The 115343-nt window shown below is 68.9% G+C and carries 91 protein-coding genes and 2 pseudogenes (1 of these 93 running past the window's edge); 54 read left to right on the forward strand and 39 right to left on the reverse strand.

Going from position 1 to position 115343, the window contains the following annotated elements:
- The 4 genes from M0G41_RS00975 to M0G41_RS00990 all read left to right on the forward strand — a co-directional run.
- On the forward strand, window positions 1–667 hold the 3' portion of the coding sequence (locus M0G41_RS00975; RefSeq protein WP_248204278.1) for an EAL domain-containing protein. Its footprint begins 3848 nt before the window's first position; the window shows 667 of its 4515 coding nt (coding positions 3849–4515); the start codon falls outside the window, past its left edge; the stop codon is at window positions 665–667.
- A 31-nt stretch (window positions 668–698) separates the two neighbouring features.
- A complete protein-coding gene (locus M0G41_RS00980; protein ID WP_248204279.1) occupies window positions 699–917 on the forward strand; it encodes a TIGR02449 family protein in 219 nt (72 codons plus the stop codon).
- Window positions 914–1213, forward strand: coding sequence for a cell division protein ZapA (locus M0G41_RS00985; protein WP_248204280.1), 300 nt, complete (start codon window positions 914–916; stop codon window positions 1211–1213). The genes M0G41_RS00980 and M0G41_RS00985 overlap by 4 nt, the downstream gene beginning before the upstream one ends.
- 170 nt (window positions 1214–1383) lie before the next feature.
- Window positions 1384–3321, forward strand: coding sequence for an alpha/beta hydrolase family protein (locus tag M0G41_RS00990; RefSeq protein WP_248204281.1), 1938 nt, complete (start codon window positions 1384–1386; stop codon window positions 3319–3321).
- Window positions 3322–3327: 6 nt separating this feature from the next.
- Here the strand turns inward: M0G41_RS00990 and M0G41_RS00995 are convergent, their stop codons facing one another.
- Genes M0G41_RS00995 through M0G41_RS01005 form a run of 3 tightly spaced genes read right to left on the reverse strand, consistent with a single transcriptional unit; the run spans window position 3328 to window position 6585 of the window.
- Complete coding sequence (locus tag M0G41_RS00995; RefSeq protein ID WP_248204282.1) at window positions 3328–4071, reverse strand: biotin--[acetyl-CoA-carboxylase] ligase; 744 nt, start codon at window positions 4069–4071, stop codon at window positions 3328–3330.
- 3 nt (window positions 4072–4074) lie between these two features.
- On the reverse strand, window positions 4075–4704 hold the full coding sequence (plsY, locus tag M0G41_RS01000; protein ID WP_248204283.1) for a glycerol-3-phosphate 1-O-acyltransferase PlsY: 630 nt from the start codon (window positions 4702–4704) through the stop codon (window positions 4075–4077).
- A gap of 60 nt (window positions 4705–4764) precedes the next feature.
- Complete coding sequence (locus M0G41_RS01005; protein ID WP_248204284.1) at window positions 4765–6585, reverse strand: DegV family protein; 1821 nt, start codon at window positions 6583–6585, stop codon at window positions 4765–4767.
- 526 nt (window positions 6586–7111) lie between these two features.
- Here M0G41_RS01005 and M0G41_RS01010 point away from each other — a divergent pair.
- Both M0G41_RS01010 and M0G41_RS01015 read left to right on the forward strand, forming a co-directional pair.
- On the forward strand, window positions 7112–7375 hold the full coding sequence (locus M0G41_RS01010) for a hypothetical protein (protein WP_248204285.1): 264 nt from the start codon (window positions 7112–7114) through the stop codon (window positions 7373–7375).
- A 149-nt stretch (window positions 7376–7524) separates the two neighbouring features.
- Window positions 7525–8295: a M90 family metallopeptidase gene (locus tag M0G41_RS01015; protein WP_248204286.1), complete on the forward strand. Its 771-nt coding sequence runs from the start codon at window positions 7525–7527 to the stop codon at window positions 8293–8295.
- Here M0G41_RS01015 and M0G41_RS01020 read toward each other — a convergent pair.
- From M0G41_RS01020 to M0G41_RS01065, 10 genes are all read right to left on the reverse strand, one after another.
- The gene (locus tag M0G41_RS01020; protein ID WP_248204287.1) at window positions 8259–9620 is read right to left on the reverse strand and encodes a S41 family peptidase; all 1362 of its coding nucleotides are present in this window, start codon (window positions 9618–9620) and stop codon (window positions 8259–8261) included. The two genes, M0G41_RS01015 and M0G41_RS01020, sit on opposite strands and share 37 nt — an antisense overlap.
- Before the next feature lie 86 nt (window positions 9621–9706).
- On the reverse strand, window positions 9707–10351 hold the full coding sequence (locus M0G41_RS01025) for a YbhB/YbcL family Raf kinase inhibitor-like protein (protein ID WP_248204288.1): 645 nt from the start codon (window positions 10349–10351) through the stop codon (window positions 9707–9709).
- A 92-nt stretch (window positions 10352–10443) separates the two neighbouring features.
- Entirely contained in the window at window positions 10444–12477 is a 2034-nt protein-coding gene (locus M0G41_RS01030; RefSeq protein WP_248204289.1) for a tetratricopeptide repeat protein, read from the reverse strand.
- 413 nt (window positions 12478–12890) lie between these two features.
- On the reverse strand, window positions 12891–13922 hold the full coding sequence (locus tag M0G41_RS01035; RefSeq protein ID WP_248204290.1) for a YheT family hydrolase: 1032 nt from the start codon (window positions 13920–13922) through the stop codon (window positions 12891–12893).
- An 11-nt stretch (window positions 13923–13933) separates the two neighbouring features.
- Complete coding sequence (locus M0G41_RS01040; RefSeq protein ID WP_248204291.1) at window positions 13934–14719, reverse strand: lysophospholipid acyltransferase family protein; 786 nt, start codon at window positions 14717–14719, stop codon at window positions 13934–13936.
- Between the two features lie 70 nt (window positions 14720–14789).
- Window positions 14790–15209: a hotdog fold thioesterase gene (locus M0G41_RS01045; protein WP_248204292.1), complete on the reverse strand. Its 420-nt coding sequence runs from the start codon at window positions 15207–15209 to the stop codon at window positions 14790–14792.
- Window positions 15210–15272: 63 nt separating this feature from the next.
- On the reverse strand, window positions 15273–15902 hold the full coding sequence (locus tag M0G41_RS01050) for a YkvA family protein (RefSeq protein WP_248204293.1): 630 nt from the start codon (window positions 15900–15902) through the stop codon (window positions 15273–15275).
- A 67-nt stretch (window positions 15903–15969) separates the two neighbouring features.
- Window positions 15970–16776, reverse strand: coding sequence for a TatD family hydrolase (locus M0G41_RS01055; RefSeq protein ID WP_248204294.1), 807 nt, complete (start codon window positions 16774–16776; stop codon window positions 15970–15972).
- A gap of 67 nt (window positions 16777–16843) precedes the next feature.
- Window positions 16844–17323, reverse strand: a complete 480-nt coding sequence (locus tag M0G41_RS01060; protein WP_248204295.1) for a BLUF domain-containing protein — start codon at window positions 17321–17323, stop codon at window positions 16844–16846.
- A gap of 325 nt (window positions 17324–17648) precedes the next feature.
- The gene (locus tag M0G41_RS01065; RefSeq protein ID WP_248204296.1) at window positions 17649–18425 is read right to left on the reverse strand and encodes a hypothetical protein; all 777 of its coding nucleotides are present in this window, start codon (window positions 18423–18425) and stop codon (window positions 17649–17651) included.
- Window positions 18426–18752: 327 nt separating this feature from the next.
- Here M0G41_RS01065 and M0G41_RS01070 point away from each other — a divergent pair, with 327 nt between their 5' ends.
- The gene (locus tag M0G41_RS01070) at window positions 18753–19649 is read left to right on the forward strand and encodes a hypothetical protein (protein ID WP_248204297.1); all 897 of its coding nucleotides are present in this window, start codon (window positions 18753–18755) and stop codon (window positions 19647–19649) included.
- Between the two features lie 7 nt (window positions 19650–19656).
- Here the strand turns inward: M0G41_RS01070 and M0G41_RS01075 are convergent, their stop codons facing one another.
- On the reverse strand, window positions 19657–20808 hold the full coding sequence (locus M0G41_RS01075) for a murein hydrolase activator EnvC family protein (protein WP_248204298.1): 1152 nt from the start codon (window positions 20806–20808) through the stop codon (window positions 19657–19659).
- A gap of 8 nt (window positions 20809–20816) precedes the next feature.
- Window positions 20817–22346 carry a 2,3-bisphosphoglycerate-independent phosphoglycerate mutase gene (gene gpmI / locus M0G41_RS01080; protein WP_425511218.1) on the reverse strand — a complete coding sequence of 510 codons (1530 nt, stop codon included), beginning with the start codon at window positions 22344–22346 and terminating at the stop codon, window positions 20817–20819.
- 153 nt (window positions 22347–22499) lie between these two features.
- On the opposite strand from gpmI, the gene M0G41_RS01085 reads away from it, so the two are divergent.
- The 3 genes from M0G41_RS01085 (at window position 22500) to M0G41_RS01095 (ending at window position 26177) form a co-directional block, all read left to right on the forward strand.
- On the forward strand, window positions 22500–23162 hold the full coding sequence (locus tag M0G41_RS01085; protein WP_282452567.1) for a DUF4097 family beta strand repeat-containing protein: 663 nt from the start codon (window positions 22500–22502) through the stop codon (window positions 23160–23162).
- A gap of 109 nt (window positions 23163–23271) precedes the next feature.
- Window positions 23272–24978: a M28 family metallopeptidase gene (locus M0G41_RS01090; RefSeq protein WP_248204301.1), complete on the forward strand. Its 1707-nt coding sequence runs from the start codon at window positions 23272–23274 to the stop codon at window positions 24976–24978.
- A 518-nt stretch (window positions 24979–25496) separates the two neighbouring features.
- Window positions 25497–26177 carry an MliC family protein gene (locus M0G41_RS01095; protein WP_248204302.1) on the forward strand — a complete coding sequence of 227 codons (681 nt, stop codon included), beginning with the start codon at window positions 25497–25499 and terminating at the stop codon, window positions 26175–26177.
- On the opposite strand, the gene M0G41_RS01100 is transcribed toward M0G41_RS01095, so the two are convergent.
- Window positions 26143–27117 carry an alpha/beta fold hydrolase gene (locus M0G41_RS01100; protein WP_248204303.1) on the reverse strand — a complete coding sequence of 325 codons (975 nt, stop codon included), beginning with the start codon at window positions 27115–27117 and terminating at the stop codon, window positions 26143–26145. The two genes, M0G41_RS01095 and M0G41_RS01100, sit on opposite strands and share 35 nt — an antisense overlap.
- A gap of 4 nt (window positions 27118–27121) precedes the next feature.
- Window positions 27122–28990 carry a M1 family metallopeptidase gene (locus M0G41_RS01105; RefSeq protein ID WP_248204304.1) on the reverse strand — a complete coding sequence of 623 codons (1869 nt, stop codon included), beginning with the start codon at window positions 28988–28990 and terminating at the stop codon, window positions 27122–27124.
- Between the two features lie 493 nt (window positions 28991–29483).
- Here M0G41_RS01105 and M0G41_RS01110 point away from each other — a divergent pair, with 493 nt between their 5' ends.
- The 4 genes and pseudogenes from M0G41_RS01110 (at window position 29484) to corA (ending at window position 32683) form a co-directional block, all read left to right on the forward strand.
- Complete coding sequence (locus M0G41_RS01110; protein ID WP_248204305.1) at window positions 29484–30350, forward strand: mechanosensitive ion channel family protein; 867 nt, start codon at window positions 29484–29486, stop codon at window positions 30348–30350.
- 186 nt (window positions 30351–30536) lie between these two features.
- Window positions 30537–30662, forward strand: a pseudogene (locus M0G41_RS18870) (DUF3667 domain-containing protein); the annotation flags it as partial.
- A gap of 168 nt (window positions 30663–30830) precedes the next feature.
- Window positions 30831–31172, forward strand: a complete 342-nt coding sequence (locus tag M0G41_RS01115; protein WP_248204306.1) for a hypothetical protein — start codon at window positions 30831–30833, stop codon at window positions 31170–31172.
- Window positions 31173–31711: 539 nt separating this feature from the next.
- On the forward strand, window positions 31712–32683 hold the full coding sequence (corA, locus tag M0G41_RS01120) for a magnesium/cobalt transporter CorA (RefSeq protein WP_248204307.1): 972 nt from the start codon (window positions 31712–31714) through the stop codon (window positions 32681–32683).
- 37 nt (window positions 32684–32720) lie between these two features.
- On the opposite strand, the gene M0G41_RS01125 is transcribed toward corA, so the two are convergent.
- Window positions 32721–33407, reverse strand: a complete 687-nt coding sequence (locus M0G41_RS01125) for a tetratricopeptide repeat protein (protein ID WP_248204308.1) — start codon at window positions 33405–33407, stop codon at window positions 32721–32723.
- Between the two features lie 309 nt (window positions 33408–33716).
- On the opposite strand from M0G41_RS01125, the gene M0G41_RS01130 reads away from it, so the two are divergent.
- The 4 genes from M0G41_RS01130 to M0G41_RS01145 all read left to right on the forward strand — a co-directional run bounded on the left by M0G41_RS01130 (window position 33717) and on the right by M0G41_RS01145 (window position 37348).
- Complete coding sequence (locus M0G41_RS01130; RefSeq protein WP_248204309.1) at window positions 33717–34235, forward strand: peroxiredoxin-like family protein; 519 nt, start codon at window positions 33717–33719, stop codon at window positions 34233–34235.
- A 71-nt stretch (window positions 34236–34306) separates the two neighbouring features.
- A complete protein-coding gene (locus M0G41_RS01135) occupies window positions 34307–34513 on the forward strand; it encodes a dodecin (protein WP_248204310.1) in 207 nt (68 codons plus the stop codon).
- A 173-nt stretch (window positions 34514–34686) separates the two neighbouring features.
- Window positions 34687–36723, forward strand: coding sequence for a tetratricopeptide repeat-containing diguanylate cyclase (locus tag M0G41_RS01140; protein ID WP_248204313.1), 2037 nt, complete (start codon window positions 34687–34689; stop codon window positions 36721–36723).
- A gap of 190 nt (window positions 36724–36913) precedes the next feature.
- Entirely contained in the window at window positions 36914–37348 is a 435-nt protein-coding gene (locus M0G41_RS01145) for an MAPEG family protein (RefSeq protein WP_248204314.1), read from the forward strand.
- A gap of 316 nt (window positions 37349–37664) precedes the next feature.
- On the opposite strand, the gene M0G41_RS01150 is transcribed toward M0G41_RS01145, so the two are convergent.
- Window positions 37665–38546: an AraC family transcriptional regulator gene (locus tag M0G41_RS01150; protein ID WP_248204317.1), complete on the reverse strand. Its 882-nt coding sequence runs from the start codon at window positions 38544–38546 to the stop codon at window positions 37665–37667.
- A gap of 114 nt (window positions 38547–38660) precedes the next feature.
- Here M0G41_RS01150 and M0G41_RS01155 point away from each other — a divergent pair, with 114 nt between their 5' ends.
- Together M0G41_RS01155 and M0G41_RS01160 are read left to right on the forward strand one after the other, a co-directional pair.
- Window positions 38661–39206, forward strand: coding sequence for a carboxymuconolactone decarboxylase family protein (locus M0G41_RS01155; protein WP_248204318.1), 546 nt, complete (start codon window positions 38661–38663; stop codon window positions 39204–39206).
- A gap of 79 nt (window positions 39207–39285) precedes the next feature.
- The gene (locus tag M0G41_RS01160) at window positions 39286–39867 is read left to right on the forward strand and encodes a peroxiredoxin family protein (RefSeq protein ID WP_248204320.1); all 582 of its coding nucleotides are present in this window, start codon (window positions 39286–39288) and stop codon (window positions 39865–39867) included.
- Between the two features lie 3 nt (window positions 39868–39870).
- Here M0G41_RS01160 and M0G41_RS01165 read toward each other — a convergent pair whose 3' ends face one another.
- From M0G41_RS01165 to M0G41_RS01180, 4 genes are all read right to left on the reverse strand, one after another.
- Window positions 39871–41550, reverse strand: a complete 1680-nt coding sequence (locus M0G41_RS01165; RefSeq protein WP_248204321.1) for a M64 family metallopeptidase — start codon at window positions 41548–41550, stop codon at window positions 39871–39873.
- A 180-nt stretch (window positions 41551–41730) separates the two neighbouring features.
- Entirely contained in the window at window positions 41731–42843 is a 1113-nt protein-coding gene (locus M0G41_RS01170; protein ID WP_248204323.1) for a DNA glycosylase AlkZ-like family protein, read from the reverse strand.
- Window positions 42844–43107: 264 nt separating this feature from the next.
- Window positions 43108–43467: a hypothetical protein gene (locus tag M0G41_RS01175; protein ID WP_248204324.1), complete on the reverse strand. Its 360-nt coding sequence runs from the start codon at window positions 43465–43467 to the stop codon at window positions 43108–43110.
- A gap of 275 nt (window positions 43468–43742) precedes the next feature.
- On the reverse strand, window positions 43743–43916 hold the full coding sequence (locus M0G41_RS01180) for a YqaE/Pmp3 family membrane protein (protein ID WP_248204326.1): 174 nt from the start codon (window positions 43914–43916) through the stop codon (window positions 43743–43745).
- Window positions 43917–44725: 809 nt separating this feature from the next.
- Here M0G41_RS01180 and M0G41_RS01185 point away from each other — a divergent pair.
- Both M0G41_RS01185 and M0G41_RS01190 read left to right on the forward strand, forming a co-directional pair.
- The gene (locus M0G41_RS01185; RefSeq protein ID WP_248204328.1) at window positions 44726–45523 is read left to right on the forward strand and encodes an ABC transporter substrate-binding protein; all 798 of its coding nucleotides are present in this window, start codon (window positions 44726–44728) and stop codon (window positions 45521–45523) included.
- Between the two features lie 3 nt (window positions 45524–45526).
- Window positions 45527–47974 (forward strand): putative bifunctional diguanylate cyclase/phosphodiesterase, encoded by a 2448-nt coding sequence (locus M0G41_RS01190; RefSeq protein ID WP_248204330.1) that lies wholly within the window; start codon window positions 45527–45529, stop codon window positions 47972–47974.
- A gap of 151 nt (window positions 47975–48125) precedes the next feature.
- Here M0G41_RS01190 and M0G41_RS01195 read toward each other — a convergent pair whose 3' ends face one another.
- Window positions 48126–49079: a tetratricopeptide repeat protein gene (locus tag M0G41_RS01195; RefSeq protein ID WP_248204332.1), complete on the reverse strand. Its 954-nt coding sequence runs from the start codon at window positions 49077–49079 to the stop codon at window positions 48126–48128.
- 151 nt (window positions 49080–49230) lie between these two features.
- Between M0G41_RS01195 and M0G41_RS01200 the strand changes: the two genes are divergently transcribed.
- Window positions 49231–50655 carry a serine hydrolase domain-containing protein gene (locus M0G41_RS01200; RefSeq protein ID WP_248204334.1) on the forward strand — a complete coding sequence of 475 codons (1425 nt, stop codon included), beginning with the start codon at window positions 49231–49233 and terminating at the stop codon, window positions 50653–50655.
- Between the two features lie 125 nt (window positions 50656–50780).
- Here the strand turns inward: M0G41_RS01200 and M0G41_RS01205 are convergent, their stop codons facing one another.
- On the reverse strand, window positions 50781–51518 hold the full coding sequence (locus tag M0G41_RS01205; protein WP_248204336.1) for a hypothetical protein: 738 nt from the start codon (window positions 51516–51518) through the stop codon (window positions 50781–50783).
- A gap of 839 nt (window positions 51519–52357) precedes the next feature.
- Between M0G41_RS01205 and M0G41_RS01210 the strand changes: the two genes are divergently transcribed.
- Both M0G41_RS01210 and M0G41_RS01215 read left to right on the forward strand, forming a co-directional pair.
- Entirely contained in the window at window positions 52358–52855 is a 498-nt protein-coding gene (locus M0G41_RS01210; protein ID WP_248204338.1) for a flagellar basal body-associated FliL family protein, read from the forward strand.
- 14 nt (window positions 52856–52869) lie between these two features.
- Window positions 52870–53091, forward strand: a complete 222-nt coding sequence (locus tag M0G41_RS01215; RefSeq protein WP_248204340.1) for a hypothetical protein — start codon at window positions 52870–52872, stop codon at window positions 53089–53091.
- 646 nt (window positions 53092–53737) lie between these two features.
- Here the strand turns inward: M0G41_RS01215 and M0G41_RS01220 are convergent.
- Window positions 53738–55390, reverse strand: a pseudogene (locus M0G41_RS01220) (ABC-F family ATP-binding cassette domain-containing protein); the annotation flags it as partial.
- A 258-nt stretch (window positions 55391–55648) separates the two neighbouring features.
- On the opposite strand from M0G41_RS01220, the gene M0G41_RS01225 reads away from it, so the two are divergent.
- The 6 genes from M0G41_RS01225 (at window position 55649) to putP (ending at window position 62696) form a co-directional block, all read left to right on the forward strand.
- The gene (locus M0G41_RS01225) at window positions 55649–57229 is read left to right on the forward strand and encodes an ABC transporter substrate-binding protein (RefSeq protein WP_248204342.1); all 1581 of its coding nucleotides are present in this window, start codon (window positions 55649–55651) and stop codon (window positions 57227–57229) included.
- The gene (locus tag M0G41_RS01230; RefSeq protein ID WP_248204343.1) at window positions 57226–58179 is read left to right on the forward strand and encodes an ABC transporter permease; all 954 of its coding nucleotides are present in this window, start codon (window positions 57226–57228) and stop codon (window positions 58177–58179) included. Before M0G41_RS01225 ends, M0G41_RS01230 begins: the two co-directional genes overlap by 4 nt.
- Window positions 58176–59045 (forward strand): ABC transporter permease, encoded by an 870-nt coding sequence (locus tag M0G41_RS01235; RefSeq protein WP_248204344.1) that lies wholly within the window; start codon window positions 58176–58178, stop codon window positions 59043–59045. The genes M0G41_RS01230 and M0G41_RS01235 overlap by 4 nt, the downstream gene beginning before the upstream one ends.
- Window positions 59042–60031 (forward strand): ABC transporter ATP-binding protein, encoded by a 990-nt coding sequence (locus M0G41_RS01240; RefSeq protein ID WP_248204345.1) that lies wholly within the window; start codon window positions 59042–59044, stop codon window positions 60029–60031. The genes M0G41_RS01235 and M0G41_RS01240 overlap by 4 nt, the downstream gene beginning before the upstream one ends.
- Window positions 60028–61014, forward strand: a complete 987-nt coding sequence (locus M0G41_RS01245; RefSeq protein WP_248204346.1) for an ABC transporter ATP-binding protein — start codon at window positions 60028–60030, stop codon at window positions 61012–61014. Before M0G41_RS01240 ends, M0G41_RS01245 begins: the two co-directional genes overlap by 4 nt.
- 191 nt (window positions 61015–61205) lie before the next feature.
- Window positions 61206–62696, forward strand: a complete 1491-nt coding sequence (gene putP / locus M0G41_RS01250) for a sodium/proline symporter PutP (RefSeq protein WP_248204347.1) — start codon at window positions 61206–61208, stop codon at window positions 62694–62696.
- A gap of 146 nt (window positions 62697–62842) precedes the next feature.
- Here the strand turns inward: putP and M0G41_RS01255 are convergent, their stop codons facing one another.
- From M0G41_RS01255 to M0G41_RS01265, 3 genes are all read right to left on the reverse strand, one after another.
- Window positions 62843–63787: a peptidylprolyl isomerase gene (locus tag M0G41_RS01255; RefSeq protein WP_248204348.1), complete on the reverse strand. Its 945-nt coding sequence runs from the start codon at window positions 63785–63787 to the stop codon at window positions 62843–62845.
- A 123-nt stretch (window positions 63788–63910) separates the two neighbouring features.
- The gene (locus tag M0G41_RS01260; RefSeq protein WP_248204349.1) at window positions 63911–64756 is read right to left on the reverse strand and encodes a nucleotidyl transferase AbiEii/AbiGii toxin family protein; all 846 of its coding nucleotides are present in this window, start codon (window positions 64754–64756) and stop codon (window positions 63911–63913) included.
- Window positions 64719–65765, reverse strand: coding sequence for a type IV toxin-antitoxin system AbiEi family antitoxin (locus M0G41_RS01265; protein WP_248204351.1), 1047 nt, complete (start codon window positions 65763–65765; stop codon window positions 64719–64721). Before M0G41_RS01265 ends, M0G41_RS01260 begins: the two co-directional genes overlap by 38 nt.
- 588 nt (window positions 65766–66353) lie before the next feature.
- On the opposite strand from M0G41_RS01265, the gene M0G41_RS01270 reads away from it, so the two are divergent.
- Entirely contained in the window at window positions 66354–67310 is a 957-nt protein-coding gene (locus M0G41_RS01270; RefSeq protein ID WP_248204353.1) for a transposase, read from the forward strand.
- A gap of 251 nt (window positions 67311–67561) precedes the next feature.
- On the opposite strand, the gene M0G41_RS01275 is transcribed toward M0G41_RS01270, so the two are convergent.
- The 5 genes from M0G41_RS01275 to lpxL all read right to left on the reverse strand — a co-directional run bounded on the left by M0G41_RS01275 (window position 67562) and on the right by lpxL (window position 81315).
- Complete coding sequence (locus M0G41_RS01275; RefSeq protein ID WP_248204355.1) at window positions 67562–68071, reverse strand: GNAT family N-acetyltransferase; 510 nt, start codon at window positions 68069–68071, stop codon at window positions 67562–67564.
- Window positions 68056–68349 (reverse strand): type II toxin-antitoxin system TacA family antitoxin, encoded by a 294-nt coding sequence (locus tag M0G41_RS01280; protein WP_248204357.1) that lies wholly within the window; start codon window positions 68347–68349, stop codon window positions 68056–68058. The genes M0G41_RS01275 and M0G41_RS01280 overlap by 16 nt, the downstream gene beginning before the upstream one ends.
- A gap of 364 nt (window positions 68350–68713) precedes the next feature.
- Window positions 68714–69286, reverse strand: a complete 573-nt coding sequence (locus tag M0G41_RS01285; RefSeq protein ID WP_248204358.1) for a hypothetical protein — start codon at window positions 69284–69286, stop codon at window positions 68714–68716.
- Complete coding sequence (locus M0G41_RS01290) at window positions 69283–80088, reverse strand: Ig-like domain-containing protein (protein WP_248204359.1); 10806 nt, start codon at window positions 80086–80088, stop codon at window positions 69283–69285. Before M0G41_RS01290 ends, M0G41_RS01285 begins: the two co-directional genes overlap by 4 nt.
- 321 nt (window positions 80089–80409) lie before the next feature.
- On the reverse strand, window positions 80410–81315 hold the full coding sequence (gene lpxL / locus M0G41_RS01295) for an LpxL/LpxP family Kdo(2)-lipid IV(A) lauroyl/palmitoleoyl acyltransferase (RefSeq protein WP_248204361.1): 906 nt from the start codon (window positions 81313–81315) through the stop codon (window positions 80410–80412).
- A 93-nt stretch (window positions 81316–81408) separates the two neighbouring features.
- Here lpxL and waaA point away from each other — a divergent pair, with 93 nt between their 5' ends.
- From waaA to M0G41_RS01320, 5 genes are all read left to right on the forward strand, one after another.
- Entirely contained in the window at window positions 81409–82704 is a 1296-nt protein-coding gene (gene waaA / locus M0G41_RS01300) for a lipid IV(A) 3-deoxy-D-manno-octulosonic acid transferase (protein WP_248204363.1), read from the forward strand.
- A gap of 199 nt (window positions 82705–82903) precedes the next feature.
- Window positions 82904–85075 carry a DNA helicase II gene (gene uvrD, locus M0G41_RS01305; RefSeq protein ID WP_248204366.1) on the forward strand — a complete coding sequence of 724 codons (2172 nt, stop codon included), beginning with the start codon at window positions 82904–82906 and terminating at the stop codon, window positions 85073–85075.
- A gap of 125 nt (window positions 85076–85200) precedes the next feature.
- Complete coding sequence (locus tag M0G41_RS01310; RefSeq protein WP_248204368.1) at window positions 85201–85596, forward strand: response regulator transcription factor; 396 nt, start codon at window positions 85201–85203, stop codon at window positions 85594–85596.
- 28 nt (window positions 85597–85624) lie between these two features.
- Entirely contained in the window at window positions 85625–86671 is a 1047-nt protein-coding gene (locus M0G41_RS01315; RefSeq protein WP_248204369.1) for a HEAT repeat domain-containing protein, read from the forward strand.
- Complete coding sequence (locus M0G41_RS01320; protein ID WP_248204371.1) at window positions 86668–88098, forward strand: glycosyltransferase family 2 protein; 1431 nt, start codon at window positions 86668–86670, stop codon at window positions 88096–88098. The genes M0G41_RS01315 and M0G41_RS01320 overlap by 4 nt, the downstream gene beginning before the upstream one ends.
- Before the next feature lie 197 nt (window positions 88099–88295).
- On the opposite strand, the gene M0G41_RS01325 is transcribed toward M0G41_RS01320, so the two are convergent.
- The 4 genes from M0G41_RS01325 to M0G41_RS01340 form a co-directional block, all read right to left on the reverse strand.
- Window positions 88296–88892: a hypothetical protein gene (locus M0G41_RS01325; protein WP_248204373.1), complete on the reverse strand. Its 597-nt coding sequence runs from the start codon at window positions 88890–88892 to the stop codon at window positions 88296–88298.
- The gene (locus M0G41_RS01330; protein WP_248204375.1) at window positions 88889–89350 is read right to left on the reverse strand and encodes a (2Fe-2S)-binding protein; all 462 of its coding nucleotides are present in this window, start codon (window positions 89348–89350) and stop codon (window positions 88889–88891) included. The genes M0G41_RS01325 and M0G41_RS01330 overlap by 4 nt, the downstream gene beginning before the upstream one ends.
- Window positions 89351–89360: 10 nt before the next feature.
- A complete protein-coding gene (locus M0G41_RS01335) occupies window positions 89361–91682 on the reverse strand; it encodes a xanthine dehydrogenase family protein molybdopterin-binding subunit (RefSeq protein WP_248204377.1) in 2322 nt (773 codons plus the stop codon).
- A 765-nt stretch (window positions 91683–92447) separates the two neighbouring features.
- Complete coding sequence (locus M0G41_RS01340; RefSeq protein WP_248204379.1) at window positions 92448–94607, reverse strand: alpha/beta fold hydrolase; 2160 nt, start codon at window positions 94605–94607, stop codon at window positions 92448–92450.
- Window positions 94608–94744: 137 nt separating this feature from the next.
- Here M0G41_RS01340 and M0G41_RS01345 point away from each other — a divergent pair, with 137 nt between their 5' ends.
- From M0G41_RS01345 to M0G41_RS01425, 17 genes are all read left to right on the forward strand, one after another.
- Window positions 94745–95761 (forward strand): 3-oxoacyl-ACP synthase III, encoded by a 1017-nt coding sequence (locus tag M0G41_RS01345; RefSeq protein WP_248204381.1) that lies wholly within the window; start codon window positions 94745–94747, stop codon window positions 95759–95761.
- Window positions 95762–95860: 99 nt separating this feature from the next.
- The gene (locus M0G41_RS01350) at window positions 95861–98248 is read left to right on the forward strand and encodes an alpha/beta fold hydrolase (RefSeq protein WP_248204382.1); all 2388 of its coding nucleotides are present in this window, start codon (window positions 95861–95863) and stop codon (window positions 98246–98248) included.
- A 617-nt stretch (window positions 98249–98865) separates the two neighbouring features.
- Entirely contained in the window at window positions 98866–99267 is a 402-nt protein-coding gene (locus M0G41_RS01355) for a hypothetical protein (RefSeq protein WP_248204384.1), read from the forward strand.
- Window positions 99268–99380: 113 nt separating this feature from the next.
- Window positions 99381–99965 (forward strand): cysteine hydrolase family protein, encoded by a 585-nt coding sequence (locus M0G41_RS01360; RefSeq protein WP_248204386.1) that lies wholly within the window; start codon window positions 99381–99383, stop codon window positions 99963–99965.
- A gap of 12 nt (window positions 99966–99977) precedes the next feature.
- Entirely contained in the window at window positions 99978–100964 is a 987-nt protein-coding gene (locus M0G41_RS01365; protein WP_248204388.1) for a GlxA family transcriptional regulator, read from the forward strand.
- A 100-nt stretch (window positions 100965–101064) separates the two neighbouring features.
- The gene (locus tag M0G41_RS01370) at window positions 101065–102480 is read left to right on the forward strand and encodes a diguanylate cyclase (RefSeq protein WP_248204390.1); all 1416 of its coding nucleotides are present in this window, start codon (window positions 101065–101067) and stop codon (window positions 102478–102480) included.
- Entirely contained in the window at window positions 102477–103310 is an 834-nt protein-coding gene (locus M0G41_RS01375) for a pseudouridine synthase (protein WP_425511219.1), read from the forward strand. Before M0G41_RS01370 ends, M0G41_RS01375 begins: the two co-directional genes overlap by 4 nt.
- 79 nt (window positions 103311–103389) lie before the next feature.
- Complete coding sequence (locus M0G41_RS01380) at window positions 103390–104172, forward strand: ABC transporter ATP-binding protein (RefSeq protein ID WP_248204392.1); 783 nt, start codon at window positions 103390–103392, stop codon at window positions 104170–104172.
- Complete coding sequence (locus tag M0G41_RS01385) at window positions 104172–104912, forward strand: MlaE family lipid ABC transporter permease subunit (RefSeq protein ID WP_282452569.1); 741 nt, start codon at window positions 104172–104174, stop codon at window positions 104910–104912. Before M0G41_RS01380 ends, M0G41_RS01385 begins: the two co-directional genes overlap by 1 nt.
- 113 nt (window positions 104913–105025) lie before the next feature.
- Window positions 105026–105499, forward strand: coding sequence for an outer membrane lipid asymmetry maintenance protein MlaD (gene mlaD / locus M0G41_RS01390; protein ID WP_248204394.1), 474 nt, complete (start codon window positions 105026–105028; stop codon window positions 105497–105499).
- 40 nt (window positions 105500–105539) lie between these two features.
- Window positions 105540–106148, forward strand: coding sequence for an MlaC/ttg2D family ABC transporter substrate-binding protein (locus M0G41_RS01395; RefSeq protein ID WP_248204396.1), 609 nt, complete (start codon window positions 105540–105542; stop codon window positions 106146–106148).
- Between the two features lie 5 nt (window positions 106149–106153).
- Window positions 106154–106414, forward strand: a complete 261-nt coding sequence (locus tag M0G41_RS01400) for an STAS domain-containing protein (RefSeq protein ID WP_248204398.1) — start codon at window positions 106154–106156, stop codon at window positions 106412–106414.
- A complete protein-coding gene (locus M0G41_RS01405) occupies window positions 106407–107264 on the forward strand; it encodes an MlaA family lipoprotein (RefSeq protein ID WP_248204401.1) in 858 nt (285 codons plus the stop codon). Before M0G41_RS01400 ends, M0G41_RS01405 begins: the two co-directional genes overlap by 8 nt.
- 485 nt (window positions 107265–107749) lie before the next feature.
- The gene (locus M0G41_RS01410; protein ID WP_248204403.1) at window positions 107750–108058 is read left to right on the forward strand and encodes a hypothetical protein; all 309 of its coding nucleotides are present in this window, start codon (window positions 107750–107752) and stop codon (window positions 108056–108058) included.
- On the forward strand, window positions 108055–108639 hold the full coding sequence (gene folE, locus M0G41_RS01415; protein ID WP_248204405.1) for a GTP cyclohydrolase I FolE: 585 nt from the start codon (window positions 108055–108057) through the stop codon (window positions 108637–108639). Before M0G41_RS01410 ends, folE begins: the two co-directional genes overlap by 4 nt.
- Window positions 108640–108757: 118 nt before the next feature.
- Window positions 108758–111589: a M16 family metallopeptidase gene (locus M0G41_RS01420; RefSeq protein ID WP_425511220.1), complete on the forward strand. Its 2832-nt coding sequence runs from the start codon at window positions 108758–108760 to the stop codon at window positions 111587–111589.
- A 68-nt stretch (window positions 111590–111657) separates the two neighbouring features.
- A complete protein-coding gene (locus tag M0G41_RS01425) occupies window positions 111658–113547 on the forward strand; it encodes an HDOD domain-containing protein (RefSeq protein ID WP_248204409.1) in 1890 nt (629 codons plus the stop codon).
- Here the strand turns inward: M0G41_RS01425 and M0G41_RS01430 are convergent.
- Entirely contained in the window at window positions 113501–115162 is a 1662-nt protein-coding gene (locus M0G41_RS01430; RefSeq protein ID WP_248204411.1) for a 6-pyruvoyl-tetrahydropterin synthase-related protein, read from the reverse strand. The genes M0G41_RS01425 and M0G41_RS01430 overlap by 47 nt on opposite strands.
- Window positions 115163–115343 lie beyond the last annotated feature (181 nt).

Genomic DNA, 115343 nt, shown 5'->3' on the forward strand with positions numbered 1-115343 from the left:
GGCGCTGCTGCGCTGGGAGAGTCCAGAACTGGGCCCGGTGCCGCCGATCCACTTCATCCCGCTGGCCGAAGAGACCGGCCTGATCCTGCCGATCGGCGAATGGGTCATGCGCGAGGCCCTGCATACCCTGCAGCGCTGGCGCGACCAGGGTCACGGCGACCTGATGATGTCGGTCAACGTCTCGATGCTGCAGTTCCTGCGTGGACGGCTGGACAGCAGCCTGAGCGAGGCGCTGGCGGCGTCCGGCGCTCCCGCTGCCCAGCTGGAACTCGAGGTCACCGAAAGCATGGTCATGGCCAATGCCGAGCAGGCGATCCGGGCCCTGCGCGAGCTGAAGTCGTTCGGCGTGTCGATCGCCATCGACGACTTCGGCACCGGTTACTCCTCCCTGGTGTATCTCAAGCGGCTGCCGATCGATACGCTGAAGATCGACAAGGAGTTCGTCGGCGACCTGACCTCGGACCCGGACGACGAGGCAATCACCGCGACCATCATCAGCATGGCCCGCTCGCTCGGACTGAAGGTGGTGGCCGAGGGCGTGGAGACGATCGAGCAACTCGACTACCTGCGCGACCACCGCTGCGACGAGATCCAGGGCTACTGGCTGTCCCGGCCGATGCGCGAGGCCGAATGCCTGGCCTTCCTCGCTCGTCAACAGGTTTCTTGACCCGGTCACCGGCCGGTCCTATCGTCCGCGGATGGAACCCGCCTCCGACACCTCCGCCGAGCAGCTGCGCCAGCGCATCGACCTGCTGCTGGATGCCGCGCAACGCCTGGCCGACGAGAATCGCCAGCTGCGCGCCGCTCAGGAGCAGTGGGTCAGCGAGCGGGCCGCCCTGATCGCCAAGAACGAGCAGGCGCGCTCGCGGGTCGAGGCCATGATCCAGCGCCTGAAGTCCCTGGAGCAGAACGCGTGAGCGAACCGGTCGAGGTCCGACTGCTGGACAAGAGCTACCTGGTCGCCTGCGCCGAGGACGAGCGAGAGGGACTGCTGCGCGCTGCGCGCCTGCTGGATGAGCGCCTGAGGCAGATGAAGTCGCGCGACAAGAGCGCCACGCTTGAGCGCATCGCCGTCCTGGCGGCGCTCAATTTCGCCCACGAGAAGCTGCAGTCCGACGCCCAGGCCAGCCAGGGTCATCGCGAGCTGCACCGGCTGCTCGGAGAACTGGCGCCGCGCATCGACCGGGTGCTGGCCGCCGTCACCCCGCGCTGAGGGCCGCGCGACCGGCGCGCTGCGAACGCGCCCGTCACAGAGTCGGGCTGCCTCCGTCCCCATGTCTTCCAGCACCGCTGCCGGACGCCGCGATACCGCCTTCAGGCGGGCATCCGGTTCACCCGGCGCGCGCGGCGCGGCACAATTCACGTTTCGTTGATGGGGGACACATGATGCGCGCACTGTTTCTATCCGCCTGCCTGCTCGGGCTGCCATCGCTGGCAGCGGCGGTTCCGCCGATCGGGGACTTCTTCCGCTACGTCGAGTTCCGCGACATCCGGATCTCGCCCGATGGCAAGCACCTGGCCGCCACGGTGCCCGACGAGGACACCCAGGCGCTGGTGGTCTTCACCCGCGAGAACCGCAAGGTCACCGGCGTCGCCCGCTTCGAGGACGATCGCGAGGTAGCCAGCTTCGAGTGGGCTTCAAGCAAGCGTCTGGCGTTCACCATGAACGACCGCCTCGGCAGCCTGGTGCGTCCGATGACCCGCGGCGAGCTGCTGTTCATGGACGTCAACGGCAAGGACCGCGCCGCCTACGCCGGCGGCAACCGGGCCAGCCAGCTGACCCACCCGCTGCCCGAGGACCAGGACCATGTCGTGGTCACCGACTACCTGCCGAGCACGCGCCGCGAGGAAGCCGACGTCGTCCTCTACAAGGTCAACGCCAAGACCGCGCAGGGTCGGGTGCTGGCCTATTCGCCGGTGCCCAATGCGTTCTTCCTGGTCGACAACGAGGGCAACCCCCGGGTCGCCTCTGGCGTCCGCGGCTACAACCAGGGCGAGGTCCACTACTACAACGCCGAGAGCAAGGAGTGGAAGCTCATCCATGAGCAGGCCAAGTCCGAGCAGGACATGTACCCGGTGCGCATGCACCCGGACGGCGTGCGCTTCTACGCGATGATCACCCACGCGAGCGGCACCAACGGCGCCTACCTGGTCAGCCCCAGCGGCGAGACCCAGCTGATCGCCCGCGACGAGGTCTCCGACCCGACCACGCCGGTCTACTCCACCGACGGCAACGAGCTGATCGCCATCGACTTCCTCGCCGCCGAACCGCGGCGGGTCTACGTCGACCCCACCCATCCCGACTCCAAGCTGCTGGCCGGCCTCGAAAAGGCCTTTCCCGGCCAGTGGGTCAACCTGACCAGCAGCACGCTGGACGGCAGCCTGGTGGTGTTCCTGGTCCGCAGCGACCGCAACCCGGGCGAGTTCTACCTGTTCAACCGCAAGACCGGCCAGGCCACCTACCTCGCCGCCCGCTCGCAGTGGATCAAGCCCGAGCAGATGGGCGTGATGAAGGCGATCAGCTACACCGCGCGCGACGGCGTCAGGATCCACGGCTGGCTGACCCTGCCGCCGGGGGTGAAGGAGGCCAAGGGCCTGCCGCTGATCGTCAATCCGCACGGCGGCCCCTACGGCCCCTACGACGCCTGGGGCTTCCAGCGCGACGTGCAGCTGCTGGCCAGCCGCGGCTACGCGGTGCTGCAGCCGAACTTCCGCGGCTCGGGCGGCTTCGGTCGGCCCTTCGAGCGCATGGGCTACCGGCAGTGGGGCGGCACCATGCAGGACGACGTCACCGACGCCACCCTCTGGGCGATCGAGCAGGGCATCGCCGACAAGGACCGCATCTGCCTCTACGGCGGCAGCTACGGCGCCTATGCCTCGCTGATGGGCGTGGCCAAGGAGCCGGACCTGTACCAGTGCGCGATGGGCTTCGTCGGCGTCTACGACCTCGACATGATGTACCGCCGCGGCGACATCCGTGAGCGCGACTCCGGCGTGGACTATCTGGAGGAGGTGCTGGGCCGCTCGAAGGAGGACCTGACCAAGGGCTCACCTGCCCAGCAGGTGGCCAGCATCAAGGTGCCGCTGATGATCGTCGCCGGCGCCAAGGACCGCCGCACCCCGCCCGCGCAGAGCGAACTGCTGGTGAAGAACCTGAAGGAAGCCGGCAAGGGCAACCTGGTCGAGGAGTTCTACGTCGAGAAGGGCGAGGGCCACGGCTTCTACAAGGTCGAGAACAACGTCAAGCTCTACAGCAAGATGCTGGCCTTCTTCGACCGCCATATCGGCTCTGGCAAGGCCAAGGCCGACCCGGCACCGTGAGCCGCTTCAGCCTGCGTCCGCCGGGCGCAGGCTGACCTCTCCGGCGGCGCAGCAGAACTCGCCGCCGGCATCGGCAAGGCGCAGCCGGCCATCGTCGGCCACGCCCAGCACGCGCGCCTCACAGCGCGCTCCGGCTGACAGCCTGACCACGCGCCCGAGCAGCGCATCGAGGGCCTCCCAGCGTGGCCTGAGCGGGGCGAATCCGGACACGCAGAATGCGTCGATCACCTTGCCCAACGCCGGTAGCAGCCGCTCGAGCAGTGCCTCGCGCGCCAGCGCATGACCGAGTGTGGCCATGTCGATGGCCGGCTGCCCCACATCCAGCTCCGCCGGCAGGCGCAGGTTGAGGCCAAGGCCCATCACCACCTCGCTACGGGCGTCGCGGCCGGGCGCGATTTCGATCAGGATGCCGCCCAGCTTGCGCCCGCGTGCCAGCAGGTCATTCGGCCACTTCAGCCCGACCTCTTCCGCACCCAGCCCGCGCAGGGTCTCGGCGACGCCGATGCCGACGGCCAGGCTGAGCCCGCCGAGCGCACGGGCCGGCAACGGCAGCCTGGCAAACAGGGAAAGATAGAGGTTGGCACCCGGCGGCGAATGCCAGCTGCGGCCCTGCCGACCGCGTCCGGCGGTCTGCGCGTCGACCACCAGGGCGTAGCGGTCCGGGAGCCGCTCTGAGCGGCGCAGCAGCTCGCTGTTGCTGGAGTCGCACACGGCCTGCCATTCCAGCGGCCAGCCACCGACCTGCTTCATCGCTCAGCGCCGCCGCAGCCGGCCGATCAGGCGGGCCTTCTCGAAACGATGCTCGGTGCCGGCGCGCAGCCGGGCCAGGTTGCTGCGATGGGTGTAGAGGATGAACAGCGCCGCCGCCACGGCGAAGCCCAGGCGCAACCCGGGCGAGGGGCCGGGATCGAACCAGGCCCAGGGAACCAGGGCGACCGCGGCAAGAATCGTCGACAGGCCGACATAGCCGGTGGCCAGCAGGCAGAGCACCCAGACGCCGAGCAGCACGGGCACCGACATCGGCCACATCACCAGCAGGCCGCCGATCAGGGTGGCCGCCCCCTTGCCGCCGCGCAAGCCGTAGAACACCGGCCAGACATGTCCCGCCACCGCCAACAGGACGCAGCCTGCCACGGCCTGTTCCAGCGGCAGCGGCGCACTGCCCAGCCAGACCGGCAGGCAGGCCGCGAGGGCGCCCTTGCCGATGTCGATCAGCACCACGCCCAGCGCGAAGCGCCAGCCGCGGGTTCGAAAGGCGTTGGTGCCGCCAGCGTTGCCGCTGCCCTGGGTGCGGATGTCGAAGCCCTGCAGACGTCCCAGCAGCAGGGATCCGGACAGCGAGCCGAGCAGGTAGGCGGCCAGAAGGCAGAGGGCGAGGATCACGACTGCAGTGTCGTCATGGGTGAATCGACCTGTTGAGCATGGAGGCGCTGGCGACGCAGCTCAGCGAGCAACTTCGGTTTCGACCTGGGCCGAGACCACCAGGGTGCCGGGCCCGGCGTGGGCGCCGATGGCGGGACCGGTCTCGACCAGCCAGTCGCGGCTGATCGGCAGCCGCTGGCGCAGGGCGGCCAGCAGGGCCTCGGCCTCGGCCGGCGCATCACAGTGGCCGACCATCACCCGCCACTGCGGCGCCCGCGGCAGGCGACGCTCGACATAGCGGGCGAAGCGTTCGGGCACCCGGGCGCCGCCGAACAGGGCACCGGCCACGGAGAGCTTGCCGCTGGGCTTCATCCGGGCGATCGCGGTCAGCCCGAAGCGGCTGGCCAGCGGCAGGACCCAGCCCGGTACCCGGCCGCCGCGCACGGCGTGGCTGATGTCGCGGGCCGCGGCGAAGGTGAAGGTCTTCGGGCCCAGCGCGTCCAGCCTGGCGCGGATGTCGGCCACCCCGGCCCCGCGCCGGGCCAGCTCGGCCGCGGCCATGACCAGCAGGGCCTGGCCGCAGGAGGCCTGGACGCTGTCGATCACCGTGACGCGCGTCCCCCCGCAGCGCTCGGCCGCCGCCTCGCCCGACTGCAGGGTGCCGCTCAGCTGCCGGGAAAGGCCGATGTAGACCACCTCCTCGGCGTGGGAAAGGAGCAGCTCGAACTGGCGGCGGAAATCCCCGGGCGGCGGCTGCGAGGTCTGCGGCAGGACGCCGCCACCGCGCAGCCGGGCATAGAACTCGGCGTTGCTCAGCGAGACCCGGTCGAGGAAATCCTCGGCGCCGAAACTGACCCGCACCGGGACCACGTCGATGGGCAGCTGCTCGGTGATCCCGGCGGGCAGGTCGGCGGCCGAATCGGTGACGATGGCGACCTGGCCCTGCCGCTGGGTGGCGCGGAACTGGGCGCGCATGTCCTCGGCCTTGCGCGCGCTGACCGCGCCGAAGTCGCCGGCGATCTCGAACATCCGGCCCGGATCGGCCACGTGGGCATGCAGGCGGACCCGCCGCGCCGTCCCCGCCACCACCACGCTGGCCGCACCGCTCTGCTGCAGCATGCGCTGCAGGGCCTGACGGTCGATCGCCTCGGCCTCGATCAGGCACTCGCTGCACCACGGCCGGCTGGCGTCGGCCTCGTCGTGCCAGTGGTCGCCGGCAAATTCTTGGGTGTTGCCGAGATCCGGCGGCGCCGGTCGCAGTTCGCGGCGGGCGATGAAGCCGTGGATGCCCTCGATGAGATCGACGAAGCCCTGGGCTCCGGCGTCGACCACGCCGGCCTGGCGCAGCACGGCCAACTGCCTGGGCGTTTCCGCCAGCGCCTCGCGGGCCTTGTCCACGGCGTGGCCGAACCAGGCATTGAGGTCGCGTCGCGGCGCCTCCAGGGCCTCGGCAAAGGCCCGGATCACGCTGAGGATGGTCCCCTCGCGCGGCTGTGCCAGCGCCCCGCGCGCCTGCTCCGATCCGGCGCGCACCGCCCGCGCAATCCGCGCCGAGCTGAGCTGGGCGGCATCGCCCACCGCCTCACTGGCGCCGCACAGGAACTGCGCGAGGATCGCGCCCGAATTGCCCCGCGCCCCGTCGATGGCGTCATCCGCCACCGCCCGCAGCAGGGCCCCCGCCGAGCGGCTGCGGCGGCTGAGGCTGCCGCTGAGCACGGCATTGAGGGTGAAGGCGAGGTTGCTCCCGGTATCACCGTCCGGCACCGGGAAGACATTGATCCGGTTGAGCAGCTCGCGCCTCTCGATGACCCGGCGCATGCCGGCAATAAGCGCCCGCCGCAGTCCGATCGCGGAGACCCGCGGGCCTTGTTCGAAGGGGATGTCGTGGGAAATGGCAGCCATCCCCCGAGTCTGCCAGAGCCCCGCGGATTGGGAATGCTGCGGTGCAGCGGGTGAAGCCGCGCTGGGTCTAGAACGCGTCATGACAGTTTGCCCAGGGCCAATCCCATGACCCGTCCGACGCGTGCACGCTGACCGCCAGTTCAATCAATGCTGCCGATTGGGGCTTGCCCGGCTCAAGCGGCGCGATTGAAGCGGCGCACAGCGCCGCAAGCGACCGACCGAGCGAAACGTAGTGCAGCGAAGGCGCAGGGCGCGTAGCGCCCGTAGTCTTGGCAGGCGCAACGCGCCCGCCAAGACCGACCGAGCGAAACGTAGTGCAGCGAAGACGCAGGGCGCGTAGCGCCCGTAGTTGCGGCAGGCGCAGAGCGCCTGCCGCGACCGACCGAGCCCCGCCCGCGTCCGGCCGACACCACGCCTCGTCGCGGCGGAGCTACGATTGATCCCGTAGCCTGGCGATTGGATGCAACCTTTTTCACGCTTCCTGCATCTGACCGTGCAGACGCCGAGCCACAACGGACCTGCCGCCATGTCACGAAGCCTTCGCCACCTCATCCTGCTTGCCTGCCTGACCTCCCTGCCCGCGCTCGCCTCCCAGGGTCTGGACACGGCCACCGGCTGCCCCGGCCGCGTGGTCGAGGAGAAAACAGCGCCGACGGACCACGACGTGCGACCGGCTCCGGCGCCGGCGTCAGACAGCAAGGTCCGCGGCGGCGGCGGCGGCAGCGATTCCGATACCGTGCAGCGCAGTCGCCCGCGCTGGCAGAGCTTCCTGCCCGGCATGATTCGCTGAACCGGGGCCTGCCGGAGTCACGTCCCGGGGGAACCGATCCCGTGGACCGGGGTCACAGACTCTGACAGGGCCCGCCGGCAAGGGCGCGCCGCGCCTCACTCCCGCAGCGCGTCCTTGTCCGGCTTTGGTGGCGACCGCATAGTCAGCCCATGATCCTGCGCTGGCTGGGCTTGGCCCCTCCCCCCTCTGAACCCATTGCTGACCCGCTCTGGCGGCGTGCGGTGCGCCGCGCCTGGCTGATCCGCTGGTTGGCGCCCGCCGACCAGGCCATCCTGCGTCAGCGCTGCGAACGGTTTCTCGCCTGCAAGGCCATCACGCCGGCGGGCGGGTTCGAGATGAGCCCGCTGCGCCGGGTCCTGGTCGCGGCCCTGTGCTGTCGCTCGACCCTGCGCCTGCCCGAGGACTGCCTGGATGGCTGGCACGAGGTGATCGTCTATCCGGGGCAGTTCCGGGTCCGCCGCCACGAGACCGGCGAGCATGACGGTGTGGTCCACGAATGGGATGACGATCTGGCCGGCGAGGCCTGGGAACGCGGTCCGATCGTCCTGTCCTGGGCCGATGTCCTGGCCGACCTGCGCCAGCCGGAGCCCGGCTTCAACGTGATCATCCACGAGATCGCGCACAAGCTCGACGCGCTGGACGGCCCGATGAACGGGACGCCGCCACTGCGCGACGCGGCCACCCGGCGCAGCTGGGTGAGCGCCTTCCAGGCGGCCTTCGACGACCTCAATGCGCGTCTGGACCGCGACGAGGAAACGCCGATCGACCCCTATGCCGCCGAGTCACCGGACGAGTTCTTCGCCGTGGCCAGCGAATACCACTTCACCGCCGACCGGCAGCTGGCCGCCTGCTATCCGGAGGTGGCAGCCCTGCTGGAGGCTTTCTACGGGCCGGCGCCGCGGCGCCCCGCACCCGGCTGAGCGCGGAAGACGACCAGGCCCTTGAGCAGGTTGACCGCCTCCTGCAGGGCGTAGTCGTCCTCTTCCGCGGCCGACTCGGCAGCCGGCGCCGATGACTGTTCGCCAGCCAGATGCCCCGGCAGGTCCCGCTCGCGCAGGGCGCGATCGCGGGCGCCGCCACTGAGCCGCGCACCGACCGGCAGGCTGACGTCCGGGCGGATACCCGAGGCCTGGATCGAGCCACCCTTGGGCATGTAGTAGCGCGAGGTGGTGAGCTTCAGCGCATCGCCGTTGTCGATCGGCAGGACGGTCTGGACCGAGCCCTTGCCGAAGCTGTCCTGACCCATGATCAGCGCCCGACGGTGGTCGCGCAGGGCTCCCGCAACCACCTCGGCCGCCGAGGCCGTCCCGGCATCGATCAGGACCACGATCGGGGCGCCGTCGAGTACGTCGCCGCGACGCGCGCGGTATTCGCTGGTGGCATGGCCAAGGCGACCGCGGGTGCTGACGATCAGGCCGCTGTCGAGGAACAGGTCGGCGCTGGCCACGGCCGAGGTCAGCAGACCGCCGGGATTGCTGCGCAGGTCGAGCACCATGCCGTCGATGCGCCGCTTGCCGGCCATCGCCTCAAGCTGGCGGCGCATCTCCTCGGCGGTGTCGTTGTGGAAGATCGCCACCCGCACGTAGGCCAGGCCATCGTCGATCCTCCGCGAGCGCACGCTGGCGATGCGGATGGTCTCGCGGGTCAGGGTCATCTCGATCGGCTCGGCGACCTGGTCGCGCATGACGGTCAGACGGATCTCCGTCCCGGGCTCGCCGCGCATCGAGTCCACCGCGGCATCGACGTTGTCGGCGCGGATAACCTCGCCGTCGATCTTGATGATGGTGTCGCCCGGGCGGATCCCGGCGCGCGCCGCGGGCGTGTCGTCGATCGGCGCGATGACGGTCAGGCTGCGGTCGGGATTCTGGAACACCTCCAGGCCGAGGCCGTTGTAGGCGCCCTCGGCCGCCTCGTCGAGGCTGCGGGTCTGCGCCGCATCGAGGTAGGTGCTGTGCGGATCGAGGTCGGCGAGCAGGCCGCGGATCGCAGCCCGCATCAGGGTGGCGTCGTCGACCGGCTCGACATAGGCCTGCTTGACCGCGCGGAACACCGAGACGAAGCGCCGGATCTCCTCGACGCTGACCCGGCCATCCTCGACCGCAAGGGCGCGCTGATCGGGCGCCGGGCGGTCCTCGGCCGGGGTGGCCTCGGGCAGGGCCTCCGGGGCTTCCACGGCCTCGGTTTCGACGCGCTGGGCCGCGGCCAGGGCCGGGAGCAGGCAGAACATCAGCAGGATGTGTCGCATGACTCCATTATGCAGCGGCTGTGCCGCGGCGCGCTGAACGCCGTCGGTGGATCAGCGCGCCCGCAGCGGCCCCCGCGGGAGGCGACTCAGCCGTCGCCGGCCCTGGACAGCGCCGGATTCAGGCTGTACTGGCCGAAGATCGCCGCTTCGCCGAGCACGTGTCCCTGCATCGCCCGCTGCAACGCACCGGCGTCGAAGCCCTCTTCGAGACCGAGACGCTCGACATCCAGCGCGTAGATGCGGAAGAAGTAGCGGTGCGGCAGGCTGTCGTTGAATGGCGGGCAGGGTCCGTCGTAGCCGAGGTAGGTGCCGGCCATGGCCTCGTCGCCGGCGAACCAGCCTGTGTAGTCGTTGCGCCCGTGTACGCTGCCTGCCGGGCCGGGCGGCGAGGTCTTGCCACGCGCCGTCACGCCATCGCTGCAGGCACCGGCGGCCAGCTCGCGGGTGGCAGCCGGCATGTCGGCGATCAACCAATGGGTGAAGTCGATCCGGGGCAGCTCGGCCGGCACCGTGCGTCCGGCCTGGTTGACGTCGTCGCCGCGCGAAGGCACGTCGGGGTCGACGCACCACAGGGCGAAGCTGCGCGTACCCTCGGGCACCTCGTCCCAGGCCAGATGCGGGCTGCGATTGGCGGCCAGCACGCAGGGCTCGCCGGCGTCCCCGGGTCGTCCGAAGGCGAACTCGGCGGGAATCCGCTTGCCCTGCCGGAAGCTGTCACTGCGGAGTTTCATCGATCTGCTCCTTGCCCCGGGGCTCCCGGGGGCCTTGGCTGGAAGGCCCCCGAGGCTACCACTGCCCACCGCTTGCGCGACGTCAGTGTGGCTCAGGCCTCAAAGCCCAGGCGCTCGGCCAGCGGCGCCAGCGGCGCGAAGTGCTGATCGAAAGCCTTCGCGTAGCGCCGCCAATGGCCGGGCGGGAAGCAGGCCGGGAAGTCCGAGACGCCGCGGCGGCTGGTCTCGATGCCTTCGCTGGGCGGTGTCTGCTGCAGGTCGAAGAAGCGCTCGACACGCTGGGCCACGCTGTCCGGCCCGTCGACCAGCTGGGCGCTGTCGACGATCAGCCGGCGCGACTCGGGCAGGTCGACCAGCGGGCCGAGCGCGGCCTGCAGCCAATCGACCAGGGCCTCGGGCGTCGGCTGCGGCCAGGGCTGCGGGCCGCCGAAGACCAGCGCGTTCAGCAGCAGGTCGCGCGGATCGGCCAGCACCGCGCACAGCCGCGATTCCGGCAGCGCGGTGTCGATGCTGATGTCCCAGTGCGGCAGCCAGTCGATGATCTGCGCAGGCGGGATCTCGCGCATTTCCAGCTCGGCGTACCAGCGTGCGCCCGGGGTGGCGCGGCCATCGGCCAGCCACGGGCCGAAACCATCCTGGCGCGGGCCGGGCCCGAAGCGATCGTCCAGCACGTGCAGATCGGGCACGCCGCGCAGCATGCCGACCAGTTCGGCGACCCGGCTGCCCGGCGGGCCCCATAGCAGCCGCGCCTGGGGCTTGCCCGAGGGCGCCGGCTCGGCGCGCTGGGTGCGGATGGGCGGCAGGGCCTGCGCCTGGCCCGCCGACTCGGCCAGCTCCAGCCAGATCGCGCCGGCTTCGTCGTGGCGCTCGACCCGGTCCAGGGCAAAGCCCTGCCAGGTCCGGGTCAGGCGCTTGGCCTGCGGGCTCCCGGCACGGGCGTGGAACTGCTCGGCCATCTGCAGCGCGGCCTGGGGATCACGGCGCAGCAGCAGGCGGAACTTGATCCCGGCGGCGTTGCTGGAGCCCGGCTGGGCAGCCAGCACCTTGTCGACCCCGGCTTCGGCGGCCTCGGCGCGGCCGCAGGCCTCGTCATACTCGGCGCGCACGAGGATCTGCCCAAGGCTGTCGGGCAGGGCGGCCTGCCAGCGGTCCAGCACGCTGCCGGCGGCCTCGAGGTCGCCCTGGACAAGCATCACGCGCCGCTGCCACAGGGCATCGGCGTCGCTGTTGCGCTCGAGCTGCTCGTCCATCAGCAGCACCGCCTGCGCATGCAGGCCGGACTGGCTGAGCGTACGCATCACGCCGTCGAGGGCCACCTCGCGCAGCGGGCGTTGGCCGATCAGCTGGCGGTAGGCGGCGAGTGCGGCGTCGACCTCACCCATGCGCAGGCGGCAGTCGCCAAGCAGGGCCAGCGCGCGCGGGTCATCGGGCTGCTGGGCCAGGATCCGCTCCAGCTCGGCAGGCAGATCCTGGAGGTGGCCCTGGCGGCGCTTGGCCTCGACCAGGGCCCAGCGCAGGCGCAGCGCATTGGGCTGCCCGTCCAGCGCCCGGCGCAGCGACTGCTCGGCAAAGGCCAGATGACCGGCGTCGAGGTAGGCAAGGCCGAGCGAGGCAAGCACCAGCGGCTCCTCGGGCATGCGCTCCGCTGCCGAGGAGAGCAGCTTGATCGCCTTCTCGTGCTCGCCGCGGAGCTGGGCAAGATTGCCTTCGATGGCGATCACCACCGGATGGTCGGGGGCCACCCGCTGAGCCAGCTTCAGCTGGCGCTCGGCATCGTCGGCATCTCCGCGCGAGATCGCGAGATGCGCAGCGAGCACATAGGCATTCAGCTGGTTCGGGTCGGCAGCCAACGCGGCGCGGATCTCGCTGTCGGCGCGCTCCGCATCGCGCTGGCCGAGGGCCAGGGCGGCCCGGGCAACGTGATAGCGGGAGGTGTGCGGGGCAAGCGCAATGGCGCGATCGAAGGCTTCGGCCGCCGCCGCGTGGTCACCCGAGAGCTGCAGGGAAAGACCCAGGGCGTGCTGTGCCTCGGCGTCCTCCGGATTGGCCGCCACCGCATCGCGGGCCAGGCGCAGGGCGGTTTCCGCATCCTTGCGGCCGATCGCCTCCAGAATCTCTTGCTGCATGGTCATTGTCCTATGCGGCCCGCGGGCCGGGGAAACCCGCGAGTTTAACCCCTGCAGCGATTCCCGGCCCGCGGCCGGAGTCGGCGCGGGGGGCGGATTGGGGCGCGAAGTTCGCATTCGCCACGGTTCATCAAATGGGCCGATATTCTGTGGGAGTGCCCTTGGGCGCGACCGCGGAGTTCCGCTCTGGCCGCGGTCTGTGGTGAATCCGTAGCGCTGCGGTCGCGCCCGAGGGCACTCCCACAATTTGACTGCGGCAAGGCCTGCTTTGCAGCGCAAACCGGACCTGGCAGCGACGTTGCGTGTAGGAGCCAGCTTGCTGGCGATCGTTCCGTCCGGGGCGCCTATCGCCAGCAAGCTGGCTCCTACAGCGGGGCCGGGGCGAATGCGAACTTCGCGCCCGAATCAGACCCTCAGCCCGCCCCTGCCTCGCCGCCGCGCTGGTCCTGGGCGGCGGCGGCGAGCAGTTCGTCGGCAATGAAATCCTCGGCATAGCTGCGCCCGCGCAGGCCCGAGAGGAATCCGCAATGACCGCCATGAGGGGCGATCTCGAGGCGCGAATGTGCCGGTAGGGAAAGCGCGCGGAAGTCGGCGACCGGAATGATCGGATCGTCCTCCGCGGTCAGGATGCGCACCGGCACCTGCAGAGCGGCCAGGCGGTCACCGGCGATCGAGTAGCCGTCGAGATAGCGCTCCAGCGTGCCGTACTCGGTGTAGCGCTCGACCAGCAGGCGGGTCAGCTCGCGCAGGCCCTGGGCCGGCTGCCAGTCAGCGAAGTCGAACACGCTGGGAAAATGCCGCGCCTTGGTTTCCAGCGAGCGCCGCCACTTGCGCAGGAAATAGGCCTGGTAGAACCACGGCGCGGTCTCGATCGCGGCAAGGCCAGCGGCCGGGCTGATCACCGGGCAGACCGCCACCGCGCGGCTGAGCTCGATGCCCGCGCCCGGCGCGCGCAGCGCCACGCGCAGGGCGAAGTTGCCGCCGAGCGAATAGCCGGCGACGAACAGCGGGCCTTCGGCAAACCGCTGACCGACTTCGCGCACCGCACCGACCACTTCGTCGATGCGGCAGGAGTGGAACAGCTCGGGATTCAGGTGGTGGGTATCGCCGTGGTCGCGCAGGTTGAGGCGGAAGACATCGAAGCCCTCATCGAGCAGCCTGGCGCCGGTGTGGATCAGGTAGGTCGACTGCACGCTTCCTTCCCAGCCATGCAGCAGCACCGCGAGGCCGCGCGGCTCGGGCCGCACGGTCTGCCGCGAGTGGAACCCGAGCAGTCGGACGCCGTCGCCGCAGTCGAGGATGTGCGGCTGGGCATTGCCCTCCAGCCGCGCCCGCCTGCGGCTGGCCAGCGCCCGGCGCACGCCGCTGCTGGCCAGGACCGACTGCAGGTGCGGATTGCGCAGCAGCGGGTGCGGCCGGAATGGATGCAGGGGAAGAATGCTCATGCCGGCGCCGCTCAGCGCTGCATCGCCGCCACGATCTGCGAGCGGCAGGCCTCGGCCAGGCGGCGCCTGCCATCCTCGCTGGGCTGCACCGGGCGCAGGAAGTGGACCTCGGCGTCGCGACCGGGCTCGCCGAGCAGGCGCAGGAAGTTGCCGAGGAAGCTCTCGCCCGGGGCAAACGCGACCACCGTCTGGGCGTCGCCGCCTCGGCCATAGCGCAGCGCCACCGGCTGCACCGGCACCTCGGCGAGGACCGCCGGCTGGAAGATCCGCGCGTGGAAGGTGGCGATCGCGGTGCCGTCGGTGGTGCGGCCCTCGGGGAACACGCCCACCGCTTCGCCGCGGCCAAGCCGGTCGAGCATCTGGTGCATCACCCCGTGCAGCGATTCATTGTTGCCGCGGTGGTGGTAGATGGTGCCGGCGCGCGAGGCCAGCCAGCCGATCAGCGGCCAGCGGCTGATCTCGGCCTTGGCGACGAAGCCGAGCATGCGCTGGCTGTGCATCAGCTCGATGTCGATCCAGCTGACGTGGTTGGCGACGAAGAAGACCGCGCCCGGCAGCGGCTCGCCGAAGCGACGCAGGCGGAAGCCGAAGATGCGCATCAGGGTACCCGACCACCAGCGGATCACCCGGTGGTCGGCGCGCTCGCCCGAGGCCAGCCGCCAGCGCGCGGTCAGCGGGTTGATCAGGACCAGGGTCAGCGGCAGGGAGACGAACAGGTGCAGCAGCAGCAGCGGCAGCCGCAGCAGGAAGCGCGCAGGGCGGAGTGGATCGCTGGAAACGGCCACGGTCTCGGTCATCCTCCCCACGATAGCCGCTCTTGCCACCATGCGGAAACGTATCGTTTGGAACGGCCCGCCATGCTCGGCGCTACTGCTTCGGAATCACCGCCAGGGTCAGCCGCGAGATGCAGCTCATGCGGCCGTCGTCGTCCTCGATGCGGATGTCCCAGACCTGGGTCTGCTTGCCGACATGGATGGCCCGGGCCGTGCCGTGCACGCTGCCGCGGGTGACCGGACGCAGGTGGTTGGCGCTGATCTCGAGGCCGACGGCCAGGAAACGTTCGTTGTCGAGGCAGAGGTTGCCGGCCATCGAGCCCAGGGTCTCGGCCAGCGCCACCGAGGCGCCGCCGTGCAACAGGCCGAACGGCTGCCGGGTGCGCTCATCGCAGGGCATGCTGCCGCGGATGAAGTCATCGCCCAGCGCGGTGATCTGGATGCCGAGCGCATCAACGAGGGTTCCCTGACGCTGGGCATTGAGCTGCTCTAGGGTGGGGCGGCGCTTGAACATGTGGATTCCCCGAAACGAAGGCGCGCCCCGTGGGGCGCGCCTGGATCAAGCCGGTGCTGCGCTTCAGCGGGTGCGGAAACGGCCCGGACGCCAGCTGCTGGACGAGATGTAGGACTTGCCGGAGGCCCAGCCGCTGGAACTGCCGTAGCCATGGCCGAATCCGCCGCCCTGCTCACGGTTGCGTCGGGAATGCATGCGATCGATCAGCTCGGCGCGCCGGCTGTCGAGGAAGTCCGCGCGGCCGATGGTCGCCGGGTCCAACCCGCGCGAATCCGCCTCCCGCTGCCGGTAGTCGCAGAAATCCTCGTAGGCCTCGATCTCGTGCTTCAGCTCGCGGGTGCACAGCTCGATCATGATGGCGTCGTCGAGGAATCCGAGCACCGGGACGCTGTCCGGGATGATGTCCTTGGGATCGGCGAAGTAGACCAGGGCCGAGAGCACCCGCTTGCGGTCTTCCTCGGGCAGGGCGAAGCCTTCGTCGTTGAGCATCGCGATCATGTCGTCCAGCTTGGCCAGCCGCTCGCCGATGAAGTCGGGGACGGTGATCTTGGTCGCTTCGACAAGCAGCGCGCTGGCCGCATTGATGATCTCTTGGTCGCTCTTCTTGGCGGCGGCGTCGACCGCCTGCTTCTGCGCGGCCTGGAAGTGTTCGAGGTCGCGGTCGGAAAGGTCGATATTGATCGAGAAGCTCATGGAGGCAGGTTCCGCGGCAGTCGGGGATCAGGCCGTCCAGCCTAGGGCCGGGGCCGGCCAGCGTCAATCAAGCAGGTGGCTGTGGCAGGCCGAAGAAGGCCCGGGCGGTGGCCGTGGTCGCCGCCGCGGTCTGCACCGGATCCTCGCCGCGGTCGCGCGCCAGTTCGGCGCAGATGTGGCCGAGGAACATCGGCTCGTTGCGCCGGTGGCTGGGCTTGGGCCTCAGGGTCCGCGGCATCAGGTAGGGGGCGTCGGTCTCGATCATCAGCCGGTCGGCGGGAATCCCGGTCACGATCTCGCGCAGGTGGGCACCGCGGCGCTCGTCGCAGAGCCAGCCGGTGATGCCGATGTGCCAGCCGCGCTCAAGGTAGGCCTCCAGCTCGTGGCGCTCCCCGGTGAAACAGTGCACCACCCGCGGGCCGAGCCGGCCCTCGAACTCGGCGAGGATGGCGAGAAAGTCCTCGTGGGCATCACGCTGGTGCAGGAACAGGGGCTTGCCGGTGTCCGCGGCGATCTCCAGCTGGAGCGAGAAGGCCCGCCGCTGTGCCGGCCGTGGCGAGAAGTCACGGTGGTAGTCGAGGCCACATTCACCGACGGCGACCACCTCGGGCTGGCGGTGCAGCTCGCGCAGCTCCGCATCGGCCTCGGCGGTGTATTCGCTGGCATGGTGGGGATGCACGCCGGCGGTGGCGAACAGCACCCCGGGCCCCTGTCGGGCGATCTCCAGCGCCCTCGGCGAGCCGGCCCGGCTGGCGCCGGTCAGCACCATCTGGGCCACGCCGTGCGCCCGGGCGCGGTCGATCACCGCGTCGAGGTCGTGATCAAAGCTTTCGTGGCCGAGGTTGGCGCCGATGTCGATGAGGTCGTGGAGCATGGCCGGGTCGCACTCGAGGGACCGCCAAGTCTAGTCGTCACCGTGGCGCGGAGCAGCCCCGCGGGGTTCAACCGGCGCGCAGCCGGCCCAGCACCGACCCCGCTGCGGCCTGCCCCGGCCGCTCGGCCGGAACCTGTGTGCGGCGCGCGGCCAGCTCCTCGACCATCGCGCAGGCCGAGGCGCCGCTCATCCGGGTCGGGCTGAACAGCTCGCGTTCGGAGAAGTCGAGGATGGCCTGGCGGGAGAGCCAATCATGCGCGATCTGGTGCATGGCCCAACCGCCGAACTGGCGGCGGGCCACCTCGCGGTAGTCGAGGATGACCGCCGCCTCGTGCCGCGGGTCGCCGAGGATCCGGGCGTAGGTGGCGTTTACCGCCTCGCGGCCGCCCTCAAGGCACTGCAGGAACTCGCGCGAGGAAAACAGCAGCATGCCGCTGACGTGGACCCGCTGGTTGTTCCGCTGCGAGGCCTCGAGGATCTGGCCGAGGTCATCTGGCTTCATCTGCTCGCTGGCGCGCGAGGCGTAGATCAGGCGATACAGGGACATGGGTGCGAACTCTGCGCAGGGGACGTAGAGCCTGCACGCCGCTGCGTGGTGCGGATGTGTCGATGCTGTCAATCCGGCGTATGCGTGCTGCAGGCCAGGACTGCGGCGCCGGCATGGCATCGATGCGCGTGGCCTGAGGGCAGCTTCGGGCGCGAAGTTCGCATTCGCCCCGGTCCCGCTGTAGGAGCCAGCTTGCTGGCGATAGGCGCCCCGGATGGGACGATCGCCAGCAAGCTGGCTCCTACATTCGGGTGTTGTGGAAGGTCTTCTTTGCGCCCGGTAAGGACCTTCGCCGCCGGATCACCCGGCGGCGTGGCCCCACGCCTCAGGGATCGGGCACGAAGCCGAGCGGGAACGGATCGGCGCGGCGCGGATCGCGGGGCAGGTAGCGGGCCGGCAGGATGCCGGCGGCGACCAGGTTGTCCCGCGAGTCGTAGTAGAGCCGGTCGCTTTCCACCGGGTGACGGCTGGCCCGGCGGAAGCCGACCTGGCGCGCCGGATCCCAGCGCCGCGAGCCGTGCGCGGTGCCCAGCGCCTCGGCCTCGCCGGCGTCGGCCAGGGACTTGCTGGCCTCGGCCGCCGGCGCGGCGCGCTGCCGTGAGTCGCGGCGGCCCTCGCCGATCTGCGGCAGCGGGGCCGGCGGCGGGCGGAGCTCGCGCTCCTCGAATACCGCGACGCCAACCACCCCGACGTTGTCCGGGCGCCCGGTGCGCGCGGCATAGCTGTAAGGCAGTGCGGCGAAACGGAACTCGGCGACCTCGTCGAGGCTCTTGCGCCAGCCGCGGACCACGGTCTGCTGGTAGGGGCCGAGCACGTAGCCGCGCTGGTCGGGGGCGGCGGTTTCGCCGGTGACCGCATTGATGCCGTCGACCGAGAGCACCACCAGCAGCCGGCGCGGCGTGGTGTTGGCCAGGCGGATCGCATAGGCCTGCCCGTGCTCGCCGGCGACGAAGCGGTCTCCCGCGTAGTGCGCCGTCGGCAGGCTGTGCCCGCGGTGCAGGTCCTCCAGACTCATCCGCACCCGCGGCTCGTGGCGGGCCTCGGCCGCGGGCAGGGCGAACAGGGCGGCCAGCAGGCCGAGGGCAGTCAGCAGTCGTTTCATGGCGGATCCTCCGCGGTGGACTCGCCTGATTGAACGCGGCAGCCTGCACAGCGGGGTTGAGGGCCACACGCATCCGTCCGGCGACCCGGTGCGGAACGGCGGAAAGCCACGGGGGAGGCGGTCGATGAGCAAGGCCAAGGTCGAACTGGTCCGCGAGGGCGACTTCTTGCGGGCGATGCTGCTGGTCAACGATGCCTCCCTGATCGGCCATGACGCCCGGCTACGCCTGCGGCTCAAGGCGCGGGTCAAGGACTCACGCCCGGTACACGGCCTGCGTACGCTCTGGGAGCACGCCTTCCGAATCGAGGCCGAACATATGAGCTGCCCGTGCCCGAGTCCTGCCTCGACGGCTGCTATGTGTATGCCGGCGACAAGCTCGAGGTGGTGCTGGTCTCGGAGCTGAAGGTCGACGACGCCCTGCTCTTCGATACCGAGATCGACAGCGACCACTCTGCCCTGCTCGGTCCGCAACCCCGCGCCTGCACCGGCGACATCAAGCAGCTCGACCCCGCCGATGCCTTCTCGCTGGGCGCCAACCTCGCTTCGATTCCTCTGCGCAATCGGCTGATCGCGATCGCCCTGATCGTGTTCGGCGGCCTGCTGGTGCTGGGGAACATGGTGCTCGGCCTGCATGACGAGTTCACCCCCGAAGCGCAGACCCTGTTCTACGACCATAGCGGCAGCGACGGCAGTGAGTCGCCGCTGATGAAGGCGCTGATGGGCAGCGGCGCCCTGGGCGCCGGGGTCTGGTTCGCCCTGCGCGCCCAGCTGCGCCGCTACATGCGCTTTGTGCTGCGCGAGCATCCGCCGCTGCGCCGCGGCCTGCGCCTGAAGCTCGGCCAGCTGGTCGAGGCGCAGTCGCGGGTGCCCCTCAAGGGCGCCTGCATCCGGGTCGTCGCCGGTAATTGCGAGAAGGGTCAATACCGGCGCAAGAACAAGGACAAGGAGGAGACCCGCAGCTTCACCACGCCGGTCAGCGCGGTGGTGGTCTACGAGCGGACCTTCAACCTGCTGCCGGCCAACGTGCCGCTCGGCGGCTACTTCAGCGACGAGATCGACTTCGACCGGCTGTTCGACGCGCTGCTGCCGCCGCTGGAGATCGGCAGCCGGCACGGCATCGACGTGGTCTGGGAAGTCCAGCTGCTGCATCCGCAGCTGGTCGACCAGGAGCTGGCAGGCGGCACCGAAGGCCTGCGCTACGAGGACTTCCTCGAGCCCTGCTGAGCCGCGCTCAGCGCCTCAGCCAGGCCGCCGGATCGAGGGCCTGGCCGCCGCGGCGAAGCTCGAAGTACAGGCCGCTCGCGGCAAAGCCGCCGGAGCTGCCGGCGCTGGCCACCGGCTGCCCGGCCTCGATCCAGTCGCCGGGCTCGGCGAGCAGGGCATCACCGCCGGCATACAGGCTCATGAAGCCCTCGCCGTGGTCGAGGATCAGCAGCAGGCCATAGCCGCGCATCCAGTCGGCGAAGGCGACCCGGCCATGGGCGATGGCGGTGACCCGCGTGCCGGCCTCGGCCTCGATCCACCAGCCCTTGCTGGCCCGTCCGTCGGGCAGGGTGCCGGCATAGGCGCTGCGCAACGGGCCGGACAACGGGCGCGGCAGCCGACCCTTCAGCCCGGAAATGGCCAGGGTCTTGCCGAGGTCGTCGGGAATGTCGGCAAAGACGTCCTTCAGCGAATCGAGCAGGCTGGCCAGCTGGCTCTCGTCGCGGCCGAGCACGCGCTGCCGCTCGCGGGCATCGCGAAAGCGCCGATCGATCCCGGCAATCAGCCGCTCGCGCTCGGCGCGCTGCGTCTGCAGGGCCTCGAGCGCGGCCTGCTGGTCGGCCTCGGTGCGGGCGGCGATGGCGCGCTGCTGCTCCAGCGCGGCCTCGGCGTCGGCGAGCACCTTCAGGGTGCCGATCAGGGCCTCGGCGCGGGCCCGGCGATCCTGCTGCAGGTAACGCTGGTAGACCATCGCCCGCGACACCGCGTCCACGCTGTCCTGGGCCAGCAGCTGCTTGAGCGGCTCCTCGCGGCCGGCGGCGTGCAGGGCGCGGACCAGGGCAGCCAGGGCCTGACGCTCGCGCTCCAGCCGCGAGGCCGCCTCATCGCGCTCGGTCTGGAGGGCGTCCAGTGCGGCCTGCTGCCGCGCCAGATCGGCCTGAGCCGCGTCCAGCGTGCGCCGGCGCTCGCCGATCTCGCGGTCGGCCGCCCGCAGCGCCTCGACCTCGGCGGCGCGCTGGCCCTCCAGCTGGCGCTGCGATTCGGCCAGCTGCTTCAGCTCGGCGCGGACCCGGGCCAGCTTCTCGCTGACCTCGGCCTCGCGCTCGCCCGCGGCCGGCGCCAGCATCGGCAGCGCCAGCAGCAGCCAGGCCAGATGACGCGGCGCGCGCGACCGCTGCATCGCGGTGTTCAGGCCGCCAGCAGCGAGCGCCCGCTCATCGCCGCCGGCACCGGCAGGCCGAGCAGGTCGAGCAGGGTCGGGGCGATGTCGCAGAGCGCGCCGCCCCCGCGCAGGCTCGCCTCGCGCGGGCCGACGTAGACCAGCGGCACCGGCCCGGTGGTGTGCTGGGTATGCGGCTGGCCGGTCTCGGGGTCGCGCATCATCTCGAGGTTGCCGTGGTCGGCGGTGATCAGCAGGGCGCCGCCGACCGCCTCGATCGCCTCACGCACCCGGCCGAGCGCCATGTCGACCGCCTCGGCGGCGGCGATGGCCGCCTCCAGCACGCCGGTGTGGCCGACCATATCCGGGTTGGCGATGTTGCAGACGATCAGGTCAAAGCGCTTCGAGCGTATCGCCTCGACCAGCCTGTCGGTCACCTCGGGGCAGCTCATCTCCGGCTGCAGGTCGTAGGTGGCCACCTTCGGCGAGGGCACCAGGATGCGCTCCTCGCCCGGGTAGACCTGCTCGACGCCGCCGGAGAAGAAGAAGGTCACGTGGGCGTACTTCTCGGTCTCGGCGATGCGCAGCTGGGTCAGGCCGGCCCTGGCCACCACTTCGGGCAGGGTGTCGTCGAGGGTGCTCGGCGGGTAGGCGACCTCGACCGGCAGGTCCGCCGCGTACTCGGTCAGCGTCACCAGCTTCGACAGCCGCGGCCGGTGACCGCGGTCGAAGCCGTCGAAGCCGTCCTGCGACAGGCAGGCGGTCAGCTGGCGGGCGCGGTCGGCGCGGAAGTTCATGAACACGACGGCGTCGCCGTCCTCGATCGGCACACCGCCGCCGATCACGGTCGGTGCGACGAACTCGTCGTTCTCGCCGCGCGCATAGGCCGCGTCCAGCGCGGCCAGCGCGCTGTCGGCGCGCAGATCGGAGCCGCCGTGGACGATCGCCGACCAGGCCCGCTGCACGCGGTCCCAGCGCTTGTCGCGGTCCATCCCGTAGTAGCGGCCGCCGACGCTGGCCACCTGCAGCTGCGGGTGCCGGTCGCAGAGCGCCTGCAGCGCCTCGATGCTCGGCCGCGCCGAGCGCGGCGGCATGTCGCGGCCATCCAGCAGGGCGTGCACCGCGACCCGCTCGACGCCGCGCTCCACGGCCATACGCAGCAGAGCATGGATGTGCGCCTCGTGGCTATGCACGCCGCCCGGGGAGAGCAGGCCCAGCACATGCAGCACCCGACCGCCGTCGCGCGCCGCGTCGCAGGCGCCGACCAGGGCCGGATTTTCGCTGAAGCGCCCTTCCTCGATGTCGCGGTCGATGCGGGTCAGCTCCTGATACACCACCCGTCCGGCGCCGAGGTTCATGTGGCCAACTTCGGAATTGCCCATCTGGCCCTCGGGCAGACCGACCCGCAGGCCGCTGGTGTGGATCAGCGTGTTCGGGCAGTCGGCCACGAGGCGGCGCCAGTTCGGCAGCCGGGCCTGGGCCAGGGCATTGTCGGTCGGGTCATCGCGATGTCCCCAGCCGTCGAGGATCATCAGCATCACGGGTTTGGGGGCGCCCACGGCGGTCTCCGCAGAGAAAGCGGCCATTGTAAGGAATGCCGCGCGCAACGCCCGGGACCGCGGTTTAAACCCTTGGCCGCGGGGCTGCATCCAAGGCCTTCGAAACCCCCGGCGCGGCCGCGGCCCGCCTTCATCCGAACCGGAGTGAGCCCCATGAAACTACCCCTGATCGCCCTGCTGCTGATCTCGCCCCTGGCCCTGGCCGACTCGCCGAAGAGCATCGACAAGGTCAACGGCGCCATCCGCACCGAGGCCGGCACCGAGTACGGCGACCTCGATACCGTCAACGGCAGCATCAGCGTCGACGACGGCGTAATCGCCCGCGACGTCAGCACGGTCAACGGCGGCGTCACCCTGGATGACGGCGCCGTGGTCGACAACGTGGAGACGGTCAATGGCGGTGTCGGCATCGGCGAGAAGGTGCTGGTCAAGCACGATGTCGAGACGGTCAACGGCGGCATCCGCCTCGGCCGCGGCAGCCAGGTTGGCGGCAATGTCGAAACCGTCAATGGCGGCATCAGCCTGAAGGCGGCCGAAGTGCAGCAGGACATCATCACTGTCAATGGCTCGATCAACGTCGGCGAGGACTCGGTCGTCCACGGCGGCATCACAGTGAAGAAACCGAACAAGTCCGGCTGGGGCTGGGGCTGGGGCAGCAAGCCGAAGCCGCCGCGGGTCACCATCGGCCCGAACGCGGTGGTCAAGGGCACCCTGCTGTTCGAGCGCGAGGTCGAGCTGCTGGTCCATCCCAGCGCCAAGATCGGCCCGGTGCGCGGCGAGGAGCCGATCCGCCTCGACGCCAACGTCGAGCGCTGAGCCACGCTCCGACGCGCGGCGTGCTCAACCGGGCGCGCCGCGCAGCGAGGCAGCCGCGGCCCAGTCGCGGTAGCATCGCGGGTCCATCCCAACATGGACCCGACGCCTGATGCGCCACGTCATGTTCCCCAGCCTGCTGGCCCTTGCCCTTGGGGGCTGCCAGCCGGCCACCCCGCCGGCCGCCGACAGCGCGGCCACCCCGGCCGACGCCGCCCCCGCACAGGCCGCGCCGGCTTCCGGTCCGGAGATCTCGGCCGAGGATTTCGCCGAGCACGTCAAGGTGCTGGCCAGCGACGAGTACGCCGGCCGCGCCCCCGGCGGCCGCGGCGAAGAGCTGACCACCGAGTACATCAAACAGCAGTTCGAGCGCCTCGGCCTGAAGCCCGGCAACGGCGACAGCTGGTTCCAGAATGTGCCGATGGTCGCCATCACCGCCGACCCGAAGACCACGATCACGATCAAGCAGGGCGACAGCGAGGAGACCCTTTCGATCGGCCCGGACATGGTCATCGGCACGCTCAAGGGCGAGCCCGAGATCAAGGTCGAGGACAGCGAGATGGTCTTCATCGGCTATGGCGTCGACGCGCCCGAGGCCGACTGGAACGACTATTCCGTCGACGTCACCGGCAAGACCGTGGTGATGCTGGTCAATGATCCCGGCTTCCACGTCGGCAGTGAGGAACTGTTCCAGGGCAAGCGGATGACCTATTACGGCCGCTGGACCTACAAGTTCGAGGAGGCCGCGCGCAAGGGCGCCGCTGCCGCCCTGATCATCCATGACACCGAGGGCGCCGGCTACGGCTGGGACGTGGTGCAGAACAGCTGGAGCGGCGAGCAGTTCGACCTGCCCTCCTCGCTGGACCCCGCGCCGCGCCTGCCGGCCCAGGGCTGGATCAGCTCGGCCCAGGCCGGGAAGCTTTTCAGCGCCGCCGGCACCACGCTCGAGGCCATGCGCACGGCGGCCAACCAGCCGGGCTTCAAGCCGGTGCCGCTCAAGGCCCGTTTCAGCACCACCATCAAGTCCACCGTCCGCCAGGGCGAATCGAAGAACGTGGTCGGCATGCTGCCGGGCAGCGAGCGTCCCGACGAGGCTGTGGTCTATATGGGCCACTGGGACCACCTCGGGCACAACGAGGAGATGCAGCCCGACGGCATCTTCAACGGCGCCATCGACAACGCCACCGGCATCGCCGGCATCATCGAGATCGCCGAGGCCTTCGTCACCCAGAACCCGCCGCCCAAGCGCAGCGTGATCTTCCTCGCAGTGACCCTCGAGGAGTCCGGCCTGCTCGGCTCGAAGTACTTTGCCGCCCAGCCGACCCTGCCGCTGGCCAACATCGTCGGCGCGATCAACCTCGACGCCATGCCCCTGGTCGGCAAGACCCGCGACATGACCGTGATCGGGCTCGGGAACTCCGAGCTGGAGGACGTCTTGCGCAAGGTCGCCGAAGGCCAGGGCCGCGTGCTGAAGGTCGAATCCGGCGTCGAGAAGGGCTTCTACTACCGCTCCGATCACTTCAGCTTCGCCAAGGCCGGCGTCCCGGCGCTGTATGCCAAGGGCGGCATCGACCACGTCGAAGGCGGCGAGGCCCAGGGCCTGGCCTGGCAGGCGGCCTACACCGCCGACCGCTATCACAAGCCGGCCGACGAGTTCGACCCGAGCTGGGACCTCTCCGGGGTGATCCAGGACCTCGAGGCCTTGTACGCCGTCGGCCGCGAGCTGGCCGGCAGCGAGGCCTGGCCGAACTGGTACGAAGGCAACGAGTTCCGCGCCGCCCGCGACGCCCTGCGCCCGCCGGCCGAAGCCACCGAGTAAGCGTCACCGCGGCGGGCCGCCCTGACGGCCCGCCGCTGCATCAACGCCAATGAGCGATCAGGGCGCAAAGAAGACCTTCCACAACACCCGAATGTAGGAGCCAGCTTGCTGGCGATCGTCCCATCCGGGGCGCCTATCGCCAGCAAGCTGGCTCCTACAGCGGGACCGGGGCGAATGCGAACTTCGCGCCCAAAGCAGACCTTGCCGCAGTCAAATTCTGGGAGCGCCTTTGGGCGCGACCGCAGCGCTACGGATTCACCGCAGACCGCGGCCAGAGCGGATTTCCCCGGTCGCGCCCAAGGGCGCTCCCACAGTCGGGTTTCGTTGCGCGCCAATGAAGCCCCATAGGGTGTGCCTTGGCGCACCGATACGGGCGTTCGGACGGCACGCCCGGTGTGGCCAGCCGCACCCTATGAATGTCCGCTTTGCGCCCCCTCCACGCGTTCCAGCTCCTGCCCGCGTGCACGCGCCCCTGCCCTTCTGGCAAGCTGTCGCAGCAAGGCATCACGAGCTTCTCAATGCGACACCTCCCCCGTCTGTTCATCGCCTGGCTGCCCCTGCTGGGGCTGGTCGCCTGCGCCGGCACGCCTGAACACTCCGCTCCCCCAGCGGCATCGGCGAGCGTCAAAGCACCGTCGGGCCGGCTGAGCGGTCAGATCCTGCTGCCGCGCGAGCTCACCGCGCCCCCCGCGGGTCGGCTGCAGCTGCTGCTGGTGCCGCGCTTCAATCCATCACCGACCACCCTGGCCAGCGCGAGCATTGCCTTCGACACGCCCCCGCCGTGGTCATTCGAGCTGCCGTTCGAGCGCAAGGCGGTGGCCGATCCCACCCTGTTCCGCCTCGATGTGGCCCTGTTCGACGCCGCCGGCCAGCTGCGCTTCGTCAGCGACGGCGAACACCCGGTGAACCTGGATGTCGAGGCCGAACCCACCCGCATCGAGCTGATTCCGCTTTCCGACACGGATGATCGCGTCCTGCAGGCGGACTGCGGCGGCACCACCCTGACCCTGCAGTTCAGTGGCCCGGACCTGGTGCTGAGCGTCGACGGCGAACCCCATCGCCTGCGTCGCGCGTATTCGGCGGTTGGCGAGCGCTACATCGGCCCGGACGCCGAGCTGTGGCTGCAGCCGGACCGCGCCCGGGTGCAGCTCGGCGAGCGCAGCCTCAGCTGCGCGGCAGCGCGTCCAGCGGGGCCCTGAGGAAATCGAGCAGGGTCCGCGCGGTGTCGGCGGGCAGCTCCATCATCGGCATGTGGTTGCAGCCGTCGAGCAGGGCGAGCTGGGCATGGCGGATGCGCTTCGCGTACTCGTCGGCGGCGCTGCGGTCGATGACCCGGTCCTCGCGGCACCAGAGCAGCAGGGTCGGCACGCTGATGCCCTGGGCAGCCACCGCCGGGGCGTAGGCCTGGCCCTCGTTGCCGGCGATCTGCGCCAGCACGCTGCGCTCGAAGTCGACCTGGGCGCTGCGCTGGGCGATCAGGGCGCTGTCCGCCGGCCAGGGGATCCAGGGCTTGCGGGTGAACACCAGGTCGATCTGCCGGGCCAGGGTCACGGCGTCGATCACCTCGAAGGGATGCTCGCCGGCGCCGACCCTGCGCGAGAAATCGTTGTCGAAGGGCACACCGGCGGCATCCATCAGGACCAGCCGCTGCATTGACGCGGGCCCCTGACCGGCATAGACCGCGGCAACACCGCCGCCCATCGAATGACCAACCAGGCGCACCGGCTGCTCCGGGGCGACCCGGGCGATGAAGTCGGCCAGGCGCTCGGCCTGGGCGCGGAAGCCGTAGTCGGCGCCGGCGTCGCGCTGGCTCTCGCCCCAGCCCGGCAGGTCCGGTGCGATCACCCGGAAGTGGGCGCCCAGCTCGGCCATCACCGGCAGCCAGTTTTCCTTGCTGCCGGTGAATCCGTGGACCAGCAGCAGCGGCTCGCCGGCGCCGGTCTCGAGATAGCGCCAGCGCACCCCGCCGACCTCGACATCCCGTTCCACCGCGTCGGCCTGCCAGCGCTGGCGGGCGAACTCGGCCTCCAGCGCCAGCTGCGGCTGCCACCAGAGCAGGCCGACCGCAAGCAGCGGGAGCAGCAGCAGGAAGAGCAGGAAGCGCCCGCGCCGGCGCCGTCGGCGGAAACGTGGGCGCATCGGGTCAGTCTCCGCTCGGGGTCGGCTCGGCCAGCACGGCCTCGACCGAACCGATTGTGATCGGGTGATAGCCCGCGCGGGCGCGGGCGAACACCTCGCGAGCGAACTTGCGGCCCTCGGCGGTCTCGGCCAAGGCGGTGTAGATCGGCATGATCAGCTTGCGCCGGCCAATCCGCTCGAGGAAGGCGGCAATGGCCGGCTGCGCCTCGAAGTAGCCGCTGCGCACGGCCAGCGGATACCAGCGCATGGCGATCTCACCGTTCGGCGTGCCGGTGAACTTGAAGGCGCTGTCCAGCTCGACCATCTGCTCGCCATCCAGCTGCTTGGGCATGCCGTCGAGGAAGTGCAGCCACTGCTGGGTCACCCAGCCTCCGGTATCCAGTTCGGCAGCCGGGGTCCGGCCCTTGAGCCAGCGCTGGCGCTGCTTGTCGGCGGCGTCCAGCCGCTCCGAGCGGGTACTCGGCGCGCCCTTCGGGATGCCCGGGCCATAGAGCCACTCGCGCAGCTCGTCCTGGCTGACCGCATCAGGCTTCTTCGGCAGCAGCTCGACGTTGAGGTAGGCGATGAAATCCTCGCTGGAGACGCTCTCGAAGGCTTTGCGGTCGAACCAGCTGCGCAGGAAGGGGTCGAAGATTTCGCGGCCGAAGCGGCCCTCAAGGAAGCGCAGGAACCAGTGGCCCTTGACGTAGGCGACGTCGGTCAGTGCCTCGTCGGGGTCCAGCCCGGTCAGCGGCGGCAGGACCAGGCTCTGCCGCGAGGCGGGCACTTCCTTCAGCTCGTCGCGCAGGGAGGTCTCGTTGATGACGATCTCCATCTTCGCGGTTTCCGGCTCGAACACGGCCTCGGTGATCCGCCCCTCGACATAGTTGGTGAAGCCCTCGTTGAGCCAGATGTCCTTCCAGCTGGCATTGGTCACCAGGTTGCCCGACCAGCTGTGCGCCAGCTCATGGGCGATCAGCGCGACCAGGCTCTTGTCGCCGACGATCACCGTCGGGGTGATGAAGGACAGGCGCGGGTTCTCCATGCCGCCGAAGGGGAAGGACGGCGGCAGGATCAGCAGGTCGTAGCGCTCCCAGCGATAGGGCCCGTAGAGCGATTCGGCCACCTGGATCATCTTCTCGGTGTCGGAAAACTCAGCCAGCGCCTCGTCCAGGGTGGCCGGCTCGGACCAGACCCCGGCGCGCTCCGAGATCGCCCCGAACACCAGGTCGCCGGCGGCGATCGCCATCAGGTAGGACGGGATCGGCTGGCTCATGCGGAACACGTAGTCGCCATCGCGCGGCTCGCCGGGCGCGTTGTCCGCGCTCATCAGCACCATGATCTCGGGATCGCTGCGGACCCGCGCGGTGTAGGTGTAGCGCACGGCCGGGGTGTCCTGAAGCGGCACCCAGGAGCGCGCATGGATCGCCTGCGACTGGCTGAACATGAAGGGCAGCTTGCCGCCGCGGGTCATTGCGGGCTCCAGCCACTGCAGCCCGGAGGCGCCGGGCGAGGTGCGGTAGCGGATACGCACCGTCTCGTACTGGCGGCGCATATCGATGGCCAGCTTGGCGCCGAGGATCGGGTCGGCGGCCTCCAGCTTCCAGTCGAGCTTGTACCAGCCGCTGCCGCGGCGCTTGCCGAGCACGCGCTCGATCTCGAGGTCGCGGGTGTCCAGCCAGAGCCGGCGATGGTCCTCGTCGCGCCAGTCGAGCTGCAGGTCGGCGTGGCCACGCAGGGTGCGCGAGTCGAAGTCGAGCACCAGGGCGAGGCCCAGATTGCTGATCCGCACCTTGTCCGGCTCGGCATAGGAATGCTCGTCGCCGGCCCGGCCGCTTTCGGCCGAAGCAAGGATGGGAAACAGGCAGGCGAGCAGGCACAGCAGACGATGCATGGAGGCTCCGGTTCGCAGGCAAACGTCGGGAGTGTAGCGCAGCGGCGCGGACGGGCCCGCCGCAGTGCAGCGAAGCCGGGCGCCGGTCCGGACGGAGCGCTCGAGGACCCGGCCAACGACGGGCTTCGGCCTACCCGGTCGACCGCCGTTCGCTGATACGACGTGTTGAGGCATGCCGGGCGCCGGCCGCCGCGATCCGGGCACGCCGCTCGATGGGCCCGCGGCAACCGTGCAACTCGAACGGCGAGGCCCATGCAGATCGCACGAACCTGCCCCGGCTGGATTCGTAGACGTGGCGTGATGCCTGGCCGTCAAGCCCCGATGCCCCGTGCATCCTGCGCTGCGCCGATCGCACTGGCATCGATATTGCGTCCCCGAACCTGCCGGCACTGCACCGCGCATCTTGCGCCCGCTTCACCCGCCGCATGTGAACCTCATCCTTCATCCACCCGCGCGCCGCTCGCCGTGGCGCGCCCACCGGGGAGAACAGACCATGGACCAGGACGCACCGCTGATGGCCTTCCTGCGGGAGTCATCCGACCTCATTCTGACCTATTCACTGGACGGCCTCGTTGCCCTCATCCTGCTCGGCGTCGGCTTCATCGGCGGTCGCTGGGCCCAGCGCACTACGGAGCGCCAGCTTGATCGCATGCCGCACGTCGATGCCACGATCAAGCCGCTGGCCGGACGCGTGGCGAAGATCGCCGTGCTGGTGCTGGTGCTGGTCGCCGTGCTCGGCCAGTTCGGCGTGCAGACCTCGAGCATCATCGCCCTGATCGGTGCCGCCGGCCTTGCCATCGGCCTTGCTTTCAAGGACACCCTGTCGAACGTCGCCTCGGGGTTGCTGCTGCTGTTCCTGCGCCCGTTCAACGTCGGCGAGTTCGTCGAGATCGGCGACGAGTCCGGCGAGGTCCGCGAGATCGGCCTGTTCCTGACTCGCCTGCGCACGGCTGATGGTCAGTACGTCAGCGTGCCCAACAGCGAGGTGGCAAGCGACGCCATCATCAACTACACCCGCGAGCCCCAGCGCCGCATGGTCTTCGAAGTCGGAGTCAGTTACGACGCCGATCTGGACCAGGCCGAGGAGGTGCTGCTGAAGGCCGCCCGGGAGGATGATCGCATCCTTGCAGATCCCGGTCCGCAGGCCTTCGTCAGCGCGCTCGGCGACAGCTCGGTGAACTTCACCGTCCGCGCCTGGGCCAAGCAGGCCGACTACTGGCCGGCGCGTTTCGCCCTGCTCAAGCGGATCAAGCAGCGCCTCGACGATGCCGGCATCGGCATCCCGTTCCCGCAGCGCGAGGTCCGCGTCCTCAACAGCAAGATCAAGCTGGCCCAGGTCGGCGAGCGCGAGGCCGCGTAAGGGCAGGAGCCTCGTCCTCGCTTCGGTGATCCCGCCCGGCGGCCGCAACCCCGCCGCCGGGCGGTTGGCTTCGACCTTCGGCTTGTCGGAACATCGGCGCTCCTGAATCGCGGGAGGCCGACGCTGTCCAGCCGTCCACCAAGACTCGATCACCGGATCATCCTCGGTCAGATCGGCGAGGAACTGCTGAGCCTCGACCGGGGACTTCCGCATACCCTCTGGGCGCTGCTGCGCCACCCGGGAAGCAGCGTTCGGCGCTACGTCGAATGGCGCGACCCGAGCCTGACAAAACCGCTGCGCCTGGCCCTGCTCGCGCTCGCCCTGGCGGTGATCGCCTCGGCGCTCAGCGGGGCGGGTGAGGCCTTCGAAGCGGGTTTCCAGGATGCCCGCTCGGACACCGGTTCAAAAGCGGCTTCAACCTCCGGCCCTGCCTCCACCTGGCTGCTTGGACACCTGCAGTGGGTGCTGATGGGGATTTGGGTGCCGGCCACCGCTACGGCCCTGCACTGGGCCTACCGGCCGCTGCAGCTCAATCTGGCCGAACGCACGGTGATCGCCCTGTACGCGCTGGTTCCGCCGCTGTTGCTGTTCAGCCTGGCCATGCTGTTGCCGCTTCCCACGCACAAGGCGGCCGAGTCGCTTCTGGTGTTGGCACCGTTTGCGTGGACGGCCTTGGTCGCCTATCGCTACGCCCGTCCGGAGGCGCTTTCGGCCTGGCGTGTCCCACCTTTCCTCCTGCTGCACTGCCTCACCCTCTGCCTCCTGTTCTTCCTTGCGATGTTTGCCGCCATCGGAATCGATCGACTGCTGGTCGAGGCCTAGGGAGCCTCTGGGGGTCGGCGGCGAACACCCGGTCGAGCACGCCCTGCCCAGCTTCAGGGCGCGGCCTGTCTTGCGCGCCATTCGCCGCCCAGCGTCGACTGGCCGCCCCGGCGCTTCCCGGCAGATCACGGGCGCATCCTTTGCACCAATGGGCGGGTTGGGCGTGAAGTTCGCATTCGCCCCGTTGAATCAATTGGGCCGATGTTCTTTGGGAGTGCCCTTGGGCGCGACCGCGGAGTTCCGCTCTGGCCGCGGTCTGAGGTGAATCCGTAGCGCTGCGGTCGCGCCCAAGGGCGCTCCCACAATTTGACTGCGGCAAGGCCTGCGTTGCGGCGCAAACCGCACCTTGCAGCGCCGTTGCACGTAGGAGCCAGCTTGCTGGCGATAGGCGCCCCGGAGGGGACGATCGCCAGCAAGCTGGCTCCTACATTCGTGTTCTGCGGAAGGCCTGCTTCGCGTCTCCCGCCTCTGCGCCGGGGCCGGACCGGCGGCGGGACGGCTGTGTTAGCGTCTCGGTCGGCGCAGCGAAGGAGGCCTTGATGATCCGCACCGTGCTGTTCCGCCGTCACGACCAGTCCCTGGTCTTCGGCGGCGAGGAGCTGATTGCGCAGTGGCAGGCCGAGCCCGACAGCCTGCTCTGGGCGGATTTCTTCGAGCATGACCCGGAGCAGGAACGGCAACTGCTGCTGCAGCGCTTCGGTCTGCACAAGCTGGCCATCCAGGATGCCCAGCGTGACCGTCACCAGCCAAAGATCGAGACCTTCCCGGACTACGTCTTCATCCTGCTCAAGGGCCTTGGTCCGGACACCGGCAGCTTCGAGTTCGGCACCATCCAGATCGCCCTGTTCATCGGCCAGCGCTTCCTGGTCACCCGTCACTCCGGGCCGTCCTCGAGCATCGAGCGCCTGCTCGCCGAGGTGAAGGAAGACCCCGCGACCTGCGCCGCCGGCCCCGACGCGATGGCCCTGCGCCTGTCGCGCATCTCGGTGGACCGGTATGTGCAGAGGCTGATGACCCTCGAGCCGCGCCTGGAGGTGCTGGAGCAGGAGATCACCGAGAACCCCAATGACGAACTGCTCTCCGAACTGACCGGGTACAAGACCGATCTGCGCAAGTTCCGCCGGGTCCTGCTCTACCACGTCCAGGTCTTCGACGAGCTGCGCCAGCACCCGCCGGCCCAGGTCCGCGCCGACCACGTCCACGAAATCCGCGACGTGTTCGAGAACCAGGAGCGCGCGAGCAGTCTCGCCACGCTCTACTACGAGGTCGCCACCGACCTCAGCGAGGGCTACATCTCGCTCGCCTCGCATCGCCTGAACAACATCATGAAGGTGCTGACCATCGTCACCGTGGTCTTCGTGCCGCTCAGCTTCCTCGCCGGCGTCTACGGCATGAACTTCGAGAATATGCCGGAGCTCAACTCCCGGTTCGGCTACTTCGTCCTGCTCGGGCTCATGGCGGCGATCGCCGTCACCCTGCTGTACGTGTTCAGGCGGAGGAAGTGGCTGTAGCGGAACGGGCGGCCACCCCTTCCGCCGGCACCCGGCTTCAGGCCGGTCGCAGGGCGGCCTCGAATCCCGGGTGGTCGCGCAAGCCGGCGAGATCCGGATCCTGCCGCGCCCATTCCGCCGCAAACGGATGCTCGGCGCAGAATGCCGCGAGCAGGGCGAGGGCCTGGTCGGCGCGTCCGCGCAGGCTGGCAAGGCAGGCCCGGTTGTACGCCGTATCCCGTTCGAGCCAGCGCTCGGCTTCGTCGAAGGCCGCATCGGCGCCGGCCTCGTCGCCGTCCATGCGCAGGCATTTTCCGCGCCCCATCCAGTACATGCCGTTCTGCGGATCGAGGTCGAGGGCGCGGGCGTAACACTCCCCTGCCGCGGCATAGTGCCCCATCACCTCCTGCACGATGCCCTGCTGGCAATGCGCCATGTGGCAGGTGGGGTCGACCTCGAGGGCACGGGCGTATTCGGCCAATGCTTCCTGCGGCCGCCCGAGGTCACGATGCAGCTTGCCGCGCTGGATGAAGTACTCCGCGCTGCGTCCGGAGTCGGTCGGCAGCACGTCCAGCGCTTCCTCGAGCCGCTGGAGCGATTTCAGGGCAAGGCTCCAGCGAAGTCGATCGGACTCCTCCAGCCGGTCGGCGGGGATCTCCCGCGAGTGCTGCTCGGCAGAGCCGAAATCCTGCCGCTCGAGGGCGGCGACCACTTCGGCACGCAGGGATGGGGCGGACTCGCTCACGGATGCGTTCCTGACAGAGGGCACGGGAGGCCGCGCATGATGCGCGATTTCGCGTCGCCGATCGAGCGGCCGCCTGACCGCGCCGCCCTGCCCTGCGCGCAGCACTCCCGCACCCCAGAGCGCCGGCCAAACGAGCCGCTGATGGGAAGCCGGAGGGGCCCCAGCCGGGCATGCAGGGCGCCTGTCCGCGTTCACCGCAGGCTCGCGACCTCACCGCGCAAGGCGCTGGTCATCGAGGTCCTTTACGCGCCCTTAAGCCGGGCGTCCCTACCTTCGGGCCGGTGACCTCGATTTCGAAAGGAACTCGCCATGTCATCCAGTCTCAAGCCCACCAGCGGCGCGCCCTTCCCCGACCTGACCTGGCCAACGGTTGACGGAGGCGTGCTTGATCTCTCGCGCCAGTCGGGCTGGCGCATGCTGATTGTCTATCGGGGCGCGCACTGCCCGCTGTGCAAGCGCTACCTGAAGCAGCTGGAGTCGCTGAAGGGCGACTACGAGTCGGCCGGCATCTCGGTGGCCGCCCTGTCCGCCGATCCGCAGGATCGCGCCACCCGCGACGCCAGGGAGGAGGGCTGGACCTTCACCGTGGGCTACGGACTCGACCGGGCCGGCATGAGCGCCCTGGGTCTCTACGTGTCCTCTCCGCGCAGCCCGGAGGAGACCGACCGGGATTTCGCCGAGCCCGGTGTCTTCGTGGTCAACCCGAAGGGCCAGCTGCACATCGTCGACCTCTCGAACGCACCGTTTGCGCGGCCCGACCTCAAGAGCCTGCTCGACGGCCTCAGTTTCATCCAGTCCAAGGACTATCCCATCCGCGGCACCGCCTGAGTCCGACCCTGTCCCCCCGGCGAGCGGCCGCCCGCTTCGCCGGCCCGCCCGACCCGCATGAGGAAAGCGCCATGAGCGACCATGTCTACAAGCACATCGAACTGACCGGCTCCTCGACCGAGAGCATCGAGGCCGCGGTCCGCAATGCCCTGGCCAAGGCTTCCAGGACCGTCCGCGACATGCGCTGGTTCGAGGTCACCGACACCCGCGGCCATATCGAGAACGGCCAGGTCGCGCACTGGCAGGTCACCATCAAGGTCGGCTTCACCATCAGCTAGGCGGCCCGCGTCGGGGTCGTCGCGGGGGCCGAGCCCGCGGGGCGCGAAAAGTCCGAGCCGCGTCACGGTTCGGGGCACCCGGCCCGCCCCACCGCGGGGCACGCGCAGCCCGACTGCTAGACTCGCCTGCCTCGTCGCTTTCGAAGGGCTACCCCTTACCGATGAGCCGTGCAATGTTTCCGACCGCCGCCCGGGCGACGGTCGCTGGCGTCCTGCTGGCCTGCCTGGCCTGGGCATTACCCGCCCGGGCCCAGCTCGACTACGCAGAGCTGTCCCGGCTGCCGCCCTTCCCCGAAGAGTTCGAAGCCCTGGACGACCCGGGCCGTCTCCTGTGGCTGCGTTCGGCGCTGGCCAAGGCCAGCTCGCCCGCCGAGGTCTACCGGCTGAAGCGGGTGCTGTTCAGCGAGCTGTACTACGCCGGCCAGGAGGAGACAGCGAGCGAGATCTGCGTGGAGAGTCCACCGCTCCGAGAGGATCTGTTCTATCGCCAGCAATGCATCCTGGTCACCGCGGCGGACTTCGCCACGGCCCAGCAGCAGCTTGCCGCACTCGTCCACGACGCCCGTCAGTCGGGGCGCGACGCGGCGGCGGCGCAGATCCTCTCCGACATGGCCTGGGAGCAATCCAAGCAGGGCGACATCGCCGCGGCATTCGAGAGCTACGAGACGGCGCTTTCGATTGCTCCGGCCGACGATCTCGAACTGCTCAGCACCCTGATGATGGATACCGCGACCAACTACATCGTCAACGGTGACGAGACCTATGTGCGTCGTGGGATCGAGCTGCTGGCGCGCTCGCGCGAACAGAACGAGCAGGCGCTCCGCAATCCCGGGCCGGACCTCGATGCGGCACTGCTGCGCGACAACATCCTCCTCACCCATTTCAATACCGGCATCGCCTACGCGCTCCACCTGTTCGACTATGCCAAGGCCTTGAGCAGCTTCGAGCAGGTCAACCAGGCGGAAAGTCCCTACCTGGCCAGCTCGCTGACCTTCTCCGCCCTGTCGGCCGCCGAGCTGGGCCAGTACAAGCGGGCTAGGCGCTTCCTGGAGCGGGTCGAGGCCGAAGGCTCCAGCTACTTCTCGGAGCGTCCGGTGGTCAAGGGATACCTCGGCTGCTACCAGCAGCTCACCCGGCGCCATTGGGACGCCGCGCAGCCGCTGTCGAACTGCCTGTCGCTGGACCCCGAGACAACCATCGAGGTCCAGCTCGATGTCTATCGACGGCTGACCGAGATCGACGATCCGGCCATCCAGCTGGCCGGCCTCAAGGCGCTGAAGTCGCTGTTCTTCGAGCGACTCGAACCCCAGCTGCGTGGACGCGGCTCCAGCGCCGCCTCGAACACCGAGCTGGTCCGGCTGCAGCGCGAGTCGGACCTGAAGAGCGTCGTGCTGCGGCAGCAGGAAGACCTGCAGCGCGAGCGCGAGGAGGCCAACACGCAGCGACAGAATTTCTTCATCGCGCTGACCATCCTGCTGCTGACCCTGGCCCTGCTGATCGCCTCACAGCTGCGGCAGAAGAAGCGCCTCGCCGAGCAGTTCGAGCGGATGAGCGTGCGCGATGCGCTGACCCAGCTCGGCAACCGTCGATTGCTGGAACAGCAGATCGACCGGGAGCTGGCCCACGTCGCGCGGGCGCGGCGCACCGACCCCGGTACGGCGCTGGGGATCTTCGTCTTCGACATCGACCACTTCAAGCGGATCAACGATACCTACGGCCACCGGGCCGGCGATGAAGTGCTGGTCGAACTGGCGCGGCGCGTCGGCCTGGCCACCCGGGAGAGTGACCTGCTGGTGCGCTGGGGCGGCGAGGAGTTCGTCTTCGTCGCCCGCGTTGACGGTGAGGCGCGTATCCGCCAGCTGGCCCAGCGGATCGTCCGGGCGGTCAATGGCGAGCCATTCGCCGTGTCCGGCCACCCGCCGCTGCAGGTCACCTGCACCGTCGGTGCCGTGCAGTTTCCCTTCATCGACACCGACAATCTGCAGGTCTGGACGCGACTGGTCAGCCTTGCCGACGCCGCGCTCTACCACGGCAAGTCGCTGGGCCGGAACGGCTGGGTGATCGTCAGCAACCGCTCGGTCGACTCGCTGGAGGGAATCGATCGGGTGCTGGGCCAACCGTTGTCCGACGCGGTCGCGGCTGGCGCGGTATCGGTGCAGACCTCGTTCGACGAACCGACAGTACAGGCCTTCACGCCGCTGCCGCAGTAGGGATTGCGATCCGGCCAATCGCCGCCGCCTTCCCGGGCATTTCGGCCAGGGCTGTCGGATCCGGCTCTGTGCGTGATCGACAGGCAAGGCTAGTCTCGCGCTGCAGATCCACCCCGGCTGGAGTGCCTGGCGGGCGCGCGGGCCGGGAGATCTCAATCCCCCCGCCGCTCAATCTTCCCGGGAGACCCGCATGACCAGCAGCCACCCGCTTCTCGCCCCCGTCGTTGCCCTGTGCCTGTGGTGCGCGCTGATCTGGGCCTGGATGTACGCGACGCGGATCCCGGCCATCCTGCGCATGCGCATGCAGCTCGACGGCGCCGCCCCGCGGGGAGAGCAGATGGCCCTGCTGCCGGCATCCGTCCGCTGGAAGGCCGACAACTTCAACCACCTGATGGAGCAGCCCACCTACTTCTTCGCGGTCGCGCTGAGCCTTGCCCTGCTCGGCGACGCCTCGACCGCCAGCCTGGCCCTTGCCTGGACCTACGTGGCGATCCGCGTCGTGCACAGTCTGATCCAATGCCTGTGGAATCACATCCCCGCGCGCTTTGTCGTCTTCGTGCTCTCCTCGCTGGTCCTGTTCGCGCTCACCGCCAGGGCAGCGGTGGAGGTGTTCCAGCCGGGATAGGTCAACCACCCGGCAGAACCGACCTGCCTCGATCCGCTCCGCAACACCGTTTGCGTCAGGCGCCGGCACCACGCGCGAAGTCTTCCAGTCGCCGTCGAGCATCGATTCCCCGGCCCAGGCGGGGCAAGACGGACCCGCTTCTCGCGCAGTGGAGGTCGACCCTCGTCCGTGGCAGCGCTGAACTGCTGCGTTCGCCGGAAGCTCCCACCCCGGCACGCGGGGTCCTCGACTTCGCCAGGGTCCGGAACCGGAGACGGTGAGCGCACCGAGCCGGACCGCGCCTCGGTCACACGGCTCGAACGCCTGTCAGGCCCGGTCAGCCATCGCCGAGCCGGTCCGCCGCCCGGGCGACGCCCTTCAGCCATGACCGCGGCGAGACCCCGGTCCTCTGCCGGAACAGGCGACTCAGGGCCGAGGGGTTGGCGTAGCCCACCTCGGCGGTCACCTGCTTCAGCGAGCGCCCCTGCTGCAGGCGCGACTGGGCGAGGGCCAGGCGCCAGTCGGCGAGGTAGTCGCCGGGAGACTGACCGACGCACTGCTTGAAGCGGGCGGCAAAGGCGCTGCGCGACATGCCGGCCGCCTCGGCCAGCGATTCCAGGCTCCATGGTTTGGCCGGCGCCTCGTGCAGGGCAACGAGGGCCCGGGCTAGCCGCGGCTCGGACAGCCCCCGCAGCAGGCCCGCAGGCACGCCGGCGCGCTCCGGATGGTCGAGCAGCCAGCGCAGCAGCTGGATCAGCACCACCTCGAACAGCCGGTCGGCGAGCAGGCGCTGGCCGCAGCGCTGGCGCTCGGTCTCGGCAAACAGCAGGGCCAGCGACTGGTCCAGCCCCTCGATCTCTCCCAGCGGCATCAACAGCAGGGGCGGCAGGGCGCGGGCCAGCGGGCTGTGGTCGCCGCCTTCGAGGCGAATCGTGGCGCAGGTGAAGTCGGCGCCCTCGATAGGCGGATTCTCGAACTCGTGGTGCAGGGCACGCGGGTAGAACACCACACTCGGTTCCCTCACCTCGATGCTGCGCGGCAGGCCACTGTCGCGGCCGTGGCGCAGGAGCAGCTCGCCGCGCTTGAGCACGTGCAGGAAGCCGCGGCCCGGTTCGAGCTCGAAGCGGTTCAGACCGCACAGGGGGCCGGCATGGAACAGCTCGGCACGCACCCTGAAGTGGGCGAGCACGGCGGAGAGCCGGTCAGGACTGACGCTCATCAGAGACGATCCGGTAACTTTGGTGGACTCCTCGCACCCAATCGTACACGCCGGCCGCGCAGACTGTCTCCACCCCGGGCCCAGTCCGGCTCCCACACCCACAAGGAGACTCCCATGTCACGTGTTGCCCTGCTTACTGCCGATTCCGTGGATGCCCCGCGCGCTGCCCTGCTCGGCGAGATCCAGGCCGGCTTCGGCGCCCTGCCCAACATGTTCCGCGCCGTGGCCCATTCCGAGTCCGCGCTGCGGCAGATGTGGAGCAGCTTCGGCGCCCTTGGCCAAGGCCGCCTCGATGCCAGGCTCGGCGAACAGATCGCGGTGGCGATCGCCAACCGCAACGGCTGCGGCTATTGCCTTGCTGCCCACACCGCGCTGGGCCGCAAGGCCGGCGCCAGCGCCGCCGACATGCGCGCCGCCCAGACCGGCGACTCGGAAGATGCGCGTACGGCCGCGGCGCTGCGCTTCGCCCTGGCCGTGGTCGAGAAACGCGGCAGCGTCGACGACAGCGAGGTGGAGGCCCTGCGGGCCGCCGGCTTCGATGACGGCGAGCTGGTCGAGATCGTCGGCCACATCGCGCTGAACCTGTTCACCAACTACGTGAACCTGGTGCTCGACGTGCCGCTCGACTTTCCCGCGGTCGAGCTGCGCAAAGCCGCCTGAGCCTGCGCCGCAGACCCATAACATCCTGGTCCACCCCCGCACGCCGCCCGGCGTGCGGGCCCCCTGCACGGAGCCGCCCATGGACACCGCCACCGCGCCGCTGGCGCCCGAACTCGAGGTGCAGCGCTGGTTCAACACCTCGCGACCACTGAGCCTGTCCGCGCTGCGCGGCCGGGTGGTTGCCCTGCATGCTTTCCAGATGCTCTGCCCGGGCTGCGTCAGCCACGGCCTGCCGCAGGCCCAGCGCATGCACGAGGTCTTCGCCGGGCAGGGCCTGCAGGTACTCGGACTGCACAGCGTGGTCGAGCATCACCAGGTGATGGGCCCCGAGGCCCTCACCGCCTTCATCCACGAGTACCGGCTGCCGTTTCCGATCGCCGTCGATCGCCCCGGCAGCGACGGACCGCTGCCGATGAGCATGCGCGCCCTGCAGCTGCGTGGCACGCCCAGCCTGGTCCTCATCGACCGCGGCGGACGCATCCGCCTGCACCACTTTGGCCGTCTGGACGACATGCGGGTCGGCGCGGCGGTGGCCAGGCTGCTCGCCGAAGACGGCGCGGCGGCCTCCGCGCCCGGAAGTGAGACCGAGCAACAGTCCGCTTCGGGCGGGCACTGCAGCGACGGCGCCTGCGCGCTGCCCGAGCGTGCGCTGCGCCGGTAGCGCTCAGGGCCGCTGTTCGCCGGCCTCGAAGCCCGAGCGCAGCAGCCGGTCAGCGGCGCCGGCGTCCTGTACGTCGAGGGTCCACTGCCGCGAGTGCACGGCGTCGGGTCCGGCATGCTCGGGCTTGATGAAGGGGCTGCGGTCGCTGACCCGGAACTCGAGCAGGCGCTGCGCCGGCGTCGCCGAGTCGAAGCGCAGGTCCAGCTGCGGACCGACCGCGCCCGTGAGCGGCTGACCATCGAGCAGCCACTGGAGCTCGATGCCGGAGGCGGTCACCGGTAGCACACTGGCCGAGAACCGCTGCGTCTGGCCGACCTGCAGGCTGACCGTGGCGCTGGTCGCCGGCGATTCGCTGCCCGGCTCGATCAGGTCGATGCCGGCGGCCGGCGTGCCGAAGCCGCCGCGGTACAGCCGCAGCACATAGGCCTCGCGACAGACCGGGCAGAAGCCGTCGGCGCCTAGCACGTTCATCAGGCACTGGTCGTGCACCGGCCGGTACATCCCGCTGGTCCGGTAGCGCGCGCCCTGGAACAGGCCGACGCCCGCTCGGCCTGCCGGCGTCGGGATCGGGTTGCCCGGCGTGAACCAGCGCCGCCACTTGGTCAGTGCCGGATCGACCTGGTCGGTGACATTGGCCTCGCAGTTGGGGCCGGTGCCGAGATCGCTGCAGTTCGGATAGCCCGGGTAGGGCGCGGTGTACTCGTCGGCGAGGCCGGTGAAGCTGTGGCCGTATTCGTGGATCAGCACCAGCACCGCCGACGGGTGCGCCGAGGTCACCGAGATCGAGCCACCGGCGCCGCCATAGACCGGGTCGTTCACCAGCACGGCGATCTTGTCCCAGCCGGGCACCGCCGCCGCCGCCGTCAGCACCTTGCTGTAGGACACCGACAGCAGTCGATGGATCTGCGCGGTGCAGAAGCGCGCGTCGAAGGCGGTGTCGCGGAACTGACCGGCGCGCGGATCACGCTGCGCGCCGCTGTCGCTGCAGCACAGGCTGGACGAGCAGCCCGCCTGGTACGGCGGGTGATCGGCCCCGGACTGGTTGGAAGCCGTGAACAGCCGCGCGACATTGACCAGCGCGCGGTACTCGTTCTGCGGACTGGTGTCGAACATCTCGGCCACCGCGGCGTCGGCCTGCGCATTGAACGCGGTCTGCTCGGCAGCGGTGAAGCCGTCGCCCATCAGCAGCAGGTCGACGCGATTGCCCGGCGGTCCTTGGCCGCCCTTGGCCCGCTGCGGCAGCCGCGCGGCAAACTCCGCCAGCGGCAGATCGCCGGCCTTGGCCGCCAGCTCGACCAGATCGAAGGACATCGACCCGATGCCGGAGTCGACCTCGATTCGGTCGGCCTTCGCCTCGACCCGCACCACGAAGACGCGCTCCGGATCCTGCACCTCGTAGCGCTGCAGGCGTCCAGCCGCATCGGCCTGTTCAAAACGTACGCCGCCAGCCACCTCCTGCGTCCAGGCCCGCAGCAGCCGGGCCCCGCGATAAGCGCGCAGCGCGATCCGGGCCGAGCCATCCGCGCGGATCTCGCCCGGCAGCAGGGCCTTGGCGTCGATCGAGGCGGGGTCCAGCGCCAGCCCCACCCGGCGGTAGAACTGCGGCTGTGGCTGGCCCTTGGCGTCCAGGGCCAGCACCAGGTAGTGGCCGGGTCCGGCCAGCGCCGCCATCGGCAGCGCCAAGCACGCCGCCACCATCCATCGAGCAAATCCAGCGCCCAGCATCGATCTCTTCCTCGGTGAACCGGCAGGTAGAGGGCCGTGATCCCGAGTGTCCGACAGCCGGCGCCCGGAAGGAAGTACATGGCGTGCGGATCGGCATCGACGGCAACGCAGGCCCCGACCCGGCCTTGGCCCACCGAACTACAGTCCCAGGAAGGCCGACATCCGCGAACACTCCTCGTCCAGCGCCGGCCGGAAGGCCGCGTCGCGCGGGGCCCGCCCGGCCACGAAGCCGGTCTGCACCTGCAGCCGCCCGCAAGCGGTCGCGACATTGGCCCAGCCGATCACCTGCCCGCGCCAGAGCATCGGCAGCGCGTAGTAGCCGCGCACGCGCTTCGCCGCCGGCGTGTAGGCCTCGAAGCGGTAGCCCCAGGCCCAGAAGCGCTCGAAGCGCTCGCGGTCCCAGACCAGCGGGTCGAAGGGCGCCAGCAGGCGCAGATCGTCATCGAGCACGGCGTCCCCGGAAAATCGCCGCGCCGCCGGATGCTCACCCTCGGGCCAGAACCAGAGCGTGCCGTCGACGCTCGCCTGGGGCAGGCGCGACCGGGCCCGCCTCAACACGTCATTCCGCCGCTCGCGCCACTGCGGGGTCGCCGAGCCGGTGATCATCGACACCAGACGGCCGAGGCCGGCCGCGGGCAGTGGCGCGTACTTGGCGACGATCAGGTCGACCAGGCCGTCGAGGATGTCATCGGTCTCATCCGGGCCCGGCGACTCGCGTCGATGGGCGTCCTGAGCGGCATAGGTGCGCACGCCGCTTTCGCGCCGTGCCACGCGCAGCAGCCCACGGTAGTGCATGCCGTCGAGCAGTTCGGTGCTGGCCCGGCTGTTGCCGCCGAACCAGTTGCGGGTGCGGCCGTGGGCGAACGCGGCATCGACTTCGCGCGGGTGCGCCACACCCCGCTCGCGGACAAAGTCCAGCACCGCCTCGGCCTCGGCCCAGCGCGGCGCGCTCCACTCGCGCCGGGCAACGCGTGGATGCAGCAGGGCCTGGGTCGCCCGCGGCAGGATGCCGTAGTTGACGAAGAAGTCCTCCTCCAGCGCCAGCCGCGGATAGCGCGCCTCGAGATCGCCCGCCCGGTAGTCGCGGACCCGATGCCGCAGGGTCAGATCCTGGGCCCGGGCCGGCGCGCGGATCGGGTCCATCTGCACGAAGCCGAGCCGGCCGATCGCCCGCATCAGCGTGGTCGGCTTGAACAGGGTCCTGCAGATGGCGTAGCGGCGCAGCTGGTCGAGCGTCGGGACGGACTTCATCGCGCCAATCCGGAAGCGCCCGGCGCCAAGTGCGGGCTCGCGGCAGACGATAACGCCATCCGCATCGTCTTACCCTGCCCGGCCGGATTGCGACGCAGGCGGTCGCCGCGAAGCGCGGCCGTCGGTGATCCGGTTTGCCCGCTGCGCCGCGGTGGAGCACGAAGGCCGGCACCCCACGGCGGGCAACTGCGCGGTATCAGCACAGCGCAGCAGGACCGCACAGGCCCCTCAGGGCGGCGGCAGTGCTGCGCCCAAACCGAAGGTTCAGTCGCACTCGTAGTCGGAGATGCCGTCGAGGATGTTGACGGCGTCGTCCAGGGCGTCGACGAAGGCATCGCGATCCATCTCCTCCCAGGCATCGTCCAGCCGCGACGCGGCCTGGCGCAGGCCGCTGTTGCCCTCGGCGCGGGCGATCAGGTCCAGGGCGTCAACCACCTCGCGCAGCGCCTGGTCCTCGCTGCTGTCCTCGCCGACCTCGGCGCCCTCGTCCATCGCATCGGCGATCTGGTTCAAGGCATCGGCCACCTCCTCGACCTGGCCGCAGTCCAGAACGGCCTCGGCCTGCAGGCAGGGCGGCAGGGTCAGGGCAACGGCAAGGAAGACGCCTCTAAGCGACATGGTCATGGGCAATGCTCGTCGGGCCGCTCAGCTGCGGCGACCCAATCTGTCAGCTTGCCCCGTCGGTCGCAAGCCGCAGGCCGCCATCAGCCAAGGGCGGACGACCCGGCATCGCTCACCCACATGGGCGTCCCAATGCAATCGAGCGATCCCCGGCAGGTGCAGGCGCCGGGCTTACTGACGCCACGCCACAGATCGACGCCAGCAGGCAGCCCCTGCTATCGATGAAACGCCGCGTGGTGCCCGGGGTCGCCAGGCTGGCCGCGGTCTACGCCGATCGCTCAGTGCTTCAGGATCACGTACAGCGCGTGGATGATGCCCGGGATGAATCCGAGCAGGGTCAGCAGGATGCTCAGCCAGAAATGCCCCTTGAAACCGACCTCGAGGAACACGCCCAAAGGGGGCAGGAGGATCGCGAAGAGAATCTTGAAGATGTCGGACGCGGTGGCCGGCATGGGTCTTCTCCATGAGTACGGATGCGGGTTTGATCTTTCGCTGCGAGTGGCTGGATCGTAGCACCGGCTTTGCGCGAAGGATGGCTTGCCCATGAACGGGGCAATGCGTCGGTCGCAGGGCATTCAGCGACGCCGCCCCATGCGGCGGCTCCGCTCCACGCCACACACCTCGCCCCCTTCCGCGTAACTGCTCGCGCCAGCGGCCTTGCAAGGACTGCTCGACGCTGTGTGCCTCACGCGGGCAAGCGCAAGGCCGCACGAGGAACGCTCGCAGCGTGAAACCCGCCAGCGGATCTCGCCCCCGTCGGGCCGGAGCCTCAGGAGATCAGCGCTCCGCTTGAGCGCTGCCGCACGGCGGACAGGAAGCCCGACCGAGGGGGCGCCGTATAGCCATTGGCAGCCTGAGTGTCAGGTCGCAATCATCTTAGGATTTTCCCTGATCCATGCACATCCCATGACGCCGATGGCATGATCCGGTGGTGATCGCTCGGGTTCTGTCAGTCAGTGGCCCGGCCATGCGCGGCCCTGCCGCCCGCCTGAGGACTCGGTTCTCGAGGGCCAGATACCTTCCTGGCCCGCCACGGTCCTTCATGCCCGACCAAGGGGGCGCTACCGGAATGCACAAGCCAAGGGTTCAGCAATCGCGTCGCCGCCTCCTGAGCTCTCGGGTGACTTGCGTCGCGGCGCTGATCTTGCTTCTTGCCGCCTGCCACAGTCCGCCGCCTCCCTTGCGGATCGCCCTGCTGGAATGGCCGCCCTATGAGCTGGCTTTCTGGGCCGAGCACCAGGGCTGGCTGGATCCCGGACAGGTGGTCCTGCTCGAGTACGAGACACCGGCGGAGGTCGCAAGAGCCTTCACCACGGGAGCGGTCGATGTCATTGCGGTGACCAGTGACTTCGCGATCACGCTTCTGAGGGACCAGCCGGAGACCCGCCTGTTCCTGGTGATCGACACATCCGAAGGCGCCGACGCCGTTCTGGCCCGCGAACCGGTCGTCGACCCGGAATCGCTGCGGGGAAAACGCATCGGAGTCGAGTCGGGCCCGCTCGGGGCATTCATGCTCTCCCGGTTCCTGACCCACTTCGGCCTCTCTCCGAGTGATCTCGAAGTCCAGTACGTCGACCTGCCATCGCAGGTTGAGGCCTGGGCAGCGGGCGAGCTCGACCTGCTGATCACCTTTGAACCGAACAGGACCCGCGCGATGAGCCTGGGGGCCGTGGAGATATTCAGCTCCCGGGACATCCCGGATGAGATCACCGATGTGTTTCTCGCCACGTCCGGCACCTTGGCAAAGCGCCGGTCCGCTCTCGAACACTTCGCCGCAGGTTGGTTCCGGGCGGTCGGGGACCTGACCCGCGACACCGACGCCGTGCACGACTTCATTGCGGAGCGCCAACAGCTGGACGCGGCAACGACCCGGGACATGCTGTCCAGCGTCCGGATCCCCGACCTCGCCGAAAACCGCAGGATGCTCGGCGACGACCACTCAGCCTTTGTCACCGGACTGCGCCTGCATGAGGAGACCCTGCGTGCCAGCGGCCTCGCCCGGGGCGCTCCGGTCGATCTCGGTGTCCTGATCGACCCTTCGATCATCAAGGGCCTGTAGGCGGTGTGGCGCTCCCTGCGCCTGTTGCTTCCGGTCGTGGTCCTGGCCCTGCTGCTGTTCGACAGCGGGCTGTCGACCTGGCTCCACTACCGCCAATCCCTGGCGGCGCTGGAACGCAGCACGGCCTCCGAGCTGCGCTCCATTGGAGGGCTGGTATCGGCCGGCGTCGAGTCTGCGGTGCGTCAGAACTCGCGCGGTCAGCTGAAGTCCATCATCGAGCAGGCCCAGGCCTCGTCCATGGTGCGCTGGTGCCTGGTGCTGGACAGTCGCCAGAACATCGTTGCGGCCAACGTGAGCCGTTTCGAGGGCCTGGGCATCTCCCAGCTTCCGGCCCCCGAGGTCGGTCGCTTTCTGGGCCGCACAAGCCGCCGGGTAATGGTGGAAGCGGTTCCGGAGGCTCGGCACTGGATGATCTACCAGGCGCCCATCGCACCCCGGCCGCTGGAGTCGGCCTCCAGCGGAGGCGCCGATCGGCTGGTGCTGGTAGCGGACCAGTCGCGGGCCATGTCTGCGCTTCGCGCCTCGGCCCTCGCCCAGCTCTGGCAGGTCTTCCTGCGCGCCGCGCTGATCGCGCTCCTTTTCTGGCTCGTGCTCCACTTCCTCTTCATGCGCTCGATCCGCCGGTTGGTGCGGCTGTCCCGCACGCTGGCGGCCGACGCGGGCGCCGAAGTCCCGGCCGGGGCGCCGAGCACGGTGCGCGAGTTCCGGACGATCGAGGAGTCCATCCAGTCCCTCGCCCAGCATCTGGGCGAGGCACGTGACCATCTGCAGCGTGTCTACGACTTCGCCCCGGCGGTATTCCTGACGGTGGGGCCTGACGGCAAGGTCATCGACGTCAACGATTTCGGGCTGGCCGCCCTGCAGCGCAGGGAGGACGAGACACTGGGCATCGATGCAGCGGACCTGTATGTGGAAGAGGACCGGGGCGAGTTCCGCTCGATGCTGGCCCGACTCTTCGCGGGGGACGTGGCCATCGATCATTGGGAGCTGCGGCGTCAGGGCGCAGCGGGAACGACCTGCTGGGTCCGCGAGGCCGGTCGCCGGATCGAACTGGATGATGTCGTCTGTGTGCTGATCGTCTCCCAGGATATCTCGGCCCAGCACGAGCTCTCGGAAGAGCTGGAGCACCGTGCCACCCATGACCAGCTCACCAATCTGATCAACCGCTACGAGTTCTCCAGGCTGGTGGACGAGGCCATCCGACGGGCAAGGCTCGGCGAGGCCGACTCCTGCATCTGTTTTCTCGATCTCGACCAGTTCAAGGTGGTGAACGACGTTTGCGGACATATGGCCGGGGACGAGCTTCTCAAACAGATCGCCGACTGCTTCCGCGAGCGGCTGCGTCGGGGCGACCATCTGGCACGGATCGGCGGTGACGAGTTCGGGCTGCTGCTGGAGGGCTGTTCGGTGGAACGCGCCGTACAGATCATCGACGGCTTGAGGTCCGAGCTCAGTGCCCGCCGGTTCACCTGGGACGACCGCTTCTTCGAGGTGGGACTGAGCGCCGGCGTCGCCGGCATCGAGTCCGGCACGGTCGACGTGCAGCAGTGCCTCAGTCGCGCCGACAGCGCCTGTTTCACGGCCAAGGAACAGGGCCGGAACCGGACGGTCATCTACCGCGAGGGGGATGCCGCGTCCACAGCCATGCTCGGCGAGATGCAGTGGGTGGACCGGGTGAACGCTGCAGCAGATCGCGATGACATGTTCGTCCTCCACCTGCAGCGCATCGCCCGGGTCGATGTACCGGACGAAGCCGCACTGAAGGGCGAAGTGCTCGTGCGAATGATCGGGGAGGGCGGACAGCTCGTCCCCCCGGGGCAGTTCATTCCGGCTGCCGAGCGCTACAACATCGCCTACAAGATCGACCATTGGGTGCTCAGGAGGGTCATCGCCACCCTGCGCCGCTTCCACGGCGTGCTGCCGACGAACACGCTGATCAGCATCAACCTCTCCGCACAAACCATCTCGACCCCACAGCACATGGATGAGCTGCTGGAGATCCTCGGTTCCCACCTCGACCTGTGCCACCAGCTGTGCTTCGAAATCACCGAGACCGCTGCCATGCTGAACTTCTCGGTCGCACTGAACTTCATGAAGGAGATCAGGTCGCTCGGCTGCCAGCTGGCGCTCGATGACTTCGGCAGCGGCTTCTCCTCGTTCGGCTACCTGCGGCGCATGCCCGTCGACTACCTGAAGATCGACGGCATGTTCATGCGCGAGCTGACCACGAGCCGGCTAGACCAGGCGCTGGTCTCGTCGATCGGCAACATCGCCGCAACGCTGGGCATCGGCACCGTCGCCGAGTTCGTCGACTCGCAGGCCGGGCTCGACTGCCTTCGCACCCTGGGCATCGACTACGCGCAGGGCTACTTCGTCGCCCTGCCCGAGCCATTCGAGATGGCGCTGCAGCGTTTCGCCCAGGAGCAGGGCCAGCTGTCGCAGCCTTCCTGAGAGCGCCCCGAACCTCGATATGCGGGGTCCGGAATCCGCGCGAATGGCTTGCAGGCCATGACCCACCGTGCAGGCAAGGGCCGGCAATCGATGCCGCCGGTGTTTCCTCCCTCCGCACGGGCCGCGGCAGCGCCTCGGGCAGCGGTCCGCGTCAGCGGAGCCGCGCCAGGGCCTCGCGCGCTTCCTGATAGTCCGGATCGATCGCCAGTGCCCGCTGCAGGGCGTCCACCGCCGCAGACCGGTCTCCACGCGTCTGATGGATCTCCGCCAGTCTCAGCCAGGCATGCTCGGCCCTGGGCGTGTCAAACCTCTTCGGCAGGGCGAGGAACCGGCTGAGCGCTTCGATGCCGCGCGCCGGGTCGCCGCCGGACAGCGCGCTGATGCGGCCGATCTGGTACCAGGCCGCCGCGTCATCAGGGCGCTTCAGGAGCCACGCCTCGAACAGGGCCCAGGCCTGCGACCAGCGAGCCTGCTTCTGCAGCACCAGACCGTACTCCAGGCACAGCCCACCGATGCCCCCTGAGCGTTCACAAGCCTCCTTCCACGCGGCCAGGGACTCGGCTGGCTGCTCGCGGGCGTCCAGCACCCGGGCGTCTGCTGCCCGTCCCCTGACGGGATCAAGGCGGCGGATCTCTTCGGCCTGCTCGGCCGCAGCATCGATGCTGCCGCCGGCGATCCAGGGGGCCTGGAGGTAGTACATCAGCAGCGACTCCCTCGCCCCCACGAGCCGCGGGTCGAGATCCAGGGCGCGCTCGAGGGCGGACCGGATGCGCGCGGCGGTCCGCATCTGCTGGAAGCGACCCATATGGTTGATCTCGGCCGCGTAGGCGTCGGCCAGCACAAGGTGCACGCTGGCATGCCGGGGAAACTGCTCCACCAGCTTTTCCGCGCGCTCCAAGGCAGCCGCGGTGTTGCCAGCGGCCATCATCCATCGGACCTGCAGTACGGCGGCGTCGACCTGCTCCGGCTGGCGACGCAGAATCGCCTCCACCATGCTTCCGGCGCGCGGATCTCCGGCCTCGAAAGCCTGGCGGGCTTCGGAAAGCGTCGGGCCGGGAACCGCTGCGGCAAGCGAAGCCACCAGGAACACACCTGCGACAATCACATCAATCTCCATCGCGTTGAGGGGAGACGGACGATGGCATTGCCTGCATCGCGGCGCAGTGGCCTGAAGTCAGCAGATCGACCTGCCGAAGGTCATTTGACTTCCTGCACTACAAGGCTGGGCGGGCCTTGGGCAGGATGGAGTTCCTTCCTTGTCTTCCCTCGACCCCATGCTACGCAAGCTCCTGCTCCTGCTCCTGCTCGCCCCCTTGCCTGCCCTGCCCGTCTTCGCCAGTGAGCGCCTTGCCGCACTGGACGAGAAGGTTCTTGGCTGGATGGAGGAGGCGGGCCTGCCCGCCCTCCACTACGGCATCATCGAGAACGGGCGGGTGGTGCACATCGGCCGCCTCGGCGAGGCCGCTGCTCCGGGGGCGTCGGCCACCGCCGACCCCGCGTTCGCCATCGGGTCCCTGACCAAGGCGTTCACCGCGCATGCCGTGCTGCTACTGGAGGAGCGCGGGGTCCTGGCTCTGGACCAGCCCGTCGTCGACTGGCTGCCGGAGTTCGCATCGAGTTCCCGCGCTGACGAGCCGTTGCGGATCATCGATCTGCTGCACCATCGCAGCCCGTTCAACGCCGCAGACGGATTCTCCGGCCACCCTTCACTCGACGCACGCGTCGAGGAACTGGCCCGCATCCGGTCCTCGCGGCAGGCCAGCGGCGGCTTCGCGTACAGCAATGCCAACTACGAGCTCCTCGGCGCGATCATCGAGCGCGCCGCCAAGCGCCCCTTCGATCAGTTCATCCAGCAGGAGGTACTGGACCCTCTGGGGATCAAGGCCCGGTTCGCACCCGATTCGGAACAGCTCGGGGCACCCGGGCACCAGGACGTGTTCGGCTGGGACTGGCCGATCGATCGCTACCGCCTGTCTCCCAGCGAATGGCCGAGCGGTGGGCTGGTCATTTCGCTGCCCGACTACCTGCGCAGCCTGCAGGTGCACATGGATCCCGAGGCTTTCGCCAGCGCGAACGGCCTGTCCCCGGAGGGTTTTCGTCGATGGCACGCGGCAGGCAGTGCCGAGGATGACCTGGGCTACGCGTTCGGCTGGTTCCAGATCACCCTGGCGGGCCGGCCGATGCTGTTTCACGACGGCCTGACCTCCGGCTTCCAGAGCGCCGCGTTTCTCGCCCCGGACAAGGGCTTTGCGGTGGTGGCCTTCGCCAACCGCAACGCGCTGCCTGTTGGCGGCGCGCCGGCTGCCAGCCAGATCGCACGCAACATCGGCCGCGAGTGGCTTGGCGAGCCGCATCTGTGGGACGGATTCGCCGGCCTTGCCACGCAACGCTGGATCAAGCTCGGTCTGCTGGGCCTGTTCCTTCTGGGTGCAGCACGCCTGCTGCGCCCGGCCGCGCGACAAGCCCAGAGTCGGCGCAGATGGGTGGTCTCCATGCTCGTCGGATGCACTCTGGCCTCGATCCTGCTGTTCGGGCTCCCGGCCTTCCTCGGCCTGCCCCTCCGGGCCTTGTTCGGCTTCGCTCCCGATCTCGCCGCGCTGCTGCTGGGTGGAGCGGCCATGGCGGTCGCCGGTCCGCTCCTGCGTCGACCTGCAGCCCTCGCCGGCCGGCATGAGCCCTGAAGCAGGCGGAGGGTCCGGCCGCACCCGTCAGCAGGCGTCGGGCGAGATGCCGGGGGAGAGGCCTGCCGTGGCCGCGGATTGACCCCGCGTCCGGACGCGGGGCGCGCGCAGGACGCAGCCCTCGATCAGCAAGCGGGCCTGGCGGACCGTCCGGGGCAGGCAACGGATGACTCCCGGTCTCCCCTGACGCACCACTCGATCAGGTGCTCCTGCCCGGGCCGCAGCGACCAGGGCGCGTAGGCATGCGGGCCGGGCCCGCCAAGGCCCAGCGAGTCGTGATCGAACAGCTCGATCTCGCGCAGACCCGGCCAGAAGTGCGCCACCAGGGTCTCGACATCCCCGGCCTGCGGCAGGGCCATCGGCGTCCTGGTCGCCGCCCGCTCCACGCAGCTGAAGACATCGTGGTAGCTCGCCCAGGGCAGGCCGTCGAGGTCGGCGGCCAGTGTCTCGGTCCAGCGCCGCTGGCCCGGGCATGGCACCTGGCCGAGGACATTGGCGAACAGCACGGCCGCGTCCGGATGATGCACTCGCAGCGTTCGCAGCCCACCCGCGACGAGTGCATCGAGCCGGCCCATCTCCGCGCGCGGCCGGCGCCAGCGCCACAGGCAGCGCGCCACGGGATCCGGCTCAAGCAATGTGATCCGCCGGAACCGGCTCAGCCACGCCGTCGGAAGCGTATAACCGGCACTTCCACCGACGACAACCAGATGGTCGCGCCGAGGTCGCCACGCGTCCAGCCATCCCGCCACCTGGCGAACGAAGCCGGCCCACGCCGCGCGCCGCCGCCAGGCAGTGGCATGCCACTGCAGGCCGCCGCTGGTGCTCAGCAGCCGGTCGCGGAGAACAGGGATCGGGTCGCTCATGGCTCCGCGAGGAAGGGCCTTGCCGGCCCCGGGCAATCGGACGCCGCCATCGTACACATCCCCTCCAGACCCGATCACACCCGGAACCGACCCGGGTCGCTTCGACCTAGGCATCCGCAAAAGGTGCATACCGGGCGCGAAGCAGACCTTCATAGGGTGCGGCTTGCCGCACCGGGCGTACCGTCCGAACGCCCTTATCGGTGCGCCCAAGGCACACCCTATGGGGCTTCGCCGACGCCCAACGAAGCACGACTCTAGGAGCGCACATGGGCGCGACCGCGGCGTGGCGTGTTCTCCACAGACCGCGCGGTCGCGGCCATGTCCGCTCCTACGAAGAGCCCGCCCGATCGGGGTCGGTGGCGAACGTCCGATTCGCGCCCTAGCCGTGCACTTGCGTCACCCTTCCAACGAAGCTGCTGGCAGGACCAGGCATGCCCGCGACCTCAGCTTCGCGGGTCTGCCACGAACCGCGGCCAGAGAGGAAAGCCGCGGTCACGCCCATCAGCACTCCGATACAAGGACCGCCCTCTAACGGGCCAGGACGGACGAGCAATGTGCGCCCGAAGCACGCTGCCGGCGGGACGGCCCCCTGAACGAAGCCCAGTCCCCTACTTGGGCCGGCATGTGGACGATGAGCGCGCAGCGTCGTTGCGCGTTGTCGACAGCAGGTTGCAGCCGCGTCCCGCTTTCGGGCCAGCCGGGGCTGCCGAGGCCTGGACTGCGGGCTGCCAGCGCCTTCGCTGCACGGTCGGCGCGGCGCCCTGGACGCCCGACCGCCGGCAGTTGTCAGCCGGCGGGACCGCTCCTAGGATCGATCACCCTTTCTTCACAGAACCTTTATGAGCAAGCTCCTGCTGCTGGTGGTCGTGATCGCCGCCGCCTTCTCCTGGAACGCCTTCGTCAACAAGCAGCATGCAGCCGCGGGCAACGCCGCGCCGGAGCCTGTACCCAATCCGGTGTTTGCCGGGGTCCGTGTCGAGAAGACGGTCGAGGATCGCTCACTTGAGTTCGTCCTGCTGGCCGAAACCCTGGACGACCAGGACTGCGAGATGGTCCGCAAGTCCATGCCCAAAGATCTGAAGAAGGCCTGCGCCGACTGCACGCTCACGCTCTCGGAGTGCAAGCCCGCGCTGGAGCCGCGCATGGCCAAGCTGTTCAAGAACCAGCCCACCCACCTGACCTACCTGAGTATTGGCCGAGGCGTCGAAAAGGAGCGCGAGATGCGCATGCTGGCCTGGGGGCTCTCTCTCGAGGAAAGCCACCACATCTGTGATGTGGTGCCGAAGTTCCAGCAGATCGTCAAAGGCCCGGTCCGCTGCGTGCGGGCCTTGAACTGAGCGACGACGCCGGGGTGGAGTACCGCCACTACGACGCCGTGCCGGCCTGGCGCCAGCAGTGGTTCTTCTGGATCTGCCTGTTCATCCTGCCCCCGCTCGCCCTGCTGGTCCTGCTGACCGGCGACGTCTACTACCGGGCCGGCGCCGAGGTGCGGCGCTTTGGTGCGCTCAACAGGCTCATCGGCATTCTGGTACTGGGCACGGTCATTGCGCAGCTGCTGATGCCGCGATACTGACCATCACCTTCCGAACTGCGGAAGCTCTCGATCGGCGAGGCCGGCATTGACCCCCCGCTTGATGGGTCCGGTTGCGCCGCCCAATGCCGCCGAGTGCCACCGCAGGCCGCTGCTGGTGCAGAGCAGCCGGTCGCAACGAGAACAGAGGGCGCAGAGAAGACGTTCATAGGGTGCGGCTGGCCGCACCGGGCGTACCGTCCGAGCGCCCGTATCGGTGCGTCAAGCCGCACCCTATGGGGCTTCGCCGACCCCCAACTGTGCCCGACTGTGGGAGTGCCCTTGGGCGCCACCGCAGCGCTCCAGATTCACCACAGACTGCGGCCAGAGCGGGTCTCCGCGGTCGCGCCCGAGGGCACTCCCACAATTTGACTGCGGTAAGGGCTGCTTCGCGGCACAAACCGGACCTGGCAGCACCGTTGCTGTAGGAGCCAGCTTGCTGGCGATCGTCCCATCCGGGGCGCCTATCGCCAGCAAGCTGGCTCCTACATTCGGGTTCTGCGGAAGGTCTGCTTCGCGCCCGCTCATCGCATTCGCTGAACAGAATTCCAGCCCCGCGGTATAGCGGGCCCATTGGGCGTGTCGGGCGACCAGGCTCGCCTCAGCGGGCGGTGGTCGCTCAGCCCCATGCGGATGTGGGTCGCGATCAGGCCGCCTTGGCCAGCTTCTCGCCCTGCTTGCTGTTCCGCGCCTTCAGCCAGGCGGCGTACTCGTCGAGGTCGCCCCTGAACTCCTCCACCTCGCCATCGGCCACGCGCCAGAAGGTCTCGCAGACAAGGCCGGTGAGGTGCCGGTCGTGGGAAACCAGAACGATGGCGCCGGGGAAGTCGCTCAGCGCCTCGGCCAGGGCCTCGCGCATCTCGAGGTCGAGATGGTTGGTCGGCTCGTCGAGCAACATCACATTGGGCCGGCGCCAGGCGATCAGGGCCAGCGCCAGGCGGGCGCGCTCGCCGCCGGAGAAACCGGCGACCGATTCGAAGGCGCGGTTGCCGGAGAAATTCCAGCGGCCGAGAAACTCGCGGAACTCCTTGTTCGACACGCCCGGCGAGAGGTCCCGAAGATGGTCGATCGGGCTCTGCGCCTCGTGCAGGGACTCCACCGTGTGCTGGGCGAAGTAGCCCAGCTGCAGGTCACCGTGGGCCAGCCGCTCGCCGGCGAGCGGGGCCAGCTCGCCGACCAGGGTCTTGACCAGGGTCGACTTGCCGGCGCCGTTCGGGCCGAGCAGTCCGATCCGGTCGCCGGCCTCCAGACCGAACTTGACCCCGCGCAGGATCACCGTGGCCTGCGTGCTCGGCGCAAGGCCCGCCTCGACGCCGCCGGCGACGCTGCCCGCAGGGTAGCCGGCCTCGACACCGTCCAGCCTCAGCAGCGAGTTCGGCATCCGCGCCGGATCGGCGAAGCTGATGCGGAACTCGCGCTCGGCGCGCACCGCCTCGGTGCCACTGAGCTTGGCCAGACGCTTCATCCGCGACTGCGCCTGCTTGGCCTTGCTGGCCTTGGCCTTGAAGCGGTCGATGAAGGCCTGCAGGTGGGCGCGCTCGGCCTGCTCCTTCTCGTGGGCGATCTGCTGCAGGCGCAGGTGCTCGGCGCGCTGGCGCTCGAAGCTGGTGTAGTCACCGGTGTAGAGCTTGGCCCGGCCCTCGTGCAGGTGCAGGGTGTGCGTGCTGAGGCCGTCGAGGAACTCGCGGTCGTGCGAGATCATCATCAGCATGCCGGGGTATTTGAGCAGCCACTGCTCCAGCCAGAGCACGGCGTCGAGATCGAGATGGTTGGTCGGCTCGTCGAGGAGCAGCAGGTCGCTCGGCATCATCAGCGCGCGGGCCAGATTCAGCCGCGCCCGCCAGCCGCCGGAGAAGGCCGCCACCGGCCGCGTCTGCGCCTCGGCATCGAAGCCCAGCCCATGCAGCAGCCGCCCGGCGCGGGCCTCGCCATCATAACCATTCATTGCCGCGAGCTTCTGGTGTGCCTCGGCCACGGCATCCCAGTCCTCGGCCTCGGTGGCCTCGGCCTCGGCGCGGATCACCGCATGCAGTTCGACATCGCCGCCGAGGACGAACTCCAGCGCCGGCTCCGGCAGCGGCGGGGTCTCCTGCGCCACGCTGGCCACGCGCAGCTTGTTCGGCAGGTCGATGTCGCCACGGTCGGCTTCGTGCTCGCCGAGGATCACCGCGAACAGCGAGGACTTGCCGCAGCCGTTGCGACCGATCACGCCGACACGCGCACCGGCGTGCAGGGACAGGTCGACATCGGACAGCAGCAGGCGTTCGCCGCGCCGCAGGGCGAAGTTTCGAAAAGCGATCATGGCGCAGGGCCGAGACAAGCAGGGGCGCGGAGTGTACCTGAGCGCGGCCGGGCGACCCTGTACCCAGGCCCAAGGGCGATGGATCCGACCCCTGCGTGCTGATTCGGTATCCTCGAAGACACAGGCTCCGCGTCATCCGCAGGCAGGGGATCTTCGATCGGCCAGCGGCGGGCGGGAGCGCAGGATCCTCTGCCGGACAGGAGCGCAGGATGACCTGGCCAGACCATTGCCCCGATCCAGCGGGCGCCGGCGTCGCCGATGGGTGAACTCCCGACCAGGCGCCGGGACTTCCTGCGCCAGGCCGGGCTCGGCGCGCTGGGCGCCTGTCTGCCGGCCGGGATCGCGGGGGCGCGCGTCCGCGGCGACACCCTGCATATCCGCGCCATCGTCGGCTTCAAGACGCTCGATCCGCCAATGATGGTGTCGGGCCAGGAGGGCCTGGTTGCCAAGGCGATCTACAGCAACCTGCTGCGCTTCAAGCCCGGGCGCAGCTGGGACTGGGAGCTCGATGCCGCCGAGCACTTCGAGCAGGTCGACGAGACCCACTTTGCCTTTCGCCTGCGTCCGGGCCTCATGTTCAGCCATGGCTTCGGCGAGATCACCGCGGACGACGTGAAGTTCTCGCTGGAGCGCGCCATCGCTCCCGCGCTCGCCGCGCCCAACGCAAACGATATGGGCACCTTCAGTCATGTCGAGGTGGAAGGCCGCTACAGCGGCACCCTGGTGCTGAAGTCGCCCTATGCAGCCTTCATTCCGATCGGCCTGTGCGCGGTGACCGGAACGATCCTGTCGAGGAAGGCCATGGAGTCGGTCGGCGGTCGATTCATCATGCAGCCGCCCTGCTCGTCCGGGCCCTACCGCTTCGCGCGCTGGAGGGCGCAGCGCAGGCTGGTACTGGAGCGCAATCCCGACTGGACCGGTGAGCCCGCCGAGTTCAGCGAGATCCACCTGTATCCGCTCACCGACATCAAGGCGGCCGAGTTCGCCTACGAGGCCGGCGAGCTCGACTGCACCCAGGTCGCAATCGAAACGGTGGAGGTATTCCGCCGCTCGATGCCGCAGAACAGTCGCCTCGATGTCTTCGATTCGCTGCGCTACTACTGGATCGGCCTCAACCAGGAGCATCCGACGCTGCAGGATCGTCGGGTCCGCCGCGCCATCCAGTACGCCATCGATGTCGAGGCGGTGATCAAGGCGGCCTGGTTCGGCCTTGCCGAGCCGGCTACCGGCATCATCGCCCCGGGACTCATCGGACATCGCGCCGCGGCTGATATCCCGCCTCGGGGCGATCGTGAAATGGCCAGACGCCTGCTGGCCGAGGCGGGCGTGGAGCTGCCCCTGAAGCTGACCCTGTCCTGCCGCGCCAACCCGCTCGAGCTGACCGCGGCACAGGTGGTGCAGTGGTCACTGGCCAAGGTCGGCATCGAGATCGAGCTCGATCCGCAGGACAACGCCACCCTGATCACCATGGGCATGGAGTCGGCCGGCGAGCGTTGGCGCGACCTGCAGATGCACCTGCAGTCCTTCTCCATGCTCGGCGATCCGTACTACGCCACCGCCTGGTTCGTCAGCAAGCAGGTCGGGATCTGGAACTGGGAGCGCTTCCGCAGCGCCGAGTTCGATCGCCTGCACCGCCAGGCGCTGGCGGTCAGCGATCCAGCGGTCCGGGATCCGCTCTACCAGCGCATGCAGCACCTGATGGAAGACTCGGGCTGCTACCGGTTCCTCGCCCATGGCGTCGAGGCCATGCTCTCGCGCCGGACGATCCAGCCCGCCTACCGCGCCGACGGCTATCCCCTGTACCGATCGTTCCGCCGACTGGACCCGCCGCAGGGATGATCGCCTTCATTACCCGGCGCCTCGCCCTGTCAGCCCTGATCGTGGTGCTGGCGGTGTCGCTGCTGTTCGGCATGATCCACCTGATTCCCGGCGACCCGGCCAGCGTGATACTCGGGCCACGTGCGACGCCCGAACTGCGCGCTGAACTGAACCAGCGCATGGGCCTCGACCAGCCCCTGCCGATCCAGCTCGGAAGATTCCTCGGCAATGTCGCCATGGGCGATTTCGGCGAGGATCCCTTCAGTCGGCGGCCCGTGTCCGACATCGTGCTCGAGCAGCTGCCCTATACCCTGGTGCTGGTGTTCACCGCGATCGGCGCGGCGACCCTGCTCGGCGTGCCGCTTGGCTGCCTCGCGGCGGTTCGTGCGGGCTCCTGGCTGGACCGGGTGACCGCGGTGCTTTCGGTCGCGGTCATCGCCGTGCCCTCCTTCGTGATCGCGCTGTACGCGCTGCTGCTGTTCGCGGTGCGCTGGCGCTGGTTCCCGGCGATCGGCGCCGGCGAGGCCGGTGACTACGTGGATCAGGCCAGGCACCTGGTCCTGCCGGCGCTGGCGCTGGGGATCGGCTGGATCGGCTATATCGCCCGCCTGGTCCGCGCCTCGATGCTGGAGGTTCTGGAGGAGCCGCACATCCGCACCGCGCGTGCCTTCGGGCTGCCGGAGCGGGTGATCATCGGCCGCTACGCCCTGCGCATCGCGATCCTGCCCACGGTGACCCTGCTCGGCCTTGGCATCGGCACGATGCTGTCCGGCGCGCTGTTCGCCGAGATCGTCTTCTCGCGACCCGGCATCGGCAAGCTGCTCCACGAGTCGGTGATGACCCGCAACTATCCGGTGGTGATGGGTACGGTGCTGGTCACCACCCTGTTCTTCGCGCTCTGCACTTTTGTCGCCGACGTGATCAACGCCCTGCTCGACCCGCGCCTGCGCGAATCGGAGTCGCGGCCGTGAGCGCTCCGGCGCGCACTCCTTCGAGCAGCCGCGTCGGCACGGTCTGGCGTGGCCTGCGCCGCGAGCCACTGGGCATGGCCGGACTGGTGATCCTGACCGTGCTCGGCGTGCTGACCCTCGGCGCGCCGTGGATCGCGCCGCATGACCCCAACGACATCGATGTCCATGCGCGCCTGCTGCCGCCTTCGTGGGATCACTGGCTGGGCACCGACCAGCTGGGCCGCGACATCTACTCGCGCGTGCTGCACGGCGGCCGCGTGGCGATGAAGGTCGCCTTCGCCGCGATCTCCGCCGCCCTGCTGATCGGCCTGCTGCTGGGCATGCTGGCGGGCTATGGCCCGCGCTGGCTCGACCGCTGCCTGGTGGTGTGCTTCGACACGCTGCGTGCCTTCCCGACGATCATGTTCGCGCTGGCCATCGTGGCCCTGGTCGGGCCTTCGCTCAACACCGTGATCGGCGTGATCATCCTGGCCTCCATCCCCGGCTATGCGCGGGTGGTGCGCACCCAGACGCTGGCGCTGCGCGACCGCGATTTCATCCTCGCCGAGCGCGCCATGGGCGCCTCGACCGCGCGCATCCTCGGCAGGCACATCCTGCCCAACATCGCCGCCCCGCTGCTGATCCTGGCTTCGATGGATGTGCCTGTGGTGGTCGGCATCGAGGCCGGTCTGAGCTTCCTTGGGCTCGGCGTGCGCCCGCCCACGGCCAGCTGGGGCAGCATCCTCAACGATGGCTATGCCTACCTGCGCAACTCGCCGTGGCCGATCATTGCCGGCGGGCTGCCGCTGGTGCTGGTGACGCTCGGGTTCACCTTTCTCGGGGAATCGCTGCGCGACATCCTCGATCCCAAGCGGCGGCGCCGGTGAGCGCGGCCCCTCAGAGCGCCGCAACGCTGGAGGTCGATGGCCTGTCGATCGGCTACGCCACCGAGCGCGGCACCGTGCAGGCACTGCGCCAGGTCAGCCTGCGCGTGCCGCAGGGCCGCATCGTCGGCATCGTCGGCGAAAGCGGCTGCGGCAAGTCGACGCTGATCTCGGCGATCATGCGCCTGCTCGCGCCGAACGCCCGGCGCGTTGCCGGCACCATCCGGCTGCAGGGCGAAGACCTCTATGCGCTGCCCGAATCACGGATGCGCGCGCTGCGCGGCAGCGAGATGGCGGTGGTCTTCCAGGACCCGATGACCAGCCTCAATCCGGTCGTTCGTATCGGTCGACAGATGCATGACGTGCAGCACCGCCTGAGCGACGGCCGCGCTGCCAAGCGCGCCCGCAGCCTGCGCATGCTGGAGCAGGTGGGCATCCCCGACCCGGCCCGGCGGCTGCGCGAGTATCCGCACCAGCTTTCCGGCGGCATGAAGCAGCGCGTGGCGATCGCCATGGCCCTGATGATGCGGCCCTCATTGCTGATCGCCGACGAGCCGACCACCGCCCTCGACGCCACCCTGGAAGTGCAGATCATCGAGCAGCTCAAGGCTCTGCAGGCCGACCTCGGCTGCTCGATGCTGTTCATTTCCCACCATCTGGGCGTGATCGCCGAACTCTGCGACGAGGTGGTGGTGATGTATGCCGGTGAGGTGGTCGAAAGCGGCACGGTGCGGCAGATCTTCCACCAGCCACGCCACCCCTACACGCGCATGCTGCTGTCCTGCGATCCCGGCGCGATCAAGAACCCGACGCGTCGGCTACCGATCATTGCGGGACAGCTTCCGGACCTCGCCGCGCTGCCCATCGGCTGCATCTTCCGCGACCGCTGTGACCGCGCGATCGAAGCCTGCGCTGCGAGCGCGCCGAGCCTCGAAACGCTGTCCGATGGACGGCGCGTCGCCTGCCTGCGCGCGGGATCCGAACCATGACCCCCCTGCTCAGCGTTCGCGATGCGCAGGTGCGCTACCGGCACACCGACGGCCTCGCCGCCCGCCTGCGCCTGCGCGGCCGCGCATGGGTCGAGGTGGTCCGCGGGGTGTCGCTGGAGGTCCATCCGCGTCAGACCCTGGCGATCGTCGGCGAAAGTGGCTCCGGCAAGACCAGCCTGGCAATGGCCCTGATGGGCCTGGTGCCGATGCATCAGGGTGAGGTGGCCTTCGATGGCCAACCGATCGCCCGCGGCAGCGACGGTTGCCTGCGTCCCGACCGCCGCCGCATCGCCATGATGTTCCAGGACCCGGCCGGCTCGCTCAGCCCGCGGATGACCGTTGGCGAGGCGCTGTGCGAACCCTTCCAGATCCACGGCCGCGGCCGCGGCCGCGAGGGGCCGGACGAGGCGCTCCGCCTTCTCGACATGGTCGGCCTCGGCGCGGACTTCGCCGCCCGCTATCCGCACCAGCTCAGCGGCGGCCAGGCCCGCCGCGTCGGGGTCGCCCGCGCCCTCGCCCTCGAGCCCTCGCTGCTGATCGCCGACGAGCCCACCGCCGGCCTCGACGTGTCGATCCAGGGTGACGTGCTCAACCTGCTGACCGGCCTGCAGGAACGCATGGGCCTCGGCATCCTGATCATCACCCACAACCTCAACATCGTCCGCCATGTCGCCGACCGCATGGCGATCATGTATCTCGGCAAGTTCGTCGAGCAGGGCGATGCCGCCGACGTCTTCAAGCAGCCACAGCACCCGTACACGCAGGCCCTGCTTTCGGCGAACCCGATCCCCGATCCCGACGCCGACATCGAACGCCTGCCCCTGCAGGGTGAGGTGCCCAACCTGCTGCGCATTCCCGACGGCTGCGAGTTCCACCCGCGCTGTCCTTTTGCGCAGGCCGACTGCCGCAGCCAGCCGCCGACGACCACCACGCTGGACGATGGCCATCGCTATCGCTGCCATCATCCGGTGGAGAGGGCGTAATCGGGCGGCCCATCGCGCGGCCAAGGGCTTGGATGCGCCCCGCAGTTTCGCACGACGGTGGACTCCGGCCCCTGTTCTGCCCCTGCGCGCCCTGCCCTTGCGACGGCAGCCTCAGGTTTGCTTCGGCCTTGTTCCGCGTGCTTGACTGGGGCGTTGCGGGCGCCTGCCCGTGACAATCGAGTCGAGGTGTTATGGCAATCGGTGTCTGGATCAGTTTGGGTCTGTATTTCGCGTTGATGCTGGCGATCGGCGTCTACGCCTTTCGCAACTCGACCTCATCTTCGGAGGAGTACATCCTCGGTGGCCGCAAGCTGCCACCGGCGGTGGCGGCCCTGTCCGCGGGGGCGTCCGACATGAGCGGCTGGCTGCTGCTGGGCCTGCCCGGCGCGCTGTACCTGAGCGGACTGACCTCGGCATGGATCGGCGTCGGGCTGACGCTGGGCGCGCTGGTGAACTGGATCCTGGTGGCGCCGCGGCTGCGCGAGCAGACCGAGCGCTACGACAACAGCCTGACCATCCCGCAGTTCCTCGCCAACCGGTTCCCGAGTCGGGCGATGGCGCTGCGCGTCGTCTCGGCGGTGATCGTGGTGGTGTTCTTCTCGGTCTACACCGCCTCCGGCCTGGTCGCCGGTGGCAAGCTGGCCGAGAGCGCCTTCAGCGCGGTGCTCAACTTCGATTCGATGAGCGACTACGCGGTCGGCGTCACGGTGACGCTGTCGGTGGTGCTGGTGTACACCGTCATCGGGGGCTTTCTTGCCGTCAGCCTGACCGACTTCTGCCAGGGCGTGATCATGATGCTGGCCCTGATCATCATGCCGGCCGTGGTGCTCTTCGGACCCGGTGGCGGCGGCTTCTCGCAGGCATCACAGACCCTGGCGACGGTGGATCCGAACTACCTGTCATGGTTCTCCGGCCTGACCGTGGTCGGTTTCGTCTCTGCCCTTGCCTGGGGGCTGGGCTATTTCGGCCAGCCGCACATCATCGTGCGCTTCATGGCGATCCGCACCCTGAAGGAAGTCGCCACCGCGCGGACCATCGGCATGTCATGGATGATCGTTTCGCTGGTCGGCGCGATCAGCGTCGGCATCTTCGGACGTGCCTACGCGGTCCGCAACGGACTGGAGGTCGCCGACGCCGAGACCATCTTCATCGTGCTCGCCGACCTGCTGTTCCATCCGCTGGTGACCGGGTTCCTGTTCGCCGCGCTGCTGGCAGCCGTGATGAGCACGGTATCCAGCCAGCTGCTGGTTGCCTCGTCCTCATTGACCGAGGACCTCTATCGCCTGTTCCTGCGCCGCGACGCCAGCGAGAAGGAATCGGTGCTGGTCGGCCGCATCAGCGTCCTGCTGGTCGGGCTGGTGGCAGCGATCATCGCCTGGGACCCGGGCTCGAAGGTGCTTGGCCTGGTCAGCAACGCCTGGGCCGGCTTCGGCGCGGCCTTCGGCCCGCTCATCATCCTGGCCCTGACCTGGCAACGGATGACCGGCACCGGCGCCGTGGCCGGGCTGATCGTCGGCGCATCGACCGTCATCGGCTGGATCGCGCTGGGCTGGAACGACAGCTTCATGGGCGGCCCGGGCGTGTACGAGATCATTCCCGGCTTCGCCGCCGCGTGGATCGCCATCTACACCCTGAGCCTGGCCACCGAGAATCGCGGCGAGTTTCGACCCATGGCGCGCTGACGCGCGCCGTGCTGTCGGCGGCAGGGGACTCCAGATCGGGGTGCTGCTCAGAAACGCGGGGACGTCGCCCGGTCAGCAGATTCGCCCCTAAGCCCTGAGCCTGCGCTGCACCAGGTCAGAGGCAGTGGGTGTCCACGATTGGCGGATTACTCTGTGGCCTCGCAGCCGCGACCCGGAGGCGTGGTGATCCGGGTCAATTGCTGGGTGGAGTCGCCGAAGCGGGATGTGTAGGTGAACGTACCGAGGTCACAGGAAGAGAACCTGATGTGCAGACTTCCCCACTCGGTATCGAACAGCACTGCCCCCGGCGCGAACGCCGAGCCGAAGTCGGCGCCGCTGGCGGTCTGCATCGCCACGGTGACTTCGTGATCGCCGACCGCGAAGGGCTGCGCACCGTTGACCCAGACCTGGGCCCCATCCCGATAGTCGTAGCCGTAGGCGATCAGGATACGGCGCGTCGCATCTTCCGGATCGCTGGCGATCTCAAGCACGATGCCGCGACCGCTGTTGGCGGGATCGAACCAGGAACCGCTGTGCGCGTCGAGGATCGGAAACGCGCCGTCGGCCACCTGGACGGCCCTGGTGATCAGAACCGGACGAAACGGCGCGTCGTCCCCGGTGGTTCTGCGCTCGTCGATATCCTCGACGGCGCCCATGCCGTAAACCACGCGCCCGAACACCGTAAAGGAACCATCCAGCGACGTGTTGTCAGCGGTGTTGATGAAGAACTCGCTGCGCGCACTGTTGACGTTGGATCCTGACAGCGCCATGGCGATGGTGCCGTAGCGGTTCGACAGACCATTCCGCGGTTCGCCGGCGATCGCCGAGTAGGTCGGCAGACGAAGCTGTCCGTTCTGATCGAATCGACCGGCCTGAATCACGAAGTCCCGGATCGAGCGATGGAAGATAAGCCCATCGTAGAAACCGTCGTTGACATAACGAAGCAGGTTCGCGGTATTGCGCGGCGCCCTGACATCGTCCAGCTCCAGCAGGATCGGACCCGCCTCGGTATCGAACAACACCCGCGGAGCCGCCGCGGCGGAAGAGACGGTCAGACAGGCGGCGAACGCCACCGTAAGGCTACGCATCATTCTGGGAACATCCGGACCACGAGAGGATCGAGGGTACCTTGGCGTGGTGGTTCTGTCAGTGCGCTGCAAATGGAGGCTGTGGGTGTCCACGATTGCGGCCTGAAGTGATAGGAGATGGCAGTGCTATTCCGCTTCCCGAAGGCCTTTTCGCAACGCTTTCAGACCCGCTCTCGCCCGATCGGGATCATTCCGATTCATCTCTGACGGCAGTACGCCAGGGACCTCATCGCTGCATTGCTCAACGAGGATGGCATCGAGCCGGTTGCGTCCGGCCACATCCAACAGCTGCCGAACATCGTGGCCGAGCATCCGGGGGCCGGAGTGCTCGTACTCGAAATTATCGTCTTCCAGCAATTGGCCGAACTCCTCGTACAGGCGATCGGCATTTCCGGCTTCCAGATAGTTGCCGAGGATGAGCGCGAGGTCGGCGGCGTCCTTGCCCGGTTTGCGCCGATGTCGATCCTTCCAACAGACGAGTTTGAGCATGGTCAGGGCAGGCAGGGAAACCAAGTTGGCTCGAACCTTCCCCGGTAACAGAATGGTATGTGCATCCCCCAATGCTTCGCGGAAACCGAACACGTCCATTTCCGGATCACCCTCGGGGGGCCATAGCAGGGCGCGATCCGCGGTCTCGACAGCACCGAAGGGGACGATGTCGATCAGATGCCCATCGGGATGCCGCAGCCGCTGGGGAGCTCTGGTTGGCTTGAACCCCTGATGGGCGATCAGCCGGTCTTTCAACGATTCGAACTCACTCCAACTCCCGACTGACAAGCCGAAATCGAGATCATCGGTTTTGCGGATGGTGGGTATCCCGTAGCGGTAGTGCAGCAACAGATCTCGAGCAAATGCCCCGGCGATGAGACAGCCGATTCCCATCACTGCAGCCGCTTCCGTGACGGCGCCGATGACTGGGGCAACCGGAACCAGCTCAGCCTGCTGGGAAAAGTCGTGCCAGAAGTTCGTCATAGACTCGCCCAGCTGTTTCCAAACAGCGCGCCTCGCCAGTGGCCAGAAGGTCTGCATAGACCAAGGCCGGCGCCACCGTATCAGCGCGGCCTTGGTACTCCAGCGGCTTCCCCCAGAATGGCTTTCGCACCTCAAGGGCTTGATGGGTTCCGAGTAGACCGACTGGCCTCAGTTGTTGCTTGGCCATGAAGGCGAGCGGCATCTTGTCACCGTAAAGCGTCAGGACGCCAGGCTGCAGATACCCTTCCAGAAGGTGCGCCGCGGGCTCGCCACCCCAGCGAAGCCGATAGGGTTCCACCGGCCACTCCTTCCAGGTTTCGAACTGAGGAGCATGATGTGTAGCCACCAACAGCTTGGGGCGCAACTGCTGGGCATAGCCCATAGCCCACTCGTCCAGAAGACGCTTGTCGGAGTTCAGGCGTTGGTTTCTTCCGGCCTTCAACAAACGCCCTGTCTGCCGAAGGTCGGCCAGCACCGTGGGCACCGTGCCGAGGGCTACACCCGCATTCGCAGCAATCGTCCTCTGCGTTGCATTGGCCAACTCTGGCTCACAGATCAGCGCGAACAGCACCTTCAGACCGGCCGGGGTGAAAGCCTGGCCTCCTCGACTCACGGTCATCTGAGCCTCTGGCTTGCGGCCAACGACGTAGACAAGGAAGTCGGGCGTTTCCAGATAGCAGTTGCCGGCTAGATCCACGAATCCACGCTTCAACTCGCGAAGCCTCTCGGCCATTGGCGGTGTGATGCGCTCAGTCACCAGCAGGCCTGGGAGCCTGGTTGCGTGCTCTGCGTGGTCGAGTTGAGCCAGTGCCGCGCCCAGAGTTGCCGGGCCGATCGCAGGCTTGGTTTCAATCACGAACTCATGGCGCGCCTTGCCCCGAGCAATCGCCAGGATGGCATCAACGTGACGTTTGGCGGCGGTCGGCTGCAACTCCGCACGAGCAGTCAGGCCAACGCCCAGTTGCTCTAGCGCTTCGGCGACGCCTTGGATGAGGTCGTTCTCGTTCATGGCTGTCACTGTCGCCCTGTTCGGCTCGTGGAGAGTGTGCCGTGAATCGAGACGATGTTCAATATTTATGCTTGTTCATTTATGGCGAACATGCCGCAGGATTGAACGCGGATCGATGAACGGCGGGGGATTCGTTCCCGGCGAATGGCCCGGTGCTCGCCCTTTCGACGCAATCGCGCGTAATCGTCGCGCGTAATCGCGTAATCGCGCGCGTAATCGTGGACACCCGCGCGTAATCGTGGACACCCACGTAATCGCGTCGCGCAATCGTGGACACCCACATCCTGGTCCCTTTCCGACCCAGTCTCGCGGCGTTGTCCGATACCGCCTCGCCATCGGTGTGGCCATGCTTCCTCCATGGGTTATCCACGGTCCCAGCTGGTCCCACCCGGCGTCGCCGGCACCTTTCACTGCGTATCGCGCTGCGTGCGCCGGGCGTTTCTCTGCGGCAGCGATCCGCTTAGCGGTCGCTGCTTCGACCATCGCAAAGCCACGCAATCGTGGACACCCACATCCTGGTCCCTTTCCGACGCCGTCACGCGGCGTTGTCCGATACCGCCTCGCCATCGGGGTAGCCATGCTTTCTCCATGGGTTATCCACGGTCCCAACTGGTCTCACCCGGCGTCGCCGGCGCCTTCCACTGCGTGTCGCGCTGCGTGCGCCGGGCGTTTCTCTGCGGCAGCGATCCGCTTAGCGGTCGTAGCTTCGACCATCGCAAGGACTGGATCGAGGCGCGGCTGCTTGAGCTGGCCGGGATCTTCTCGATCTCGGTACTCGCCTACGCGGTGATGAGCAATCACGTACACGTTGTGCTGCGGGTGGATCCGGAGAACGCGGACGGCTGGACGGACGATGAAGTGGCCGCGCGCTGGGTACGGCTGTTTCCGGCCCGGGTGGATGGGGAGATCGACGCGGAGGCCTGTCGGCGCAAGGCCTGGATGCTGACCGGCAATGCCGAGCGCATGGCTGTCCTGCGCCAGCGGCTGGCGGACCTGTCCTGGTTCATGCGCTGCCTGTCGGAACCGCTGGCGCGCCTCGCGAATGGCGAAGACCGGTGCACCGGTCGCTTCTGGGAGGGGCGCTTCCGCTGCCAGGCCCTGCTGGATGACGAGGCGGTGCTGGCCTGTATGGCCTATGTCGACCTGAATCCGGTGCGGGCGGGCCTGGCGGAGGATCTGGCCGGCTCCAAACACACCTCCATCCACCGCCGGCTCAGCGCGCACGCCACCGCCCAGGCCCAGCCGCTTCGCGAGGTCGCCGGTCCTGCGGCCATCGGCTTCCTGCCGATCAGCGAGGCGGACTACATCCGGCTGGTCGACTGGGCCGGACGACAATTGAACCCCGGAAAGCGCGGCATGATCGCCAGCAACGCCCCGCCCGCGCTCCCGGGTCACATCGAAGCCGAGAAGTGGCTCGACAAGGTGTCAGGTATCGAATCGCGATTCTGCCGCGCCATCGGCAGCGCCCAGGCGCTACTCGACAAGGCACAGGAGATCGGCCAGCGCTGGCTGATGGTCAGGCGGGTGGCGCGGCAGCCGATGTAGCCAGAGGTGCAGGCGACAACAGTTGGCAACCGAAGGGCAGACACCGCGCCGAGCGGTGTGGCCTGCCTTGCATTCGGAACAGGCGCGCAACCTCGCTCTCCTCCTCGCCTTCAGCGCAGTCTTTCACCTGTGCAGGCACCGGCGATGGTCCCAGATCAGTGATCGCCGCGGATACGCTGACTGACCGAAGTAGTGGGTGTCCACGATTACGGTGTCCACGATTACGGCACGGGAGGAAGGCCGGACCGCCGTCAGGCCAGGCGGCGCGCGTCCTTCAGGAGCAGCAACAGCTGCTGGTCGCGCAATGGAGAAGCGATGAAGCCGAAGCGTGTGTAGAAGCGCGCTGCGTCGTCGTCGATGGGGTGGGTCAACATCGCGCGGATGCCCGCATGCTCGGCGATCAACAGCGTGCGTCGGATGGCGTCTTGCAACAGACCGCAGCCGATACCGCCACCCTGATGCTGACCTGACACCGCCAGCCTCGCCAGGATCACCACCGGCACGGGATACTGACCCATGCCTTTGCGGATGCGCTCGGGCGCGTCCAGTGTGTCGACCTGACCGACGGTCAAGCTGTAGTAACCGGCCACGAGGTCGGTCTCATCGGTTACCACGAAGGTCTTGGCCGAGCCGCTGCCCTGGGCCTGTCGGGCGTGCCGTTTCAGCCAGTCATTCAGGACAGGCTTGCCGCAATCAAAGTTGTCTAGTCGATGTGTTTCCGCCAGCGGCGCCGGCGAACGCAGCGTCACTTCGTGTCCCACGGCGCCCTGCGGGCAAACAGGTCGCGTAGCCCGTCGTTGGACTGCTCGGGACGCTCCAGCAGATCCATCAGCGCCTGGTACTGGCTTCCGGAAACGAAGAACAAGCGCTGATCAAGCAGCGTCTGTTCGGCGGCGGAGCACGCGCTGTCGAGGATGAAATCGGTCAGCGACTTGTGCGAAACCTCCGCAGCGCGGCGCAGCACCGCCTCCTGTTCGGGCGTGGCGCGCAAGCCGAGACGGGCGGAGCGGGCTGAAGTGGTGGGTGTCGGGGCGACCATGGCGTTGTCCGAGGTGTTAGCTCAATGGCCGCTATGTTAGTACGCTGGGCGTACGTAGTCCAGTCGGGCTCCCGGCTCCTGATCTTGCCAAGCGGTGCCCGCAGGCGCTTGGCATAGCTGGGGATCCACGATTGCCGCTCGATCCTCTCAAAGGAAGGAGCCTCCGGAAAAGTCGGGGCGGTTCAGCCTGTGGAGGGACCACGATTGCGCCAGAAGTAGTGGGTGTCCACGACTACGCCTCTTGGAAAGCGCGCGAGGGTCAGGCAATCAACGCGGCGACGGAAGATGTCCTCGGGTGACGCTTACATTGCGTTCGATTGCGTTCCACGATTGCGTGCGTGCGTCCACGATTGCGTGCGGCTGGCTAGCTAATCCATGGCTTCCCAAAGAAGGTCTCGGTGAGCGCGAAACCCTTGAGTTTATGCTTCTTAACAAGCGACTTGATGTTTTCGCAGACGTAGATGTCACCACCCACATGATCACTTGCTAAGAACAAACCCTCTTGTGGAGTGGTTTGTGGATCGAACGATGGCTCAAGAACTGCGGTTATATCGTGAGGAGGTAGGACACTTCGTTTGACTTTCGAGTTCTCTAGGTCGAGACAGTCGACGACTCTTGTTGGATGAAACAGGCACCAGCCACTAGCTTCATCGCCAAGCTTTACCGGGTATAAGGTTCCGTACTTTGAGAACTCTTCGCCCAACGCATCAAGCGCGCGAGGACTCAGCATGTGCATAAAACCCGTGGTTCCCGGAAAATCGCCCCGAGGCGAGGGATTGCGCCCGCCGCCTCCGACCTCTACTGCGAAGGGTGCCACCCAATCCGCCATCGGAGGTCGTCGAACGTTTTTGTCGAATAGGTCCGCCGCTTGATCTGCCCTTGGTTCAAAAACGGAAAACTTGGATGAGAACGCCCAGATGTATCTGGTCTCGCTCATGGAACGATTCCTCTCGAGTTTAGAGGCAACTCGCCAGTTATAAGCTGGCGCCGAATGTCAGCGAGCACACGAATGGCATCATCGCGCGTAGTTGCTTTTGACAATTCATTGAATACGAGCAATTCGTACGCTTCGGTATGTTTCCCGCAGTGAATTGTCATCACTCCGACCGGACCTTTGCAATCCGGCAGCCAAACTCCATTCAAGGGCGAATTCACATCAATACTGAACTTGTTCGCCAGCATGTCTCTTGTTCGGCGCCCATAGCTTGTGACTGCGCCTACCAAGTGGTGCGCTTGTGCGCCCGCTGGCCGCGGGAACCCAATGACCGCCAAGTTATCCGCGAGAGTCTTTGAACTCGCCACACCTGTGACTTTAAGCTTCTGACCACGGGACCAGACTCGCGCAAACAGCGCCTCTGCTCGAGGGCTCAGTTTCGTGACGCCGCTGGCACCAAAGCTGAACTTGCTACTGACAATGTCTAGAACACCTTCAGCTGCCCCAACATAGTTCCCAGCGGCAAGATCAAAGGCAGTGCTGGCCACAGTATAGAGGTTCGACATCGCGTTGAGGTTGGAGCCTAGCTCCATCAACGTTACGTGCCCACTCGGATCAGTACTATTGACTGGACTGTTGTGTGTGTAGGCGTACTTGTGTAGCGACTGCGGGTCGTGAATGAATCCAACAAACGAATCCTGCGTTAGGAATCGCCCCTGTTCCAGCCCATACCACCGTGCACGCAGGTAGTAGAACCCAACGTTCGGATCAAACGCTTCACCTCTGTAGAGATGCTGCACTTCAGTCGAGCCGTCCCTGTGAATCTCTACCCCAAAGGCGTCATAGTCGACCGAGTCCGTGATCACACCGGCCTCGTCGGTGAGCCACCGCGTGCTCCCAAACCCATCCATGTGGACAAAGGCAGTTTCTGGTGTGCTGTTCTCGTCGTATCTCGTCTGCGCAATCAGCTCATCCGCAAACGCATAGGTCGCAGTCAGCCGCTTGCTACCCCGCGTGTCGCCTTCATGCTGCTCAATCACCTGCGCATACGGATACGCGCTGTCCTGCAGATACCAGGTCGTCGTCGGGCTGCCGCCGGTCGGCGTATGCGTGCTTCTGACCCTTAGCCCGTCGACGTTGTAAACGTAGGCGGTGGTGCCTTCCGGGCTGACCGCCTCGGCCAGCCGGTTGGCATCGTCGTAGCGGTACTGGGTCAGGCCGTCGGGCCCGCCCTTGCTCAACGTGTTGCCGTTGTCATCGTAGGTGTATGCGGTCGGCTGGCCGTTGCGGTTCTCGGTTTCCAGCCGGTCGTTGCGGTCGTAGGTGTAGCTGATGCCGACGGCCGGCTCGACGCCGGCGGTGACCGTCTGGGTCAGGCGGTTGCCGACGCGGTCGTAGGTCCAGGTGCTGATCCGGTCGTGGGCGTCGTCGCGGTGGTCGATGCGCTCTTCGACGAGGCGGCGCAGGCCGTCGTAGGCGTAGTCGACGGTGCGGACGATGCCACTGGCGTCGGACTCCTCGATGGCGGTGCGCAGGCCGCTGGCGTCGACCTGGTAGCTCATCGCGGCCAGCAGGATGCCGGCGGCGCTGCGCTTGATCAGGTCGCGCAGGCGGCCCTGGCTGTCGTACTGGTAGACCGTCACGGTGCCGTCGCCGCCGCTCATGGCGATGCGCCGGCCGTTGCCGTCGTAGTCGTAGCGCGTGGTGCTGGGCGCCTCGCCATCGATGCTGCGGGTGACCTCGATCAGCCGGTTGCGGGCATCGTACCCGTAGACCAGGGACTGGTGCGGGCTGATCCGGGCGATCAGGTTGCCGGCCGCGTCGTACTGGTACTCAATAATGCCGCCGTCGGCATCGACGCTGCGCAGCACCCGGCCGCGGGCGTCGTACTCGGTGCTGCTGGCGCCGCGGGCGTCGAGGGCCTCGATGCGCTCGCCGCGCGGGCTGTAGCCGAAGCTCGGGTCGTGGTCAGCCGGATAGTCGATGCGCTCCAGCTGGCCGATGGCGTCGTACTCGTAGCGCGTGGTGCGGCCGTTGAAGTCGGTGTGTTCGACCAGTTCACCCGCGGCGTTGTAGCGCTTCTCCTCACGCTGGCCGAGCGGCAGGATGCGCGCCGTCTCGCGGCCCATGGCGTCGTACTCCCAGCGCGTGGTGCGGCCTTCGGCATCGGTCTGGGCGATCTTGTTGCCCAGCCGGTCATAGGCATAGGTGGTGACCGTGGCCTCGGCGGTGCCGGCGGCCAGGGTGACCTGGACCAGACGGCCGACCTTGTCATAGGCGTACTCGGTGCGGCGGTTCTCGGCGTCGACCTCGGCGGCCTTGCGGCCGGCTCGGTCGTACTCGACCCGCATCGGCGTGCCCGCCACCCGCGTCTCGACCAGTCGCCCGCCCGGGTCGTAGTCGTACTCGGTGCGCACGCCCTCGGCGTCGGTGGAGGCGATCCGGCGGCCGGCCAGATCGTACTCGTCGCTGATCACGTCGACCGTGCCGTCGACCTGCGGCAGCTCGGTGCGGATACGTCGACCGGCGCGGTCGTAGGCATAGCGGGTCACCGCACCGCGCTCGTCGATGGACTCGACCAGGCGCCCGGCATCGTCATAGACCGAGCGCGTGCGCGGGTTGTCGGCGTCGCCCGGGGTGTCATCCGGGTAGATCGTCTCGATCAGACGGTTGGCGCGGTCGTAGACGAAGCGGGTGGTGGCGCCGCTGCGGTCGGTTTCCGAGAGCAGGTTGCCATTGGCGTCGTAGGTCTTGCTCTCGACGCTGTCGTCCGGGTAGGTGGTCGAGACGAGATTGCCGCGATCGTCATAGGTACTGACCGTGCAGCGGTTCAGCCCGTCGCATTCGCGGATGGGCTTGTCGTTGCCATCGTAGGCCGTGGTGGTGACGCTGCCGTCCGGGTGGGTGACCGCGGTGACATTGCCCTTGGCGTCAAGCGTATAGACGGTGAGCAGGGTCTGCGTGCTGCCGTCGGGCAGGGTCCGATAGCGGCGCTCCTCCAGCACCCGACCCATGGCGTCGTTGACGTAGTCGGTGCGGGCGCCCTCGGCGTCGATCTCGGCGGTCTTGAAGCCCTTCTCGTCGGTCTCGAAGCGGGTGCGGGCACCGGTCGGGTCGACGATGGCGTTCAGCTCGCCGTTGAGGTCGCTGTAGCCGAAGGACGTCGACAGATCGTTGGCGTCCTCGATGCGGATCAGCGGGCCGGGCAGGATGGGCTGACCACCGGCGAACCGATTGCGGTAGTGGAGCTCCTGGACTACCCGCTGAAGCGGGTCGGTCACCGTTTCAAGTTGGTTGAACGGACCGAAGCGGTTGGTCGTGACGCCGTCTTCCGGATCGGTCTCGGTCAGCACATTGCCGAGCGCGTCGTACGTCCAGATGCGCGTGTTGGAGAGCGGATCGGTCTCGGTGAGCGTATTGCCGTTCTCGTCGTAGGTGCGCAGCGTGGTTTCGTTCTCGGCGTTGGTCTCTGCCAGCACGTCGCCGCGCTCGTTGTAGACGTAGGTGGTGGTATGGCCGTTGCGGTCCTTGACCTGTTCCACGCGGCCGTCGATATCGCGGGTGTACTCGATGCGGTGGCCGTCGGCGTCGACCACGGCAATCAGGCGCCCGTCGTCGTCGTACTCATTGCGCGAAACGCGAACGCCGCGAGGATCGTAGATGTCCTCCAGATAGTGGCCATCCACATAGGTGAACTCGGTGCGACCCTCGTTCTGGTCAATCACGGCGGCGAGATCGCCCTGCGGGTTGTACTCGTAGCGCAGCTCGCTGTTGTCCGGAGCTATCACGCGGGTGATCCGTCCCTGGGCATCGCGGACGAAGGTGATGCTCGGCCCCGCCGAGTGCACCACGCCGTTGAAGCTGAAGGTGACCCGGTTGTCGCCCTCGTGCTCGTGGATCTCGCGGACGGTGAAGCCCTGGTCGAGGGTGAAGTCCTGGCCTTCGGCATTGGTGTAAAGGTATCGATTCGGATCGATCACGGTGGCGGAGCCATCGGCGCGTACAAGGCTGCCGCCCTGCAGCCTGCCGGCGGTGTCCTCCAGGGCGATCAAGGTGCCCGTCGTGCCCTCCATGGGCTCAAAGACCAGCTCGAAGTCGAGGCGGTTTCCGCTTGAGCACTCCGGAGTCGCTTTGGCCCGGAACTTCTCGACCTCGCCGTCGGGCATCGTCACGGACACTACGTTGCCCAGCGCCGACGCGATGCAGAAGTTGGGCGGCGCGCCGAGCCCGCCGCGGGACTCGATGGTCCATGCGAAACCCGGTCGCCGCGCCTCCTGCAGACGCACCGACTGGTAGTCGACGCTCCAGCCGTAGCCGAAATCCATCCGCTTATGGCGCTGGCGGGTGTCATAGGTGCGGGTCACCGTGATCGGCAGCCCGGCAACCGGCACCTGCAGGTCGGCAAAGCTGATCGAGAAGTGGCCGAGCTTCATGGCGCCCTCGACGGACAGCAGCACCTGGTCCTGGGTGAAGTTGCCCGACTGGTCCTCGGCCTGCAGGACCAGCTGGTACATGCCGTTCTGCAGCAGGGTGGGGTCAAGCCTGCCGACGACGGCGCCATCGACGTTGGCCTCCCCCGTGCCGATCTGGACGAAGCTGCCGCTGGCATCGCCGCGCTCCACCAGGCCAAGCACCCAGTGCGACAGCTCCTCGTCCTGCACGCGGATGGTCACATCCTGGGGAGCGGTGACGATCAGCAGATCCTCCTGGGCGCCTTCTCGCGGAGACAGGATGACCGCGGTCGGCGCCTGGGTGTCGGCCGGCACGCCGACATTGAGTCGCCTGCTCAGGGTGACCGTGTCGTAGCCGTCGGTCACCGTCACCTCGATGGTGTAGCGACCAACGCTGCCGGGGGCGGTCAGCGTGGTCTGGCCGTCCGCATCCAGCGTGAGGGGCTGGCCGTCCAGGGTGGCGGTGGTCTGTACCGGCCCGGCAGCGCCGCTGGTCTGCACGGTCAGGGTGTACTGGGCGCCGGGGTCAACAGGGTCCGGGGCGATGCTGACCTGGGCAGCCAGCGGAACCGACGCGGCCATCACGACGATGCTCCAGGACTGCTCGCTGTATCCGCGCCCGTCGGAGACGCGTACCGCAGCGTTGAAGGTGCCAGCGGCCGTGGGCGTCCAGGTGATCAGTCCGCTCGGGGCCAAGGTCATGCCGGCGGGGGCCGCGGTCAGGCTGGCGGTCAGGGCATCTCCATCAGGGTCGGAGGCGATCAGCTGGTAGCGATACTGCTTGCCGACCTTGCCCACCGTGCTCGGCGTGCTGTCGATGCGGGGCGCGCGATTGCCCTGGGCGGCGTTCACGACGATGGTGAAGGTCTGGTAAGCCACACCGCCGCGGTAGTCGTCAGCCTCGATGCGCACCTCGTGCGTACCCAACTGGGCTGAAGTCGGCACCCAGCGGATTTCGCCGCTGGCCTCGTTGAGACTCATGCCGCTCGGCGCCACCGGCATGCGCAGGGTCAGGACGTCCCCATCCGGATCCGTTGCCTCGATCGCGTAGACGAATGTCTCGCCCACGGTTACCGCGCCGGGGGGCGTGCTGATGAACGAGGGTGGGCGGTTGCCCGACCCACCGACCTGCAGGGTGAAACGCTGCTCGGCAGAACCACCGCGTCCGTCTTCGACCCGCAGGGTCACTGCGGTCGAGCCGGATAGATCCGCAGGCGCCATCCATTCGACCCGGCCGGTGTCGGGGGCCACGCTCATGCCCGCGGGGCCGGAGACCAGCAGAAAGGACAGAGGATCGCCGTCCGGGTCTTCCGCGGTCAGCTGATAGACGAAGGTCGCGCCGGGTGTCACCTCGCCGGGCGCGGCGCTGGTGATGACCGGGGGGCGGTTGCTGGAAGAGGGCGCAACCACGATCGTGAAGGCCTGCTCCGCCGTGCCGCCCCGTCCGTCATTGACCGATACCACGACGCCCTGTTCGCCGAGATGGCGGGCCTCGGGGACCCAGGTGATCAGGCCCGACTGCGGGTCGATGGACATGCCCGAAGGCGCGTTCAACAGGGCAAAGCCGAGGACGTCGTTGTCGGAATCGGTCGCCTCGACGTCGTACTCATAGCGCTGACCTTCGGTGGCGGCCGTCACCGGCGCTGAGACGATCTCGGGCGGGCGGTTCTGGGCGACCCTGATGGTCAAGGTCTTCTGATCGCTCAGCCCGCGGAGATCGGCGACTCGGATCGTGACTTGGTGCTGTCCGGACTGGCTCTGACCGGAAGTCCAACGCAGCTCGCCCGACACCGGATCGACGGCCATCCCGGGAGGGGCGGACACCAGCTCGTAGCGCAGGGCGTCACCGATATCCGCATCCGTCGCGGCGAGGGTGTGCCGGTAGGCGTCGTTGATCAGGGCGTCCGGCAGGGTCGCGGTCTGCAGGACGGGAGCGGAGTTGGCGTCCTCCACGGTGACGCTGAATCGCTGCGTGTCGAACAATCCATCCGGATCGGTAGCGCGTACCGTGAAGAGGGCCGCGCTGGTGACGTTGTTGCTGTCGATGCACTCGGTCACATCGCCGGCAGCGTCGATATCGACGAACAGATCGTCGCCGAGCGCTGGCGGCTCCGACAGATCAATGTCCAGGGTGCGCCGCTCGCCGGCGGACAGCGGCTCGACGTCAAGCGTGCCGAGCAGTCGGCCCGATGCCGCGCTGCGCCCGGCAAAGATCCGAAGTTGGGCGGCATTGGCCGTCGGGGCCATGCCTCGATTGAATACCTCCACGGTGATCCGGGCCGGGTCCCCCTCCACAAGTTGGAGGTCGAACAGGGCGAGATCGGCAAGCCCCGTGGCGACACGATCCGGGAAGGTGTTGAGGCGGTAGGTGTTGTGGGAGAGCCAGCTCTTTGCCGGCCGGGCCGGAATACGGCCGTCATCGGAGATGTTGTCGACGTGGTAGCCGTGCTGGTTCCAGATCGAGCGCGTCGGCGCCCAGCTCCGGGTTGCCGATGAGAGCATGCGAACGCCCTTCATCGCGCCATTGGCGCCGATCAGGATATCGGCGCTGCCGTCGGCGTCGACGTCGGCAATCACCGGGTATTCGAGCGTCGTCCCCGAGGTGTTGGGGAGGATCAGTCGGACTTCGCCGGTCCTGCCGTCGAACACGCGCAGATTCAGCTCATCCGAATAGACCAGCTCGGCGCGGCCATCGGACTCGAAGTCGAAGGAGGTCGACCCGGTCTGATTGGACGATTCATCCTGGACCGGCTGCGCCCACAGCTGCGCGCCGGTGTGGTCGAACACCGCGTAGTGGGTCTTGCCGGCGATGCCGATCTCCGGGTAGGGGTCGTCATCCACATTGGCCAGCGTCGGCGGGCCAAGCGTGCCGCCGCCGGGAAAGCTGATCGGACCGAAAACACGACTGCCGTCGTGGTTGAAGACGTAGAGCTTGCCGGTCGAGTTGAAGCTGCCGTTGCTGACGAGCACGATCTCGGCTTCGGGGTCATCGTCGAAGTTGCCCAGCGCAGTGAATCCGTCGGCCGGTGCAGACAACTGCCCTTTGACCGCGCAAGTCGGACTGTAGATGGTGCGGCCGGCGACGATTTCCTGGATGCCGTCGCCGTCGATGTCGCCGATCGACGGAATCCAGCCGTAGTTGGTCGGACCGCCGCCATCGCGCGTGCCATGACAGCGCAGCCTGCCGTCCGACTCCAGAATCGTCGGGCCACGGATGATCTCGACCTGGCCATCGCCTTCGAGGTCGGCCAAGGCAATGGCATCGCGCGACCCTTTGCTGAGGACGTTTCGGGACGGTACCGTCCGGCGCCAAAGCTGCGCGCCGGTCGCGCTGAAGGCCCGAATCTCCTCTGCGTCCTCGCCAAACTCGGCAACAATCTCGGGCCTGCCGTCACCGTCGAGGTCTCCGAAGGCGGGCGTGCCGTAGGCGGCGATGGTGTCCAGACGCACCGACCAGTGGGTCTGGCCGCTACGACCATCGAGCAGGTTTAGGTAGCGCTGCGTACCGTAGGACATCACCACGACGTCGGGACGGTCGGCGGCATCCACCCGGCCATCCTGGTTGTCATCGGTGAACTGACCGACCAACACCGGGCCGAATACGTTGCCTTGAGGCGACGATGCAGCGGGACCGTCCCAGGTCCAGGCCACCACCGGGTCGAACAGGCCGGGGCCACTGGGCGTTCGACACATGCTGTTGCGGGCGCGCACCGTGCCGGTGAACTGCGCAGCCGCCTGCCACTCGAGCTGCCCAGTCTGTGACGACAAGGTGGCCGGCCCGGGGCTGCGAAGCAGCCCGTACTCCAACGTGTCGCCGTCGGGATCGGTGGCATCGACGTCGTACCGATACAGCCCGCCTTCCTCGATGCTTGCCGGCGGGACACTGACGATCTGCGGCCCGGCATTGTTCTTCAGCACGGTGATGGCCACCGTGGCGGGGGAGGAGTCAAGCTCTCCGTCTCGGGTCCGGAAGTCGAACTGGTCGTTGCCGAAGAAGCCGGGATTCGGGGTGTAGGTCAGCTGTGCACCCTCGCCGGTCAGGGCGCCGTGGGCAGGGGGCACGACCACATGGAAGGACACCGCCGCGCCCTCGGGATCGCTACCCGCCAGGGTGATCGCTACCGGCTGGTCGCGATTGGTGGTGAGCTGCTGCGGCACCGCGATGGGCGGATCATTGACGGGGAGAACCGTGATCGAGACCGTTGCGGCCGACGATTCCAGCTCGGCGTCGCGGGAGGTGAAGGTAAAGCGGTCCTCGCCGTGGAAGTCCGGCGCGGGCGTGTAGACCAGATTCGGCGGCACGCCGTTCAGGGCGCCGTGCTCCGGCGCGGCGCGAACGGTGAACGCCAGGACATCGCCATCCGGATCGGCGCCGGTGAGGACGATCGTCAAGGGAGTGTCCTCCTGCGTCTGCAGCGTCTGGTCGTTTGCGCTCGGCGGGTCATTCAACGGGGTGACCGTGATGGAGACCGTGGCGGGCGTCGATTCAAGTTCCCCATCGCGGGTGACGAAGGTGAAACTGTCTGCGCCGTGGAAGTCGGGAGCGGGGGTGTAAGTGAGATCAGGGCCTGCGCCGCTGAGGACACCATGGGTGGGCTGGGTGACGAGTGCGAAGCTGATTGCATCGCCATCGGGATCGCTTCCGCCCAGGGTGATCGACACCGGCTGTTCCTCCGCGGTCTCGACGGTTTGGGCGATTGCGAGCGGCGGGTCATTGACCGGACGCACGACGATGGACACCGTCGCGGGATCGGAATCGGCCTGGCCGTCATTGACCCTGAAGGTGAAACGGTCGTCGCCCGAGAAGTCCGCGGCGGGGGTGTAGACCAGGTTCGGCGGCTGCCCGGTGAGCGTGCCGTGCTCGGGTGAGGTGCCGACATGGAAAACCAGGGCATCACCCTCGGGATCCGCGCCGGTCAACAGAATGTCGAGCGCGACGTCTTCGTCGGTCTGAAGCTGCTGGTCGATCGCGCGGGGCGCGTCGTTGACCGGCGCCACCGTGATCGACACGGTGGCGATGTTCGAGTCGCGCTCGCCGTCGCGACTGTGAAAGGTGAAGGAGTCCGAGCCGTGGTAGTCCGCCGCCGGTGTGTAGGTCAGGTTGGGCAGCTGGCCGCTGAGCGAGCCGTGCCGCGGCTGACTGTCCAGCAAAAAGCTGAGCGGGTCGCCATCGGGGTCACCGGCAGACAGCGTGATCGCGACCGGCGTGTCCTCTTCGGTGTGCACGGACTGGTCATCCGCGTGCGGCGGATCATTGACCGGAAGCACCTCGATCTCGACCGTGGCAAGGCCTGATTGGGAAGATCCGTCGCGGGTCCTGAAGGTGAAGCTGTCGCGACCGTTGTAGTCGCGGCTTGGCAGGTAGACCAGGCTGGGGAGCTGACCCGAGAGCACACCCGAGCTCGGCTGGCTTTCCAGAATGAACTCCAGCGCGTCCCCATCGATGTCTGCGCCCGTCAGCGTGATGGCGAGGGCGGTGTCCTCAGGGGTGGAGAGCTGCTGGTCATCCGCGGTGGGCGGATCATTGAGGGGAGTGACCGTGATCTGAACCGTGGCCGGGGCGGAGTCGAGCAATCCGTCGTTGACCTTGAAGGTGAAGGAATCGACGCCGTGATAGTCAGCTGCGGGCACGTAGGTGATCTGCTGGCCACTGCCCTCGATGCTTCCGTGGCTTGGCGCGGAGACGATGGAATAGGCAAGGGCATCGCCGTCCTCGTCGGTTCCGGCGAGAACGACAGGCAGTGCGGTGTCCTCAGGCGTGGTAAGCGTCTGCGGCAATGCGACCGGGGCTACGTTGTAACAGGTCGCTTCCCCTACATAGTCGAAGGTCAACCAGCCGTTGCCGGTGAGCCGCCAGTCCTGCAGGCGAATGGTGATGAATCGCTTGACCCGGTAGTCGAATTTGCTGCCCTGGCCGCGACGGCTGTCCCAGGCGGGCACAATGATGTCCCGGCCACGCAGGGCTTCAAGGTTGCTGCGGACCGCCGACGCATTCATCGAGCCGGGCGCACCCTGGGCAAAATCGCCGATGTTGAGCACCCGGTCGCCCGCGTCGTCCGGATTGCGGTACGTGTCGCTGTCCCCCGGGGGGACCAGGCTGGCGGCCAGGGTCGGGGCGTTGTTGGCACCGCTCCAGGTCAGCCAGCTGTAGTTGCCGGGGCCGGTGCCGCGGGGCATCTGCGAGACCCGACTGCCGGCAGGCAGCGGTGCAACCACCGAATCAGAGATCGCAATCGGGTAGATCGCACAGAAGGGCTGAACGGCCTGGGCCTTGGCGGTCTGGGAGTTCGCCAGCCCGAGGCCCGGGACAAGGGCGAGGAGCAGCGCGGCCGCGCCGAGAAGACGATTCAGCATGAGTTTTCCCCTGATGGACGGGCGGGGCGGCCGCCTTAACAGACCATTAACCACCCCGCAACGGGCGCGGACCTTACTGCCTGCGAATTGGGTTTACAACTCAATTTCGCTGACCTGGCGCTGTTTGATGGGATTTCCCGTCAAACGGTAGGGTCCTTGAAGCACAGCGCCAGAAGTTTGGCTGCGGGAGATCACTACCGCAGTCAGCGGATTCCCAAACTGGGGTGGGAAAAATCCGACGCCCGGACCCCGGCAAGGCCGTTGGCCTCGACAAAGCCTTCCAAGCAGCCCAAGGGGCGCTGCGTCGCTGAGGAGCCCCCTTCAGTAGAGCTTCCCCGCCCCCTCCGGCCTCCGCTTGAAGCGCTTGTGTAGCCAGAGGTATTGGCTGGGGGCTTCGCGGACCATGGCTTCGATGGCCTGGTTGACGCGGGTGGTGTCGGCGACGGGGTCGTCGGTGGGGAAGGGTTCGAGCGGGGCGCCGAGGCGGATCAGGTAGCGGTCGCCTTCGCGGCGGTGGAAGAAGGGCACGACGGCGGCGCCGGTGAGGCGGGCGAGCTGGTGGGTGGCGGTGATGCTGGCGGCGGGGATGCCGAAGAAGGGGGCGAAGACGGTGTCCTTGCCGCGCATGTCCTGGTCGGGGGCATACCAGAGCACCCCGCCCTGCTTCAGGTGGCGGACGGCAGCGCGCAGCTCGTCGCGGGTAAACATGGCCTTTGCGTAACGCAGCCGGCCGCGCAGCACCGCCCATTCCATCGCTTCGGTGTCGTGCGGCCGGTACATGCCGGCCACCGGCAGGTGGTCGCAGAGCAGACGGCCGCAGAGCTCGAGGTTCATGAAGTGGCCGGAGACCAGCAGCAGGCCGCGACCGGAGTCGTGCAGGGCCTTTATCGCTTCGAGGCCCTCGAACTGCACCTGGCGGCGCATCGGCTCGACATCGCCCCACCAGGCGCGCAGGAACTCGAACAGGCCGATGCCGAGGTCGCGGAAGTTGTCACGCAGCAGGGCGCGCTGCGCGGCGGCATCGAGCTGCGGCAGGCAGAGCTCGATATTGCGCGCGGCGACCCGCCGCCGCGCCGGCATCAGCCGGTAGAGCAGCGCGCCCAGCCCGGCGCCGAGGCGGCGCTGCACGGGCCAGGGCAGTCTGGCCGCCAGCCAGCCGATCGCCACGCCGATCCACACCGGCCAGGTGCGCGGGGACAGCGGGGGTCGGGGGGTGGGTACGGGCATGCGTTGGGGCAGGAAGCGGGCCGGTTAGTTTAGGCGAGCGCCGGCCGCAGGGCCGCGCGGCGACGGCGCGGGGCGATCCAGTATCCTTGGCCGATGCCGCCGCTCTCCCTGCGCCATCGCTTCATGCGGGCGCTCTACACCTTCACCATGTACCTGGTCACCCCGGTGATCATCTACCGGCTGGCCGCCCGCGGCCTGCGCCTGCGCGGCTACTTCCGCCGCTGGCTGGAGCGCTTCGGCTATTTCACGCCGCCGCCCGCGCCCGGGGCGGTCTGGGTGCATGCGGTATCGGTCGGCGAGGTCAACGCCGCCTCGCCCCTGGTCGATGTGCTGCGCCAGCGTTTCGGCGACCGGCCGATGGTGGTGACCACGGTGACCCCGACCGGCTCGGACCGGGTGCGCCAGCTGTGGGGCGAGGACATCTTCCACGTCTACCTGCCCTACGACCTGCCGGCCGCGGTGCGCCGCTTTCTCGACCGGATCCAGCCGGCGATCGCGGTGATCATGGAAACCGAGATCTGGCCGAACCTCTACTTCGAGTGCGACCGCCGCGGCATTCCCATCGTGCTGGCCAATGCGCGGCTGTCGGAGAAGTCGCTGCGCGGCTATGGCCCGGCGCGGCCGCTGGCCAGCGAGGCGGTGCAGCGGGTGCGCATGGTGGCGGCGCAGTCGCAGGCCGACGCCGAGCGCTTCCGCTCGCTGGGGGTCAAGCCGCAGCATCTGCAGGTGGTCGGCAATCTGAAGTTCGACCTGCGCCTTTCGGAGCAGATCGTGGTGGATGCCCGCGAGCGACGCATCCACTGGGGCGCGCGACGGCCGGTGTGGATCGCGGCCAGCACCCACGAGGGCGAGGAGTGGCCGGTGATCGAGGCCCACGCCCGGGTGCTGCGGCGCTTTCCCGATGCCCTGCTGCTGGTGGCGCCGCGCCATCCCGAGCGCTTCAAGCCAATGGCCCAGCTCTGCCGCGGCCACGGCTTCACCACCGCCACCCGCAGCGAGCACCACCTGCCGGGCGTCGGCATCCAGTGCTTCATCATCGACACGCTGGGCGAGCTGGTGCCCTTCCTCGCCTGCGCCGATGTCGCCTTCGTCGGCGGCAGCATCGATCCGATCGGCGGGCACAACGTGCTGGAGCCCATGGCGCTGGGCGTGCCGGTGCTGGTCGGCCCCCATACCCACAATTTCACCGAAGTCACCGACCTGATGCTCGAGCGCGGCGCCGGCCTGCGCATCCACGACGCCGACACCCTCGCCGGCAACGTGCAGCAGCTGTTCGCCGACGCCGCCCGCCGCCAGGCCATGGGCGAATCCGCCCGCGAGGCCGTCGCCAGCGCCCGCGGCGCAGTGCAGCGCACCCTTGCCCATATCGAGGGGATCGTGGGGGGTTAGGGAGGGGGGGCAGTGCGAAACAGGCCTTTCGCAGAACCCGAACGTAGGAGCCAGCTTGCTGGCGATCGTCCCATCCGGGGCGCCTATCGCCAGCAAGCTGGCTCCTACACACGCAACGGCGTTGCAAGGTCCGCTTTGCGCCCGTTCTTCCCCTATCCCGAAACCGGCTTTGCACCGGCGCGGTTAGAATCCGCGGCCTATGGATGTTTCCCACCTGCTCGACGGGCTGAATCCGGCCCAGCGCGAGGCGGTTACTGCGCCGTCTGCCCATGCCCTGATCCTCGCCGGCGCCGGTTCCGGCAAGACCCGCGTGCTGATCCACCGAATCGGTTGGCTGCTCGAGGTCGAGCGCGTGCCGCGCCACGGCATTCTCGCCGTGACCTTCACCAACAAGGCCGCGGGCGAGCTGCGCCAGCGCCTGGCCCAGCTGACCGGCGAGCTGCCGCGCGGGATGTGGGTGGGCACCTTCCATGGCCTGGCCCATCGTCTTCTGCGCCTGCACTGGATGGACGCCAAGCTGCCGGAAGGCTTCCAGATCCTCGACAGCGACGACCAGATCCGCCTGCTCAAGCGGGTGATCGCGGCGATGGAGCTGGACGACACCCGCTTCCCGCCGCGCCAGGCGGCCTGGTTCATCAATGGCCACAAGGACGAGGGGCGGCGGCCCAGGCACCTGCAGCCGCAGGATCCGATCAGCCAGACCTTCGTGCGCATCTACGAGGAATACCAGACCGCCTGCGAGCGCGCCGGCCTTGTCGACTTCGCCGAACTGCTGCTGCGTGCCCACGAGCTATGGCTGAATCATCCCGCCCTGCTCGAGCACTACCGCGAGCGCTTCTCGCATCTGCTGGTCGACGAGTTCCAGGACACCAACCGGATCCAGTACGCCTTCATCCGCCTGCTGGCCGGCGACACAGGCAAGGCCTTCGTGGTCGGCGATGACGACCAGGCGATCTACGGCTGGCGCGGCGCGCGGGTCGAGAACGTGCAGCAGTTCCTGCGCGACTTCCCCGGCGCCAGGACCTATCGCCTGGAACAGAACTACCGCAGCAGCGCGAACATCCTCTCGGCGGCCAATGCGGTGATCGACCACAACCCCGATCGGCTCGGCAAGAAGCTCTGGACCGAGGATGCGGACGGCGAGCCGATCCAGCTGTATGCCGCCTACAACGAGGTCGACGAGGCGCGCTTCGTGGTCGAGTCGATCCGCGACTGGATCGTCAAGGGCGGCAGCGCGGTGGACTGCGCCATCCTCTACCGCAGCAACGCCCAGTCGCGGGCCTTCGAAGAGGCCCTGCTGGCCGAGCAGCTGCCCTACCGCATCTACGGCGGCCTGCGCTTCTTCGAGCGCGCCGAGATCAAGGACGCCCTGGCCTACCTGCGCCTGCTGGCCAGCCGCGCCGACGACGCCGCCTTCGAGCGGGCGGTGAACACGCCGCCGCGCGGCATCGGCGCGCGCACCGTCGAGGTGCTGCGGCAGATGGCCCGGCAGCGCAACGCCCCGTTATGGGAATGCGCCCTGCAGGCCCAGCTCGAGACCACCCTGCAGGCCCGCGCCCGCAACGCCCTGCGCGGCTTCGTCGAGCTGATCGAACAGCTCGACCGCGAGACCCGCGAGCTGCCACTGGCCGGCAAGATCGACCTCGTCATCGCCAAGAGCACCCTGCGCGCGCACTACCAGAACGAGTCCACCGGCGCGCTGGACTCCAAGGTCGAGAACCTCGACGAACTGGTCAGCGTCGCCAGCCGCTTCGTCGGCGGCGACGAGGCCGTCGACATGCCCGAGCTGGTCGCCTTCCTCAGCTATGCCGCGCTGGAGGCAGGCGAGGGCCAGGTCGAGCAGGGCGAGGCCGGGGTCCAGCTGATGACCCTGCACGCGGCCAAGGGCCTCGAGTTCCCGCTGGTCTTCCTGGTTGGCCTGGAGGAAGGCATCTTCCCCAGCCGGCGCTCGGTCGAGGAGTCCGGCCGGGTCGACGAGGAGCGTCGCCTGGCCTACGTCGGCATCACCCGCGCGCGGCACAAGCTGGTGCTCTGCTACGCCGAGGCGCGCCGCCTGCACGGCACCGAGCACTACGGACAGCGCTCGCGGTTCCTCAAGGAGATCCCGCCCGACCTGGTCCACGAGCTGCGCCCGCGGGTCGGCGTCTCGCGGCCGATGTCCGGCGAGTACGGCAGCGACCGCCTGCACGCCGAGTCGGTGCAACAGAGCAGCGGCTGGAAGCTCGGTGATCGCGTCCGCCACATGAACTTCGGCGCCGGCACCATCATCGATGCCGAGGGCAGCGGCAGCCATGCCCGGGTCCAGGTCGAGTTCGACGGCGCCGGCGCCAAGTGGCTGGTCCTGAGCTTCGCCAACCTCAAGCCGGCCTGATGCCGGAGGCCGCGGCCGGCAAGGCGCGGACGGACCGCGGAGCGACCCTGCGAGAGCTGACCGGCGCGCGCCAGCCGGGTGAATTGATCGTATAGTCGGCGCAAGCCTCCACATGCCCCGCGCCCATGAGTGCCCCGCCCGATGTCGCGCCGTTCGCACTGATCGTGGAGGACGACGACGACCTCGCCCTGCTGCTGGAATTCATCCTCGGACGCGAGGGTTACCGTACAGAACGCTGCGCTGATGGCCGTATCGCCAGCGAGGCCATCGGCCTCGCGCCGGTGCCCGAGCTGGTATTGCTGGACCTGCTGCTGCCCTACGTCAACGGGCTGGAACTGATCAAGCAGATCCGCGAGAACGCGAGCTGGGGAGGCGTGCCCATCCTGATGCTGACCGCGCAGAACGGTGAACAGGATGTCGCCCGTGCGCTTGATGCCGGCGCCGATGACTACCTGGTCAAGCCCTTCCAGCCCGAAGAGCTCAAGGCGCGGCTGCGCAGACTGCGCCGCGGCCGCCGCTAGCGACGCAAGGCGGGGATGGAAAATCGACATGTCCGCTGATCCCGCCCTGCGCCTTGCCCTGTTGATCAGCCTTGGCGTCTATGCCCTGGCCCTGGCCCAGCTGCTTGGTCTGGCCGCGATGCACGTCACCGAGCGACGTCGCCGGGAAGCCGAACGGCGGATCCGTCAGAAGTTCGGCCCGGTGTTCATCCGCGCCATCGAGGGAGTAGCGCAGACGCCACCCGCGCTGCCGCGGCGTCATCCGGATCTGGTCCTGATGCTGTGGCTGTTCTATGCCGAGTCGACCCGGGGCGACAGCATCGACCGACTGCGCGCAGTCGGCCGGGAGATGGGCTTCTCCACCTATGCCACCCGGCTGCTGCGCCGCCGCCGACTGGGCAGCACGCTGCTGGCCGCAGCCACGCTGGGCTGGCTGGGCGACGCCAGCGCCTGGGGCGCGCTCGACGCCCTGGCGTCGCGAGGCGGCACGCGCGTGTCCCTGTTGGCGCTGCGTGCGATGTCCCACATCGATCCGCAGCGGGCCACCGAGCGGCTGTTCGCCCTGCTGCCCGAGCGCCGTGACTGGCCCGACGCGCGGCTGCAGGCACTGCTGCAGGAGCTGCCGGCGCGACCGGCGGGGGCCGCGCTGCTGCAGGCACTGGCGCGATGCAGCGAGGGCGAGGCGCCACGGCTGCTGCACCTGGTCGACGTGCTGCGACCGCCCGGCACCTGGTCGGCGATCCGACCGATGCTGGACCATGACCAGGGCGTGGATACCCTCGCCTCGGCGCTGCGCGTGGTCGATGATCCCCGCGCGGTGCAGGTCGTGCGTGGCCTGGCCGCGCACAGCCATTGGGTGGTGCGGGCCAAGGCGGCCACCGCCCTCGGCCGGATCGGCGGCAGCGAGGATCGCGGGCTGCTGATGGAGATGCTGCGCGATCCGGTGTGGTGGGTCCGCTATCGTGCCGGCCAGTCGCTGATCCGCCTGCCCGGCATCGACGCCGCAACGCTCGAGCCGGTCCTCGACACGCTGCAGGACCCGTACGCCCGCGACATGCTGCAGCAGCTCCTGGCCGAAAAGGCCCTTTCCGGATGAGTGCCCTGGACTGGCTCCTGGCCACCGAGCATTTCCTGCTGTCGCTGCAGTGGTTCTTCATCGCCTATCTCGGCCTCGTCAACGGCGGCTATCTGCTGCTGAATCTGCTCTCAATTCCCACCCTTGCCCGCTACATGGCGGGTCACTCGCTTGATCGTCTGCCGCACCAGCGCGGTTTCGAGCCGCCGGTCAGCCTGCTGGTGCCGGCCTACAACGAAGAGAAGACGATCGTCGCCTCGGTGCGCTCCCTGCTGCAGCTGGAGTACCCGCGCTACGAGGTCATCGTGGTCAACGACGGCTCGAAGGACGACACCATGGGCGAGCTGATCCGCGAGTTCGGCCTGGTCGAGTTTCCCGCCGCTGCCTGGGCGGGGCTGCCCAGCCAGCCGATCCGCAGGTTCATGCGCTCGCTGCGCTACCCGCAGCTGCGGGTGCTGGACAAGGAGAATGGTGGCAAGGCCGATGCGCTCAATGCCGGCATCAATGCCGCGCGCTTTCCGCTGTTCTGTGCCATGGATGCCGACTCCGTACTCGACCCCAGGGCCCTGCTCAAGGTGGTGCAGCCCTTCATCGACGACCCGCTGACCATCGCCAGCGGCGGAACCGTCCGCCTCGCCAACGGCTGCACGGTCAGCGGCGGCGTGCTGGAGCGGGTCGGCCTGCCGCGCAGCTGGCTGGCCCGCTTCCAGGTGATCGAGTACCTGCGCGCCTTCCTGTTCGGCCGGCTCGGCTGGTCGCCGATGAACGCGGTGCTGATCATCTCCGGCGCCTTCGGCCTGTTCCGTCGCACCGCGGTCATCGACGCCGGCGGCTACCGCACGGACACGGTGGGCGAGGACATGGAGCTGGTCGTGCGCCTGCATCGCCTGAACCGGATCCACCGCCGGCCCTACCGGATCACCTACGTACCCGACCCGATCTGCTGGACCGAAGCGCCCGAGACGACAGCGGTCCTGCGCCGCCAGCGCAGCCGCTGGCAGCGCGGTCTGGCCGAAAGCCTCGCCGCCAATCCCGGGCTGCTCTTCCATCTGCGGGGAGGCTTCGCCGGCTGGCTGGCCTTTCCGTTCTTCGTGCTGTTCGAACTGCTCGGCCCGCTGGTGGAGGTCGTCGGCTATGCCAGTCTGCTGATCGGCGGAGTGCTGGGCCTGCTGTCGCCCGAAGCCTTCTGGACCTTCCTGCTGCTCGCGCTGAGCTTCGGCATCCTGCTCTCCGTCTCGGCGCTGATGCTGGAGGAGATGTCGTTCCGGCTGTTTCCCCGCGGGGCCCAGCTGGCGCGACTGGTGATGATCGCGATCCTGGAGAACTTCGGCTATCGCCAGATGGTCGCCTGGTGGCGGCTGCGCGGCCTGCTCAGCTGGCTGTTCCGCACCCGCCGCCGCTGGGGCGAGATGACACGCGTTGCCAGCTGGCGGCGCGAGGGAAGCTGACGGCTGCCCACGGTTCGAGCGCGTATCTGCCGCGCGTATCTACCGTCCGTCCTCGCCGTCAAATGCCGGGGCTCTCGCAGACTGCCCCTGGGCACGACGGTGGCGCCCAGCTCTGGCCGCGGTCCGTGGCTGCTCCGCAGCGCCGCGATCTCGCGGTCAAGCCCGCTGCGAAGAGCAGCCGGCGAAGCGGGCCGGCTTCAGCGCGGCGGGCAGTGGGCGCCGGCGTCGAGCCAGGCCTGGAACAGCTGGCCGAACTGCTGCTGGTCGCCGGGGACGGGCTGCAGGTGGGCCGGGGGGTTCCAGCCGTAGCCGACCAGCTCGTCCTCGGCCATGTGCTTGCCCAGCGCTTCCAGCGACTTGCCGCCATTGCGCTGCGGATCCTTGATCTGCTCGCAGATCCCGGCCAGCGGGACGTCCTCCCAGGCCATCGAGGCCGGGGCCAGGTGCCACTTGGGGTTGCCCGGCACGTTGCCGAAGTTTTCCGCGAGGTGGCAGGTGTTGCAGAGCATCCCCGGTCGGCCCATGCCGCCGAGGCCGCGGACCACCAGGGGCTGGTGCAGGGCGCCGTCGTCGCCCTGCAGCGGGCGGTCGGTGCGCGGGTGGCAGTTGACGCAGCGCGGATGCTGGATGACCCGTCCGATCTCGGCGAACAGCGCGTGCGCGCGCTGGGTGCGGTCGCCGATGGCCTCGAACTCGGAAAGCGGCTTGAGCGTCGCAGCGGAGGGCCCACCGGCCGTCGCGCTGGCGACCACGGCGAACCCCAGGATGGCGGCGGTCCAACGCAGCGCGCTCATGACGTGAGCTCCTTCGCCGCATCCTTGATCGCCCGGCGGATCCGCACATAGGTGGCGCAGCGGCAGAGGTTGCCGGACATGCCCTGGTCGATGTCCTCATCGGAGGGATTGCTGAGCACCTGCAGCAGCGAGATGGCCGACATGATCTGGCCGGACTGGCAGTAGCCGCATTGCGGCACGTCGATGGCCTGCCAGGCCTTGCGCACGGCATCGGCCACGCGCCCTTCGGCCCCCTCGATGGTGGTGATCTCGGCGCCGGCCGCAGCCTCCACCGGCAGCACGCAGGCGCGCCGCGGCTGGCCATTGAGATGCACGGTGCAGGCGCCACACTGGGCCACACCGCAGCCGTACTTGGTGCCGGTCATGCCGAGCCGGTCGCGCAGTATCCAGAGCAGGGGGGTGCCCGGCGCCGCCTCGATCTGATGACGGGTGCCGTTGATGGTGAGTTCGATGGCCATGCGCGACTCCTCAGCCTGCCGTGCCGACGGGCAGTCGGTCACGGCGATCGGTATCGAAAACGGGCAGCCGGCGGATGCGCAGGCCGGTGGCGGCGAAGATGGCATTGGTCAGCGCCGGTGCGGCCGGCGGCGTCGGCGGCTCGCCCACCCCGCCGGGCGGCGCGCTGGATTCGATGATCTTGACCTGCAGGTCGCGCGGCGCCTCATTGATCCGCATCAGGCGCCAGTCGGGGAAGTTGGCCTGCTGCACCACGCCGTCCTTGGCCGTGATCGCGCCATACAGGGCATTTGACAGACCGTAGAGCGTGCCGCCCTCGACCTGGGCGGTGACATGGCGGGTGTTGACCACGGTGCCGGCGTCGATCGCCGACCACACGCCGGGGATGCTCAGGCGTCCTGAGTCATCCACCTCGACTTCCACCACTGTGGCGACGTAACTGAGGAAGGAGCGATGCGCGGCGATGCCCAGACCCCGGCCCTTCTGCAGCTTGCGGCCCCATCCGGCCATCGTCGCCGCCTCGCGGACCACGTTGGCCAGACGCCCGGTGTCGATCGGATAGTCCTCGATCGGATCGCCGTAGTTGTCGTATTCGGCGCCCTCCTCGCGCGGATCGACGTGGCGTGGCGGGCCGATCAGCTCGAGCAGGTAGTCCTTCGGGTCGCGCCCGGCGGCGTGGGCCAGCTCGTCGGCAAAGCTCTGGATGGCGAAGGCGTGATAGACGTTGGCCACCGAGCGCAGCCAGCCGATCCGCACATGGGCCTCGGCCTCCCCGCTCTCAAGGCGCAGGTTGGGCACGGCGAACGGGTTGTCGCTGGCGCCCAGGCGCAGCTCACCCCAGGAGGGCGACTTCGCGCCGGCCTGGAAGGTCGAGGGAATCGGTGGGAACACGGTGCGGTGGAGCAGGGCGGTGCAGCGGCCCTCGGCGTCCAGCCCGCCCTCCATGCGCTGCGCGCTGACGCTGTGGAAGTAGCCGTGCTGCAGATCGTCCTCGCGGGTCCAGGTCACCTTCACCGGTCGACCGACCTCGCGGGCGACCAGGGCCGCCTCGACGATGAAATCCGGCTTGGACTTGCGGCCGAAGCCACCGCCGAGCCAGGTCACGTTGATGGTGACGTCGTCCTCGGGCACGCCGCAGGCTTCGGCGACCGCGCGACGCGCCGCCTGGGGCGCCTGCACGCAGGCCCAGCACTCGACCTTGTCGCCGGTCCAGCGGGCGGTGGCGGCCGGCGGCTCCATCGGCGACTGCGAGAGATGCGGCACGTAGTACTCGGCCTCGACGCGCATGGCCGCGGACTTCATCGCGGCGTCGACATCACCGCGATTGCGGCGCACCTCGCCGGGCTTGCGCGCGGTGGCCATCATCGCCTCGGCGAAGGCCTTCGAGTCGTAGCCGGCATTGGGGCCGGCCTCCCAGTCGATCTTCAGCGCGCGGCGCCCCTGGATTGCCGCCCAGGTGTCCTCGGCGACCACGGCCACGCCGCCCAGCGCCTTGAAGCCGGCGGGCGGCTCAAGCGCCGGCAGGCGCACGGTGCGCAAAACGCCGGGCACCGCCAGCGCCGCCTTGTCGTCGAGCTGGCGGACGCTGCCGAAGACCTGCGGCGGACGGGCGATCACCGCGACCAGCATGTCGGGCAGGCGCACATCGATGCCGAAGGTGCCCTCGCCGCGGATGATCCGCGGAACGGTCAGCGATGGGATGTCCTTGCCGATCAGCCGCCAGTCGGCGCGGTCCTTCAGCTTCAGCTCGCCCTCGCCCGGCAGCGGCAGCCCGGCCGCGGCCTCGCTCAGCTCGCCATAGCCGGCGCTGCGCCCGTCGGGCCCCAGCACCTTGCCCTGTTCGCCGCGGCACTGCGCCGGATCCACGTCCCAGCGCGCCGCGGCGGCGCGCTCCAGCAGGGTGCGCATGGCGGCGCCGGCGATGCGCAGTCGATCAAGGTTGCGGCGCACCGAACGCGAGCCGTCGGTGTTCTGGTCGCCGTAGCGCGGATGGCCGATGGCCTGGACGATCTGCACTTTCGCCCAGTCGGGCTCCAGCTCCTCGGCGAGGATCTGCGCCATCGCGGTCCAGACCTGCTGGCCCATCTCGGAGCGGTGCGAGGTGAGCTTCACCGTGCCGTCGGCTTCGATGCTGATGAACAGCGAGGGCGTCGCATCGCCGCCCTTGACGTCCTTCAGTCCGCCGGCGGTGGCGTCGGCCATGGCGTGACCGCCGCGCAGGGACAGCCCCAGCACCAGCGCCCCCGAGCCCACGCTCTGCAGGAAGCCGCGACGGCTCACCCGCAGGGTCGGCGCATCGCCACCCTGCCCCTTGCCCAGATCATCGATGAACACGGCTCACTCCCGTCGTTGGCCGGCATGGAGCAGGCGACCGCCCGGCCACGGAAAGCGAGCAGAACCCCTGGCTCGCTGGCTGGGACAGATCGGATGCAGCGTGAAGGGAACGCTAGCGGCGGAAGGGTTAAGCGCAGGTGAGCGGCGGGCGCGACGGCGCCCGGAACGCCGGGTGAAACGACATGTGGTGCGCCCGGCGCACATCCATCGGATTCGGCTCGGCCGCCCCGGACGGACTACCCGATTGCCCGTTCCGACGCGTCGTGGCGAACAAGGGCCGCACGCCGCACGTTCGCTGCCCGCGGACACGGAGAGGTGCCTGCGGCGCTGCCCTGCGCAGGTCAGGCCCAACACGGGCGCGGTTCGTTGGGAGGCTGCCGATGCCCGGTTCGTACGCGAAGGTCTTCCGCAGAACCCGCATGTAGACAAGGAGCCAGCTTGCTGGCGATCGTCCCTCCCGGGGCGCCTATCGCCAGCAAGCTGGCTCCTACACGTAACGGCGCTGCAAGGTCCGGTTTGCGCCGCAAAGCAGACCTTGCCGCAGTCAAACTGTGGGAGTGCCCTTGGGCGCGACCGCAGCGCTACGGATTCGCCACAGACCGCGGCCAGAGCCGATCTCCGCGGTCGCGCCCAAGGGCACTCCACATTCGGGCTTCGTTGGGGGGCGGCGAAGCCCCATAGGGTGTGCCTTGGCGCACCGATACGGGCGTTCCAACGGTACGCCCGGTGCGGCCAGCCGCACCCTATGAATGTCCTCTTGGCGCCCTATTCCGCCTCGGCGCTGGTCTCGCACGGCGCGCTGCCGGCGGGGCGGGTGAGGCGGACGAGGCTGGCCTCGCCGGCGCTCCAGCCGGGCTCGCTCGGGCTCCAGCGCAGCTGGGCGCTTTCGCAGCCGGAAAAGCGCAGCTCGATCTCGCCCCAGGTCGGGGTCTGCACCTCGCCGGCAACGAAGTCCTCGCCGAAGCGGGTGCCGCGCGGGCGCAGGGCCTGGAAGCGCCAGACGCCGGGCTCGGCCGCGGCGCTTGTCGGGCCGAGCAGCCAGGCGGCATGGCCCGCGGGGTCGTAGGTGTACCAGACCAGGGTGCCGCGGCCCTCGGCGTCGACCAGGAACTGCAGGCCTTCGCCGGCCGCCTCCGCTCCGCGGAACCAGCTGCCGCTGTAGCGGCTCTCCGGATGCGGTGGCCGCGGCTGCGGTGACAGGTCGTTGTGGTGCTGCGGTGGCCGGGCGTGGGTGGCGACCTGCTGCAGCACCCGCTCGCCGGTCTCGCCGCCGCGCCCGCGGTAGGCCAGACGTCCGCTGCCGAGGTTGCTTCCGGGGACGGTGCCATCAAAGGCGAGAGTGAATTCGCCCCAGGGCTGGTACTCGACGTCGTCGGGATCGAACCCGCCGAACGCCGGGCCACGGGTTTCGAAGGCCTCGGCGATGTGGATGCCGTCCTGGGCGATACGCCCGATGCCGGCGATCCAGCGCTGCTCGCCGGGCTCGCCGCTGTCGGGATAGGTGTACCAGGTGACCGCCGCGTCGACGCCGTTTTCCAGTACCTCGACCACCCAGCCCTCGCCGTTGAAGGACGGGTCGAACCAGGCACCGGTGTGGTCCTGGTCGGTGAACAGCAGGTTCAGCCGGCGTGAACGGATGCGCGAGTCCAGCGGCGCGACCTGGTATTCCGGGGCGAAGCGGCAGCGGGCGGCGTCGGCGCCGGCCTCGCAGGCGGCATCGAGACCGGCCGCGCTGGGTGCCGGACCGCCGTCCATCCAGGCCTGCAGGGCGACCAGGGCGGCACCGAGCTCGGCCTGCTCGAAATCGCAATGTCCGGGCGAGGACTCGCGAACGAAGGCGGTGACCGGCGGCCGGTCACCCGCGCGGATCGGCAACGCAGCGATATGTTCAGGGAAAACCAGCTCGTCGCGGGTGGTGTGCAGCAACAGCACCCGTGCATCGCCCCAGCCGCCGCGCGGGTCGGAGACAGCGGACAGGCGCACGGCTGCGATCGGGTCGCGCTCGACGCGGCGCACCGTGGCGTCGACCTCGGCATCGCCGTAGATCACATTGCGGTTGTCGAAGGCGCTACGGCCGCCCAGCTTGGTCGGGTCCCGGACCAGATCGGACAGCGGGGCCAGGGCGTAGAGCAGCTGGGTCTTGAGGAAGTCATCGCTGCTCAGGCCGAGCAAGGATTTCAGGCGCGCCTTCCGCGCCCGCTGCGCACTGGTATCGAGAATTGCCGGCTGGATCAGGCCGGTGCACTGGCGGATCCGGTTGGCTGCCGAGGCCAGGTCAGCCAGGCTGTCCGGGTCGTCGATGTTGTCGATGTCCTCGGGAATATCGTCGGCGTCGAGGATCCATGGCAGCGCCGGGTCGCTGCTCGCCGGCAGCTTGTGCCCGCTGCAGACCGCGTCATAGACCAGGCGCACGTCGACGGCCTGGTCCCAGGTGCGGGCGCCGCCCAGCGGGGGGCAGGCGGCGAGCACGCCGTCGACCGGGCGCCCCTCGGCGGCGAGCGCCTCGGCGGTCAGCACCGAGACCAGGCCGCCCAGCGAACCGCCGAAGAGGATGGTCTGGCCGGGCTCGCCGGCCCGGCTCCGGAACGTGTCGAGCAGGGCGCGCTGGGCCGGGACGATGTCGAACAGCGCCCAGCCGCGGCTGGCATAGCTGCCGGCGGCCAGCGCATAGCCCTGGGCACGCAGGGCTTCGCCCACCTCGGCGCTCGGCGAGGTCGAGGGCGCACGTCGGTTGGGATCGTTGAAGTTGAAACCATGGTTGTAGACGATCAGCCGCCCACCGGGCTGCCAGCCCGCTGGCAGCTCGATCCGGTAGCGGCCAAGGCCGTCCGCCAGACTGCCCTCGAGCACCCTTTCCTGGGCCTGCGTCGCGCCTGCCAGACCCAGCAGGGCCACCCCGATCTGCCACTTCACCAGTCGTTTCATCCCGAAATCCTAGGGCACCGAAGATGAACGGCACGCCTGCAGCCGGGCGCGGCCCCAGGCCGCCCTGTCCCGCTTTCGGTTGCGGGGTCTAGCGCTTCCGGGTACCGTCCCGCTGTTTTCCTCCCGGACCTGCCCCTATGCTCTTCCAGCACGTAGCCATCGCCTCGGTCGCCCATGTCGATGCGCCGATCCGCCTGTCCTCGGCGGAGATCATGCAGCGCCTGCAGCCGACCCTCGACCGCCTGGGCATCCGCGACAATCTGCTGGAAGACGTCGCCGGCATCAGCGAACGGCGCATCTGGGACGGCAATGTGCAGCCCTCGGACGCCGCCACCATGGCCGCGCAGAAGGCCCTGGCCCAGTGCGGCGTGCAGCGCGAGAACATCGGCATCCTGATCAACACCTCGGTCTGCCGCGACTACCTCGAGCCGTCGACGGCCTCGATCATCCACGGCAACCTCGGCCTCGCCGACACCTGCCAGAACTTCGACGTCGGCAACGCCTGCCTCGCCTTCCTCAACGGCATGGACATCGCCGCGCGGATGATCGAGCGTGGCGATATCGACTACGCCCTCGTGGTCAACGGTGAGGTCAGCAACACCATCGCCGAGCGGACCATCGAGCGGCTGAGCTCGCCCGATGTCACCCCGGACCAGTTCCGCAACGAGTTCGCCTCGCTGACCCTCGGCTCCGGCGCCGCCGCGATGGTGCTCGGCCGCGCCGAGCTGCTGCCCAATGGCCACCGCTTCCTTGGCAGCGTGACCCGCGCCGCCACCGAGTTCAGCCACCTGTGCCGCGGCAACATGGACCGCATGGTCACCGACACCCGCTCGCTTCTGGTCGAGGGTCTCAAGCTCGCCGCCAAGACCTTCCAGGCCGCGCGCGCCGCGATGGGCTGGGTGGCCTCGGAGATCGACGAGTTCGTCATCCACCAGATCAGCAAGGTGCACACCGCGGCGATCGTCGACCTGCTCGGCATCGACCCGAAGAAGGTGCTCACCGTGTTTCCCGAGCACGGCAACATCGGCCCGGCCTCGGTGCCGATCGCGCTGTCCAAGCTGGCCGAGAGCGGGCGCCTGCAGAAGGGCAAGCGGATCGCCCTGATGGGCATCGGCTCGGGGCTGAACTGCCAGATGGCCGAGGTCGTCTGGTAGAGCCCCGCGCCGCAGCGGCCGCCTGGCGCGGCCGGACGCGGCGCCCGTCCACGGCATTGCTGCTACCCTCCGCGCTTCGTTTTTTTCGCGGAGCGTGCAGTGCGAGCACCTGTCCTTCTTGCCAGCCTGATCCTGATTGGCCTGCCCGTCGCGCAGGCCCGCGATGTCGCCGACGGGTTCGAATCGGCCACCTGGAAGGCCGAGCTGAACCAGATCATGGCGCAGCCGGACTGGATCGGCCCGCCCGTCGAGTCGCCGTTCTGGTCGCTGGTGGGCGCTGACACCCTGCACTTCGAGCTCAAGCGCAATGCCAGCCCGGTGCGTGACCTCTACCGCGTCACCCTCGATGGCGCCGCCGCGGCACCGGTGCCCGATGCCCAGCGCGCCGGCCTCGACGGCCCCGACCCGGTATTCAGCGCGGACGGTCAACGCGCGCTGTTTGTCCGCCACGACGACATCTTCCTGCGCGACCGCGCCAGCGGCACCCTGACCGCCCTGACCCGCAGCGCCGAGGCCGAGGCCGACCCGCAGTTCGGCGCCGATGGGCACTCTGTACATTGGCGCGTCGGCACCCGCTGGTATCGCCACGACCTGCGCGAGGGGGTGTCCTGGGCGCTGGCCGAGTTCAAGGCCGAGAAGGACCCCGCCGCGCCCAGCGAGGACAGCCTGCAGGCCATGCAGCTTCGCCTGATCTCGACCCTGGCCCGCGAATCCGCCGAGCGCGAGGCGCTGCGCCAGCGCGAGGCCGAGCTGCGCGAGATCGACCCGACCCGCGCGCCGGCGCCGGTCTATCTCGGCAGCGAGGCGCGCCTGGTCGCCACTTCGCTGTCGCCGGACGGCCGCCACCTGCTCGCGGTGACCCAGCCCAAGGGCGAGCCGGGCCGCGGCGGCAAGATGCCCAAGTACGTCACCGAAAGCGGCTACGAGGAGGTCGAGGACGTACGCACCCGGGTCGGCCGCAATGCCCCGGCGGCGCAGACTCTGCACCTGGTCGACCTGGCCACCGGCGAGGTCAGCACCCTGCCCTTCGATCGCCTGCCGGGCATCGCCGAGGATCCGCTCGCCGCGCTGCGCGAGGCCGCCGACAAGCCCAGGCTGGAAGGCCAGCGGCCGCTCGAGGTCGAGGCCATCCAGTGGCGCCGCGACGGCTCGCGGGCGGCGGTGATGCTGCGCGCCATCGACAACAAGGACCGCTGGATCGCCACCCTTTCGCCCAGCGCGGCCAGCCTTGCCCCGCGCCACCGGCTGACCGACCCGGCATGGATCAACTGGGCCTTCAACGAATTCGGCTGGCTGCCCGACGGGCAGCTCTGGTACCTCTCCGAGGAGAGCGGCTACTCGCACCTCTACCTGATGGACGACAGGGATGGCGCGCGGGCCCGCGCACTGACCTCGGGCAGCTGGGAAGCCTCGGAGGTGGAATGGACCCGCGACGGCGCCACCGCCTACTTCCGCTGCAATCGTGCCTGGCCGGGCGACTACGAAGTCTGCGCGGTGCCGGCCTCCGGTGGAACGGTGCGTGAAGTGACGGCCCAGGACGCCGTCGAAGGATTCGTCCTCTCGCCGGACGAGCAGCGATTGGCCCTGCTGGTCTCGGCCCACCACCTGCCGCCGCAGCTGGCGAACATCGGCGTCGACGGCAGCGACTATCGGCAGCTCACCGATACCCGCACGGCCGAGTACCGGGCGCGCGAGCGGACCTTCATGGCGCCGCAGTTCGTGCAGGTGCCGAGCAGCCACGGCGCGGCGCCGATCTGGGGCAAGCTCTATCGTCCGGAGACGCTCGAGCCCGGCAAGCAGTATCCGATTGCCCTCTTCGTCCACGGCGCCGGCTACCTGCAGAACGTCCACAGCGGCTGGCCGGTGTATTTCCGCGAGCAGATGTTCAACGAACTGCTGGTCAAGCACGGCTACATCGTGCTCGACCTCGACTACCGCGCATCGCGCGGCTACGGCCGCGATTGGCGCACGGCGATCTACCGGCAGATGGGCCACCCGGAGCTTGAGGACTACCTCGACGGCATCGACTGGCTGGTCGCGCAACACCAGGGCGACCGCGAGCGGGTCGGCATCTACGGCGGCAGCTACGGCGGATTCATGGCCTTCATGGCCCTGTTCCGCGCACCGGGCGCCTTCCACGCCGGCGCCGCGCTGCGCCCGGTGACCGACTGGGCGCACTACAACCATGGCTACACCAGCAATATCCTCAACACGCCCGAGCTGGACCCCGAGGCCTACAAGCGCTCCTCGCCGATCGAGTACGCCGAGAACCTGCGCGGCCAGCTGCTGATCGCCCACGGCATGATCGACGACAACGTCTTCTACCAGGACTCGGTGCGCCTGGCCCAGCGCCTGATCGAGCTGCGCAAGGACGGCTGGGAGCTGGCCAGCTACCCGCTGGAGCGCCACGGCTACGTGCATCCGGAAAGCTGGTACGACCAGTACCGGCGCATCTTCGAGCTGTTCAACCGCACGCTGAAACCCTGACCGCCGCCGGGGCATCTACCGACGCCCCGGTCATAGGGTGCGGCTGGCCGCACCGGGCGTACCGACCGAACGCTCGTATCGGTGCGCCCAAGGCGCACCGTATGAGCCTTCGCTGACGCCCAACGAAGCCCGACTGTGGGAGTGCCCTTGGGCGCGACCGCGGAGATCCGCTCTGGCCGCGGTCTGTGGTGAATCCGTAGCGCCGCGGTCGCGCCCAGCGGCGCTCCCACAATCTGACTGCGGCGAGGTCTGCCTTGCGGCGAAAATTGGATCGGGCAACGCCGTTGCGTGTAGGAGCCAGCTTGCTGGCGATAGGCGCCCCGGACGGGACGATCGCCAGCAAGCTGGCTCCTACATTCGGGTTCTGGGGAAGGTCTTCTTTGCGCCCATTTTTCGCCCTGTCTGAGCGGTACGGGCGTTCGGACGGTGCGCCCGGTGCGGCCAGCCGCACCCTATGAGGTTCGGTGCGCGTCGCTCGCTGGCGCCCTGCCTCGACCCGGCACCCGCGACCATCCGGCGGCGCGAGGGCGCCGCTGGTGCCGGATGGGAGGCACGGGTTCAGGCGGTACGCGCGGCGTTACCGTAGTCTTGCCCCGCTTTCCGATTCCGATAGGCCCATGCGCAGGAAACCGCACCCGATCCGCAATCTGTTCCTGGTGGTGGCCGCTGCCCTGGCCCTGGTCGCCACCGTGGGCGCCTGGCGCACCTTCACCGTCGACGGCGACGAGGCCGTGGCGCAGATGGACGCCCCCGAGCGCGACTATCTCAAACGTCTGGGCCGGCTCGACCGCGGCATGAGCCGCGAAGAGGTCGAGGCGGTACTCGGCCCGGCCAGCTCATGGACCGGCCTGGGCGCCGACGAGGAGGGGGCCTGGCTGGAAGTGCCGGGCGCGCCGCTGGCGCGGATCACCGTCTACATCGACCATGGCGCTGCCAGCCGGGTGCGCTGGATGAAGATGGGCCACTTCACCTATCGCTTCGACCTGCCGCCACGCAGCGAGCTGATCTCGGAGGACTGAGGCTCCGGACCGGCCTGTCCGTTTTTCGTCGCAGCCGGTCCGGGACGGGTATCGGATGCCGGCTACTCGCGCTATAGGATGTGAACCCCCAGCCAACCCAAGGGGTCACCCTCATGTCGTCCGAAAATCGTCCGCAACGCGCCCTGCTCGTGATCGATGCGCAGGCCTCCTTCGCCGCCCGCCCGGTCTGGCACGAGGTCGACCACGCCGTCTACCTGGCGGCGCAGAACCGGCTGATCCGCGGCTTCCTCGATGCCGGACAGCCCGTCGTCCGCTGCTTCCACGTCGAAGAGGAAGGCCTGTTCTCCCGCGCCAGCGGCCTGATCCGGCCGCTTGACGGGCTGGTCGACTACGCGCCGGCCCTGGCCTTCGACAAGCACGCCCACTCGGCACTGGCCGGCACGCCGCTGCAGGGCTGGCTGACCCGCCACGGGATCAACGCGCTGACCATCAGCGGCATCCGCTCCGAGCAGTGCTGCGAGACCACCACCCGCGACGCCAGCGACCGCGGTTTCCAGGTCGACTACGTGACCGAGGCAACGCTGACCTTCCCGTTTGCCCACCGCGGCGGCCGGGTCTACTCGGTCGAGGAGATCCGCGAGCGCTGCGAGCTGGTCCTCGAGGAACGCTTCGCCCGGATCGTCGATGTCGACGAGGCGCTGGCCGCCCTGCCCGGGGCGCTGGCCTCGGCGGCCTAGCGGCCCGCAGCGATGTCGACGCCGGTCCTGCTCGCCCTGCTTCCGGGCACCCTGCTGCTGGACCTCGCCGGCATCGCCGAGCCGCTGCGCATCGCCAACGACCTCTGCATCGAGGCCGGCCAGCCCGCGCCCTTCGCCCTGGGCATGCTCGGCGCAGCCTCCGAGGTGCGCAGCTCCCTGCCGCTGCGCCTGGTGGACTGCGAGCCCTATCCGTCCGGCCTGCCGGGCAGCGCGGACAGTCCGGCCTGGGTGATCCTGGTCGGTACGGCCAGCCGCCTGCCGATCGCAAGAGGCGAACGCGAAGCCGCCGAGCGAGCCCTGATCGGATGGCTGCGCCGGGTGGTTGCCCCGGCGATCGAAACCGGCAGGGCGCGGCTGTGGACGGTCTGCGCGGGCGCCCTGATGGCCGGCCGCGCCGGCCTTTTCGACGGCCGCCGCTGCACCACCCATCACGACCACGTCGAGGCCCTGCGCCAGGGCTGCCCACAGGCCCAGGTGCTGGACGACCGCCTGTTCGTCATCGACGGCCCGGTGGCCAGCAGCGCCGGGATCACCGCCGGCATCGACCTCGCCCTCGAAGCCATCCGCCAGCGCGCGGGGGTCGAACTGGCCAATCGCGTCGCCCGTGAGCTGGTCGTCTATCGGCGCCGCGCCGGCGGAGATCCGCAACTTTCTCCGCTGCTGGACCACCGCAACCACCTGCACGCCGCGGTGCACCGCGCTCAGGAGGCGGTGCTCGCCGACCCCGCCGCAGACTGGTCGATCGAGCGGCTGGCCAGCGCGGCGCATGTGTCCGCCCGCCACCTTCGCCGGCTTTTCCACGCCCACGCCGGTATCGCTCCCCTTCACTACGTCCAGCGCATGCGCCTGGCCCTGCTCCGGCAGTGGCGCGAGGACGCCGGCGCCAGCGCCGAAGTGGCCGCGCAGCGTGCCGGCTTCTCATCGGCCCGGCAGGCCCGCGACGCCGCGCGCCAGCTCGCCGGTCTTGGTCTCGGCTAGGAAGGCGCTCCGCGAGCGCGGCACAGGCGTATGCTTGCGGGCAGGCTTCCGGGTCTGGCCTGGCCGGAGCAGGTCGGAGTCCAGCGCACTGGGGGGGGGCGTGGACCAGTTCACCGACATCAGCCTCAAGGTCTTCCTTGAGCATGCCCATATCGGCGTGGTCATCCACCGCTGGGACGGCACCATCGTCTATGCCAATCCGGCCTCACTGCAGCTGCTGCGGATGAGCTACGGGCAGTTGATCGGCCACGATGACCGCGATCCGCAGTGGAACTTCATCGACGAGAACAACCGCCGGCTGCAGCCGGACGAGTACCCGGTCAACAAGGTCAAGCGCTTCCGCTCCCCGCTGCGCAACGAGGTCGTGGGCGTGGTCGACAGCAGCCGGCCCGAGGTCACCTGGTTCAGCGTCAATGCCTATCCCGAAGGTCACACGGGCGACGACTGGAGCGGCGAAGGCTTCATCGTCGTGCTGTTCAGCGAGGTCACTTCGGACCGGCAGAACTTCTCTTTCCGCGACATCGTCGAGCATGCCGCGGACGTGGTCATCGTCACCGAGGCCGACGACATCGATGGCCCGACCGGTCCTCGCATCGTCTACGTCAACCGCGCCTTCGAGGAGCTGACCGGGTACAGCCCCGAAGAGGTGCTCGGTGAGACGCCACGCCTGCTGCAGGGCAAGCTGACCAGCGCCGAGGCCTGCGCCCGGATCCGCGAGGCCCTGGGCCGGAAGGAAGCGGTTCGCGAAACCCTGCTCAACTATGGCAAGACCGGCCGGCCGTACTGGCTGGACATGAACATCGTGCCCCTGAGCAACCGGCTGGGCCAGGTCACCCACTTTGCCGCGATCGAGCGCAACGTCAGCGACTCGGTGTTCCACGCCGACCAGCTCGAGCAGCGCAACCGCGATCTGCGCGAGCTGAAGCAGAACCTGCAGGCCCTGGTCGACCGGCGCACGACGGAGCTGCGCGAGGCCAACCACCGCCTGGAGAAGCTCGCCTTCTACGACGAACTGACCGGCATCCCCAACCGGCGCAGCTTTCTCGACCAGAGCGCCCAGCAGTTCTCCCGTGCGCGACGCCGCGGCGAGCGCCTGGCGTTCGGCATGCTCGACCTCGACCACTTCAAGACCATCAATGACGAGCACGGCCACGAGGCCGGCGACCGCGCCCTGATCGCGGTGGCCGGCTGCCTGGAACGCTTCTTCCGCCAGGAGGACTGCTTCGGCCGCATCGGCGGCGAGGAATTCGCCTTCACCATGCTGCTCGGTCGGCGCGGGGAGGCGGACGCCAGTGCGATCGCCAGCCGCCTGCGCCAGGCCATCGCCACCACCCGGGTGGTGCCTCAGGGCGCCGGCCCGCTGAAGCTCAAGGCCAGCATCGGCCTGTGCGTGTTCGACCCCGCCGAACACGATCTCGAGGACGCCATGCGCCGGGCCGACGAGGCGATGTACCGGGCCAAGCAGGCTGGCCGCGACCGCCTCGAGGTGATCGTGCTCGGGCCGGATCCGGATTGAGCCGCACAACCGCGCCCGCCATCGCGCAGCGGCGCTCGCCGCCTGCTACGCTCGCCGCCCGTTACCGCCGGAGCCCAGCCCTGGACGCCCTGCCCGTGCTCCATCTCGACGACCGTCTGGCCGTGGTCGACAAGCCGGCCGGGCTGATGGTCCACGATTCGGCCCTGGCCCGTGGCGAGACCGACTTCGCCGCCGACCGCCTGCGCGCGCAGTTCGGCCGACCGGTCTTCCTGCTGCATCGGCTGGATCGCGCGACCAGCGGATGCCTGATGCTCGCCTTCGACCGCGAAACCGCCTCGGCCATGGGTCGCCAGCTGATGGCCCGCGAGGTGCGCAAGAATTATCTGGCCGTCTGCCGAGGCTGGCCCGATGCCGAGGGGCTGATCGATCACCCGCTCGACGGCGGCCCGGGCAAGCCGCAGAAGAAGCCGGCACAGACCGCGTACCGCCTGCTGGCCTGCGGTGAGCTGGACGAGGCCAGCGCCGGCCATCCCACCTCGCGCTTCGCCCTGCTGCAGTGCTCGCCGCTGAGCGGCCGCTTCCGCCAGATACGCCGCCACCTCAAGCACATCGACCATCACCTGATCGGCGACACCAGCCACGGCGACGGTCGACGAAACCGCATGTTCAGGATGCGCGGCGTGCACCGCATGCTGCTGCACGCCTGGGCCCTGCATTGGACCGACGGCTCGGGTCGCACCTTTGGAGTGCAGGCGCCGCCGGACGCCGAGTTCCGCCGGGCCCTCGGGCTGTTCGGCTGGCACCTTCCGGAGGCGCCACTGGCGCTGCCTTCGGCCGGGGCTGCCGCCGAGCCCGAAGGCGGGCGATAATGCCGCCTGCTTCAGACTCCCTTCATCGACCCTTGAACATGGTGGGCGGCCGCACGCGGCCGGATCCCGCCCCCCGACCATGACCAACGCCCCTGCCGCCATAGCCTTCGACCGCGTCGACCTGCGCCGCGGCAGCCGCCTGATCGTCGGCGGTGCCTCCTTCGAGGTGCGCCAGGGCGCGGTCACCGCCGTGCTCGGCCCGAGCGGCGCCGGCAAGTCGACCCTGCTCTACGCCATCACCGGTGAACTGGACCCCAGCGCCGGGCGCATCGAGGTACTCGGCAAGCCCCTGCCCCTGGCCAGCCAGCGCGAGCTGTTCGCCCTGCGCCGGCGGATGGGCGTGCTGCTGCAGGGCAATGGCCTGCTCACCGACCTGTCGGTCTTCGAGAACGTGGCCCTGCCGCTGCGCATGCACACCGATCTGCCGGAAGAGGTCCTGGCGGAACTGGTGGTGATGAAGCTGTCGGCCGTGGGCCTCGGTGAGGCCGGACACCTGATGCCGCAGCAGCTTTCCGGCGGCATGGCCCGGCGCGTGGCCCTGGCCCGCGCCCTGGTGCTGGACCCGCCGGTGATGCTCTATGACGAGCCATTGACCGGCCTCGACCCGATCGCCTGCGGGGTGATCCTCGAGCTGGTCCGCAACCTCAACGACAACCTCGGCATGACCTCGGTGGTGATCACCCACCACGTCCGCGAGACGCTGGACATCGCCGACCACGTCATCGTCGTCGCCAATGCCAAGGTGGTCTTCGACGGCTCACCGGAAGACCTCACCGACACCTCCGATCCGCTGCTGCGGCAGTTCCTCGACGGCCAGCCGGACGGCCCGATCGGCTTCGACTACCGCAAGGGGCAGCGCTGATGCTCGGCCAGATCCGCGAACTCGGCCGCATCGGCATCCTGCTGGGGCGCATCATCGGCTCGCTGACCCTGCGCCGCGGCCAGCTGCAGGACATCATCATCCAGTGCTACACGGTCGGCGCGCGCTCGCTGCCGATCGTGGCTGTGGGCGGGCTGTTCGTCGGCCTGGTGGTCTCGCTGCAGGGCTACCGCGCGCTGGAGGTGATCGGCGCCAGCAGCGCCCTGGGCACCGCCATCGGCATTCCGCTGTACCGCGAGCTGGGCCCGGTGCTCGCCGCGATCCTGTTCTGCGGCCGCGCCGGCTCCTCGATGGCCGCCGAGCTCGGCCTGATGAAGGCGACCGACCAGATCACCGCCCTGTCGATGATGGCCATCGACCCGGTCGGCAAGGTAGTCGCCCCGCGCTTCATCGCCGGCGTCATCAGCCTGCCGCTGCTGACCGCGGTGTTCTGCGCCTTCGCCATCCTCGGCGCCTATTTCCAGGCGGTGTTCGCGCTGGGCATCGACAGCGGATTCTTCTGGAGCGCGCTGCAGGGCTCGGTCGACTTCGCCGACGATTTCGGCCAGTGCTTCACCAAGGCCGCCGCGTTCGGCTTCGCGACGACCCTGATCGCGGTCCACGTGGGCTATTCCGCCGAGCCGACCATCGAGGGCACCTCCATCGCCACCACGCGCTCGGTGGTGATGGGCTCGCTGATGGTTCTCTTCCTCGACTTCGTGCTGGGCGCGACGTTGTATTAACCCGGGATTGGAGATTCGGGATTCGGGATTCGTAAAAGCAGGTCGGCGCAGGCTGTTGCCGTTACGAATCCCGAATCCCGAATCCCGAATCCCGGCAACCGGAGGTTGCCAACATGCAAAAACTTGAATGGAGTGTCGGCGCGTTCATCCTGATGGGCTTTGCCTGCGCCTTTGTGCTGGCGTTTGCCTCGACGAACTCGCAGGACCGCCTGGGCGGCGGGGGCTACGAGCTGACCGCGCGCTTCGCCAACCTCGGCGAGCTCAAGCCGCGGGCGCCGGTGAAGATCGCCGGGGTCAAGGTCGGCGAAGTGACCCGGGTCGAACTCGACCAGACCAGCTTCGACGCCGTGGTCACCCTTCACCTGACCCCGGCCGCAGGCGAGCTGCCTGCCGACAGCTCCGCCGGCATCTTCACCAGCGGTTTGTTGGGCGAGCGATACATTGGGATCACCCCGGGTGGCGACCCCGAGCCGCTGGGGCCGGGGGATGAGATCATGCTGACCCAGTCTGCCGTGGTGCTCGAACAGCTGATCGGCAAGTACCTGTTCGGCAGCGGAGATTCCGGCGACAAGCCGGCCGAAGAATGACAATCAGGTCGCGGCAAGACGCGGCCACGGAGAGAAGACCATGCGTGCGCTGATTCTGGGTGGACTGTTCCTGCTGCTGGGCTGCGTGGCCCAGGCCGACGCCGGCGAGCCCGGCCGCCTCGTCGAGGCCCGCTCACGCGCGGTGCTCAAGGAGCTGACCGCCCGCCGCAACGAGTTCAAGGGCAACCCGTCGAGCCTGCACAGCTTCGTCCGCGGGGAGCTCTCGGCCATCTTCGACCGCGAGTACTCGGCGCGCCTGGTGCTCGGCCGACACTCGCGCGGCATGCCGCAGGAGAAGATCACCGCCTTTGCCGATGCGCTGACCGAGAACCTGCTCAAGCGCTACGGCGACGCCCTGCTCGATGTCGACCCCGGCGTCGAGGTCGACGTGAAGTCCGAGACCCCGCTGCGCGGCGGCAAGATCGTCCGCGTCTCCAGCGAGATCCTGCGCCGCTCCGGACCGCCGGTGCCGGTCGACTACCTGTTCCGGGAAACCGCCCAGGGCTGGCTGGCCTTCGACGTGATCGTCGAGGGCGTCAGCTACGTGCAGACCTACCGCAGCCAGTTCGACGAGCTGCTGCGCAACGAATCGATCGACGCCCTCACCGCCAAGCTGGCCTCCGGCGCGATCGCCGCGGGCGCCGAGTAGGCCGCATGCGCCTGCAGCTGAGCGGCCCCCTCGATGTTGGCAGCGTGCCGGCGCTGTGGCGTCGGCACCGCGACATCGGCGCCCTGGAGTCGATCGACCTGGCCCAGGTGAAGCGGGTCGACTCGGCCGGGGTCGGCTTCGTCCGCGTGCTGCAGGCACGCAGCCTGGCCGCCGGCAGCGAGGCCCGGCTGGAGAACCTGCCCGGACACTTCACCGAGCTGCTCGAAGCCCATCGACTGCAGCCCGTGGGAGAACGCGATGACTAAGCTGTCCCCTGCCCGCTTCCCGCGCCTGTCGCCCCTGCTGCTGTGCCTTGTCCTGCTCGGCGCCGGCCCGGCCTTCGCGCAGACGCCGCAGCCGGTCGTGCCCGCCGCCGAGGAGGATCCCTTCCTGGTCGCCGAGATGCAGGACGATGCACAGGCGCTCAGTTCGTTCGAGGCGCTGGATCCGTGGCAGGGCTTCAACCGCCCGGTGTACCGCTTCAACCGCGGCTTCGACCGGATCATCTTCCGGCCGATCGCCAAGGTCTACGACAAGGTCACCCCGAAGCTGGTCAAGACCGGCGTCAACAACTTCTTCGACAACCTGCAGGAACCGGTGGTCACCGTGAACCTGCTGTTGCAGGGTCGGCCCAAGGCCGCGCTGCAGTCCTTCGGCCGCTTCCTGATGAACAGCACGCTGGGACTGGCCGGCGTGCTCGATCCGGCCAGCCATGCGCGCTTTCCGCGCCACCGCGGTGACTTCGGCCAGACCTTCGGCCGCTGGGGCTGGAAGAAGTCACGCTACATCGTGCTGCCGATCTTCGGACCGGCCACCGTGCGCGACGGTCTGGGCAAGGGGGTGAATACCCGGGTCAGCCCGATCGACTGGCTGGCCCGCGAGGAGGGTGCCGAGTACACCCTGCTCTACGGCATCGACGCCCGCGCCCGCGCGCTGTCGGCCGAGGCCCTGCTCGAAGGCGCCGCGGACGAGTACCTGCTGGTTCGCGATGCCTACCTGCAGAACCGCCGCTGCCAGATCATCGACTGCTCCGACGACCTGCCCGACTATCTGCTGCCGGACTACGAGTTCGAGGTCCCCGACTTCGACGCGCTCGAGAGCAACCTGCGGCGCTAGCGCATCACCCGACCGCGTCGCGCGGATCGCTGCGATGCATGGCGCGAAGCAGACATTCATAGGGTGCGGCTGGCCGCACCGGGCGTACCGTCCGAACGCCCGTTTCGGTGCGCCAAGGCACACCCCATGGGGCTTCGCCGACGCCCAACGAAGCCCGACTGTGGGAGTGCCCTTGGGCGCGACCGCGGCGTATCGGATTCACCACAGACCGAGGCCAAAGCGCGTCTCCGCGGTCGCGCCCAAGGGCACTCCCACAATGTGACTGCGGCAAGGTCTGCCTGGCGGGGCAAACCGGACCTGGCAACACCGTTGCGTGTAGGAGCCAGCTTGCTGGCGATAGGCGCCCCGGAAGGGATGATCGCCAGCAAGCTGGCTCCTACATTCGGGATTTGCGTTACGTCTGCTTTGCGCCCGAGCCGCGCCTTGCTTCTGCTTTGCCGAAGCGGTCGGGTATCTTCGTCGGCAGTCCATCCGAGATTCCGCCCATGAAAGCCATGCTTGCCGCCCTGCTCGCCCTGGGCCTGTCCTGCGTGATGGCCACGGCGCAGGCCAGGAGCGCCGAACGCGAGGCGGCCGAAGCCCGCGAGGCCGGGCTGCCGGCGGTGACCGTGTTCGTCGACGCCAATTGGGGCAACCGCACCAATGGCGCGGCGCGCAAGCTGACCGAGACGCACCAGGCCTGGGGCCGCCACGGCTACCAGCTGCTCTCGGTGGAACCCTATGTCGAGAACGGCGACCTCGCCGGCTTCTTCGTTTCCTATCGCCGCGCCGACGTCGAAGGAGGCACGCAGTGAGCGCGCCGGAGCGTCCCGACCGCGAGGCCGCCGAGGCCGCGGTGCGCACCCTGCTGCGCTGGGCCGGCGACGACCCCGCCCGGGAAGGCCTGCGCGACACCCCGGCCCGGGTCGCCCGCGCCTTCGAGGACTGGTTCTCGGGCTACGCGGTCGACCCCGAGGAGTACCTCGCCCGGACCTTCGAGGAAGTGGCCGGCTATGACGAGCTGATCGTGCTTCGCGACATCCAGTTCGAAAGCCACTGCGAGCACCACCTCGCGCCGATCATCGGCCACGCCCATGTCGGCTACCTGCCGGATGACAAGGTGGTCGGCATCTCCAAGCTGGCCCGGGTAGTCGAGGGCTATGCCCGTCGCCTGCAGGTGCAGGAGAAGATGACCGCGCAGATCGCCAACTGCATCCAGCACGTGCTCAAGCCGCGCGGCGTGGGCGTGGTGATCGAGGCCACCCACCAGTGCATGACCACCCGCGGCGTGCACAAGCGCGGGGTCAGCATGGTCACCAGCACCCTGCTCGGCAGCTTCCGCGAGGACGCCCGCACTCGCGACGAGTTCCTCCGGCTGACCCGCTCGGGCGTTTAGGGTTCTCCGGCTCCGGGCCTTCTGGCACACGGCGTGCTCACGCCGGGTCGGTAGCATCGGCCGCTTGCGGCCATGGACGGCCCGCATGAACTTCCCGAATGTCACTCCGGAGCACGAAATGAAGCCAGTTTTCCGCGCCCTCGGCGCCAGCCTGCTTGCGCTCGGCATCTCCACCGCCCTGCACGCCAAGACCGAGGTCAGCATCCCGGTCGAGTCCTTCACCCTGCCCAACGGCCTGACCGTGCTGGTGCACGAGGACCGCAAGGCGCCGATCGTCGCGGTCAACCTGTGGTACCACGTCGGCTCCAAGGACGAGCAGCCGGGCAAGACCGGCTTCGCCCACCTGTTCGAGCACCTGATGTTCCAGGGCTCGGAGAACTTCAAGGGCGAGTTCTTCGAGCCCTTCGAGAAGGTCGGCGCCACCGAGCAGAACGGCACCACCAACTTCGACCGCACCAACTACTTCCAGAACGTGCCGACCACCGCGCTGGACATGGCGCTGTGGATGGAATCAGACCGCATGGGCCACCTGCTCGGCGCCATCGACCAGGCCCTGCTCGACGAGCAGCGCGGCGTGGTGCAGAACGAGAAGCGCCAGGGCGAGAACCAGCCCTACGGCCGCCGTGTGTTCACCGAGCTGTTCCGCAACCTGTATCCGTCCGGGCACCCCTACAGCTGGCCGACCATCGGCCTGATGGAAGACCTCGAGGCGGCCAGCCTCGACGACGTCAAGCAGTGGTTCCGCACCTGGTACGGCCCGAACAATGCCGTGCTGGTGCTGGCCGGCGACATCGACGTCGAGACGGCGAAGAAGAAGGTCACCCGCTATTTCGGCGACATCCCGGCCTCGGCCACGGTGCCGCGCCTGCCGACGATGATCCCCGAGCGCAGCGAGCGCACCCGACAGGTGCTCGAGGACCGCGTCCCGCAGACCCGCATCTACCGCGCCTGGAACACCGCCCAGACCGGCAGCGAGGAGGCCACCCGGCTCGAGCTGGTGGCGCAGATCCTCGGCGGCGGCAAGAGCTCGCGGCTGTCCGAGCGCCTTGTGCTGAAGGAGAAGCTGGTCGACAACATCAATGTCTTCCAGTGGTCGAACCAGCTGTCCGGCAACTTCATGATCATCACCACGATCAAGGACGGCGTCGACGTGGCCAAGGTCGAGCAGATCCTCGACGAAGAGATCGCCCGCTTCCGCAAGGACGGCCCGACCGCCGAGGAGCTTGAGCAGGCGCGCACGGTGATCAAGGCCGGCTTCCTGCGCGGCATCGAGCGGGTCGGCGGCTTCGGCGGCAAGTCCGACGTGCTGGCCAGCTGCCAGGTGTTCACCGCCAAGCCGGACTGCTTCGAGGACGAGCTGGAAACCATGGCCGCGGCCACCCCGGCGGTGCTCACCGCCAGCGCGGCGAAGTGGCTGGGCGGCGGCGACCACACCCTGGTCATCGCCCCGGGCGAGCAGGCGCTGGGCGCCCAGCCCGAGAAGCCCTTCCCGACCCGCAGCGAGGATGGCAAGAACGACCGCGTGCTGACCCCTGATCCGAAGTTCAGCGTGGTCAAGACCGATGTCGACCGCAGCAAGGGGGTCCCCTCCACCGACAGCTTCCCCGACCTCAGCTTCCCCGGCCTGCAACGCGCGACCCTGTCCAACGGCATCCCGGTAGTGCTGGCCGAGCGCCATGAGGTGCCGGTGGTCCAGCTGAACATGGAGTTCCGCGGCGGCTACGCGGCCGATGTCGGCCGTCGCCTCGGCACCTCCAGCTTCACCATGTCGATGCTCGACGAGGGCGCCGGCGAGTACGACGCGATCGGTCTGTCGCGGCGTGCCGACTCGCTGGGCATGCAGTACGGCAGCGGCGCCGACCTCGACGGCGCCGAGATCTACGTCTCGGCCCTGAAGGAGAACCTCGGCCCCTCGCTGGACCTGTTCGCCGACATGGTGCGCCGTCCGACCTTCCCGCAGGACGAGATCGACCGGGTCAAGGCGACCTGGATCGCCGGCATCAAGCAGGAAAAGACCCGGCCGAACTCGCTGGCCCTGCGCCTGATGCCGCCGCTGCTCTACGGAGAGGGCCACAGCTATGCCATGCCCTTCTCGGGCAGCGGCACCGAGGCCTCGATCGGCGCCCTGACCCGCGATGAGCTGGTCGATTTCCATCAGGACCTGATCCGTCCGGACAACGCCACCCTGGTCATCGTCGGCGACACCACGCTGAAGGAGATCATCCCCCTGCTGGAGAAGCGCTTCGCCGACTGGAAGGCGCCCGAAGCCAAGCTCGAGATCCCGAAGATCGCCGAGGTCGCCCCGCCCAAGGCGGCGCGCGTGTTCCTGGTCGACCAGCCCGGCGCGACGCAGGCCAACATCTTCGTTGGCCAGCTGGTGCCCTCGACCCGCGACGACAAGGCGCTGGAGTTCGACATCGCCAACGACGTGCTCGGCGGCACCTTCAGCTCGCGCCTGAACATGAAGCTGCGCGAGGAGAAGCAGTGGGCCTATGGCGCCTACAGCTTCACCCAGGGCGCCCTCGGCCAGCGGCCGTGGGTGGCCTTCTCGCCGGTGCAGATCGACAAGACGGTGGAGTCGCTCGGCGAGCTGAAGAGCGTGATCAGCGGCTTTGCCACGGGCGGGGTGCCGATCGAGGCCGCCGAGGCGGACAAGATCAAGCTCAACAACGTCCGCTCCCTCCCCGGCGCCTACGAGACCGCCGGCTCGGTGATGAACCAGATCGGCAGCATCCTGCGCTACGACCGCCCGGACAACTACGTCGAGCTGTACAAGCAGCGTACCGAGAACCTGCCGCTGGAGGCGGTGCGCACGGCGGCGGCGACCATCCGCCCCGAGGCCCTGACCTGGGTGGTGGTGGGTGACCTGAAGACCATCGAGCAGCCGATCCGCGAGCTCGGCCTCGGCGAGGTCACCATCATGGATGCCGACGGCAAGCCGAAGTCCTGAGCGGGGCGCTGAACCGGCCCCGGCGTCCGTGACACAATCCCCGCCACCAAGGTGTGGCGGGGATTGATGTGTCCGGCGAAGTCGCGTCCAGCGCTAACAGCTCCATCCTGCTTGCGCCGATCGAGGCGCTGGCCGACGAGGACCCGGGCTTCGCCGCGCGCCTGCGCAACGCGCTGGGCATCACCGACCTCGGCCTTGCCTGCCAGGCTGGACTCGACCCCGAGCGGCTGCGCCTGCTGCTCGACACCACCCGCCAGCACCTCGGCGGCGAGGGCGGCGCCCTGCAGCTGGCCCACGCCATGCCGCTGCAGTCACTCGGCCGCCTGGGCCTGTACCTGCTCTCGGCGCAGGACCTGCGCGAGCTGCTGATCGACCTGCACCGCTACTGGCCGCTGATCCAGCTCGGCCATTCGCGGCTGGAGATCGGCATCGGCAGCGAGCAGGTGCTGATCGGCTTTGCCGCCGGCGCGACGCCGCCCGGCGAGATCGAGCGCTTTGCCGAGGAGCTGACCCTGGCGGCCCTGCTGCGCCTGCTGCGGCAGATGCTGGGCGAGGCGGCCGGCCCGTTCGCCATCGTCTATCCCGAGGGCAGCGCGCCGCGCGCGGAGTGGAACGACCTGTTTGGCGTGGCCAGCCGCGGCGGGCACAGCCGTCTGGCCCTCGAGCTGCCGGCCAGCGCGCTCGACCTGCCGGCGCGCACCGCGCAATCCGCGATGCGCGACACCCTGCGTGGTGAGCTGGAGCTGGCCCTGGTCTGGCGTCGCGAGCAGCAGAGCACGTCCCGCCGCGTGCTGCGCGTGCTCGCCGAACAGGGCGGCGCGCTCAGCCTCGACCCGGCCGAAGTCGCCGCCGAGCTGGGCCTGTCGCCGGTGGCGCTGAGCAACCAGCTGCGTCTGGAAGGCGGCGACTTTGCGGCCCTGCTCGACAGCGTCCGCCGCGAACGCCTGCTGCACGGCCTGCTGGCCCAGGAGACCCCACTCGAGGAGCTGGCCGCCCAGCTCGGCCTCGACGGCATCGAGGAGCTCTCACGGCAGTGCCAGCGCTGGTTCCAGGCCAGCCCTTCGCAGCTGCGCAGCGACGCCCTGGCGTGCGGCTTCGACGCCCGCCGCGGCAGTGCCCACGAGGTCGAGCAGCTGCCGCCCGCCCCGCAAACCTGCCGCGCGCTGATCGCCCTGCGCTACATGGAGGAGGCCGATCTCGACCAGATCGTCGAGGTGGTCGAGACCGACCCTGCGCTGACCGCCAAGATCATGGGTCTGGCCGGCAGCGCCTTCTATGGCGCGCGCAAGGTGCGCGACCTGAAGGACGCCATCGGCCGCGTGCTCGGCCTCAACGAGCTGATCCGCGTGGCCAGCGTGCTGGTCGCCCAGCAGAGCCTCAAGCCGCGCGACTGCGCCGGCTTCGACCTGCTGGCGCTGTGGACGCGGGCGCTGGCCACCGGGCACGCGCTCGGCGAACTGCTGCGCCCCGCGCGCCCGGCGGTGGACGCCGAGGAACTGCGCCTGATCGGCCTGTTCCACGAGCTGGGCCTGCAGGTGCTCGCCCATCGCGCCGGTCCGCAGCTCTCGGCCCTGCTGCAGGAGGTCGACCCCTGCCTGGACGAGGCCTCGCTGCGCCGCGCCGAACTGCGCCGGCTCGGTACCACCCGGCACATCACCGGCTCGCTGCTGCTGGCCCACTGGGGACTGCCCAGCGAGACCGTGCGCGCCCTGCGCCAGCTCGACCACCTGCTCTACGACCCGATGGCCGAAGCGCCGATCTGGCTGCGCCTGCTGGCCGTGCTGAGCCGCTACTTCCGCCTGCGCTACCAGGGCCAGCCGGTGGACGTCGAGCGCATCGCGATCGCCGGCCTGCTGCAGCGCGCCGGGGTCGAGGTCGAGCCGGACAGCCTCGGCACCCAGCTCGACGACATCATGGACCAGCGCCAGCAGCAGGCCGAGACCCTGCTCGGCGCCTGAGGCGGCGCGTCACCACGCAGGCGAGCAACGCGACCAGCGCCGCGCCGGCCAGCAACACCCCACCCAACTGCCCCGGCGGCGCCGCGCGCCGCAGCAGCAGGGTGTAGCGGCCGGCAGGCAGGCGCAGGCGCAGGCGGCCATCGGCGCTGGTGCCCGCGTCCATCCTCGCCTCTCCCGGCGGGCCTTCGATGATCCAGCCGGGATAGCCCAGCTGCGGCAGCAGCACCTCGGCCTCGCCGCGCAGGTCGACCCGGTAGCGGCGCAGCGAGGCGTCCAGAGCCTCGATGCGGCCGATCCCGTGCAGCAGGCGCGGCTGGCGCGGCCAGGCCGACAGATCGGCATTCCAGGCATTGCCCATCGCCTGCGGGCGATACTCCAGGTTCGGCCAGACGCAGCGCTGCGCATGCAGGTTCGCCTCCGCCCCGGCCAGCCGCTGCGTCGCCGCCTCGCGGATCGGCACCGCGGCGAGCCAGGCCAAGGCCAGCGCCCCCAGCAGGACCGCGTGGCCGAGCCCCATCGCGCCCGGCCGGCCCTCGCCCGGCGCCAGCGCCGCCGCCATCAGGCGCAGGGCGCAGAGCGCGATGAGTCCGTCCCAGCGCCAGCCGAACTGCAGGAACTGCAGGGCTGGCACGGCCTCGTAGAGCGGTGCGGCCAGCGCGCTGGACAGCCACAGCGCGGTCAGTCCACAGCCGGCGTACAGCGGCCAGGCGGCGTCCGCGGCGGGACGCCGGATCGCCACCCAGGCCAGCGCGGCGAGCAGCAGCAGGCCCGGCGTGGCCTCGGCGAGATGCGGAAGCTCGCCGGCGGCAAACAGCAGGTTGCCGGTCACGCGCCACTGCGGCGCCTCGCGCAGTTGATCGATATGTACAGTGTCCAGCGCCCCCAGCAGGGGCAGCCAGAAGGGCGCCGCCAGCCCCGCGGCCAGCAGGCCGGACACGGCGAGCCGCAGCGCCTGCGCGCGGCCCTCGGGGCCGCCGCCCAGGCCCAGCGCCAACACGCAGCCGGCGAGCAGCAGGGCAAGCTGGAAGGCGCTCAGAACATGGCTGTACAGCAAAGCCGCCAGCAGGATGACCAGCAGCGGATCGCAGACCACCGCCGGGCGCCGCTCCAGCCGCCACGCGATCCACGGCAGCAGGCCAAGAGCCAGCGCGCCGGCCGGCATATTGAAGTGCAGCGCCAGCTGGCTACCCGCGGGCAGCAGCAGCCAGATCCCGGCCAGGGCCAAAGCCCACGGCGCCGACACACGCCCGCGCAGCCAGCAGAACACGCCCAATGCCCCGCCCAGCAGGGCCAGCCCGTAGACCGCCTTCAGCGCGATCGGCGCATCCGCGCCCAGCGCCAGCACCGCGCTGCCGAGCACATAGGCCAGCGGCGGATAGAACAGGAACACCGGCCCGCCGAACCCCTGGTTGGCCTGGGTGATCCAGCGCGGCCAGCCCTCGCCCGCAACCAGCCCATCGAAGAAGCCCTGCTGCCAGCACAGATGCACGTGCCAGTCGCGAAAGCGCACCAGTCCCTCAGGCTCCAGCCCCCACGCCGCCTGGCCGACGGCCAGCAGCAGGCAGGCACCGGCAAGCACCCAGGTCAGCGCTGGAAACGGAACTCGGCGGGACATGCGCAGCACCATCAAGGAAGCGCGCAGGGTAACCATCCCCAGTGAGCGGCGGGAACCTTCATCGAGCAAGCCGCTCGACACGACCCCGCACAAACGCGACCTCGCCCCCCCCCCAGACCGCGCCTTCGCCTTCCCATAGGGTGCGGCTCGCCGCACCGAACGTACCGCCCCGAATCCCCGC

The organism is Pseudomarimonas salicorniae (assembly GCF_023156535.1).
In the GTDB taxonomy this organism is placed as follows: domain Bacteria; phylum Pseudomonadota; class Gammaproteobacteria; order Xanthomonadales; family Xanthomonadaceae; genus Pseudomarimonas; species Pseudomarimonas salicorniae.

Bases quoted from the DNA above. Each gene is read 5' to 3' on its own strand.
- M0G41_RS00980 (WP_248204279.1), top strand. From the start codon at position 699: ATGGAACCCGCCTCCGACACCTCCGCCGAGCAGCTGCGCCAGCGCATC.
- M0G41_RS00990 (WP_248204281.1), top strand. From the start codon at position 1,384: ATGATGCGCGCACTGTTTCTATCCGCCTGCCTGCTCGGGCTGCCATCG.
- M0G41_RS00995 (WP_248204282.1), bottom strand. From the start codon at position 4,071: ATGAAGCAGGTCGGTGGCTGGCCGCTGGAATGGCAGGCCGTGTGCGAC.
- M0G41_RS01005 (WP_248204284.1), bottom strand. From the start codon at position 6,585: ATGGCTGCCATTTCCCACGACATCCCCTTCGAACAAGGCCCGCGGGTC.
- M0G41_RS01010 (WP_248204285.1), top strand. From the start codon at position 7,112: ATGTCACGAAGCCTTCGCCACCTCATCCTGCTTGCCTGCCTGACCTCC.
- M0G41_RS01015 (WP_248204286.1), top strand. From the start codon at position 7,525: ATGATCCTGCGCTGGCTGGGCTTGGCCCCTCCCCCCTCTGAACCCATT.
- M0G41_RS01020 (WP_248204287.1), bottom strand. From the start codon at position 9,620: ATGCGACACATCCTGCTGATGTTCTGCCTGCTCCCGGCCCTGGCCGCG.
- M0G41_RS01025 (WP_248204288.1), bottom strand. From the start codon at position 10,351: ATGAAACTCCGCAGTGACAGCTTCCGGCAGGGCAAGCGGATTCCCGCC.
- M0G41_RS01030 (WP_248204289.1), bottom strand. From the start codon at position 12,477: ATGCAGCAAGAGATTCTGGAGGCGATCGGCCGCAAGGATGCGGAAACC.
- M0G41_RS01035 (WP_248204290.1), bottom strand. From the start codon at position 13,922: ATGAGCATTCTTCCCCTGCATCCATTCCGGCCGCACCCGCTGCTGCGC.
- M0G41_RS01040 (WP_248204291.1), bottom strand. From the start codon at position 14,719: ATGACCGAGACCGTGGCCGTTTCCAGCGATCCACTCCGCCCTGCGCGC.
- M0G41_RS01045 (WP_248204292.1), bottom strand. From the start codon at position 15,209: ATGTTCAAGCGCCGCCCCACCCTAGAGCAGCTCAATGCCCAGCGTCAG.
- M0G41_RS01050 (WP_248204293.1), bottom strand. From the start codon at position 15,902: ATGAGCTTCTCGATCAATATCGACCTTTCCGACCGCGACCTCGAACAC.
- M0G41_RS01055 (WP_248204294.1), bottom strand. From the start codon at position 16,776: ATGCTCCACGACCTCATCGACATCGGCGCCAACCTCGGCCACGAAAGC.
- M0G41_RS01060 (WP_248204295.1), bottom strand. From the start codon at position 17,323: ATGTCCCTGTATCGCCTGATCTACGCCTCGCGCGCCAGCGAGCAGATG.
- M0G41_RS01065 (WP_248204296.1), bottom strand. From the start codon at position 18,425: ATGAAACGACTGCTGACTGCCCTCGGCCTGCTGGCCGCCCTGTTCGCC.
- M0G41_RS01075 (WP_248204298.1), bottom strand. From the start codon at position 20,808: ATGCAGCGGTCGCGCGCGCCGCGTCATCTGGCCTGGCTGCTGCTGGCG.
- M0G41_RS01085 (WP_282452567.1), top strand. From the start codon at position 22,500: ATGAAACTACCCCTGATCGCCCTGCTGCTGATCTCGCCCCTGGCCCTG.
- M0G41_RS01090 (WP_248204301.1), top strand. From the start codon at position 23,272: ATGCGCCACGTCATGTTCCCCAGCCTGCTGGCCCTTGCCCTTGGGGGC.
- M0G41_RS01095 (WP_248204302.1), top strand. From the start codon at position 25,497: ATGCGACACCTCCCCCGTCTGTTCATCGCCTGGCTGCCCCTGCTGGGG.
- M0G41_RS01100 (WP_248204303.1), bottom strand. From the start codon at position 27,117: ATGCGCCCACGTTTCCGCCGACGGCGCCGGCGCGGGCGCTTCCTGCTC.
- M0G41_RS01105 (WP_248204304.1), bottom strand. From the start codon at position 28,990: ATGCATCGTCTGCTGTGCCTGCTCGCCTGCCTGTTTCCCATCCTTGCT.
- M0G41_RS01110 (WP_248204305.1), top strand. From the start codon at position 29,484: ATGGACCAGGACGCACCGCTGATGGCCTTCCTGCGGGAGTCATCCGAC.
- corA (WP_248204307.1), top strand. From the start codon at position 31,712: ATGATCCGCACCGTGCTGTTCCGCCGTCACGACCAGTCCCTGGTCTTC.
- M0G41_RS01130 (WP_248204309.1), top strand. From the start codon at position 33,717: ATGTCATCCAGTCTCAAGCCCACCAGCGGCGCGCCCTTCCCCGACCTG.
- M0G41_RS01135 (WP_248204310.1), top strand. From the start codon at position 34,307: ATGAGCGACCATGTCTACAAGCACATCGAACTGACCGGCTCCTCGACC.
- M0G41_RS01140 (WP_248204313.1), top strand. From the start codon at position 34,687: ATGTTTCCGACCGCCGCCCGGGCGACGGTCGCTGGCGTCCTGCTGGCC.
- M0G41_RS01145 (WP_248204314.1), top strand. From the start codon at position 36,914: ATGACCAGCAGCCACCCGCTTCTCGCCCCCGTCGTTGCCCTGTGCCTG.
- M0G41_RS01150 (WP_248204317.1), bottom strand. From the start codon at position 38,546: ATGAGCGTCAGTCCTGACCGGCTCTCCGCCGTGCTCGCCCACTTCAGG.
- M0G41_RS01155 (WP_248204318.1), top strand. From the start codon at position 38,661: ATGTCACGTGTTGCCCTGCTTACTGCCGATTCCGTGGATGCCCCGCGC.
- M0G41_RS01160 (WP_248204320.1), top strand. From the start codon at position 39,286: ATGGACACCGCCACCGCGCCGCTGGCGCCCGAACTCGAGGTGCAGCGC.
- M0G41_RS01170 (WP_248204323.1), bottom strand. From the start codon at position 42,843: ATGAAGTCCGTCCCGACGCTCGACCAGCTGCGCCGCTACGCCATCTGC.
- M0G41_RS01175 (WP_248204324.1), bottom strand. From the start codon at position 43,467: ATGACCATGTCGCTTAGAGGCGTCTTCCTTGCCGTTGCCCTGACCCTG.
- M0G41_RS01180 (WP_248204326.1), bottom strand. From the start codon at position 43,916: ATGCCGGCCACCGCGTCCGACATCTTCAAGATTCTCTTCGCGATCCTC.
- M0G41_RS01205 (WP_248204336.1), bottom strand. From the start codon at position 51,518: ATGAGCGACCCGATCCCTGTTCTCCGCGACCGGCTGCTGAGCACCAGC.
- M0G41_RS01210 (WP_248204338.1), top strand. From the start codon at position 52,358: ATGAGCAAGCTCCTGCTGCTGGTGGTCGTGATCGCCGCCGCCTTCTCC.
- M0G41_RS01225 (WP_248204342.1), top strand. From the start codon at position 55,649: ATGGGTGAACTCCCGACCAGGCGCCGGGACTTCCTGCGCCAGGCCGGG.
- M0G41_RS01230 (WP_248204343.1), top strand. From the start codon at position 57,226: ATGATCGCCTTCATTACCCGGCGCCTCGCCCTGTCAGCCCTGATCGTG.
- M0G41_RS01245 (WP_248204346.1), top strand. From the start codon at position 60,028: ATGACCCCCCTGCTCAGCGTTCGCGATGCGCAGGTGCGCTACCGGCAC.
- putP (WP_248204347.1), top strand. From the start codon at position 61,206: ATGGCAATCGGTGTCTGGATCAGTTTGGGTCTGTATTTCGCGTTGATG.
- M0G41_RS01255 (WP_248204348.1), bottom strand. From the start codon at position 63,787: ATGATGCGTAGCCTTACGGTGGCGTTCGCCGCCTGTCTGACCGTCTCT.
- M0G41_RS01260 (WP_248204349.1), bottom strand. From the start codon at position 64,756: ATGACGAACTTCTGGCACGACTTTTCCCAGCAGGCTGAGCTGGTTCCG.
- M0G41_RS01265 (WP_248204351.1), bottom strand. From the start codon at position 65,765: ATGAACGAGAACGACCTCATCCAAGGCGTCGCCGAAGCGCTAGAGCAA.
- M0G41_RS01270 (WP_248204353.1), top strand. From the start codon at position 66,354: ATGGGTTATCCACGGTCCCAACTGGTCTCACCCGGCGTCGCCGGCGCC.
- M0G41_RS01280 (WP_248204357.1), bottom strand. From the start codon at position 68,349: ATGGTCGCCCCGACACCCACCACTTCAGCCCGCTCCGCCCGTCTCGGC.
- M0G41_RS01285 (WP_248204358.1), bottom strand. From the start codon at position 69,286: ATGAGCGAGACCAGATACATCTGGGCGTTCTCATCCAAGTTTTCCGTT.
- M0G41_RS01290 (WP_248204359.1), bottom strand. From the start codon at position 80,088: ATGCTGAATCGTCTTCTCGGCGCGGCCGCGCTGCTCCTCGCCCTTGTC.
- lpxL (WP_248204361.1), bottom strand. From the start codon at position 81,315: ATGCCCGTACCCACCCCCCGACCCCCGCTGTCCCCGCGCACCTGGCCG.
- waaA (WP_248204363.1), top strand. From the start codon at position 81,409: ATGCCGCCGCTCTCCCTGCGCCATCGCTTCATGCGGGCGCTCTACACC.
- uvrD (WP_248204366.1), top strand. From the start codon at position 82,904: ATGGATGTTTCCCACCTGCTCGACGGGCTGAATCCGGCCCAGCGCGAG.
- M0G41_RS01310 (WP_248204368.1), top strand. From the start codon at position 85,201: ATGAGTGCCCCGCCCGATGTCGCGCCGTTCGCACTGATCGTGGAGGAC.
- M0G41_RS01315 (WP_248204369.1), top strand. From the start codon at position 85,625: ATGTCCGCTGATCCCGCCCTGCGCCTTGCCCTGTTGATCAGCCTTGGC.
- M0G41_RS01320 (WP_248204371.1), top strand. From the start codon at position 86,668: ATGAGTGCCCTGGACTGGCTCCTGGCCACCGAGCATTTCCTGCTGTCG.
- M0G41_RS01325 (WP_248204373.1), bottom strand. From the start codon at position 88,892: ATGAGCGCGCTGCGTTGGACCGCCGCCATCCTGGGGTTCGCCGTGGTC.
- M0G41_RS01330 (WP_248204375.1), bottom strand. From the start codon at position 89,350: ATGGCCATCGAACTCACCATCAACGGCACCCGTCATCAGATCGAGGCG.
- M0G41_RS01340 (WP_248204379.1), bottom strand. From the start codon at position 94,607: ATGAAACGACTGGTGAAGTGGCAGATCGGGGTGGCCCTGCTGGGTCTG.
- M0G41_RS01345 (WP_248204381.1), top strand. From the start codon at position 94,745: ATGCTCTTCCAGCACGTAGCCATCGCCTCGGTCGCCCATGTCGATGCG.
- M0G41_RS01355 (WP_248204384.1), top strand. From the start codon at position 98,866: ATGCGCAGGAAACCGCACCCGATCCGCAATCTGTTCCTGGTGGTGGCC.
- M0G41_RS01360 (WP_248204386.1), top strand. From the start codon at position 99,381: ATGTCGTCCGAAAATCGTCCGCAACGCGCCCTGCTCGTGATCGATGCG.
- M0G41_RS01365 (WP_248204388.1), top strand. From the start codon at position 99,978: ATGTCGACGCCGGTCCTGCTCGCCCTGCTTCCGGGCACCCTGCTGCTG.
- M0G41_RS01380 (WP_248204392.1), top strand. From the start codon at position 103,390: ATGACCAACGCCCCTGCCGCCATAGCCTTCGACCGCGTCGACCTGCGC.
- M0G41_RS01385 (WP_282452569.1), top strand. From the start codon at position 104,172: ATGCTCGGCCAGATCCGCGAACTCGGCCGCATCGGCATCCTGCTGGGG.
- mlaD (WP_248204394.1), top strand. From the start codon at position 105,026: ATGCAAAAACTTGAATGGAGTGTCGGCGCGTTCATCCTGATGGGCTTT.
- M0G41_RS01395 (WP_248204396.1), top strand. From the start codon at position 105,540: ATGCGTGCGCTGATTCTGGGTGGACTGTTCCTGCTGCTGGGCTGCGTG.
- M0G41_RS01400 (WP_248204398.1), top strand. From the start codon at position 106,154: ATGCGCCTGCAGCTGAGCGGCCCCCTCGATGTTGGCAGCGTGCCGGCG.
- M0G41_RS01405 (WP_248204401.1), top strand. From the start codon at position 106,407: ATGACTAAGCTGTCCCCTGCCCGCTTCCCGCGCCTGTCGCCCCTGCTG.
- M0G41_RS01410 (WP_248204403.1), top strand. From the start codon at position 107,750: ATGAAAGCCATGCTTGCCGCCCTGCTCGCCCTGGGCCTGTCCTGCGTG.
- M0G41_RS01420 (WP_425511220.1), top strand. From the start codon at position 108,758: ATGAAGCCAGTTTTCCGCGCCCTCGGCGCCAGCCTGCTTGCGCTCGGC.
- M0G41_RS01430 (WP_248204411.1), bottom strand. From the start codon at position 115,162: ATGTCCCGCCGAGTTCCGTTTCCAGCGCTGACCTGGGTGCTTGCCGGT.